A 114,586-nucleotide genomic window follows, 5' to 3' on the forward strand; every position below is an offset into this window, starting at 1 on the left:
CGCGCGCCGCCTTGATCGCCTGCTCCCCGCCCACCGGGCCGTGCTCCGGGCCGTGCTCCGTGCCGGTCATCGCGTGCTCCTGCCGCCGAAGGTTCCGTACAGGGATTCCTCTACAAGAACGTAGGATTCGCGGGGGCGGCCCGTCAATGCCCCCGGTACCCCACCATGCGCAGCACCAGGTCCGCGTACAGCGCACCCACCTCCTGCGGCGTCCGCCGCCCCCCGGAGACGAACCAGCGCGCGACATCCACGCACAGCGACAGCACCGCGAGCGTCGTCCCCCGCACGTCCGGCACGGAGAACGCGCCCGACATGACCCCCTCCTCGACGATCGCCCGCACCTCCGCCTCACTGTCCCGGCGCAGCCCGACGACCTCCGCGTAGTGCTCCTCGCCGAGCGCCCCCAGCTCGTACTGCACGACCCGGGCCGTCGTGTGGTGCTCCGCGTGCCAGACGACGAACTCCCGTACGGCGCGCGCCAGTCGCTCGGCGGGCGTCCCCCCGCCCTCGCGCGCCCGGCGCAGTATGTCCAGCGCGAGCCGGTGGCCCACGCCGCTGATCCGGTAGAGCAGCTCTTCCTTCGTCTTGTAGTGGATGTACAGCGCCGCGGGGCTCATCCCGGCACGGCCGGCGATGTCCCGGGTCGTCGTGGCGTGATACCCGCGCTCGGCGAACGCCTGCACCGCCGCGCTCAGCAGCCGCCGGGCCGCGTCCGGCGTGACCTCGGCCCACTCCTCGTCCCGGCCCGACCGCCGGCCCTTGTCCCGATGCGTCTCCCGATGCGTCTCCCGACGGGTTTCGCGATGCGCCTCCACCGTCATGTCCGCGCCCCGTTTCTGTCGGCCTCGCGCGGGTCCCGCGCCCGCGAAGCGAACCATACCCCGGGGGTGAACGCGCACTTGGAGCGCGTAACGGGCCGTTCACGGGGGAGAGATGATCGCATGCGCAACTTCTCGCGGATGCGGCGCGCACGCGGTGCGCGCACAGGTACGGCGCTCGGCTCGCTGCCGTTCGCGGCGGCCGCGCTGACCGCAACGGCCGCTCTCTACATCGCCCTTGTGGCCTTCGGCAACATCACCGACTTCGACACGAACCGGGAGTTCGTGCGCCATGTCCTCGCGATGGACACGACGTTCCGCGACAAGGACCTCATGTGGCGCGCGATCACCGACCGCACGGTGCAGGACGCCGTCTACGTCGCGATCATCGCGTGGGAGACGGTCACGGCCCTGGTGCTGATCGCGGCCACGGTGCGGTGGGTGCGCGGACTGCTGCGCGGGGGTACGGGCGGGTACGGGCCGGCCCGGCGCGCGGGCACGCTGGGGCTCGTGATGCTCATGCTGCTGTTCGGGGCGGGGTTCATCGCGATCGGCGGGGAGTGGTTCGCGATGTGGCAGTCGGCGAAGTGGAACGGGCTGCAGGCGGCGGAGCGGAATTTTCTGCTGGCGGGGGTGGTGCTGGTGGTGACGTGGCTGCCGGACGGCTCCGGCGCGGGGCGGTAGGGGGCGGCGGGGGCGGTGCGGGTGTGCGAGGTGTGGCGGTACGGAGCCGCCGTGCCGGTCACGGCCGCCACGTGCCCGGCATCAGCTCCACGCGCATCCGGTCGTTCTCGCGCAGCACGTACGTCGAGCTCTCCGCCGCACGCCAGCCCAGCGGCAGCACATAGTAGTGGCCGTCCCGCTCGATCAGCAGCCGCAGGCCCGTGTACCGGTAGCGGAAACGGACATCGTCGCCGAGGTCCTGGACCGTGACGGCGGGCGGGCCCGTCAGACTCAGCCGGTCCACGCTGAAGACGACGACGGCGGTGCGGTGGACGAGGGCGCCGGCCGTGTGCCGGGCGTCCGCGACACCGAGGTCGTGCGCGTGCAGGGTGGCCGCCCACAGCAGGAAGAGGCCCGCCGCGAGGAGTGGTACGGCCCTGCCGGGCGCTGCGGTGCCCGGGCTGGTCGGCGTGCGCCGTCGGCCCAGGAGGATCCCCGCGGCGATCGCGACGGGCGCGAGCCAGCCGTACGGCTGCACGTCACGCCACGCCAGCACCATCACGATCCCCGCGATGACGAGCCAACCGTGCAGCCGCGCCAGGGCGTTGGCGGCCCTGGTGACCTGCGCGGCCGCCCTGGGCGGGAGGAGCGCCGCCCGCCGGGTGAGCGTCCCGCGCGAACCGAAGAGCAGGACGGCCAGCGCGCCCGTCACCACGACCGGAGTCGTGATCAGCCCGAGACTGTGGATGACGAACTCGGCGAAGCCCAGGCCGAGCGCGAAGGCGTCCACGTGGAAGTAGCCGTAGTAGGCCATGCTCCAGATCGCGCCCAGGTAGTACATGAGGGCGGCCACGAACGAGCCTTGTGTGACAAGGGTGTTGAGCAACCGGGCGGCGGCCACGGGGGAGGAGCCGGCGGTGCTCCCGTGGCCGGAGAGGCTCATGGGTTCGCCGCAGGCGCGGGTCCGGACACCGCGGCCGACTGCGAGATGCCCGGACCCTGCGGGAACAGCGGAGAGCACACCCCGTCGGCCTCCGGCGAGATACCCGGCGGGCAGGACGGAGCGGTCTCGGCCGGCGGCGTCCCCGTGAAGCCGAGGCCGGGGATGTCCAGCCCGTCGTCCTTCGACGGCGCCGGCACGGGCGGCACGGAATCACCGCCGTGGGAGCGGGAGTCGGGGAGCACGGGGCTGTGCGAGTGCGAGTCCGTCGTATCGGTGCAGCCGGCGACGAGGGCCGCCGCGGCCGCGACACCGGTGCCGACGGCGGCGAGGACGCGGTACGTGCGTAAGCGCGCGGTTCTTCTCATGGGGACTCCCGGGACGTAGGCACTCAGGGTCGCGCCGGTACGGGCGGCCGGGCAGGGGGGTGGAGGCGTGGGCGGGGGGAGTGCGGGGTCAATGCGCGGGCGGGGCGGGCGACTTCGCGCCGGACGCGCCACGGGGCGCCTGCGGACCGGGCGGCGAGCACGCCCCGGGCCGGCACGACGGCGAGGACGTGCCCGGCGGCGTCCCGGTAAACCCGAGCCCCGGCGTCTCCGGGTCGGGATCCTTCGGCGGGGCCGGTACGGGGGCTACGGGGTCGCCGCCGTGGGGCGGCGGCGGGCCGGGAGTGGACGGAGGCGACTCGGCCGGCGGGGCGGTGATACCGAGCCCGGGTTTCTCCTGGTCCGTGGCCTTCGACGGGGTGGGTACGGGTGACACCGCGTCCCCGCCGGTGGAGGGGCTCGTGGGGGCGGGGCCAGGTGGGTCCGGGGTGTCGGTACAGCCGGTGGTGAGGACCAGTACGGCCGTGAGCGCGGCGGCGATGGCGTACGTGCGTAAGCGTGCTGTTCCCGTCATGGGGCACCCCCGTGTCGTGGTGCCCCTCAGGGTGGCTCCGGCGCGGGGGAGCGGGGAGGCGTGCGACGGCTTGGGAGGGGGAGTGCGGGGGCAATACGCAGATGGAGTGGGCGACTTCGCGCCGGGCCGCCACTTGTGCCTGCCACCGCGTGGCCGGGCGTTGTCCGTTCGGGATGAGACGCTGCGGTGGTGGTCTTCTCCCTGTCCGCTCGTGGGAAGCCACCGTCTTTGAGGTTCTCCGGTTTCGGGGCCAATTGGCCTCATCTGACCAGGGAAATTACCGACGACAGTCACACGGCCGCCGACTCGCTTTCCCGGGCCCTGGGGCCCCGGACATGTCCCCAAGTGAGGGCATCCATCGGCTCCGTGGGGTCGCCTTGTTGTTCAGGGGGGAGAGGTTGCCATGCCGAGGAGATTGTCGGCGCACCCCGGTACGAGCGTCAGCGTTGCGGCAGTCAAGCCATTCGAAAACCTTCCGGTGTCCAAAGCCTCCGCCAGGAGATGCCGCCCCGCGGCACAGGGTCCCATCGATTCGGCCACGTCCGCCAGGGCTTGACTCTTCCAGTACGGACTTTCGATCGATCGGGCAAGTGCTGCGGCCTGCTCATGGCGGCCGGCCGTGGCAAGTGCATGCGACAGGCCGGAGAGGATCGCACCGTCGTCTGGAGAAGGAGTCAGTGACAGTGCGAGGCGCACTGTTTTGGCTACCACAAGCGCAGCCTCCTCGCCGCGCGCCGCATTGGCGAGGCTCTGAGCGACGTCCATCAGCACCCAGACCCTCATGTCATGGATCGGGATCTCTTGGGCCAGGGAAACTGCCATCTGATACTGCCCTGCCTCGCTGAGTACTCTCACTACCACGCGCATGAACCGAGCCGACTCCTCGCCACATCGTTGGCCTGTCCGAGGAATGATGCGGGTCAGCTCTGCGGCCTTTTCATACCAGCCCACTCGGATGAGATTCTCGGCCATATCGAACAGCGTCCAGCCCATCTGCTGGGCATCGGGAAGCTTCCGTGCGGCGTCTTCGGCTGCGGCCAGGAGGGTGGCTGCATGGGAAAGTGAGCCCATCTCGACCATTACTGCGGCGACGTCGGTCAACGCCCGGGCCCGCAGGCCAGCCCTCCCGATTGTGTCGGCGAGGCTGGATGCCCTTTCGGTCTGGCGTGTCTTGGCAAGCATGCGCGCCAAGTGAGCCTGGGCGTAGTCCTGTTCGAAGCCCCCTCGGCTTCTGCATGAGAAGATGTCCACGGCTTCGCCCAGCAGGACGGCGGCCTCAGAACAGTGACCACTTTCGTCATACGCCAGCGCAATGTCGGTCAGGGAGAAGAACGGCTGATTCGACGCGAAGAAAGCGCGGGCGGACGCGGCAAGCTCCTGGGCCAGGGACCAGGCCTCTTCCGGCTGACCGCGCTGGATGAGTAGCCGCGCCAGCTTGGCTAGAGCTTCGGCCCTGCTATCGCCACACTCGATCGTGCGAGCCAGTGCAACGGCCGCTTCGTGATCACCGGCCTGGGCAAGAGCTGAGGCCACTTTGGCTGTTGCAGTGCTGCGCACGTAGCCGTCGGTGATGCTGCGGGCGAGGGCGGCTGCTTGCTTGTGCTGACCGGACGCGGCAAGCGCCGAGACGACACAGGCCAGGGATTCGGCCCGTGTCCTCTTCTCTGCGATCTCCTGAGCCAGGGATGTGGCGAGCTGATGGTTACCTGCCCGGGCCAGGGCTGAAGACACCTTGGCCAGCGTCTCTCCCCTCGTGTACGGGGCCGTGATGGCGCGGGTGAGCCGAGCTGCCTGCCCATGACGACCAACGTCGGCAACCGCCAGCGCCACCTCGGCCAGTAGCTGATCCTTATCGTGTTGATCCGCCATAGTGCGGACCGTCACAGCCACCTCGTGGGCAAGCGCCTCGGCCTCTTCGAGCAGCCCGGTCTCTGCCATCACGCGAGCTACTCGGACCAGGGCCTCAGCCCGTTTGCGAGAGTCGGTGATGGAGCGGGCCAGAGCTGCTGCGGGATCGTACTCGCCAGCATCGGCAAGAGCAGCCGCCACCTCGACTAGCGTCGACGCTCTCTTGAAAGAATCGGCGATCTCGTTGGCGATTGCCGAGGCCTGGACGCACTCGCCGGCCCTGGCGACCGATTCCGCAGCGTGGGCCAGGGCGTTGTCCTTGGGTGTTTGGTCGTCGATGGCGCGGGCGGCGAGGACTGCAGCGCCGCGTACCTGTGCTGCCAGCTCGCGCTGTTTGTGCTCGGCCAGCAGCTTCGCCACGTCGGCCAGAGCCTCGGCTTCACGGTTTGGAACTGTGGCCGTATGGGCCAGAGCGACAGCCTGTTCATGCTGCCCGATCTTGATGAGAAGGGATGCGACGCCGGGCAGCGCCCAGTGCTTCTTTACCGAATCAGCGATGTCATCGATGACGATGGCTGCCTCGGCGGCATATTCGGCGGCGCGCCCGATGCCGTCGGCTGCCAGGCACTGCTCAGCCGCGCGGGTCAGGGCCTTGCAGCGCCAGTACGGGTCGGTCATTGAGCAGGTGAGGGCCGCAACTTCCTCGTGTCGGCTGGCCTTTGCGAGGACCGTGGCGATGCTGGCCAGAATCCTGTTCTCGTCTTCCCTGGGCTCTGCGGCGGCAAGGGCGCTGGCCTGACCGATTCGGCCGATCTCGGCGAGGACCTGTGCTGCCTCGTCCAGGACCAACGTAGCGTCCTCCCTGGCGCGGTACCCGTCGTGGAGCGCTGGGTGCGGCTGAGCAGCGGCCGTCACTGCGAGCCCCGCAGCTTCCTCGACGAGTTCAGCAGCCTTCACTCGCTGACCCGCCCGGGCAAGGCTCGCCGCAACCCGCACCAGAGCCAAGCCTCTGCGGACCGGGGTGGCGATGTTACGAGCACAGACGAGAGCCTGGTCGTCCCTGCCGATCCGTAGGAACACCCGTACTGCCACGCTCCGCGCCGTTTCACCGCCCCGGCCGGTATCCGGGCGCTGTGCTAGATCGACAGCATCCCTTGCCAGGTCGGCTGCCAGCTCGTGACGACCGGCTTGGGCAAGTTCTTCGGCCAGCATCGCAAGGGCGAGGGCGCGTTCCACAGGGTCGCTGAGAGATCGCGCAGCGATGATGACCAGTTCCTCGGCGTCCGGCCACCGGCGTGCAACGCGGTACACCGAGGCAAGCAGCCAGTCGCGCCATCCCTCTCGGCGCTCCCGGATGAAATTCACGGCCCGGCGGACCTGTCCGAGACGAGCCCACGTGATGATCAGGTCAGTCGGGGTATTTTCGAGATTCCTTTCGAGTGCCTCCCGGCGACGGGCCAGGCGAAGGCATGCCGGAACGTCGGGGTCTGGGAGCTGACGCTGTAGTTCGAAGGCTTTCTCGATCTCTGCGAGGGCCCCGGCATCGCTGCCGGTCTTCCGCCAGAGCTGTTCATGGCGCTCACGGTCGGCAGCGAGCGTGGACAGAAGAACCGCATCACCTTGCTGCCACAGGACTTGCGGACAACCGACAAGGATCCATTCCGGTGTGTCGTCCGGCCATCGCCGCTGCCAGTAGTCCAGGACCCAGTCGTGGAGTCTGTCCCGGTAGCCCTCCATCTCGTGCGCCAGAAGGTTCCCCGCTGTTACCAGAAGCTCGCCATGAGCGAAGGAGTAGAGCCACGCGGGGCCGTGTTCACCTCGGCTCCACTCCGCTTCCAGGCGCTGGAACGAGCGGCCCAGGGAACCCTCAAGAACCAGTTCCACCTCCCGGACGCTGCACGCGGTCTCCATCAGGGCGGCCAGGTCGACAGCGGTCAGGCCGCCGCTGGCTGCCGCGATCAGCCCGGTGAGCTCCTGAGCGATCCCGCCGCGGCGAATCAGCTCAACGAGATCCCGTTCAGCTTCCAGCCGCGCCGCCTGTGCTGCCTCCGACGCTGCAAGGCTGCGACTGATCCCGGGGTCACGCAACGGGTGCCCGTACGGCACGTCTGCTGGCACCGGCGGATGAGGACGGCATGTCACGATGATGCGAACCCCGGGCATGGGACCGTGCGGAAGCAGCGCAGCAATACTGTTGCCCTCGACGGCGGTGGCCATGCCACTGTCCTCATCCAGGCCGTCGACCACGAGGACGATCCGACGTTCGGCGTCCCGCGCCTGCCGCCCTGCACGCTCAAGCGCTTCGTGGAACGGGCCCAGCGCCCCGCAGTCGACGTCCGGATCGTGCAGGTATTCACGAAGCTGCCGCTGCATGGCTGCGAGGAAGGCGGTCCGGTCCGACTGGCCTGCATGCCTGCGTGCGATGAAGAAGGCCAGCACGTCGACCCGGGCACCCATGGCAGGGAGGTGATCGAGCACAAAGTGCGCCATCAGTGAGGTCTTTCCCGACCATGCCGGAGCCACCCACCTCCAGTAAGCAGGCGGGACTTCGTCCCCGTCGCCGGCGAGAACGAAGTCGGTCATGTCAGCGAGTTCTTGCTCTCGTCCGACGAAGTCCTCCGCCGCCGCCCAGTGTGCGATCTCCCGGGTGTAGGACGATCGCGGGATCCGCCGACCCGCACGGATCTCGTGCACGAGCGGAATCTGACCCGCGTTCCCGTGCCGGGTTACGAGATCGATGAAGGCATCATCCCGGAAGAGGGTGTGCACAGGCTCCGCGTGCAAGCGGCGCCATTCAGTCTCGCGATCGTCCTCGACAACGACTCCCACCAGCAGGTCGTTGCAGAAGACCGCTGCCCCTGATGCTCCCCCCCAAGGCCGACGTGCGTCCTGTCGTTCCCCTGGCGGAAACGCCGTATTCAGAACCCAGTAGCGGCTGCCGCCACTGGTGGCCAACGGTGGCAGCGTCCCCCGTAGATACTCGAACCCCGGCTCGCCCGCGCGTTCCGCGAACAGAGGAAAGGCTGCTCCGTGATACGGCAGTTCATCGATGCCGCAGGGGTGCCCCCATGCCACCGGCTCAGCTGGTGTTCGCACTTCCTTGCCGAGCCACAGCAGCGCCACGTCCGCAGCATCGGGCCGAGGCGGATCGTCACGCGGGTCCGGCCAGCACAGCTCGGCGTCCCGCTCGACCATGTCGGAACCGGACCGCGGATGCCCCACCCGTACCGTGATGTACCGGTGGGGACGTCGGTGTTCGTCGACCACCACGTGCAGGGAGGTCAGCACCAGCCGAGGTCCTAGCAGGTAGCCCGCCCCCTGTGCGACGGGCGGAGACCGGTGACCGGCCCGAACCAGGGCAAGACGAGCAGGATGCACTTCAAGACTCCCACTCCCACTCCCGACGCGGGCGCTCCTTGACCTGTGTCTCGATCAGGGCAGTGATGGCCTCCTGCTTACCCGCCGAAGCATCCCCGCGTTCTTCGGGAGGGGAGGATCCGTCGGTGCTGCGGCTGATCGGCCAATGCTGGCCGCCGGTTGCCTCGTCGCGTACGTTCAGGGTCAGCGTCAGCCGCTGTTTCCTGATGTCCCCCAGCGCGCCTCTGGCCTCGCCGCCGACTTTCGTGCCCAGGGCCCCCACGGTCACATTCACTTTGCCGGAACCATCTCGATGGAACTCGACAGCTAGTTCAAGCTCGGCCTTCTCCAGCTCAAAGCGTAACTGCTGTCCGGCTCCGGACGCTTGGGCCTCGTAGAGCTCCTTGCGTAGCTCGTTCAAGGCCTCTGACAGACCGATGCTCACCCGCGCTCCCTCTCGCTGACGAACTCTCCCTGCGCCGTCCGGAATCCTACTGCCGCTGTCCATGTGGTCTGGCACACCATCGCATCCTCGTGTGGACATTTGATTGGTCGTCGCACTGTCGACCACATCGAGCAGTGGGGCTGCACACAATCAAATCCGAGATCACGAGCCCGGTTGGCCCGGACTTCTTCACGCGGGCGGCCCACCGGCGCACCGTTGCCGGAGGTCGTGTCCCCTGAAGTGGTGTAGCGGTCATGTGTCAACGCTCATGTTGTCGGCGGGAGTTCGTCAGGGGTGTGCTCGGCCGGGTAGAGCTGGTCCATGCTTCCCTCGGGAAGGTAGCGGCGGGGGAAGGCGATCCATTCGTCGTGCATCTCGACGAGCACGGCGGTGGTGAGGCGTTCGAGGGCGTCGGGGTTGGGGAAGATCTGCACGACGTCGATGCGACGCTTGATCTCGCGGTTGACCCGCTCCAGAGGGTTGGTCGACTGGATCTTCTTCCAATGTCGCTCGGGGAAGTCCGCGAAGGCGGTGAGGTCGGCCTTGGCCTCCAAGAGCATGTCCCTGACCTTGGGGAACTGTCGGCCGAGCATGTCGGCGACGGTGTCGAGCTGGGTCCGGACGGCTGCGGCGGTGGGCTGGGCGAAGATCGTGCGGATGGTCGCCGCGACCATCTCCGCGGCGTCCTTGGGGATCACTGCGAAGACATTGCGCAGGAAATGAACACGACATCGCTGGTAGGCGGCCCCGAGCATGACCTTGCGGACGGCTTTGACCAGTCCGCTGTGATGGTCGGCGATGACCAGACGGACCCCGGTCAGCCCCCGCTCGCGCAGTGAGCGCAGGAACTCGCTCCAGAACACCTCGGTTTCGCTGTCTCCGACCATCAGCCCGAGTACTTCGCGTCCGCCGTCCTCGGTGATGCCGGTGGCGATGACCACGGCCTGCGAGACGATCTGATGGTTCACCCTCGCCTTGCAGTACGTCGCGTCGAGGTAGACGTAGGGGAAGCGGACGTGGTCCAGGGGGCGGGTGCGGAACACCGTCAACTCGGCATCGAGGGCGCCGCAGATCCGCGAGACTTCGGACCTGGAGATCCCGGTGTCGCCGCCCAGGGCCTTGACCAGGTCATCCACGCTGCGGGTGGACACGCCCTGCACGTATGCTTCCATGATGACGGCGTAGAGGGGCCTGGTCGATGCGCCGCCGGCGTTCCAGCAGCGACGGGAAGAACGACCCGGTGCGGACCTTGGGGATCCCCAGGTCGAGATCGCCGGCCGGTGTGGTCAGTGTCTTCCCGCGGTGGCCGTTGCGCTGGTTGGTGCGGGTGGCGGTGTGCTCACCGGGCTCGGCCCCGATGAACGAGGTGGCCTCGGCCTCGATGAGCTCCTGCAGGAACCGCTGGGACAGGACCCTGATCAACTCGATTCCGTCCGCCGTACGCAGTGACTCCATCAGCCGGAGTAGGTCATGCTGGGACAAGGCCATCGCGCCACCTCTCTCAACGAGCACTCCTACTCGGAGAGTTGCGCGATGGCCGCCCCATGACCAGGGGCTATGCAGAGATCGCTGCTACACCACTCGACGGGACACCATCCGGCGGCTCGATGCCGTTTGCTCGGTCCGCCTCGTCCAGCTGCTTCAAAAGCTCGTCCTGCGTCATTCGCCTCACACGCTCGTCTTGCTCACGCTGTCCAGGTTGGTGCCTGTAGTAGCACTCCGTGGCGAGCTTTATGCTCTTGCTGGCGGCATCGGCTGAACCATCGATAAGGTCCTCGCGGTTCAGAGCACGTCGTTCTTTCTCGGCCAGGGCCCTTTGATGTTCCTGGTACTGGGCGCAGGGATCAGGCTCGTCTCCACCGTCATCGCTGGCTGCGACCCACATGCCAAGAAGCACGGGGAGGCCGACACCGAGGGCAAGCAGTACTCGAACGTACCGGGGTATGACGGGCATGGCCGACAGAATAATGGCGTTGATCAACTACGTGCAGGCGTACACGAGAGTCGGTGTCGGGGTGCACGGTGGCGCTCACGAGATCCGGCATCAGCTCGCGGAGCCTGGCTGCGGCCTGGGGCGAGGCGTCGGCGGCGATGACGGCGGCGAGGTGCGCGAGCCCGGCGTACCCGTGGCACAGCGACCGGTCGCTGACCGCTGTCCGGCTGGACAGGGCCGCGAGCGCGGCCAGTTGCTGAGCCCGCGCCAGACCGGCGGCGCCGTAGCACCAGCTCGGCCACTGCTGTCCGGACGGCGCCCGCGTCCCGGCGCGCAGCTGGGGCCGGTACGGTCGGGTCATGGAATTCCGTGATCTCGGCGAGAAGCGATCCATCCAGCGCCCCTCCATCGACTACGACGACCTCGACCCGTACACCGGGCCGGTCAAGGGCGAGCTGTCGCTGTCCATGGTGTATATCGACAGCACCGACGCCACGGGTGCCACAGCCGAGGGCCGCATCTCCCGCTCGGTCCTGGACCGTGTGCGGCTGACCGGCACGGGCTTGTCGTCCTTCGACTGGGACGACACCGCTTTGAAGTGCGCGGATCTGTCGAACGCCCGGTGGTCGGGTATCCGGCTCTCCCGGGCCGAGCTGACCGGATGCCGGGGCATCGGCTGGCAGTTGGCCGCGAGTGAGGCCGGAGACGTCTACGCCGAGGACTGCCGGTTCGACATGGCCACGATCAACGTGGAGAAGGTCCGGGGCGTCGTCGCGTTTGTCCGCTGCTCGTTCAAGGAGGCCACGTTCGCTGGGCGCATGGACAAAATGGTCTTCCGGGACTGCGACCTGTCCGGCGCTGAGTTCGCGGCATCGTCGGCGAAGGGCTGCGATCTGCGCTCGTCGAAGCTCGACGGCGCGACGGGTCTGCTGTCGCTGCGCGGCGCCATCATCGACGATACCCAGACCATGGAGGTCGCCGAGCAGCTGGCCAAGGAGGCCGGGCTGACGGTCAATCCGTAGCCCGGCCTCCCGGCGTCGGCTACTTCTTCTTGTTCCAGTTCTTGTTGTCCCAGTTGTCCCACGTGGGTCGGTTGTCGAACTTCGGCTTGGCGTTGTCCCACGTGGGCCGGTTGTCGAACCGCTCCCTGCCGTCCGATGACGGAGTCGTGGTCTTCAGCAGCTCGGCGAATCCGGAGGACGCTTTGGTGACGAGATCAATTGCTGTGGTCGCGGACATGTGCTGTCACTCCTTCCAGGAGGGCGATCTTGGCGTGGGTGCAGTACACGGTGCGTGTCCCGTCCATGCGGCCGCGGTGTTCGAAGTAGCGGTTGGCTGGATGGCCACCGCCGCAGAACGCGTAGAACGGGCACGATGTGCGGCATGCCTGCACCCCGGTGCGGAACTCCGGCAGCCAGGGCGTACGGACCTCGGCCTCGGCCAGGAGCACATCGAGCGGGGTGTTGAGGACGTTGCCGGTGGTGAAGTCCCCGAACCGGGAGTCGGTGAACCCGGCCAGCTCCGGGGAGATGAGGACCACGCCTCCGTCGTGGGCCACCGTCGGCAGGGGGTCCCACGGCTGATCGGCGTCGAAGCAGCCGGAGCCGTCCAGTGCGGCGGCTGCGAAGGCGAGGACCCGGTCGATCTCCCGGATACGGATCACCGGATCGGCGCGCCACGCGTCCGCGAGGGCGGTCCACCACCTTGCCGTACGCTCCGGGTCAGGCTCGGGCGCGCGGGTGTGGACGCCTTCCTCCTCCTCGACGTTGACGCCGAGGCTCTGGCAGCCGAGGTCGGCGAAGAAGCGGTAGAACTCCTGCGCGCGGTCCGGGGCCGGGTCGGAGACCACGGCGATCGCGGAGAACGCGATGCCGTGATCGGCTAATCGCCGTATGCCCCGCATGATCCGGTCATGCGCGGGGCGTCCGCCCCGGGTGACGCGGTGGTGGTTCATGTCCACCGGGCCGTCGATGCTCACGCCCACCCCCATGTCGTGCTCTTGGAAGAACGCACACCACTGGTCATCGATGAGGGCTGCGTTCGTCTGGAGCGTGTGCGTGACGCCTTCGAAGGGGGCCATCAGCGAGCCGAGGAAATCGCGGCCAGCGGCCAGCGGTTCCCCGCCGTGCCAGACGACCTCGAACCCCGACCGTAGTGCGGCCCAGGGGTTGACGGACGCCGCGACGGCCGTGGCGATCTCGGTCGTCATGCGGCGGTTGAGCTTGCGGAAGGGCAGATAGCAGTAGCCGCAGTCCAGCTGACACAGGGTCGTCGGCTGCATGATGACGGCGGTCGGAACGGTGGCGAGACGCATGCTTGTCACCTCCGTGTTCGGAAGCTGTCGCTGCGGGCAAGACCTGCGGCGGGGCCCAGTCATCTGGCTGGCGAGGGCGAGGCTCGTCATCTGCGCCGGTCGCGTGCTGGCCGTTACCCCCTCGTCCGGTAGTCCTTCATGCACGTGCAGGCCCCGCGCTGGGCAGGGAGCGCCGCGTCACTGGCGGCGTACTGGGCGACCTGGAGCTCGTAAAGCTCGCGGTAGTGGCCTTGCTTGATGCCCATCAGGTCGTGGTGGTCGCCGTGCTCGACGCCGTCGTCGGTCAGGGAGCGCAGGGACGCGAGCATCTCGATCTCGGCTTTCGCGTCGAGGGCGGCGGTCGGCTCGTCCACGATGACCAGCGTGCGGTCCCGGTAGAGGGCCCGTGCGGCGCCAACGCGCTGCCACTGTCCGCCGGAGAGCCGCACGCCGCGCTCGAAGCCCTTCAGCGCGATGGAGTCCCAGCCGTGCGGCAGTTCCTCGACGATGTCGCGCACATCCGCGCGTTCGGCGGCAGCTTCGACGTGTTCCTGGACCAGCGGCTTGTCCACGTCGCCGATGTGGATGTTCGCCCGGACCGTCATCGTCCATGCCTGGACGTCCTGGGGCAGCAGGGCGACCTTGTCGAAGACGGACTCGCGGTCGGCCTCGCGGACCTCGACGCCGTTGTACGAGACGGTGCCCACCGTCGGCAGGTACAGCCCGGCCAGGACCTCGGCGAGGGTGGTTTTGCCCGAGCCGTTCTCGCCCACCAGCGCCACGACTTTCCCCACCGGGATCGTCAGCGACACCCAGAACGACATGCGCAGCAGTGGGTCCTCGTACTGCGCCCATGCCTTGTCATGGCGCAGGACGCCGCTGAAGAGCAGCCGCTCGCTGTCCGAGATGGGGGGCTGGGCTGGGGTTCGTTTCCGGCCGGGGAACGGCATCGCACCTCCGGGGCGGAGCGGGGGAATCGGGGGCGTACGACGCCCTTGTCGGGAACCCGGTGCCGGCGTGGCGCACGAGCAGTACCCGGCTGCTCATCGGGCGTGCTCCCCGTCCGGCAGTGGCTTGAGGTCGGCGATACGGCGGTTGTGCGGTCGGCATCGGTGGGTCCCTTCGGTCGGCTCTGCCGAGGGCGGCCACCGCAGCGATTCCGGCTGAGCGCCAGGAGTGCCGCAGCGACCGGCAACCACAGAATGCTCAGTGCACAAATAAGGAAGTACCCCATGCCGGGGTACTTCCTGACGCTCCGTCACCTTGACGAAGGCTTGCTGTGTCAGGCCACGTCCTGTCCCATCCACGCCGCGAGTGTGCGCAGGTCTTGCCCTGCCTTGCGGTACTGCCCGGCCAGGACCCGGACCGCCTCACGGGCCATCGGGTGGTAGCGCGTCTGCTGCGGCGCTACCCGCCGCGCACTCTGCAACGCGGCCAGAGCTTTCTCCCTGTCGCCGACAGCGAGAAAAGCGCGGGCAGCATCGATGTGGTAGTGCCCTCGCCGAGTATGTGGCAGCGACGAGGGCAGACGCAGGCCACGGGCCCTCTTCGCGGCCTCTTCCGGGTGCTTGAGCTCGACCTGGGCAGCCATGTCATGAAGGCTCACGTTCGCCGGCCCGAACGTCAGGTGATAGTGCACCTGGTCCACCTGGCCGGGGATCTGCCCGGCGAGGAGACTGGCCTTGGCGAGGTGATGCTCGGTGGCCTGTTCGTCGCGGGCACGAGAAGCGAGCGTCGCCTCACGCAAGTGCAGACTGCCCAGCAGCGTCACCGCCGACGGCGATGAGCAGTCTCGTTCGGTGAGCTGATCGCGCGCCCGGGACAACAGACGCAGTCCGGTGCTGTATTCACGAGCCGCCTGAAAACCTCCAGCCCGGGACCACTGAGACAGCCCGACAGCCAGCGGATCGCCGGACAAGCCCGCAGCCCACCCCTGACGGTCGTCCAACTGCCCAGCCAGATCCGCGTACCCGAGACGGTACGCGAGGCAGTGGGCCATGTAGTAACAGGAGGCGAGCAGCTTGGCCGCTGCTCGCTTCCTGTCGCCGTCCAACAGGTTGACGGCGGCCGTGAGTTCTTCCAGCAGCTCTGGAAGAAGGAGTCCGAGACGGGTGTACCGAGCCGCCGCCCGGTGACGGGTCGCCTCCTCGACGTCGATGGCGATCTCCCGCAGGGGCCGCAGGGAGGTCCGCCACTCGGGCGGAAGATCGTACGCGCGAGCGGCACTTCGGATAGCAGCGATCGGTGCATGCGCTTTCTCGTCGGCGCGTTGCCGTCCCCGGTATGGCTGACCAGTCAACTCCTCCACGCTGACGGACAAGACGCGGGCCGTGGTGTGCAGGAAGCCATGGGTGGGAAGACGTTCACCCCGCTCGACCTTGCGGACGTTCCCCAGTGAGAGGTGAGAGTGCTCGGCGAACTCACGTTGGGTATATCCGGCAAGCTTCCGATATGAGGCGATCCTGGACCCGATGCTCTCCTCGACTTGGTTGTGCATACTGGACTCCGTTTCGACTTCAGCACTCGAAACGGTACTCCGCAGGCATGGCCGGGGGTACACATGCGGCCCCGCCCGAGCAGGCTCGGGTTCTAGGAGTCGTTGCAACACCCCAGCCCAAGGGGTGCGATGGACTTCGAGATCCGGGACCGATCGGAGGACCGGATCCACATCGCGGACCGGCTGCGCGAGAACGCCACCGTTCGCGCGATCGCGGCTGAGCTGGGCCGCAGCCCGTCCACGATCAGCCGGGAGATCCGGCGCAACCGCCACCCCGGCAACGGGCAGTCTCGATTCGGACGACGGAAGGAACGCTATGACTCTGCTGGTGGCTGCTGTCATCGTCCATGACAAGGTCAGCAACCGTGTGCTTCTCCTCCAGCGCAGCCGGCAGGCCAAGTTCGCCCAGGGCATGTGGGATCTGCCTGTCGGCAAGAACGAGCCCGGTGAACCCGTCACTGAGACCGCTGTTCGCGAACTCCGTGAAGAAACCGGCCTGATCGTCAAGCCGGAAGCGCTTCGCGTGGCCCACATCATTCACGGATCCTGGGGCGTTGAGCCCCCCGAATGGCTTCTTGACGGTCGTCTTTGCCACCCATGAATGGTCCGGTGAACCCGAGAACCGCGAGCCCCGCAAGCACGCCCAGGTGTGTTGGGTCGGTGCCGAGTCCATTCCGGAGGACTTCGTCCATACCACTGCCAGTGCCCTTCGGGGCTATCTGTCCGGAGGGCCGGAAGTTACCCTCGACGGCTGGACCTGAGGCGGCTGCCGCCTCAGGCGGGGGATTCCGGGGGCAACGCGCGGGCGGAGTGGGCGACTTCGCGGTTGCTCCATGCGTGCTGTACCGGCGAGGCGGCGGCCGGGGAGTGGCCGCCGCCTCGGGGAGCGGGGTGGACCGGGACTGCTGCCCGGGTGAGGTGGGCGTACAGTTCGGCGGCGGCGCCGGGTCAGCCCCGTCGTGCTGTCGCGCGCGCGGTGATCAGCAGGAACAGCAGGGACACGACCGCCAGGGCCGCCCCGAGTCCGTACACTGCCGGCATCCCGGACGGGAGCATGACGCCCCCGAGCACGGTGCCCAGGCCGATGCCCAGGTAGATGCCGGAGGAGTTCAGGGAGACCACGAGCGGGGCCTCCTGCGGGGCGACCTCGATGAGCCGGTGCTGCTGCGAGGGTGTCTGGCACCAACTGCTCGCGCCCCAGAGCAGGACCAGCAGACCGACCAGGGCCTGCAGCGCGGTGTCGATGGCGGCGAGCCAGGCCAGCAGACCGAGGGCCACCGTCATGCAGATGTATCCGACGGTCAGGACCCGTACGGAACCCCAGCGGTCGGTGGCGTAGCCGGAGGCGATGTTGCCGAGCACCGCGCCCAGGCCGTACAGGAAGAGCATCCACAGGATCGCGCCCTGGGGGATGTGGACCGCCTCCAGCGCCGGAACGCTGTAGGCGTACGCCACGTAACTGGCGCCCATGCCGAGGACGCTGAGCGGCAGTACGGCCAGCACGGCGGGTCGGCGCAGCACGGCGAGCCGGGTCCGCAGGGGTACCCGCTCGTTGCCGGGCAGCTTCGGCATGATGGCCCGCAGGCCGATGCCGATGACCAGGCACAGCCCGGCCACGATGCCCAGTGCGGTGCGCCAGCCCAGCCAGTGGCTGGCCAGGTTGCCGAGCGGCACGCCGAGGGCGGTGGCCACGGTCAGGCCGCCGACCACCACGGCCAGGGCCCGGGCCCGCAGTTGGGGCCGTACGAGCGCGGCGCTCACCGCACCGGCGTTGGGCGTGTAGGCGGCCGCGCCTGCCGCGGCGATCACCCGGCTGATGATCAGCACCGCCATGTTCGGTGACAGCGCCGACAGCAGGTTGGCCAGGCCGAGCACGACCAGTGCGGAGACCAGCAGGGCGCGGCGCGGCAGGCGGGCGGTCAGGGTGGCGAGCACGGGGGAGAGCAGGGCGTAGGCGGCCGAGAACACGGTGATCGACTGCCCGGCCGTGGCCTCCGACACATGCAGGTCGTGGGCCATGGACGGCAGGAACCCGGCGACGACGAACGCGTCGGTGCCGACGGCGAAGGTGCCCAGGGCCAGCACCAGTGTCGACGACAGTCCGCCCTGCTCGGGCGAGCCCCGGTCGCCAGTCGTCGGACGACTGGTCGAAACAGAGAGGCTGGACATCCCACTTTCTCCTTAGGTGTGCGCCGGCGTCGGGGCACCGCGTGATCGGCGGCGAGCGCGGTCCTGCGGCTCGCGGAGCTGTGCCGGCCTTCGCAACTGGGCGATGCGTGGGAGGTGTCGGACACGCAGTCGGCAACAGGCCCTGCGTTCCTCGCGGTTGTGCCGCAAGAACTGGACCGTACACCCCCGGTCCGGCGGACCGCGCGGCTCCACCGGCAGTGCGTCAAGTCCCTTGTGTCACACGCCCGTTGGGCGATCGGCTCTGGTGCTCGTGCTCCCGGGCGGGGAGCAGGACCACGCGCCTGCCGTGCAGTTCGCCCCGCTCCATCCGGCGGTGCGCGTCGGCCGCGGCGCTCAGCGGCAGCGTCTCGACGGAGCGGGGACGCAGCCGTCCGGCAGCGAGGAGCCGGTTGACGCCGGCGGCGGCCTCGGCGAGTTCGGCACCGGTCGCGCGGGAGATCGCGAAGCCGACGACCGAGCAGTCCTTCATGTACAGCTGCCCCGCCGGCAGGACCGGCCGGGATCCGGCCCCGGCCAGCAGCACGATCCGGCCACGCGGGGCGAGCAGGCCGACGGCGGTGTCCAGGTCGTTCTCGCCGGAGGTGTCGAACCAGGCGTCCACTCCGTGCGGGCCGGCCTCGTCGAGGCGCTCGGCCAGGTCCGGATCCCGGTAGTCGAGGACCTCGGCCGCGCCCAGGTCCCGGCAGTGGCCGGCGTCTCGCGCGGAGGCGGTGGCGACGACCCGGCAGCCGGCCTCGGCGGCCAGGACGACCAGGGCGCTGCCGACGTTGCCGGCGGCCCCGGCCACCAGGACGGTCTCCCCGGTGCGGACCCGGCCGTGGACGAACAGCCCCAGCCAGGCGGTGGTGGCCGGGTGCACCACGGCGACCGCCTCGACCGGGTCCGCGCCGCGGGGGAGGTGGTAGAGGCGGTCGGCGGGTACGACCGCCTGGTCGGCGGCGGCGCCCTGACGGCCGCCGTGGCCGAGGCTGTTGGACCAGACCGGGTCGCCGACGGCGAAGCCGGGGGCGTCCGGCCCGGCGGCCGCGACCGTGCCGACCAGGTCGCGGCCGATGACGAACGGGAACGCGACCGGGGTACGGAACAGCCCGGAGCGGACGAAGGTGTCCACCGGGTTGACGGTGGTCGCCATGACATCGACCAGGACCTCGTTCGCGCCCGGCACCGGTGCCGGAAGCTTGCCGTAGCGGATGTTCTCCGGGGGCCCCAGCTTCTCGACGAAGGCCGCGTGCATGAACGACTCCGTTGGCGACTCCGTTGGCGCAGAGTCTTCCGGCGGCCCCGGGCGCGGCGCTTCTCTGCGAACTGTCACCGGGAAGGTGTCCCGGGGGCCGCCAGCAGGCGGGCCAGCTCCAGCCGTTTGACCTTCGTGGTGGCGGTGTGCGGCAGTTCGTCCAGCCGTCGCTGCACCGGCTCCGCCAGCGCCGGCAGACCGGTGACCGCCTCCCGCCACCGGCTGCGGTCGAGCGGTACGTCACCGCGGGTGCACACCACGGGGACCGGGGCGCCGTTCCCGGCGGGGAGGATGATGACCTCCAGCAGTTCCGGGAGCCACGTGAAAAGCTTGTCCTCGATCTCCAGGGTGCTGCTGATGCCCGGGATCTCGTCGACCTCCCGGTCCAGCAGGTGCAGGCAGCCCCACTTCGTGCGGTAGCCGAGGTCGCCCATGCGCCACCAGCCGCCGTCGGAGAACTGCTCGTCGAAGCGTTCCCGCTCCCCGAGATAGGTGATGATGCGTCCGCCGCTGCGGGCCTCGATGCGGCCCGGCGAGTCCTTCGTCGGCCGCTTCCCGTCCCGGCTCACGACCCGTACCTCGGTCATGCCGGGGAAGGTACGGCCCACGCAGCGGCCGTCGGCACCGGCCCGGTGCCGGCGGGTGTAGGTGCGGGCGGCGATGGCGCCTGTCTCGCTCTGTCCGTACGTCTGGGCGAAGAACGGCGCGGACCGTTCCGAGGCGCCCAGCAGGGTTTTCACGGTGCGGGGGTGGATGGCGTCGAAGGTGTTGCTGAAGCAGCGGACACGGGCGAGCGGCTTCGCCGGGTGGTCCGCCAGGGTCTCCCAGTGCAGCAGCGTGTTGGGATGGGTCTCGATCACTCCCGGGGGTATCCGGGCGAACAACTCGGCCGCCCGCTCCGGGTCGTCGTCCCGCATCACGATGAGCGGGTGGCCGCGCAGCGCGAACAGTGCCGCGCCGCTGATCATGCGGGAGTGGGCGAACGAGACGTGGATGGCGAGGGGTTCGTGCCGGCTCACGGGGGCGAGCAGCACCGACTGCGGACGGCAGCGGGCCTGGACGGTGAGCCCGGTCTGCACTGCGAGCTTGGGCAGGCCGGTGGTGCCCGAGGTGTGGGTGATGAGCGCGGGCAGCTCCTGCGGCCTGGTCACGGGACGGACGTGTGGGGCGCCCGCGAGCGACTCCAGTGGCACCGCTCCGGGGAAGTCGCCGACGGCGGCCAGGACCCGCTCGGCCGGCCCGAAGACGTCGGCAGGGAGCTCCTTCTCCAGCTTGGCCCGGTCGGTGACCAGGGTCGGCCGGTCGAAGCGCCGCAGCAGCCGGCAGACCGTGGTCCCGTCCAGCTTCGGCGAGAACAGCACCGGTACGGCGCCGACGCGCGCGACGCTGTAGGCGAGCAGGGAGATGTCGAAGCTGTCCGACTTGTGGATGACCACGTGGTCCCCGGGACGGACGTGTGCGGCCCACAGCCGGGCGGCGAAGTCGTCGACGAGAGCGGCGATTTCCGTCAGGGTCACCCGGCGGCCCAGCCCCGGGGCGATGTCGAGGTCGTGGTCGAGGTAGACGGGGCTCGCGGGGTGCCGCGCGGCCGCCCGGTCGAAGACCGTGCCCAGCCGGATGCCCCTGTTGCCGAGGCGTTGCAGGATCCCGCCGTGCTTGCGCTCCGAGCTCATCGCTCCCCCTGGCTTCCGGCGGCCAGCAGCCTGGCGAGCTCCAGCCGCTTGATCTTGGTGGTGGCGGTCTGCGGCAGATCGTCCAGCCTCCACTGGACGGGCTGCGCCATCGGCCGCAGCGCGGCCGCCGCGCGCTGCCAGGCGGCCGGGTCGAGGGGCCGGTCGTCCTTGGTGCACACCACCGGTACGGCCTCGCCGTCCGCGCCGGGGACGATGATGACCTCGGTGAGCTCCGGCAGCTTCCCGAACAGGGTGTCCTCGGCGGCGAGGGTGCTGCCGAAGCCGTCGATGAGGTCGACCTCGCGGTCCAGCAGATGAATACAGCCCCACTTCGTGCGGTAGCCGAGGTCGCCCATGCGCCACCAGCCGCCCTCGGACACCTGGGCGTCGTAGCGCTCCTGCTCCCCGAGATAGGTGACGATCCGGCCGTCGCTGCGGACCTCGATGTACCCCGGGTTCTGCCGGGACGTCGGTTTGCCGTCGCGGCTGACCACCCGTACGCCGGTCATTCCCGGGAACGGCATGCCGACGCAGCGGCCGTCGTCGTCGAGGGCGCGGCGCCGGGTGAAACCCCGCACCACTGCCGGCCCCACCTCGCTCTGTCCGTAGAGCTGGCCGAAGACGGCCGACGGGCGCCGGGTGGCCCGCAGCAGACGGTGCACGGTGCGCGGGTGGATCGCGTCGAAGGTGCTGCTGAACAGCCTGACGTGGGACAGCGGGCCGCGCGGGTCGTCCGCCAGCGCCTCCCATTCCATGAAGGAGTTGGGGTGCGCCTCCAGGATGCCCGGCTTCAGCCGGGCGAACAGCTCACCGACGTGTTCCGGGTCCCCGTCGCGGAGCACCAGCAGCGGAAAGCCGCGCAGCAGTGAGATCGCGAGCGCCGTGAAGAGCCGGGAGTGCACGAACGACACGTGGATCGCGACGGTTTCACGCCCCGGGACCAGCGGCCTGAGGGCGGCCGCCTGGGGACGGTAGCGCGACTGCAGACTGAAACCGGTGTGCACCGCCAGCTTCGGGGTTCCGGTGGTGCCCGAGGTGTGCGTGATCAGAGTCGGGTGGTCGGCGGGCATGAGCACCGGGCCGACGCGCCGGCATCCGGCCAGGGAGTCGAGCCCGACGGCGTCGCCGTGACCGCCGTGACCGCCGTGACTGCCGTGACCGCCGCGGTCGCTGCGGTCGCCGCGGTCTCCGCGGACGAGCACCAGCCGCTCCACGAGCCCGGCCACGTCCCCCGGCAGTTCGTTCTCCAGCTTGTCCCGGTCGGTGACCAGGAACGGCCGGCCCGTGCGGCGCACGAGTTCGGCGGCCGTCGCGCCGTCCAGCGCCGGCGACAGCAACACCGGTACGGCCCCGGTCCGCGCCACGGCGCAGGCCAGCAGGGTGATGTCGAAGCCGTCGGACTTGTGGACGACCACGCGCCGGCCCGGCCGGACCCCCGCGGCCCACAGCCGCGAGGCGAGTTCGGCCACCAGCTCGGCCACCTCGGCCATGGTCGCCCGGCGGCCCAACTCCGGTGCCACGTCGAGGTCATGGTCGAGAACGAGGATGTTCGTGCCGTGCCGGGCAGCGGCTCGCTCGAAGAGCGTCCCGAGCCGAATGCCCTGGTTTCCAATACGTTGTAAGAGCACCTGTCCGCCCTTTCACACCCGCTTCTCCACGACCGCCTTGATGCGGTCGAGCGTCGTGACGAGATCGTGGGAGATCTTCTCGCCCCACTCCCGCAGGAATCGCCGCTTCTCCGCGTCGTCCATCTCCGAGGTGATGCCGACGATTCCCTCGGTGGGGGCGTCCATCCGGAAGTGGTGCGTCAGCACACTGCCGTCGCCGTCCGCCGTGATGTCGAAAGCCCACACGCTTTCCTGTTTCCGGCCCGCGTCGTCGAGCATGGCCCAGCGGAACGTACGGCCCGGCTCGGCGGCGACGACCTCGCACCGTGTGTGCCAGGTGCCACGCACCACCGGAGCCCACGACACGACGTCCGGGCTGCGCAGGTTCTCGCCCTGGAACACCGCGCCCACGGTGGCGGGTTCACCCGAGATCCACTCGCCACCCCGGCACTCCTCGCTCCATTCGCCACAGCGCGGCAGATCACTGATCACGGCATAGACGTCCTCGGGTGTCGCGGACACACGGACATCGGCGCTCGTGAGAAAGAGCGGCCTGTTCTCGAAAGTGTTTGAGGTCACACCAGGAGGGTGGCAGCGGGGTCCTGGGGCCGGTCAAAGTGCGGGCCGTGGGTAAGTCAAGTCCCCCTGGATACAAGGGATTTGGCTCAACGACGTGACGCGCCTCAAGGTGGCGGCCGGGGGAGCGGCTGCCACCTTGAGGCGGGGAGTTACCGGGCTATGGGATCAGGCGAGGGGGTTGCAGACCGGGACGCCTGCCCAGGTGATGTAGACGTACAGCTCGCCCTTGCGGGTCGTGCAGAAGGAGACGACCTTCGACCCCAGGTCCGCTGCGGCGGACGCGAGGAGGGTTACCGGGAGGAGGCTGCCGAGGGAGGCCAGCGTGAGGACGCTGGTCGCGATCTGGACGATGTCCTTCGTGATGTCCACGCCCGCCTGGACCTTGCCCGTGACGAACGAGTCCAAGTGGATCAGCAGGCCGAACCAGGTGACCTTGACCGTGATCCCGTCCACGATCTGCTTTTCCTCGGTCGCGCTGCGGACGGTGATCCCCGGCGCCGCTGTTTTCGTCGCCGACGGGGCGATCGTCACGCCCTCGCTGTCCTTGGACTCCACGACGTTCTGCTTGGCCAGGAGGTCGTTGAGACGGGCAACTGCCGTGTTCACGGCGTCGATCGCCTTCTGGCTCACGCCGGCCTTCTTGGCGCCTTCCGCGTCCAGGCTGTAGCTCTTGCCGTCGAATGTGACGAAGGGCGCCAGCGCCTTGCGTTCCGCGTCGGTCAGCCAGCCTGCGGTCACGGAGTCGTTCGCGGTCTGCGTGATCGTTGTCTGCGGGGCGGGGGTGCTCGCGGCTGCGGCGGGGAGGGCGGTCGCCGTCAGGATGGCTATCGCGGTGGTCAGGCCGAGGCTGGCTCTCACGAGGGGGGTCGGTCGCATTTCGGGCGCTCCTGGGGACGAGGGCGTGCCGGTGGGGGGATAAAGGTCCGGGACTTTCGTCCCGGGCCCTTATGTGGAACCTACGGTTCCGGCTTCGTCCTCAACAAGTCGGGAGCGGTGTGATGCAGCGCACAATGGGGGGCGTGCCGCAGGCCCGAGCGGTGGGCAGCTCGGGCCTGCGGGGTGATCACCCGGTGCGGGTTACGCGCGGGTGTGGGCCTGGACCTGTCCGGGGCTCTGGGCGCCGACGCCGAAGAAGGCCACGGAGCCTTGCGGCGGGAAGCTGTCGGCGGCGCCGGAAGGCACTACGCGGCCCAGCGTGTTGCAGAATGTGTCCGTGAAGAAGAAGGCGGTTTCGTTCGTGTTGTTGAGTGCCGAGACCGCTGGGTCGTTGTCGAAGAAGTAGCAGACGCCGTCGACCGGGTCGTGAAGCTGGCCCTGGGCGCCGCTGTTCGTCGTGAAGAACAAAGTCCCCGTGGCTGCTTCCGCGTTGGCCGACAGGCCGCCGATGAGTGCTGTTGCCGCGACTGCTGTCACGCCGAGTTGGGCCAGGCGTTTGAGCTGGAGCATGAGAGTCTCCTTCCCCCGTGGTGGTGGCATGGGTGTGTCTGAGGCCTGTGGGGTGGCCTTCCGATTGGGCTCAGGCGTGGGTGCGGGTCTGGGCCTTGCCGGGGAGTCCGGCGACGGCGAAGGAGTGCTGCGGCTGGTCGAAGTGCTGGGATCCGCCGACCGGCACCGTGATGCCGCCCCCGAAGCAGTTCGAGTCCGTGTAGAAGGTGATGGGCTCGTCCGTGCCGTTGTCTGCGAAGATGGCCCCGCCATCCGAGGTGGTGTAGCAGATGGTGTCGGAGGGGTCCGGGACGATGACCTCTTGGCCGTCCGCCGTGATGTAGGACAGAAACCCGTTGGCTGCTTGGGCGTTGACGGAGAATCCGCCGATGAGGGCGATCGCGGCGGTGACTGTCGCGCCGAGTTGGGCCACTCGCTTGAGTGGGAGCATGGGGCTACCTTCCCCGTTGTCGGAGCCGGCCTGTTGGGTCAGGCGTGGGCGCGGGGTCGGGCCTGCGCGGGGGTGGGCGCGTTGGCGACCAGCACGGAATGCGCCGACGGGATGATGACGCTGGATTGCTTGGACGGCACCTTTGCGCCCACGACGACGGAGACCAGGCAGTTCGAGTCCTGGTAGAAGAAGGCGTTTTCGTCCGTCTGGTTGTTCGCGAAGACCGCCCCGCCGTCCTCCAGGGAGTAGCAGACGAAGTCGACCGGGTCGGTGATGACGTGCTGGGCGCCGTCGGCTGTTGTGTAGAACAGGTTCCCCGTGGCGGCTTGGGCGTTGGCGGAGAGGCCGCCGATGAGGGCTGTTGCCGCGACTGCGGTGACGCCGAGTTGGGCCAGGCGCTTGAGACCGGGCATGGGAGTCTCCTTCCCCCGTGGTGGCGCCGGAGCGGCGCCGTCCATGGGGAGAGTCTCCCTTTCGGGGATGTTTCGGAAGACGGTTGACGAATGCCTACCCGAAGGGATGATTCGGCCTATTAGCGGGTGGGGGTTGATCTCAGCTCGTGAGGGAGCCGTTCGTCGTAGTGACGGTGGTTATGAACGTGGTCCAGGCAGAGTTGGGTATGAGGAGGGTGGGTCCGGTGGGGTTTTTGCTGTCGCGGACGGGGATGAATTCCGGGTGGCGGTCGGTGACTTCGAGGCGGCCGCTTTGTTGGTTCGGGGTGTAGGTGTTCTTGCGATGTGCGGTGCTTGACATTGCGTCAGGGTGCGGGGCGGCAACTGATCAGGAGGTGGACGTGATCGCGTTCGCCGTTGAACTCCTCCAGCTCCGCTTCGAAGTCCTCGCAGACCTTGCGCTTGATCTCTTCGCAGCGCGTCAGTATCTCGTCGTTGAACACCCCGCGCCGGTACTTCGTCACAAAGACCAAGTGCACATGCATCGCCGAAACTACGTGTCTGCCCCGCCTGTAGTCGTTCCCCTCAATCCATGAGACCAACCGTAGTAGCATCTTTGGTGTGCAGCTCCGCTACAACTTCCGGGCCTATCCGGACGCTGGCCAGCGCCGTGCGCTGGCGTGTGCGTTCGGGTGCGCACGGGTGGTGTGGAACGACTGTCTGCGTGACCGGAAGGAAGCGCACGCGGCCGGGCTGCCGTATGTGAAGTCGGCCGAGCTGTCCCGGCTTCGCATCACCCAGGCCAAGCGCACCGAGGAACGTGCCTGGCTCGCCGATGTGTCGGCGGTCGTCCTGCAACAGTCCCTGCGGGACCTGGACACCGCCTACAAGAACTTCTTCGACTCGGTCAGGGGCAAGCGGCAGGGCCGCAAGGTCGGCCCTCCCCGCTACAAATCGAAGAAGGACACCCGGCAGTCGATCCGTCTCAACGCCAACGCCTTCTCCCTCCAGGATGACGGCACGGTGTACGTGGCCAAGGTCGGCAGCCTCAAGGTCAAGTGGTCCCGCCGGCTTCCGACGGCGCCCACGTCCCTGACCGTCACCAAGGACAGCTCCGGCCGGTACTTCCTCAGCTTCGTCGTGGACACCGAGCCGGACATCCTCCCGGAGGCGGAGGCCGACGCCGGTATCGACCTCGGCCTGTCCGCCTTCGCCGTCCTGTCCGACGGCAGCAGGATCGACAGCCCGCGCTTCCTGCGCCGGGCGGAGAAGAAACTCAAGCGCCTCCAGCGGGAGCTGTCCCGCAAGGCCAAGGGATCGAAGAACCGGGCCAAGGCCCGCCTCAAGGTCGCACGCCAGCACGCCAAAGTGGCGGACCGGCGCCGGGACTTCCACCACAAGGCTTCCACACAGATCATTCGCGACAACCAAGCGGTGTACGTGGAAGACCTCGCGGTGTCCGGCCTCGGCCACACCCGGCTCGCCAAGTCCGTGCACGACGCCGGATGGTCCGCGTTCGTCGGCATGCTGGAGTACAAGGCGGTCAAGCACGGCCGCACCTTCGCCAAGGTGGACCGGGCCTTCCCGTCCTCTCAGGTCTGCTCGGTCTGCGGATTCCGGGACGGCCCCAAGCCCCTCCACGTCCGCGAGTGGACGTGCGGCGCATGCGGCACCGTGCACGACCGCGACCACAACGCAGCCCGCAACGTCCTCTTCGAAGGACGCCGAATCGTCGCCGCCGGACGGGCGGAGACGCCAAACGCCTCGTGGAGCGCCGGTAAGACCAGGGCGAAAGTCCCGGCACAGCGCGGTGAAGCAGGAAGCCCCCGGAAGGGTCAGCCGACCCAGGCCGGAATCCCTGGACTTCAGACCAGGGAGCACGTCAACCAGTGTCCAACCGGATGTGGCCGACCGTAGCGGCTGCGGGGACACACTGGAGGTGAAACCTCACCACATCCCGCAACACGGGAGTTACCCGTTCCGGGTCCCCGGGACACTCGGAGGATCGAACACCATGACGACGCCGCAAGGCGACACTCGTTGCGCGAACTGCGACAAGATCGCAGAAGCGCACTGGCAAGCCCTGGCCGACGGCCGGGACGCAGCCGCCGCTCAGCTCACCGAGGCCCTGGGCCGTCACCTGCGGTCCGCGCACGCGGAGACGTTGAGCAGACGTGTCGCCGTCGCCAACGCCCGTAGCCGCCAGGGGCGGGACGGCGGCCGGTGAGCGGGGACAGCAACTCCTGGCCGCCCGAGCGGCTTTGCCGTATCTGTGTCCGGCTGATCCTGGCCCGCGCAGTCGCCGTCCGCGAAGGACGCACGCTCCAGGGGATTGAGCTCCACGCGCAGTTCACCGCGCACCGCAAGGAGGCCCACGGATGACCGACCCGACGAACCAGTACCGCGTCGTACCGGTGCCGCACGCCTCCGGGCCCGGGGTGCCCGTACGGGGTTCCGCCGCCGACTGCGCGGAGTGCGGGCGGCTCATCGAAGCGCGCCGTGAGGCCCGTACCCGTAACGACCGTTCCACCGAAGCCCGGTACCAGCGGGAGGCCGACACGCACTGGGTGCGGGAGCACCGGGGATGACGTTACGGGAACACCACCAGCGACCGTCCGCCCCGCCCCGCCCGCATCGCGGCGAACGCTTCCGGGATGTCGCCGAGCCCGATCCGGTCCGTGACCATCCCGGACAGGTCCAGGCGGCCCTCCCGGACGTGTGCGGCGACGATCGGGAGGTCGTGTGCGGGGTCGCTGTTGCCGTACACGCAGCCCGACAACGTACGCCCGAAATGGAAGAGTTCCAGAGCCGAGAACGCGACCTGCTCGTCCTTCCCACCGATGCCGACGACCGTCGTGCGGCCACCCCGCCGCGTCGAGGACCAAGCCGTGCGGATCGTCTCCGCGCGGCCCACGCACTCGATGGCGACGTCGACGCCCAGCCCGCCGGCCGCCGCACGGACCCGCTTGGCCGTGGTGTCACCGTCGGCCAGGACGAAGTCCGTCGCACCGGCGGCCCGCGCCAACTCCTCCTTCTGCGGGGAGGAGTCCACGGCCACCACCGCCCCCGCGCCCGCGATCCGCGCGGACTGGATGGTCGCCAGGCCCACCCCGCCGGCGCCGTACACCGCGACCGACTCGCCCGCCCGCACCCGCGCGCTGTGGTGCACGGCGCCGTAGCCGGTGAGGACGGCGCAGCCGAGCAGGGCCGCCTCGGCGAGCGGTATGCCGTCCGGCAGGGGGATCACGGCGCTCGCCCGGACGACCGTCTCCTCGGCGAAGACCGCCGTGCCCAGGCCCGGATAGAGGGCCGAGCCGTCGGTGGCGAGGGTGGCGTACGGGACGGCGGAGGCGGCGGCCGCGTCCGTACACAGCCACGGTTCGCCCAGGCCGCAGAAGTGACAAGCGCGGCAGGCCGGAGCCCAGTTGAGGACGACGCGGTCGCCGGGCGCCACTCCGTCCACGCCCTCGCCGACGGCCGTGACCGTGCCCGTGCCCTCGTGGCCGAGGACGGCGGGCACGGGCTGGCGCAGCGTGCCGTTGGACAGGGAGAGGTCCGAGTGGCAGACGCCCGCCGCCGCGAGCTTGATACGGACCTGGCCCGGCCCGGGTTCGGGCAGGTCGATCTCGGCGACCCGCAAGGGGGCGCCCACGGCGGGGAGTACGGCCGCGCGGACCATGGCGGTCACCTTTCCACGAACCCTCTAGAACTGGAGCGACTTCGTCTGCAGGTACTCCGCCAGGCCGTGCGCCCCCAGCTCGCGCCCCACACCCGACTCCTTGTAACCGCCGAACGGGGCCAGGATGTTGAAGCCGCCGCCGTTGATGTCGACCTGGCCCGTCTGCATACGCCGGGCGAAGGCGACCGCCTCGTCCTTGTCCGCCGCCCACACCGCGCCGCCCAGCCCGTACACCGAGTCGTTCGCGATGGCGGCGGCCTCGTCCTCCGTCTCGTACTTGATGAAGGACAGGACCGGGCCGAAGATCTCGTCCCGCGCGATGGTCATCTGCGGGGTGACGTCGGCGAAGACGGTCGGGCGGACGAAGTAGCCCTTCTCCCGGCCCTCCGGCGCGTCCTTCCCGCCCGTGACGACGCGGGCGCCCTCGTCGACGCCCTTGGCGATGTAACCGCGCACCCGCTCCCGCTGCTTGGCGTTGATGACGGGGCCCAGGCGCACCTCGGGGTCGGTGGGGTCGCCCGGGATGTACGAGGCGACGGTCTCGGCCGCGAGGCGGACCGCCTCCTCGTACTGGTCGGCGTGCACGAGCGTGCGCGTCAGCGCGTTGCAGCTCTGGCCCGTGTTGCGCATGACGTCCGCCACGTTGGTGGCGATCGCCTTCGCGAGGTCGGCGCCCGGCAGGATCACGTTCGCGGACTTGCCGCCCAGCTCCAGGGCCACGCGCTTGACCGCGCCGCCCGCCAGCGCGCCGATGCGCTTGCCGACGGCCGTCGAACCGGTGAAGGAGACCAGGTCGACGTCCGGGTGCTCGGCCAGGGCCTGGCCCGCGACCGGGCCGAGGCCGGTGACGAGGTTGAAGACGCCCGCCGGAATGCCGGCCGCGTCCACGCACTCGGCGAACAACTGCGCCGTGAGCGGGGTGTCCTCGGCCGGCTTGAGGACGACCGTGCAGCCCGCCGCGAGCGCGGGGGCGACCTTGGCGACGATCTGGTGCAGCGGGTAGTTCCACGGCGTGATCGCACAGACCACGCCGACCGGCTCGTGCAGGACCGTCGAGCTGCCGATCTTCTCCTCGAAGGCGTAGGAGGCGGCGAGTTCGGCGAACGAGCCCGCCACGGCGATCGGCAGGCCCGTGTGCACGCGCTGCGCGAAACCGGTGGGCGCGCCCAGTTCGGCGGTGACGGTCGCGGCGATCTCGCTCTGCCGGGCGGCGAGCGCGTCCCGCAGCGCCGTCAGGTACTCCCCGCGCTTCGCGGGGGCGGTGGCGGCCCACCCCGGCAGCGCCGCCCGGGCCGCGCGCACGGCGGCGTCGACGTCCGCGGCGGTGCCGGCGGGCACGGTCCCGATGACCTGCTCGTCCGCCGGGTTCACGACGTCGATGGTGTCCTTGCCCACGGCCGGGCGCCAACTGCCGTCGATGTACATGCCGTCATGCGCACTCACGGTCCGTCGCCTCCTGACGTCTTTACGGATACGCGCTCAACCTAATCGCCGTCACCGGCACACACCAGGGCGCCCGCGCCTAGAGATAGAAACGGCTCAACGACTCCGCCGCGCACACCGGTTTCGTGCTTCCCTCGCGCTCCACCGTCACCGCCGTCGTCAGCTGCACCGCCCGTTCCGGCCCGGGGAGCTCCGTGACGTCCATCAGCCGTGCCCGTGCCCGCAGCCGGGAGCCCGCCGGGACGGGTGCGGGGAAGCGCACCCGGTTGAGCCCGTAGTTGATGCCCATGCGCACGCCCTCGACGCGCATCAGCCGCGGCAGCAGCGCGGGCAGCAGGGAGAGCGTGAGGTAGCCGTGGGCGATGGTCGTGCCGAAGGGGCCGGCCGCCGCGCGTTCGGGGTCGACGTGGATCCACTGGTGGTCGCCGGTCGCGTCCGCGAAGGCGTCGATGCGCCGCTGGTCCACTTCGAGCCAGTCACCGGGGCCGAGCTCCTCGCCGACCGCCGCCCGCAGCTCGGCCACCGAGCCGAAGACTCTGGGTTCCACCATGACGCTCCTCCTCGAAACACGTGCCGTAGGGTCTTGCACCGTGCCGCAGATTTCGAACAAGGTCCAGGAACTCACCGTCGGCCAGCTGTCCGCACGCAGCGGCGCGGCCGTCTCGGCGCTGCACTTCTACGAGACCAAGGGCCTGATCAGCAGCCGGCGCACCTCCGGGAACCAGCGCCGGTACTCGCGGGACGCGCTGCGCCGGGTCGCCTTCATCCGGGCCGCGCAGCGCGTGGGCATCCCGCTGGCCACGATCCGGGGCGCGCTCGCCGAACTGCCCGACGAGCGCACCCCCACCCGCGAGGACTGGGCCCGGCTCTCCGAGACCTGGCGCGCGGAGCTGGACCAGCGCATCACCCAGCTCAAGCGGCTGCGGGACCACCTGAGCGACTGCATCGGCTGCGGCTGTCTGTCGCTGGACAGCTGTGTGCTGTCCAACCCGGACGACCGGCTCGGGGAACGCGGCAGCGGCTCGCGGCTGCTCTTCGAGCGCAAGAAGGAGTGCGGGCCCGGGACGTGTTGAAGCGTCTCACCACAGTTCGGGGTGGCGGTGGGCCCAGGGCCTGGCCTGTTCCAGCTGGGCCGACAGGGAGATGAGGGTGGCCTCGTCGCCGTAGCGGGCGGCGAGCTGGACGCCGATGGGCAGGCCCTGCCCGGTCCAGTGCAGAGGGACGTTCACCGCCGGCTGCCCGGTGATGTTGTACAGGGGGGTGAACGGCGTGAAGCCCACCGATTTCAGGAACTCGGCCTCGGGGTTCGTATCGTCGCGCAGGGCGCCCACCGGCCGGGGCGGCTGCGCGAGGGTCGGGCTGAGGATGACGTCGTAGCCCGTGCCCGGCCGCTGCACGGCGTCGGCGACCAGGTGCGTGACGACGCGCATGTGGTACAGGGCGCGGGCGAAGTCCGGGCCGCTGACCTCGCGTCCGCGCTCGCGCAGCATGCGCGTCAGCGGCAGCAGCCTGTCCTCCCGCTCCTCCGGTACCGGCCGTGCCGCCGCCATCACCTCCCACACCTGGACGAACGCCTCCGCCATGTGCGGCTCGTCGGGCAGGGCCACCGGCTGGACCTCGTGGCCCAGTTCCCGCAGCAGGACGGCCGCCTCCTCCGCCGCGCGCCGGCAGTCGGGGTGCACCTCGATGCCCGCCACCGGCGGCCGCGTCACCAGCGCGACCCGCAGCCGGCCCGGCTCCCGGTGGACCTGGCCCCGGAAGGTCTCGCCGGGCGGCAACGCGGGCGAGGTGTACGGGTCGCCGGGCTCGGGGCCGGCCAGGACGTCCAGGAGCGCGGCCACATCGGCGACCGTACGGCCGATCGGGCCCGAGGTGGTCAGGCCCGTCACGTCGTAGAGCACCTTGCCCGAACTCACCCGGCCCCGGCTCGGCTTGAGGCCGAACAGCCCGCACACCGACGCGGGGACGCGGATCGAGCCGCCCCCGTCGGTGCCGTGCGCGACCGGCGCCAGACCCGCCGCCACCGCCGCGCCCGCGCCGCCGCTGGAACCGCCCGCCGAGCAGGAAAGGTCCCAGGGGGTGCGGGCGGGCGGCGCCACATCGTTCTCGGTGTGCGGCGGTGCCCCGAACTCGGGGGTGTTGGTCTTGCCCAGCATGACCGTGCCCGCCTCGCGCATGCGCGTCACCACATGGTCGTCGACGGCCGGCACGAAGTCGTCCAGCGCCGCCGAACCCATCGTGCAGCGCACCCCGGCCACCAGATTGAGGTCCTTCACCGGCACGGGAACGCCGTGCAGCGGCGGCAGTTCACGGCCCTCGCGGCGGGCGGCCGTCGCCGTGCGCTCGGCCCGGGCCGCCTGCTCGCGGGCGAGCTCCGGGGTCACGGTGACGAACGCCCCGACTTTCTCGTCGAGTTGTCCGATGCGCTCCAGGTAGTGCTCGGTCAGCTCGACGGGCGAGAGCTTCCCCTGCCGTATCGCCTCGCCCTGCTCCCACGCGGTCAGGTCGTGCAACTGCCCCATGCCGTCCGCCTCTTCCTCGCCCTGGGCGCGCCGGTCGAAAAGCGCACCGGCGGCCGGACGGCCGCCGTCCGGGCATCCTCGCACCGCACCGGGGCACGGGTCACCCCCCTCGGCGCCCGGTGCGACGCGTCTCTCACACGGCGGCGTAGCGGTCGGCGAACATGCGGCGGCGTGCCGTGGCCAGCGCCGCCGCGCTCAGCGCGGGCAGCGGAACGACGATGCCGCACTCCGCGCACACGGGCCCCTCCCCCCGGCAGCACTCCAGTCCGCAGCGCCACTCCAGCCGGTCCCGCGCGCACACCGGGCACAGCTCGCCCGGTCCGCTCTCGACCGCGGCGATCACCCGGCGCAGCACCTCCGCCAGCGGCAGCCGCGGGTGCGCGGTCGGGCTGACGCTGGGCACGATGGCGCAGCCGCCCCAGGTGTTGCGGTGCCAGTCGTCCAGGGCGCCGGGCTGCCGGATCCCGTCGTGCTTCTCGCGCTTGCGGCGGTCGGCGACGGAACGCTCGTACGCCAGCCACACCGCGCGGGCCTCCTCCAGTTCGGTCAGGGCCGCGATCAGGCGCGCGGGATCGGGGGAGCGGTCGACCGGGTCGAGCCCGGTACGGACGCACAGGTGGTGCCAGGTCGCCCGGTGCCCGTAGGGGGCGAAGCGCTCAAGGCATTTGCGCAGCGAGGTCCGGCGCAGCGCGATACTGTGCCGCGGATCGCGGACCTCTCGTGCGAGTGCTCTGAAACCTGCCACTGCATCCCACCTCCGACGCGCGGACACGGATCGACATGGAAGGGACGTAACTCGTCGCCATTCGGATCCCTCGTACGGTTGGCACGCCGCAAAGCGGCCGACGCCGCTCTGCTACCCCGAAGCCGCGCCACGATGTGGGGAGCGCGCACAGCCGTTGTGTCCGCGCCCCTGTGTCGTCCCGTGCGCCCGCCGGTGTGCCGGGCGTCAGCCGGTGAGGCGGCCGGCGAGCGCGATGACACGGGCCAGTTCGGGGTGGCAGATGTCGCAGTGCGCGCCCGCCGGAGGGCCGCCGTGCGCGACCACCGCCGAGGCGTCGACGTTCACACAGCCGCTGTCCGGCAGCGCCCCGCCGAGGGCCTCCGCGATCGTCAGGCGCGGACAGCCGTCGACCTCCTGGATGCCGTCGTGGCCCATCGCGCCCCAGCGGTCGCCGTCGATACCCAGGAACGACTCGTCGTCCCCGGCGACGGCCGAAGCGATCGGGTAGAGCACGCCCAGGGCGGTGTCGTGGCGCGAGTGACAGCACACCACCGGCCCGCCCACGCGCCCGTACGCCCCGGCCAGCGCCCCGCCGTGCGCGTCGAACGGCAGCCGCTCGGCGAACGCGTAGTGGGAGAACGCCCCTTGGATCAGGGTGAGCGACGCCACGCAGCCCGCCTCCGGCGGCAGCGCCCGCACCGCGAAGGACATCAGCCGCGCCCCGAAACTGTGCCCGGCCAGATGACAGCGCGCGGCCGGCGCCGCCGCGGCGAGCCGGCCGAGGAGGGGGCCCAGGCCCGCGTGGCCCACGGTGCCCGCGCGGTGCTTCATCGTGTAGTACGTGGCCTGGCGCAGGAGTTCGGCTGCCCCGTCCCACAGGCGCCGCGCGCCCTCGCCCGCCGCGTGGGCCGTGCCCCGCGCGAGACCGGCCAGCGCGTCGCCGAAGCGCCCGCACACCGCGCGGGCGTCCTCGGTGAACATCAGCGGCTCCGGCGGGCGCGTCAGGGCGGGGGAGGCGGCCGCCAGCGAGCGGGCCGGGCCCCGGACGAGCCGGGCGAACTCCTCCAGGGCGGCCGGGTCCTCCGGCCGCGCCACCAGCAGCTCCGCCATGCGGTCCACGGCCGCCGGCTCGTAGGAGAACAGCTCCACGAGCGCCGTACGGGTCGCGGGGGACAGACCGGCAGCCGGTTCGGGGACCGCGTCCTGGTGTTTCGGGTAGGTGGGGACGGGCTCGTCCGAGAACGCCATGGACGGCCAGACCACCCCCACGTACCCCACGCGCCCCCGGCCCGTAGCCCGGCCGTCCAGCAGTGGGGGGAAGAAGCCGAAGAAACGGTCGTACAGGTCCGTCGCGCTCGACCGGTCGTTGTTCCAGCCGTGCGCGAAGAACACGAGGTCGGTGACGCCCTGTCCCGTCACCCCCGCGAACAGGCCGGCCTCCTCGCGCGGATCCGCCGTCCCCGCCGCGTCGAACGTCAACTCCCAGTACGGTTCCACACGCGTCCCCGGCATGGCAGGTCCCCCTCAGAGCGCTCCGATGTCCGCGCATGCTTCCCCTGTCAAGAGGGCGCGTCCAGCCTTCGTCCGACGACTTCACACTTCCGTGTGGAACCCGCCCCGATCGGTCACGGAAAAGCCATCAGCACTTCAAGTCCGGCGCGCCGAAGCGCCGTTGACGCAACCGGCCGCCGTCCCCTTTCACCCCGCCAGAACGACTGGCTAGCCTGCCCGTGGAGCCGAAGCCGAGGGAGACGCGAGCAGTGGAGACAGTGCGGGGCACGACAGTAGTGGTCACCGGGGCGGGCGGCGGCATCGGCGCCGCGATCGCCCGCCGGTTCGCCGCCGAGGGCGCCCGCGTCGTGGTCAACGACCTCGACGCCGCCAAGGCCGAGGCGGTCGCGAAGGAGATCGGCGCGGCCGCCGTCCCCGGCGACGCCTCCGACGTCGTCCCCGCCGCCCGCGAGGCGCTCGGCGGCAGCGTAGACATCTACTGCGCCAACGCCGGGATCGCCCCCGCCGGCGGCCCCGACGCCGGCGAGGACCTGTGGGAGGCCGCCTGGGACGTCAACGTCATGGCCCACGTCCGCGCCGCGCGCCAACTGCTGCCCGGCTGGCTGGAACGCGGCAGCGGCCGCTTCGTCGCCACCGTCTCCGCCGCCGGACTCCTCACCATGATCGGCTCGGCCCCGTACAGCGTCTCCAAACACGCCGCCCTCGCCTTCGCCGAATGGCTCTCCCTCACCTACCGCCACTGCGGCATCGACGTCCACGCGATCTGCCCGCAGGGCGTCCGCACCGACATGCTGCGTGGCACCGGCCCCGCCGGGGACCTCGTCCTCGTCCCCACCGCGATAGAGCCCGCCCAGGTCGCCGACGCCCTCTTCGAGGGCATGGCCGCCGGCCGCTTCCTGATCCTGCCGCACCCGGAGGTCGCCGACTACTACGCCGCCCGCGCCACCGACCCCGACCGCTGGCTGCGCGGCATGAACAACCTCCAGCGCAAACTGGAGGACATCCCCGACAGCGGCTGCTACGACCACCCGTGACCGTCCTTTGGCGCGCTCAGGTGCAGCGGCGCAACTCCCGGCGGGCCAGCGAGCGTTGGTGCACCTCGTCGGGGCCGTCCGCCAGCCGCAGCGTGCGCGCCGCCGCCCACAGCTCCGCCAGCGGGAAGTCCTGCCCCACCCCCGCCGCGCCGTGCAACTGCACCGCCCGGTCCAGGATGTCCGCCACCGCGCGCGGCGTCGCGATCTTGATGGCCTGGATCTCCGTGTGCGCGCCCTTGTTGCCGACCGTGTCCATCAGCCAGGCCGTCTTCAGCACCAGCAGCCGCAACTGCTCCACCGTCACGCGCGCGTCCGCGATCCACTCCCGCACCACGCCCTGCCGCGCCAGCGGTTCACCGAACGCCGTGCGCGTCAGCGCCCGCCGGCACATCAGCTCGATCGCCCGCTCCGCCATACCGATCAGCCGCATGCAGTGGTGGATCCGGCCCGGACCCAGCCGGGCCTGCGCGATGGCGAAACCGCCGCCCTCCTCGCCCAGCAGATTCGCCGCCGGCACCCGCGCCCGGTCGAAGACGACCTCCGCGTGACCGCCGTGGTAGTGGTCCTCGTAGCCGTAGACCCGCATCGGCCGGCGGATCTCCACCCCCGGCGTGTCGCGCGGCACCAGCACCATCGACTGCTGACGGCGCACGTCCGCCGCGTGCGGATCGGTCTTGCCCATCACGATCAGGATCTCGCAACGCGGGTGCAGCGCACCGGAGATGTACCACTTGCGGCCGGTCACCACATACGCGTCACCGTCCCGCTCGATACTGGTCGCGATATTGGTGGCGTCCGAGGACGCGACCTCCGGCTCGGTCATCGCGAACGCCGAACGGATCCGCCCGGCCAGCAGCGGCTCCAGCCAGCGCTCACGCTGCTCCGCCGTGCCGAACTCCGCCAGCAGCTCCATGTTCCCGGTGTCCGGGGCCGCGCAGTTCAGCGCCGTGGGCGCCAACTGCGGGCTGCGGCCGGTGATCTCGGCCAGCGGCGCGTACTGCGCGTTGCTCAGCCCCGCCCCGTACCGGGGATCCGGCAGGAACAGATTCCACAGGCCGCGCCGCCGCGCCTCTTCCTTCAACTCCTCCACGACCGGCGGGGTCTCCCACGGGTCCGTCTGCTCCTCCCGCTGCCGACGGGCCCGCTCCTCCGCCGGATACACGTGCTCGTCCATGAACGCCAGCAGCGCGGCGCGCAGCTCCTCGGTGCGGGCGTCGTACGCGAAGTCCATGTTCCCCAGCCCCTGTTCAGCCCTGGTCGAGGGTGCTCAGGCCGCCCTCGACGAAGCGCGGCACGAGATCACCGATCCGGTCGAAGCCCGCGCCGACGGTCTGCCCGAGCGTGTAGCGGTAGTGGATGCCCTCCAGGATCACCGCGAGCTTGAAGTAGGCGAACGCCGTGTACCAGGGCAGCGCGGACACGTCACGGCCCGAGCCGGCCGCGTACCGCTCGACCAGCTCGGCCGGTCGCGGGTGGCCGGGCGCGTCGCGCGTCGTCGCGACGGGGGAGCCGGGCACCGGCCGCTGCTCGCTGTACATCACCAGCAGGCCCAGATCGGTCAGCGGGTCGCCCAGCGTGGACATCTCCCAGTCCAGGACGGCCGTCACCCGGTCGTCGGCGCCGATCAGGACGTTGTCGAGACGGTAGTCGCCGTGCACCACCGCGGGAGCGCAACTGCTCGCGGCATCCGGCAGACGCCCCGACAGGGCGGCCAGGAGGGCGTCCACGCCCGGCAGTTCACGGCTGCGGGACGCGTCGAGCTGCTGGCCCCAGCGGCGCAACTGCCGCTCCAGAAAGCCCTCCGGGCGGCCGAAGTCCGCGAGACCGACGGCCGCCGGGTCCACGGCGTGCAGCGCCACCAGCGTGTCGACGAGGTTCAGCACGACGGTACGGGTGCGCTCCGGCCCGAGCGGCGCCAGCTGCCCCGCCGAACGGTACGCGGTCCCCTCCGCGAACCCCATCACGTAGAAAGGCGCGCCGATCACGCCCTCGTCCTCGCACAGCAGCAGCGCCTCCGGCACGGGCACCGGCGTGCCCCGCAGCGCCCCGATCACCCGGTGCTCGCGCCGCATGTCGTGCGCGGTGGCCAGGACATGGCCCAGCGGCGGGCGGCGCACCACCCAGCGGGCCGTGCCGTCGGAGACGGTGTAGGTGAGGTTGGAGCGCCCGCCCTCGATCAACTCCGCCGTCAGCGGCCCCCGGACGAGCCCGGGACGCTCCCGGTCCAGGAATGCCCGCAGCCGCTCCGGGTCCAGGCCCGGGGGTCCGTCCTGCGTGCGCGTGGCACTGGTCGAGCCCATCGTCGCGCTCCTCCGTCCGTCGTGCGTCCGGTGATCCGCGATCATCATGCCTACCGGTCGGTAGGCAGTCCAGGGGCGAACGGGAAACCGGCCGTGCGGCCGGCGGTCACGCGTGGCAGGCCAGCGCGCCGCCGTTCATCACCGCCATGTCGCCGAGCGCGGCCACGATGTCGAGCGGCGAGCCCGGCGGGAACCCGTCCAGCTCGGCGTACGCGCGGTGCACATTGGCCACCAGCCGCTCGCTCTCCTGCAGCCCCGCGAACTCGCCGAGATCGGCGGAACGGGCCGCCTCCAGCGGCGACTTGCCCTGCGCGTACGCGTCGCGGGCCAGCTCGTCCACGAACCGCAGATAACCCTCGACCGCGTCGTACACCCCCGGATCGGTCACCTGCCCGTGGCCCGGCACCACGATCTCCGCGTCCAGCGCGCGCAGTCGCTCCAGCGCGGCCAGCGACCCGCTGAGCGAACCCATCGGCACGAACGGGGTGCCGCCGTTGAAGACGAGGTCACCGGTGAAGACGATGCGCTGCTCGGGCAGCCACACCACGGTGTCACCGACGGTGTGCGCGACACCCGGGTGCAGCAGCCGCACCTCGATGTCCCCCACGAACAGGGTGAGGGAATCGGTGTAGGTGAGGGTGGGCGGCGTGATCCGGATCTCGCCGAAGTCGGTGCCCGGCCAGATGGCGTGCAACTGGTGCCCCGCCGCGACCGTCTCGCTGCGGCAGCCCTCATGGCCGATGACGGTGGCCTCCGGGAAGACCCAGTTGCCGTACGTGTGGTCACCGTGGTGATGGGTGTTGACGAGCGTCGAGGGCAGCGGGGCCCCGCTCGCGGTGACGGCCTCGCGCAGCAGCCGCGCCCGCCGTTCGGTCGCGGCGGTGTCGATCAGCGCGGTACGGCCGCCGTCGGAGACGAAGCCGGCGTTGTTCAGACACCACCCACCGTCGGGCTGGACGAACGCGGTGACGCCGTCGGCGAGGCGGACCGTGTAGGGGTCCTTCTTCGCGGCTTCGGCGGCCGCGGCGCGGTTGGTGATGCACATGGGTCGGTGGCTCCTGTTCCGTTTCCGCGTTGAAATCAGCCCGTCTGGGGGCACCCCCTCTGGGGGAGCTTGAGGACGAGCGGCGCAGCCTGGGGGCACCCCCGGACGGAGTCTGGGGGAGGGGGTCCGGGGGCGGAGCCCCCGGGGCGAGATCACGGCCGGTACGCCCGCAGGCGTTCGTACGCCTCCAGGCCATCCGGCACCCAGCGCCACGAACCCTCCGCGAGGCGCCCCCCGAGCTCCTCCTCGGAGAGAAACGCATGCCAGGCCACCTCCTCCGCCTGCGGAGACACCGCCACATCGCACCGGACCTCGTAGACCGCCGACCACCACGACTGCCCCGGCCGCTCGTACAGGAAGCGGAACAGCGGTGTCGGCGCGGGCAGGCCCGTAACGCCGAGCTCCTCCTCGGCCTCGCGCAGGGCGGCCTCGTCGTAGGACTCGCCCGCGCCGACCACGCCGCCGACGAACATGTCGTAGTGCGAGGGGAAGACGAGCTTGCCCTCGGTGCGGCGGTGCACGAAGATCCGGCCCCGCGCGTCGCGCGCCAGGACGAAGACGCAGCGGTGGCGCAGGCCGCGCGCATACGCCTCGCCCCGGGGCGCCTGCCCCACCACCCGGTCCCGCTCGTCGACGATGTCCAGTACCTCGGCTGCGGCAAGCGGCTGCGGATCGGTCATGGACTCATTCAAACAGGGCGGCGCGGCCGGGCGCCGGGGGCCCCGGTCAGTGCGGCTGGAGATCTCTGACCCGGTCCCGCTCGGACATGCCGCAGGGCATCGCCGGATGCCGGCCGATGAGCACGATGCCGAGGACGATCGCGGCGAGCCCGGCCGCCTCCCAGGCCAGCGCACCGGGCGTGGTCACCAGCCGGTCGCCGAGGAAGCCCACGCCGCAGGCGATGCCTGCGAGCGGCTGCGCGGCGGTCAGGGCGGGCAGGGACAGCCGCAGCGGCGCCGTCTCGAAGGCGCTCTGCACCATGACCAGCGCCGTCACCCCGATCGCGACCACGCCGTAGGGCTGCCAGCCGGTGAACAGCTCCGTCCAGCCCTGCCGCGCCAGCCGCTCGCCGCTGACCCTGGTGAGCGCGTCCTGCACGCCGTAGAGCAGCCCGGCGGCCGTGCCCAGCAGGGGGGCCTCCACGCTGAGCCGCACCCGCTTGGAGACCGCCGCCATGGCCAGGGCGCCGCCGACCATGAGCCCGATGATCAGCCAGTGCCGCAGCGGGTCGGTGACCGAGTCGCCGCCGTGCGGCCGGCCCGCGACGATGAAGGCGGTGACCCCGCCGGCGAGCAGCCACAGGCCGCCCCAGCCCGTCGCGCCCAGGGGCGCCCCGCTCCGCCAGCGGGACAGCGCCATGGCGAACAGCAGATTCGTCGCGAGGAGCGGCTCGACCAGGGAGATCTCGCCCTGCCCGAGGGCGATGGCGCCGAGCACCATGCCGCAGACCATGAACCCGATGCCCAGCAGCCACTGCGGCATCCGCACCAGGTCGAACAGCAGCCGCAGGGAGAGGAAGTCGCTGATGGGAGCCCGCTGCGCGGCGCTCTGCTGGAACACGAAGCCGATGCCCAGGCAGCACGCGGCACTCACGGCGAAGGCGAAGACCATTGCGTCGCGCACCTCAAGACCGTCCGGACGTAGGGGACTTGACAGAAAAACGATAGCCGCCTTGCGGCCGCTGTGACGGCCGAGTACCCCTCTTTCGGTCGCACATCCCTTCCAGCGGTTGACCGGCTCGGAAGGTTCCCGGGAGCCGCTCCGTCACCCCTTCGAACGCCAGCCCTATGGGGGTAAGTGTACGGATTGGGGGGAATTCCCGCCTCCGGTTCGCGGTGCGAAGGCGCCCGTACCGCGAACCGGAGCCGCCGGCCGGGCAGTTGGGGCGGGGCCGCGGGGGTGACTGGCAAGATCGGTCTTGACTCGGAGGTGTGACTACCGGTTTGCTGTGCGTGACTGAAGTGGTCGGTGATCGCGGGTGCCCGGTACGGCCGGGGCTTCACGCCCCGCCCCGGCGGCCGTAAGGGGAACGTGCGCCCTGGAGCAAGGGGAGGAAGCCCGCAGATGACGCCCCCGCCACCCCTCGGCCGGCCCCGCAGCAAGGACACGATCACCTTCGACCCCGCCCTCGGCGACGGCGAACTGGCCACGGTCCGTGACGCCCTCGCGCGCGGCCGCTGGACCGAGGCCCGGCAGTTGCTCACCGACACCGGCGACGACTGGGACCGCCGGGGCCACCGCCTCGTCGTCCTCGCCGAGGGCCGCTCCAGCGCCGCCTGGGCCCGCGAGTGGCAGCTCGCCGAGCCCGACAGCGCCGACGCCGCCGCCCTGCTCGCCTGCGCCACCGTCCTCCTCGCGGTACGCGGCCGTGAGCGCCCCGACGCCGCCCGCGCCCAGTGCCTGCTCGCCGCCCGGATGGCCCCCGCCGACCCCAGCCCCTGGCTCGCCGTGCTCATCCTCGCCAGCCGCACCGGCAGCGACGACGAGCGCGTACGCGCCTTCGACCAGGTCCGCGCCCGGCACCGCGACCACCACCACGCCCACCACCTGATGGCCGCCTGCCTCGCCGAACACCAGGAGGGCGACCGGGACGACCCGCTGCACGAGGTCTACGACTTCGCCGCCTGGGCCGCCGAACAGGCCCCCGCCGACTCGCCGTTGGCGGTCCTGCCCGTGATCGCCCACACCGAGCGCTACCGGGTCCTGGCCCGCGCCGGCCTGGAGAGCCGCGACGCGGAGCGCTCCGGACACTGGACCACGCGCCGCGCCCGCCAGGTGATGAAAGCCGCCTTCGACTGGTGGCTCGAATGGGACGTCGACGACGAAACCGCCGCCACCCACCCCCGGCGCAAGATCGACCTCAACTACCTGGCCCACGCCAAGCTCTGCGAGGGCCGCACCGCCGAGGCCGCCGCCCTCCTCACCCGCATCGGCCCGCACGCCACCCGCGCCCCCTGGGAGTACCCCGACCGGGACCCCGCGCGGGCCTTCCTCGCCGCGCGCCGCGCCGCGCTCGGCTCCGCGTGAGGCCGCGGCACACCCCCCACCACGAGAGCACGCCGCCGACCCGCCGCGGGAAGCCCCCGCTGTGGGAAGCCCCCCGCCGTGGAAAGCAATCCGTCGTGGAAAGGACCTTCCGCCATGCCCGTGAGCGCCACCCGTGAGATCAGCACGTTCAAGGGTCACGAGAGACGGCTGCGCGCCGACCGGATAGGACTCCCCGGGCTGCTGCTGTCCGTCGTCGCCGCCAGCGCCCCGCTGATGGTCACCGCCGGCGTCATGGCCACCACCTACGGCACGATGGGCATCGTCGGCCAGCCGCTGCTCTTCGTCATCCTCGGCGTCGTGCTGACCCTCTTCAGCTTCGGCTACGCCGAGATGAGCCGGCACGTGCACAACGCCGGTGCCTTCTACGCCTACATCGCCCGGGGCCTGGGCGGCACGGCGGGCGCCGCCGCCTCCGTCGTCGCCCTCGTCGCCTACAGCACCCTGCAGTTCGGCATCTACGGCATCTTCGGCTACGAACTGTCCGGACTGCTCGATACCCACCTCGGCGTGAGCATCGCCTGGTGGGTCCCCGCGCTCGCCGCCGCCCTCGCCGTCGGCGCGCTCGGCTGGCTGAAGATCGACCTCAACGCCCGGGTGCTCGGCGTGCTGCTGCTCATCGAGTGCGTCATGGTCGTCGTCTTCGACTGCGTGGGCCTGGGCAGCCCGGGCGCCGAGGGCTTCTCCCTGCGCGCCTTCGACCTCGACTCCCTCGGCGGAGGAGGGCTCGGCACCGCGCTGTGCTTCACCATCGCCGCGTTCGTCGGCTTCGAACAGGCCGCCGTCTACGCGGAGGAGACCAGCCGGCCGCAGGTCGTCGTCGCCCGCGTGACCTTCCTCGCCGTCGGGCTCGTCGCCGTGTTCTTCGCGATCGGCTCCTGGGCGCTGACGGTCGCCGCCGGACCCGGACACATCGTCGGCCTCGCCCAGGAACTCGGCCCCAACCTGCTGTTCAAGCTCACCGAGGACCGGCTCGGCGGCGCCTTCGCCGACGTCATGCACCTCTTCTACGTCACCGGCATGTTCGCCGCCCTGCTCAGCTTCCACAACGTCGTCGCCCGCTACGCCTTCGCCATGGGCCGCGAGGGGCTGCTGCCCGCCGCCATGGGCCGCACCGCCCGCGCCAGCGGCGCCCCCGCGCACGGCTCGCTGCTGCAGAGCCTGGTCTCCGTCGCCGCGATCGGGATCTTCGCCCTCACCGACGGACGGCCCAACGGCGACCCCACCGCGCCCATCCAGCGCATGTTCACCTGGACCGGCAACGTCGGTGCGCTCGGCATCATCGTGCTCATGGCCGCCGCCTGCGCCGCCGTCATCACCTTCTTCGTCCGGCGCGGCGCGGCCCGTGTACAGGGGCCCCGGCTCGTCGCCTCCGCGCTCGCCGGGATCGCCCTGCTGGTCATCGCGGCCTACGCGGTCAAGGACTTCGACGTCCTGCTCGGCGCCGACCCCACGTCGCCACTGCGCTGGATCCTGCCGAGCATCATCGGCACGGCCGTCGTCATCGGCCTGATCTACGGGATCGTCCTGAAGTACGTCCGCCCCGAGGTGCACGCGGCCATCGGCCTGGGGAATGAGGCGTTCCAACTGGAGAAGGCGGCGGTCTCGGCGGCGACGGCGGAGACGTCCGACTCGTCGGAGTCGTCCGGCCCGGCGGGCCGCTGACCCTACTCCCGGGGGAGTAACCAACTCCCCCTTGCGCCCGGCGGATTAGCTTCCGCTTCGATCTGGGGGCCGACGCGCCGGGACCCGGGACGAGAGGAGCCTTGAAGGGTCACGATCCCTGGAAGCGAGGAGGGCGACATGGGCCCGGCGACGGGAACACCACGGAAGGAGGGCCGGGCCGGCGAGGCCGGCACCGGGCGGGCCAAACGGCGCGCGATCCCCTGGGCGGTGATCGCGCTGTGGATCGTGGTGCTGGCCGTCACCGCGCCCTTCGCCGGCAAGCTCAACGGCGCCGCCCGCGACCGCCCCACCGACTATCTGCCCGCCAGCGCCGAGTCCACCCGCGTCGAGCACCTGCTGAAGAAGCTCCCCGGCGGCGAGACCTCCGACGCGATCCTCGTCCACCACCGCGACGGCGGCCTCACCGACGCCGACCGCCGGGCCGCCCAGGCGCAGATCTCGAAGATCGCGGCCAAGCACCCGCTGCTGGGCGGCAGTCCGCCGCCCAGCGTGGTCTCCAAGGACGGCGCGACCCAGATGACCGCGCTGTCCCTCACCGGACTCCCCGACGCGGCCAAGCAGTCCAAAGCCGTGGACGACATCCGCAAACTGGCCAAGGAGGGACGGCCGGACGGCCTGAAGACCGAGCTCGGCGGCCAACTCGCCCTGGCCACCGACCAGAACGACGTCTTCGCGACCATCGACGGCGTGCTGATCTACGCCACGGGGGCCGTCGTCGCCGTACTGCTGATCATCATCTACCGCAGCCCGTTCCTGTGGCTGGTGCCGCTGCTCGTCGTCATCGTGGCCGCCTCGGCCGCCATGGCCGCGGTCTACGGGCTCATCCAGGGCTTCGACCTGACGGTCACCACCATGAGCACCGCCGTGATGACCGTGCTCATCTTCGGCGCCGGCACCGACTACGCCCTGCTGCTCACCGCCCGCTACCGCGAGGAACTCCACCGCACGGAGCGGCCGTACGAGGCGATGATCGCCGCCGTGCGCCGCTGCGGCCCGGCCGTGCTCGCCTCCTCCGGGACGGTGATCGGCGGCCTGATGTGCCTGATGGCCGCCGACCTCAACAGCAGCAGCGGCCTCGGACCCGTCGGCGCGGTGGGCATCGTCTGCGCGCTGGCCGCGATGATGACGCTGCTGCCCGCGATCCTGGTCGTCCTCGGCCGCCGCGTCTTCTGGCCGATCGTGCCGCGCTACGGGGCGGAAATCCCGCACCACCGCTCGCTGTTCGCGATGATGGGCAGCTCCGCCGGCAAACACCCCGCCCGGGTGCTGATCACCGGCGTGGTGGTGCTCGGCGCGCTCGCCGTCGGCACGCTCAATCTGCCGGGCACTTTGAAGCTGCAGGACGGCTTCCTGAAGAAACCCGACTCCGTCAAGGCGATGGACACCCTCGTGCGGGCCTTCCCCGAGGCCAGCAGCCAGCCCATCGTCGTGGTCACCAAGACCGGCCAGGCACAGGCCGTGCTCACGGCGGCCCAGCGGACCCCGGGCGTCGCCCAGGTCGCCCCCGGCCGCAGCGGGCCCGACATCACCCAGCTCGATGTGTTCGCCACCGCCAAACCCGAGACGGCGGGCGAGAAGAAGACCATCGCCGACCTCAGGCACACCCTGCACACGGTGCCCGGAGCCGAGGCCAAGGTCGGCGGATCCACCGCCCAGCAGGTGGACCTCGACACCGCCAACGCCGACGACCGCGTCAAGGTCGTGCCCATCGTGCTCGTCGCCGTGCTGCTCGTGCTCATCGCCCTGCTGCGCAGCGTCGTCGCCCCCGTGGTCCTCGTGCTCGCGGTCATCGCCTCCTGGGGGGCGGCCATGGGCCTGAGCGGCATGTTCTTCGGGCCCGCCCTCGGCTTCAAGGGCCTCGATCCGAGCCTGCCGCTGATGACGTTCGTCTTCCTCGTCGCGCTCGGCGTGGACTACGGCATCTTCCTGATGCACCGCGCCCGTGAAGAACGGCTGCGCGGCGCCGACTACGCCGAGGCCGCGCTCACCGCCCTGCGCACCACCGGCGGTGTGATCGCCTCGGCGGGCGTCGTGCTCGCCGCGACCTTCGCCGTCCTCGCCATGCTGCCGCTCGTGCAACTCGTGGAGATGGGCTTCATCATCGCCGTCGGCGTCCTGCTCGACACCTTCCTCGTCCGCACCTATCTGGTCACCTCCGCAAGCCTGTTGCTCAAGAGGTGGATGTGGTGGCCGGGCAGGCTCTCGCGGAGTTCCATGGAAGCGTGATGCCACCCCGGGACCCGGTCACCCCGATGATCGCGCGCCTGCTGCTGCCCCAGCCGCAGTCCGCCGGCCGACGCACCGTGCTGCTGCAGGACCTGGGGATCGCGCTCGCGGTCCTGGCCCTGGACTGCCTGCTGTTCGTCGTCACCGGGGACGGGCACCCGCGCGACGTCCCGGGATGGGCGTGTCTGACCGGCGCCGCGCTGGCCCTCACCGCGCGGCGCCGGGCCCCCTGGCTGACGGTCCTCACCGTCGCCTGCGTCCTCGGCCCCTACTACGCCCTGGGCTATCCGCGCACCGCCGTCCTGCCCTCCGGGCTCGTCGCCCTGTGCACCCTCGCCGTCGCCGGCCCCCCGCTGCGCAGCTTCCTCACCCTCGGCGGCATCTACACCGCCGCCACCGCCGTGATGCTCGGCCTCGGCAAGGGCCACCAGATCCTGCCCACCCTGGTCAGCGCCGGCTGGGTCGCCGATGTCGTCCTGCTCGGCGAAGCGGTGCGCATCCACCGCAACTACGTCGCCGCCATCGTGGAGCGCGCCGAGCGCGCCGAGCGCACCCGCGAGCGGGAAGCGGCCCGCCGCGTCGCCGAGGAACGCGTCCACATCGCCCGCGACCTGCACGACCTGCTCGCCCACAGCATCACCCTGGTCGGCGTGCAGACCGCCGTCGCCGCCCACGTCCTGCTCGCCGACCCCGAACGGCTCGACCGCACCGCCCTCGCCAAAGCACTGGACTCCATCGCCGACACCTGCCGCGACGCCCGCGCCGAACTGCGCGCCACCCTGGAGGTGTTGCGCGCCGGGGACTCCGCCGGCTACGGACCGCTGCCGGGCCTCGACGGGCTCGCCGACCTCGCGCGGGCCGCCGAAGCGGCGGGCGCCAGCGTCAAGCTGGACGTGCGCTCCGGCACGGCCGTACCGCCGCCCGCGGCCGGCGCGGCCGCATACCGTATCGTCCAGGAAGCGCTCACCAACGCCGTCCGGCACGCCGGGCCCTCGGTGAGCGTCAAGGTGAGCGTGGCGAGCGCCGACGGTGACGACGCCCTGCACGTCACCGTCGTCGACGACGGCGGGACGCACGCCCCGCGCCCCGGGCCCGTACCGGGCAACGAGCCCACGGAGTCCGGGGGTTACGGCATCGTCGGGATGCGCGAGCGCGCCCGCAGCGTCGGCGGCCGGCTGACGGCCGGACCCCGCGTGGGCGGTGCCGGCTTCGCGGTGCACGCCGTGCTCCCGTCGGCCCCCGCGGCCGAGGAAGCACACCAATGACCGACCCGCGGCCGGCCGGGACGGCGGGCCGCGGGTCCCACCGTGAAGGATGGCAGTGCATGAGTGCAGCACGAAACGTCACGGCAGCGGCCGCCCCCGGCGCAAGCACACGGAGGAACGGCCGATGAGCGCCCAGCAGCCGGCGATCCGCGTCCTGCTCGCCGACGACCAGCGGCTCGTCCGCTCCGCGTTCGCCATGCTCGTCGACACCGCCCCGGACATGCGGGTCGTCGGCGAGGCCGGCACCGGCCGGCAGGCCGTCGAACTCGCCCGCAGCGCCCGCGCGGACCTCGTGGTGATGGACATCCGCATGCCCGACCTCGACGGCATCGAGGCCACCCAGCTCATCGCCGCCGACGAGGACATGGCCGGAGTCAAGGTGCTCGTCCTGACGACCTACGACACCGACGAGTACGTCATCGACGCGCTGCGCGCTGGCGCCTCCGGCTTCCTGGTCAAGGACACCCGCCCCGCCGCCCTCCTCGACGCGATCCGCACCGTCGCCGCCGGAGAGGCCCTCCTCTCGCCCGGCCCCACCTCCCGGCTCATCGAACGCGTCCTGCGCGCGCCCCGCCCCGACATCCCCGACAGCTTCGTCAGCAACGGGCTCGCGATCCTCTCCGCGCGCGAGCGGCAGGTCCTCTCCCTCGTCGCGCGCGGCCTGAACAACGCCGAGGTCGGCGACGCCCTCGGACTCAGCCCGCTCACGGCCAAGACCCATGTCAGCCGGATCATGGGCAAGTTGTGCGCCCGCGACCGGGTACAGCTCGTCATCGCCGCCTACGAGGCCGGACTGGTCACCCCGGGCGGCGCCGGCACCCCCTGAAGCGCGGCGGTACGCCGGGGGGCGGGGGAGCCGCCCCCGGCGCGTCCGCCGCGCGTTGACCCCCGTTGAGACCGGCCCGGGCGGAACTCCACGTACGGCCGAGACGACTCACAGGCCCTTCACAGCTGTTGAGGGCGGAAAGGGGCCCTGGGATGGATGACGCCCCTTCCGCGCCGTTGCGAAGATGGGGCGCTGGAAAGCCCGAAACGGGAATTTCCGGCACGTCAACAGCAGTGAACGCACTACGGGTTCACCAATCGGGGGGAACTTCGTGCACATCGAACTACTCGGTCCCGTGCGGATCCGTGCCCAGGAGAGGAGCAGCGACATACGGGCCAGCAAGGTCCGTGCCATGCTCGCGACCCTCGCCCTGCACGCCGGCCGGGCCGTCTCGCACCTCGAACTCGTCGACGAGCTGTGGTCCGGCTCACCGCTCGGCAATCCCCGCAACGCGCTCCAGGCCCAGGCCACGCGCGTCCGCAAGGTCCTGGAGGCCCACACCCCGCAGCACACCACCAGCGTGCTGCGCGCCGTGCCCCACGGCTATCTGCTCGACATATCCGCCGACGCCGTCGACGCCAACCGCTTCCTCGACCACGTCAGCCGGGGCGGCACCGCCCTCCCCGACGACCCGCGCGAAGCCGCCCGCCAGTTGCAGACCGGACTGCGGCTGTGGCGCGGCCCCGCCCTGTTCGACGCCGGTGACGGGCTGCGCTGCGCCAGCGCCGCCGCCCTCTTCGAGGAGCGCCGGCTGACCGCCTGGGAGGACCTCGTCACCGCCCGGCTGCTCCTCGGCCACGAGGCCCAGGCCATCGCCGAGTTGCAGGAACTCGTCGCCCGGCACCCACTGCACGAGCGCTTCTGCGAACTGCTCATGCTCGCGCTGTACCGCACCGGCCGGCAGAGCGAGGCCCTGGAACGCTTCCGCACCACCCACCGACGGCTCGACGAACAGCTGGGCATCCAGCCCGGCGCCCATCTCCAGCGCAGGCACGCCGAGATCCTCGCCCAGGACCCGGCCCTGCTGCTGCCCAGCGCCCTGTGGAACGGGCGCCGCGAGCCCGTCGCCAGCACGTGCTGACGGCATCCCGCGGACCGGCCGGCCGGCCGTCGACCCGGTTCCGCCGGAACGCGCCCGAGCACGCCTGAGCACTCCTGAACACCGCCCGGAAGCGGCGCCACCCGACCGCGCCCGCCGGAACCCCACGCGAACCCCTCCCCGCCCGCCGGCGCCCGCCGCCGCGGGCCGGGCCTATCCCTACGGAGCCGTCCCGACATGCACTCTGGGCTGGACCCGCACCACCGCGCCACCACACCCGAACCGGCCGCGCCGCAGGACCACCGCGAGCACCCCGGCGAGGGCATCGCCGTCGTCGGCATCGCCGCCCTGCACCCGGGCGCGCGCGGCCCCGACGCGTACTGGAAGCAGCTCACCGACCCCGGCGCCGCGCCCGGCGGCCGCCCGGCCGGGCTCGACGAACTCGACATCGACGTCGCCGACTTCGGCATCCCGCCCGCGCAGGCCGGCGCGCTGGCCCGTATGCAGTTGCTGATGCTCCAGGCCGCCCGCGACTGCCTGGCCGACGCGGGCGGCGCCGCCGGCGCCCCGTCCGCCGACCGCACCGACGTCGTCGTCGGCGTCTGCGGCGGACTGGACCGGCAGTACGCCAACGCCCTGCGCGTCGAAGGAAGCCGCTACGCCCACGAACTCGCCCGGGCCGTCGCCGCCCCGGAGTTCGGCGGCTCGGCCCGCACGGGCGAACAGGCCGCCGACGAACTGCGCACCGCCCTCGCCCGCCGGCTCGGCGCCTCCCCGCACGACCGGGTCGGGGAAATGGCCAGCACCATCCCCGCCCGCATCGCGAGCGCCTGCAAACTCCGCGGCCGCACCCTGGCCCTGGAAGCCGCCGACGCCACGTCCTTCCACGCGATCGCCCACGCCGTCGACACCCTGCGCGCCCACCTCTCCGAAGCGGTCCTCGTCGTCACGGGCCAGCGCGAGGAGGGCCCGTACCTGCCCGCGGCACTCACCGCGAAGGGGTTGCTCGCGGGGCCGGCTGGGGCCGGCGGGGACGACGGGTTCGCACCCGGTGTGGGGGAGGGGACTCCTTCCCCTGCCGCCGGGCGCGGCGACGGGTTCACCCTTGGCGAAGGTGTCGGCGCGCTGCTGCTCAAACGGCTCTCCACGGCCGTGCGTGACGGGGACCGGATCTACGCCACGATCCTCGGGTGCGCCCTGCGCCACGACGCCCGCCCCGGTGTCTTCCGCTACTCGGTCTCCGCGCGGGCCCACGCGGACGCCGCTCGCGCCGCGCACGCGGCCTGCGGCGTCACCGCCGGGTCCATCGGCTACGTCGAGTGCGCCGGAGGCGGCATCGCGGCCGTCGACCGTGCCGAACGCGCCGCCCTGGACGAGGTGTTCGCGGACGCGGCCCCCGGCTCCGTCGCTCTCGGTGCCGTGCGGGAGCGGCTCGGGCACACCCTCGCCCACGCCGGGCTCGCGAGCGTCGCCAAGACGGCCCTGGCGCTGTACCACCGCACCCTGCCGCCCCGGGCGCCCACGGACGGGACCGAAGTGCGGGACACCCCCTTCCGCCGGCCGGCCACGGCCGAACCGTGGCCCGCGCCCGCCGGCGGCGGGCCGCGCCGCGCCGCCGTCACCGGCTCCTCCCTCACCGGCACCCTGTGCCACCTCGTCCTCCAGGAACACACCCCGCTCGCCCCGGCCCGGCGCACCTCCCGCACCCGCGTCGCCCCGCAGCCCATCGCCGTCGTCGGCTACGGCGGCCGCTTCGGTCCCGCCCCCGACGCCGACGCCTTCTGGACCGGCATGCTCGCCGGAGCGGACCGGCTGGGCCCGCTGCCCGAACGCCTCCTGGAGCGCGAGGTCTACCACCGGCCCGGCCGGCTCAGCCTCGCCCACAGCTACACCGACCAGGGCTGCGCGCTGGACGTCCCCGAGGAGCCGCCGCCGGGCCTGCGCATCCCGCCCCGGCGGTACGCGGCCATGGACCCCGCACAGCGCGTGACCCTGGCCGTGACCGCCGAACTCCTCGGCCGGCGCGGCCGCCACGCCCCCGCCCTGGACGGCACGGGCCTGATCGCCGTCGGCACCAACCTCGGCCTGGGCCGCGAGCGCCGCACCGCCGCCGCCCTCGCCCTCGACCGGATCGAGACGGCCGTACGCTCCCTCCCCGCGCTCGCCGGCCTGGAGCCCACGGAAGTGGCGACCCTCCTCGAACTCCTGCGGGAACGCTACGTGTCCGAGGCCCGCGTCGACGCCCCCGAGGACTTGGACGGCTGCCTCGCCAGCGGCGTCGCCGCCGTCCTCGCCGGCGAGTACCGGCTCGCCGCCGTGCCCGTCGGCATCGAGGCCGCGTGCGCCTCCTCGCTCGCCGCCCTCGACGTGGCCGTCGGCCGGCTGCGCTCCGGCAGCGCCGACTACGCCCTCGCCGGCGGCGTCGAACTGCCCTGCAACGCCCGCGACATGGTGCTGTGCTCGGCCCTCGGACTGCTCTCGCACGAGCGGATCACCCCCTTCGACGCCGCCGCCGACGGCTTCACCCCCGGGGACGGCTGCGCCCTGTTCCTCCTCAAGCGCTACGACGACGCCCGGCGCGACGGCGAGACCGTGCACGCCCTGCTGCGCGGCATCGGCGCCTCCAACGACGCCAAGTCGCTCATCGCCCCCGACGCCGACGGACAGGTACGGGCCATGCGCCAGGCCTTCGCCCAGACCGACTTCGACCCCGTCGACGTCGACTGCCTGGAGGCGCACGGCACCGGCACCCGGGTCGGCGACCGCGTCGAGACCACCGCCGCCGCCCGCGTCTACGCGAGCCCCCACCGGCGCGCCCCGCTGCGCATCGGCTCCGCCAAGTCCTTCTACGGACACACCTTCGCGGCAGCCGGCGCCGCCGGGGTCCTGCGTGCCCTGTACGCGCTGCGCACCGGGGTGCTGCCCGCCAACGCCGGGCTGCGCACCCTCAGTCCGGACCTGGAGCTGCACCGCATCCCCGCCGTCGTCCCCACCGGCAGCGCGCCCTGGCCCGGCACCCCCGGCCGGCCCCGCCGCGCCGGTGTCAGCTCCTTCGGCACCGGCGGCATCAACTACCACGTACTGCTCGAAGAGCACACTCGGATCACGACGAACGGAACGGCATGAACTTCGACTTCGACCCCGAGACCGAGGAAATGCGCGCCATGGTCGTCGCCTTCGCCCGCCGCGACCTGGGCGGCGACGGCACGTACCGGACCCGCGAGGAGTTCCGGCGGCGCTGGCAACTCGCCGGAAAACAAGGGCTCGTCGGCACCACCGTGCCCGCCGCCGACGGCGGCAGCGGACTGGACGCAGTGGCCGCGGCCGGGCTCATGGAGGCCCTCGGTCACGGCTCCCCCGACACCGGCTTCGCCTTCTCCGTCGCCGCCCACCTCTTCGCCGCCTGCATGCCGATCGTCGAGTTCGGCACCGGGGAACAGCGGCAGCGGTGGCTGCCCGCCCTCGCCTCGGGCGAGCGGATCGCCGCCCACGCCATCACCGAACCCGAGGCCGGTTCCGACGCGCTGAACCTGCGCACCCGTGCGGTGCGCGACGGCGACGCCTACGTCCTCGACGGCGACAAGTGCTTCACCACCAACGCCCCCGTCGCCGACGTCTTCGTCGTGCAGGCCGCGACCGCGCCCGGTGCCGGCTTCTTCGGTCTGACCACCTTCCTGATCGAGGCCGGCACCCCGGGGCTGACCGTGGGCCCCCGCTACGACAAACTCGGCCTGCGCGGCTCGCCCACGGCGGACGTGCACCTGGAGGGCTGCCGGGTGCCCGCCGCGAACGTCCTGGGCGCGGAGGGCGCGGGGGCCGGGATCTTCTCCTCCTCCATGAAGTGGGAGCGCACCTGCCTGTTCGCCGTCTACCTCGGCGCGATGCGGCGCGTACTGGAGTCCACGGTCACCCACGTCCAGGAGCGCGAGCAGTTCGGCAGCCCCATCGGCGGCTTCCAGGCCGTCGGCCACCGCGTCGTCGACATGACCCTGCGCCTGGAGTCCGCCCGGCTCGTGCTCTACAAGGCCGCGAGCGGGCTGGCGGCCGGCAGCGACGACGAGGTCGCCCCGGCGCTCGCGAAACTCGCGGTCAGCGAGGCGGCGGTGCAACTCGGGCTGGACGCCGTGCAGTTGCGCGGCGCGCTCGGCATTCTCGGCGGAGAGGCCGAGACCCTGCTGCGCGACGCCCTGCCCTCCCGCATCTTCTCCGGCACCAACGAGATCCAGCGCAACAATGTCGCGCGCGCCCTCGGCCTCGGCGGACGGCGGGCCCCGCGCCGCCGCTGACCGCCCCGCGGTGAAGCGCCGGCGTCCCACCGGTGAACAACAAAAGGAGTGCTGCCCGACGTGGACATCATCGTGCACCGGATCCGGCTGCGTCCGGGTGTTTCCCCGGAACGTTTCGAAACCTGGGTCAGGGAAACCGATTACACCACCTGCCCGCAACTGCCGAGCGTGCGCTCGTTCAGCGTTCAAAAAGTATCGGCGGACCCGCGGGCGCCGTTCCACTACTTCGAGGTGATAACCGTCGTATCGCAAGCGGACTTCGCAGCCGACATGAAGTCGGATGTTTTCCGCGGACTCGTCTCGGAATTCGAGGAGATGGCCTCTGTCATTGACGAGGCGGCCGGGGAACGTATAGCCCCGGGCTATCACGCGACCGCCTGAAGCCGGGAGCGGTCCGGCTCCGGGCGCGGCTCACGGGCGGCGGGCCGCCTGCCGCTCCATGGCCCCGATCAGCCCGGTCTCGTAGGCGATGGCCACCGCCCGGGCCCGGGTGCCGGCGTCCAGTTTCCGCAGGACATGGTGGACATGGGAACGGACCGTCGCATTCGATATGGACAGCTTCTCCGCGATCTCGGCGTTCGACCAGCCCTGCGCGAGCAGCAGCATCACCTCCGCCTCCCGGGGCGTGAGCGTGCCCGCCGACGGCGGGACGGGCGCCGGGGACGCGGGAGTGCGCAGCTGCTCCAGGGCCTTGCGCGCGGTCAACGGGGCCACCATGGCATCCACTTCGACAACGGTCTTGATCATCTGAATCAGTTCCCCCGGCGGGTCCTCCAGGGAGAGGACCGCGCGCACCCCTATGCGCAGCGCCTCGAACGCGCGATGGGTGGCCTCCGGTCTGGCCAGCAGGACGACCTTGGCGATACGGGAGAGTTCGGCGAGTTCATGGGTGTCGTCGATGCCCAGCGCCGGGGCCACGACGACGATGGCGTCCGGGGTGAGCTCCCTGGCCGCCGCCACCGTGCTGCGTACGGAGGTCTTCGTCACGGCCTCCAGGCCGTGCTGGCCCAGCAGGGCCTGCAGACCTGCGCCGAGGATGAGCTTGTCGCAGCACAGGAGTATGCGCATACTCATCGAGCCTGCTTCCAGTGAACGGAAATGGGGTCCCGGGCGGAGCGACATCGGGGTGCGGGCGCAATTGTGGCGGATGGGGGATCTGGGGGAGAAGACCGCCCGGCAACGGCCGACGGCCGTCCGGTGGCCCGATATTGCCTGCTCCACGGACACGGCAACCCCCTCGCACGTCCCCACCGACTGTACGCCAGCGCGAACTGGCTTCCGGGGGGCGCACCGATTTTTTGGCGCGAAATGGCGGGGAAGCCGTCACGGCAATGTTCGGGCACGCGCGAATAATCCCGGACCGCGCGCCGGAGCCGCCGCCGGCGCCTGTCCGGAACGTTCCCTTGCTGTTGTCGGTTTCCTGTTGGGGAGTTGCCGGGATTCCGTATGGACATCCGGGCAGGCGTCGCAGCGGACAGCGGGGCGGCCGTCTCCGGCCGCCCCGCTGTCAACGGAGGTGAGGGTGCGAGGGGTTCACACCGTGCGACAGGCCGCCGCGTCGGCCCGCCGGGGCGAGCGCGGGTACGCCGTCAGCGGGCGCCCCACCCGGCTCAGGAAGAACAACTGGCCCGAAATCCCCAGCTCCGCCTGGAGTGCGCGCCGCAGTTCGTCGTGCTGCATGAGGACGCTCACCGGGTGCAGGGCCAGCCCGGCCCGGGCCGCCCCCAGCCAGTAGTCGGCGATCCGCGCGCCGCCGGCGAAGGCGTCGGCGACCCCGGGCGGTCCCTGCGGGAAGCTCATCGCGACGACGGCCGGACCCTGCCGTACCGTTTCCGCTAGCCCGGCCGCGAGCGAGCGGTCGTAGCCGAAGCGGCACAACAGCCGCATGACCGGCGGCGCGAGCGCGATCCGCCGGGCCACCGTACGGGCGCGGGTGAGCGGGCCGAACAGCAGCGGGGCGGGGAAGCCGTCCCCGTGCGCGCGCACCGCCGCCGGGCTCCAGCGGATGAACGCGTGGGTCTCGCGCCAGGCCGCCGGGTGGCTGTAGTCGATGCCGCCGTGGCGGGCCAGGAAGCCGGCGACGGCCTCGCGTTCGGCCGCCGAGGCCAGGTGCCGTACCTCGACCGCGCCCGCGTCGGCATCCGGCCGGGGCCGCGCGAGCTCCCCCAGCAGCGGCGCGGGCAGCGGCGCGGCCTCGTACGGGCCGCGGTTGGTGTGCCGGGCGTGCGCGGCGACGCGGAAGGCCGTCAGGCTCTCGGCGGGGCCGCCGCCCCGGCGCAGCGCCGCCGTCCACAGCAGCGACCAGTCCTGCGGCCACGAGCGGACCGGCGCGCGGGCCGGGAGCAGGTCGCGGCCCTCGTGGGCGCGGCCGGCCACGGTGGTCCAGCCCTGCGCGGCCAGTGCCCGGGTGAGCATCCGCCAGTACGCGGCGCAGCTCACCCGCATCTCCACGAAGTGGCCCGGCAGCGTGGTCAGTTGCCGCCGCAGGTCCAGGGCGAGCGCGAGATAGACGTGGCCGTCGTCGTCGGGGGTGCCCAGCAGGTCGGCCGCCGCCCGGCGCGCGGGCCGGCTCTCCAGCCGGGCGAGCGCCCACGGCTGGCAGTTGTGCGAGGACGGGCTGAGCGCGGCCAGCCCGGCGGCGTGGCGCAGCGCGTCGGTGAACTCCCGTTCGCGGAAGGGGGAGCGGGCGTCGCTGGGTGTCATGGATTGAGTCATCACGTCCAGACCAGGGCGAGGAAGTAGCCGTCGAGGGGAGCCGCCCAGCCGTGCGGGCGGGTGCCGGCCGCCGCGGGCGCGTGCCGCAGCAGCTCCGGTCCCGGCCGCCAGGCGAAGGCGTGGTCGGCGTACCAGGCGCGCAGGGCGACATCGCGCGGGTCGACGCGCAGACCGAAGCCGAAGTACTTGAGCACCGCCTCCTTGCACGCCCAGCGCAGCGGCAGCGGCATCGCCGTCAGCCGCCGCCGGTCGGGATCGCGGGCGGCCGGGTCGGCGTCCTCCTCCAGCAGTGCGCGCAGGTGCGGCGGCACGATACGGGCGTGCTCCAGGTCGACGCCCACGGGGCGCGGACCGCACACGGCGACCGCGAAGTCGGCGGAGTGCGTGAGCCCGATCTCCACGGGCGGACCGGGGAGTTCCACGAAGGGCTTGCCGGCCCGCAGCCCGTGCGCGAGGGCGTCCACGCGCACGTCCCGGGTGGACAGCGGGGCACGCGTACGTCCCGGTCCCTGCCCGCGCCGGTGCGCGAGGACGGCGTGCTTGACCGCGAGCCGGCCGGCGAGCCACTCCCGGCGGCGCCGGGGCAGCCGCAGCGTCGCCGCGTGCGCCGCCTCCCGCGCCGTCAGATGCCGGTCCTCCAGCGCCGCGCGGCCCTCCTCGCCCCGGTCCCGCAGCCAGGCGATCGACACGGCCGCGAGCGTCAACTGCCCGACGGGCCGCGCGAGATGCAGCGGACGGGCCGGATCGAGCCGCAGCGTGTGCCCGGCGACACCGGGCCCCGCGCCGTGCGCCGCGGGGGCCGGCCGGCGCAGCTCAGCGGTCGACATCGGGCGGCAGCAGGAACGGGTACGGGCGGCGGCGCACGGTCCTCTGCCAGGCCCGGTCGGCCTTGCGCAGCCGCTGGATCAGCTCCCACATGCGGGCGTCGCCCTGGTAGTAGCGGGCGACCTCCTCGGCGGTCAGGGCGGGCGTGAGCACCGCGTTGGCCTGCCGCAGGAAGCCCGGAATGAGTTCCTGGAGCCGCTCCTTGTGGAGGTTGCCGAGGAAGTCCAGGACGATGCCGCGCGGGGAGTAGAACTTCTCGAAGATCGACGGGGCCATCGACAGCCGTACCGCGTCCCGCAGCAGCCACGGCAGCGAGGTGAAGAACAGCTTCACGTCGGCGCGTTCGCGGCCGCGCGCGTCGCGCATCAGCGGCGTGGTGACGTCCAGGTACACCAGCTCCCCGTCCACGTCGACCCAGTTGGACGCCTGCGCGTCCAGGCCGAGCGTGGGGGTGACCGCGCTATGGACGCGGTCGAGGAAACGGGCGAAGAAGTCCTCGGCCCAGGCCGGGCCCTCGCTGTGCAGCAGACGGGAGCACAGGCGCTTGGCGGGCAGGGCCTCCTGCACGCAGTAGCCGACGATCCGCCCGTCCGGCAGCGGCATGTGCCACAGCTCGGTCGGCGCGGCGTGCACGCCGCCGGCCCGCAGCCGGGCGAGGTACTCCTGCAGCGTGCGCGCGTAGGCGTCGAACCGGGTGCGGGCCGGGAAGACCGGCAGCCGTTTGCACGCGAAGGCCCCGGCGTCCGTCTCCAGACCGAGCACGAGCGTGACCTCGCCGTAGCCGAGCACGGTCAGCTCCCGGTCGTCGGCGGTGGCCAGCGCCCGCTGGACCCGGGCCTCCAGTTCCTGGAGCTCGCGCTCCGGGACGGCGAAGGGCATGAGCCGTCACCTGCTTTCCGTCGCTGTCGTCTCGATGTGCTGCTTGAGGCCGGTTGCAGGCCGGGTTCAGGCCGTGAACACCAGCACCGCGTTCTGTCCGCCGAACCCGAACGACGTGCTCATGGCCACCTCGACCTTCGCGGTCCGCGGCCCGCCCGTCACCACGTCCAACTCGACCTCGGGGTCGAGCCGTTCGCAGTTCGCCGTCGGCGGCACCGTCCCGCGCTCGATCGCCAGGACCGTCAGCGCGGCCTCGATGGCCCCGGCCGCGCCGAGGGTGTGGCCGAGCACGCCCTTGGCGGAGGTCACGGCCGCGCCGTCACCGAGGGCGGTGCGCAGCGTCCGCGCCTCGACGACGTCGTTGACGCGGGTCGCGGTGCCGTGCGCGTTGACGTGCGCGACCTCCTCCGGTGCCGCGCCCGACTCCTCCAGTGCCGCTCGTACGGCCGCGAGCACGCTGGTGCCCTTCGGCTCGGGCGCCGTCAGATGGTGGGCGTCGGCGGAGGCCCCGTACCCGGCGAGGCGGGCCCGGACGGCCGCGCCCCGGGCGCGCGCGTCCGCCTCCCGCTCCAGGACGAGCATGCCGCTGCCCTCGCCGATGACGAACCCGTCGCGGTCCGCGTCGAACGGGCGGGAGGCGGCGGCCGGTTCGGCCAGCCGCTTCGACAACGCCCCCATCTGCGCGAAGCCGGTGACCATCAGCGGGCTCACGCCCGCCTCCGCCCCGCCCGCGAGCACCACGTCGCAGGCGCCGGAGCGCAGCAGCGAGGCCGCCGCGCCGAGCGCGGTCGCCCCCGAGGAACAGGCCGTCGCCGTCACGAAGTTGGGGCCCGTCGCCCTCAGGTCGATGGCCAGGTTCCCGGCCACCATGTTCGGCACCAGCATCGGCACCAGCAGCGCGGAGACCGCCTTGGGCCCCTGCTCCAGCAGCCGCCGGTGCTGCTGCTCCCACGTGCTCACCCCGCCGAGCCCGCAGCCGACGACCACGCCGACCCGCGCCCCGTCCCACTCGCGCGGGTCGAGCCCCGCGCCGGCCACCGCCTCGCGGGCGGCGACGATCGCCAGCTGGGTGAAGCGGTCGTGGACGATCCGGCTGCGCGCGCTGATGTGCCGCGCCGGATCCAGTCCGGGCACGGTGCACGAGATGTCCACCGGCAGCCCGGCCAGTTGGGGGTTCCGCGCGGCCGCCGAGCGGCCCGCGCACACCCCCTCCCAGGTGGCCTCGGTACCGATGCCGGCCGCGGTGACCAGGCCGAGCCCGGTGACGGCGATCGGGGTCACGGGGCTCACGACGCCGTGGCCGCGAGCTCGTCCGTGATCACCTCGACGACGCGGGCGATCGTGTCCGTCGGCGCGGCGGCGTCCTCGCCGAGCTTCACCCGGAACTCGGACTCGACCACGAGCAGGAGTTCCACGAGGAACAGCGAGTCCATCTCCAGTTCCTCGAAGGTCACGTCCGGCCCGATGGCTGTGCGGTCCACCGCGAAGCGGTCGACAAGCAGATCCGCCAGCTTGTCGTAAACAGGGCTCATGGTGCGGTTGCCTTTCCCGTCGGGGTGCAGGTGGGTCGTCCACGTCCCGTTGTGTCCGGGCGATCGTGTCCGGGCGGCTGTGTCCCGGTGACGCGCTCGGCAAGTCTTCACGGCCGCGCTGACGGGGCGCTGACGGATGACTGACCTACGCACGGGTCAGCTATCCGTCAGCGCCCCGTCAGCCCGGATGAGCAGACTCGGCACGGCCGTATCCGCCCCGATCCGAGGAGCGTTCGCGTGGACCGCCACCGCCGTCACCGCAGGGACCGCCGACTCGCGCAGCGCACCGGCGGTGCCCGGTGACGCGGGCCGCCGTCGTCGCGGGGGTGGGCAGCGCGCTGCCGCCCGTACGCGTGACCAACGCCGACCTCGTGGCACGGCTCGACACCTCCGACGAGTGGATCCGCTCCCGCACCGGCATCCGGCAGCGCTTCGTGGCGCCCGCCGGGACGGCCACCTCCGACCTGGCCGTCGCCGCCGGCGCGAAGGCCCTGAAGAGCGCGGGCGGCCACCCCGTCGACGCCCTCGTCGTCGCGACCACCACCCCGGACCGGCCCTGCCCGGCCACCGCGCCGGCCGTCGCCGACCGGCTCGGCCTCGGCCACGTCGCGGCCCACGACGTGGCCGCCGTGTGCACGGGCTTCCTCTACGCGCTGGCGAACGCGGCCGGGCTGATCGCCTGCGGGGCCGCCGAGGGCGTCCTGGTCATCGGCGCCGAGACCTTCTCGCGGATCCTGAACCCGGCCGACCGCTCCACCTCGGTGATCTTCGGGGACGGGGCGGGAGCGCTCGTCCTGCGCGCGGGGCGGGCCGACGAGGACGGCGCGCTCGGCCCCTTCGACCTCGGCAGTGACGGCTCCGGCCGGGACCTGATCACCGTGCCCGCCGGAGGCTCCGAGCGCCGCCCCGACGGCAGCGAACCGCCGCCCGAGGACCGGTGGTTCACCATGCAGGGCAAGCAGGTCTTCCGTCTCGCCGTGCAGCGCATGAGCCACAGCGCGCGCACCGTCCTCGACCGCGCGGGCTGGCGGATCGGCGAGGTCGACCACCTCGTCGCCCACCAGGCCAACCACAGAATCGTCGCCCGGCTCGCCGACGAGCTCGGCCTGCCCGCCGAGCGCGCCGTCAGCAACATCGCCGAGGTCGGCAACACCGCCGCCGCCTCCGTCCCGCTCGCCCTCGACCACGCCCACAGCGCGGGCGAACTCGCCGCCGGCGAACGGCTGCTGCTCACCGCCTTCGGCGGCGGGCTCACCTGGGGGGCCACGGTGCTCACCTGGCCCGCCCTCGACCGCGACTGACGGCGGCGCCCGGCCTGTACGCCCCGTACGTACGCCCGGCCCGTACGCCCAGACCGTCAGACACCGGCCCGGACCCACAGCCCCGACAAGGACACCCATGACACCGCAGAAACTCATCACGGACTACATCGTCGAGGTCTGGATGGACGGCGACGCCGACGGCCTGGAGCCGGACACCCCCATCGACGAACTGAACATCATCGACTCGGCGGGCGTCTTCGACCTCGTGCACTACCTCCAGGAGGAGTTCCGCGTCACCGTCCCGCTGCGGGAGATCGCCCCCGCGAACTTCCGCTCCGTCAGCACGATTTCCGCCCTCGTGGAGCGGCTCAAGGCCGGGGAAGGCGCGGTGTCCGCATGACACAGCGAGGCACGACACAGGGAATCCACCGCGCGGTCGTCGGGATCGTCGCCGAACGCACCCTGTACGACGAGTCCAAACTCCTGCCCGACAGCCACTTCGAGGGCGACCTCGGCATCGACTCGGTCATCCTGGAATCCATTCTCGTCTCGGTCGGCGAACAATTCGGCCTCGACCAGCGGCTGTCCGGGGAATGCGCCACCATCCGCGAACTCGTCGCCGAGGTCTCGGCCGCGCTGGGACTCCCGGACGGACCGGCCGCCGACGGACCGGACACCGCACCGCAGGAGGGCACCGACCCCGTCCTGGAGGCCGTGCTCGCCGCCGCCATGCGGCAGACCCAGTACCAGCGCCACCAACTGCCCCTCGACGCCGACTTCGAGAGCGAACTGGGCATCGACTCCGTCATCCTCACCTCCCTCGTCACCGAGGCCGCCGCCGAGCTCGCCCTCCCCGAGGACGCGGCCCACGGCATCGCCGCCTCCACGCTGCGCACCCTCGCCGCCGAACTCACCGCGCGCCGCGCCGCCACCACCACTCCAGCGGCCACCGGCGCGCCCTCCCCGGCCGGCGCCTGGGACCACCGCTCCATGAAGGACTTCGTCGAACAGCGGGACACCGACCTGTTCGCCAAGGCCCGCAGCTTCGCCGCCTACCGCCGCAAGCGCGAGGAGCAGCACCTGCACTGGTACGGCATGCCGCTGCTGTCCCGCTGCGCCAACCGTGCCGTCATCCTCGACGAACTCACCGGCCGCGAACGCGAGTTCCTGATGTTCGCGTCCAACAACTACCTAGGCCTCGCCAACCACCCCAAGGTGATCGACGCCGTCTGCGACGCCACCCGCACCTTCGGCGCCACCCACACCGGCTCCCGCTTCATCGGCGGCACCAACATGCTCCACAAGGAGCTCGAACGCCGGCTCGCCGCCTTCAAACGCCGCCCGGCCTGCATCGTCTACCCCGGCGGCTACGCCGCGAACCTCGGCGCGATCTCCGGGCTCGTCAAGAGCTACGACACCCTCGTCATCGACAAGTTCAACCACATGAGCATCGTCGACGGCGGCAAGCTCTCCGGCGCCATACGCAAGATCTACCAGCACAACGACATGACGGACCTGGAGAAGGTCCTCCAGCGCGCCACCGACGCCGGCACCGGCGGCACCCTGATCGTCGCCGACGGCGTCTTCAGCATGCACGGCGACCTCTGCGACCTCCCCGAGATCGTCCGCCTCGCCAAGACCTACGGCGCGCGCGTCCTCGTCGACGACGCCCACGCCACCGGCGTCCTGGGCGAGCGCGGCTCCGGCACCGCCGAGCACTTCGGCCTCAAGGGCGAGGTCGACCTCGAACTCGGCACCATGAGCAAGGCCCTCGCGGGCATGGGCGGCTTCCTCGTCGGCGAGGAGGACGTCGTCGAGTACCTGCGCCACTACTCCAACTCCTACGTCTTCGCCGCCAACATCCCCGCCGGGGTCGCCGCCGGACTCATCGCCTCCCTCGACGTCCTTGAGGCCGAACCCGAGCGCCTGACCCGGCTGTGGGCCAACATCACCGCGCTGCGCGAGCGGCTGCGCGGCGCCGGCTTCGACCTGGAGCGCACCGAGAGCGCGATCCTGCCCCTGGTCATCGGCGACGAGCGCCAGGCCATGGAGATGGGCCGCGCCGTACGCGCCCGCGGCCTGTTCTGCCAGACCGTCGTCTACCCCGGAGTCCCGCTCGGCGACGCCCGGCTGCGCGTCAGCGTCACCTGCGAGCACACCGAACGGGACCTCGACCTCGCCACGGAGATCTTCGTCGACTCCGCCCGGGAGACCGGCGTGCTGCCGCACGGCGCCCCGCACAAGGAGGACCAGCGCCCATGACCACCCGCACCACCGGCCGCGTCATCCGGCTGCGCCGGGACTTCCCCGCCGAGCACGACGCGCGCCCCGCCTTCGTCGGCCCCGAGCCGCTGACCTACGCCGAGTTCACCGCCCGCGTCGACGCGCTCTCCTCCCGGCTGCTGGACCTCGGGCTCCAGGCCGGGGACCGGGCCGCGATCTGGATGGACAAGCACCCCCGCTACGCCGAGGCCATCGTCGCCACCGTGCAGGCGGCCTGCGCCTACGTCCCCGTCGACGGGGGAGCGCCCCCCGCCCGCGTGCGGGCCATCCTCGCCGACGCCGAACCCGTCGTGCTGTTCACCGACGCCCGCCACCTCGCCCTCCTCGAAGGGCAGACGCTGCCGGCCTCCCTCAAGGCCGTCGTCACCACCGGCGAGGCGGGCGCCACGAGCGTCGGGGGCGTCCCGGTGCACACCTGGGCCGACTTCGCGCGCACCACCGCCGGACGGATCACCATCATGCCCGTCCTGCAGCCCTGCGACCTCGCCGCGATCCTCTACACCTCCGGCTCCACCGGCGTCCCCAAGGGCGTGCAGATCACGCACCGCAACCTGGCCAACTTCATCGGCTGGGCCCGCGCCGAACTCGACGTCGGCGCCGACGACGTCTTCGCCAACCACGCCTCGTTCAACTTCGACCTGTCCACCTTCGACCTGTTCGTCGCGCTGTCCGTGGGCGCCGCCGTGTGGATCGTCGAGGACAGCCGGGCCCGCGACGTGGCCGCCCTCGCCGACGGCATCCGCGAACACGGCGTCACCGTCTGGTACTCGGTGCCCTCCATCCTGCACCTGCTGACGGCCTCCGGCGTGCTCACCGACGACGTCACCGCGAGCCTGCGCTACGTCCTGTTCGCCGGAGAGGTCTTCCCGATCCCGCAACTGCGCGCCTTCGCCGACCGGTTGCCCGCGCACACCGCCCTGTACAACCTCTACGGGCCCACCGAGACCAACGTGTGCACCTACCACCGCGTCCGCCCCAAGGACCTCGAACGCGACACGCCCGTGCCCATCGGCCGGCCCGTCCCCGGGGCCTGCGTCAGCGTCGTCGACGACGGCCGCGCCGTCGAACTGCCCGGCGCCGTCGGCGAACTGATCGTCGAAGGGGACTGCGTCACCCCCGGCTACTGGCGGCGCGCCGACGAGCCCGCCGCCGCCCTGCACTGCCAGGGCCGGCACCCCACCGGCGACCTCGTCACCTACGAGGACGGGCTCCTCGTCTACCGCGGCCGCAAGGACCGCATGGTCAAACTGCACGGCTACCGCGTCGAACTCGGCGAGATCGAAGCCGCCGTCCTGCGCCACCCGGCCATCGCCGAGGCCGCCGTCCTGGTCGCCGGCGGCGACGGGACGGCACACATCGCCCTCTACTACACCCTGCGGCCCGGAGCCCTGCGGCCCGGCCTCGTACAGATCAAACAGCACTGTGCCCGGCTCCTGCCCCGGTACATGCTCCCGCGCACGGCGACCCGCCTGGACGAACTCCCGCACAACGCCAACGGCAAGACCGACTACCGGCAGCTCGACCGGCAGACGGCCCACCCCACGCACCGGACCACCGCAGAGCCCGCGGGCACTGCCAGCACCTGATGACGGAGACCACCGTGAGCCGAGGCTCTAGCCGCAACCCGGGGCGCGCCGAGCGCGTCGAGGAGCACTGGCGGGGCGCGGAACCGCGCACCGTGGCCGGGCTGCTCCGGCGCCGCCGCGAACTCGCCCCCGACCAGCTCGCCTACCGCTTCCTGACCGGGACCGACGGCGAGCAGGGGACGTGCACCTACGCGGAACTGGACCTGCGCGCCCGCACCGTCGCGGGACGCCTGCGCCGCGAGCGGCAGACCGGCAGGCCCGTCCTGCTGCTGCAGCCGCCGGGCCTCGACTACGTCGCGGCCTTCCTCGGCTGCCTGTACGCCGGGGCCGTCGCCGTCCCCGCCTACCCGCCGGACTCCGCCCGCTTCGGGCAGACCGTGCCCCGGCTCGCCGCCATCGCCCGCGACTGCGGGGCCACGCACGCCTTCACCACCCCCGACGTGCGCGAGGCCGCCACGCACCGGCCCGCCGAACTCGCCGCCCTGGGCCTGGCCGGACTGACCTGGCTGACCCCCGGCGACCTCGACGAGGCCGACGCCGGGAACTGGCGGGACCCCGGCACCGAGGACACCTCCCTGGCCTTCCTGCAGTACACCTCCGGCTCGACCGCCACCCCCAAAGGGGTCATGGTCAGCAACCGCAACCTCGTGCGCAACCTCCGCTCGATCCACCACCAGCTCGCGCACGGCCCCGAATCCGGCATGGTCTCCTGGCTGCCGCCCTACCACGACATGGGGCTCATCGGCGGCATCCTCACCCCGCTCTACGGCGGCTTCCCCGCCCATCTGATGGCCCCGGCCACCTTCGTGCGCCGCCCCCTGCTGTGGCTGGAGACCCTGTCCCGCACGGGCTCCTCCACCAGCGTCGCCCCCAACTTCGGCTTCGAGCAGTGCGTCCGCCGCATCACCGCCGAACAGCGCGAGGGCCTGGACCTGAGCCGGTGGCGGCTCGCCCTCAACGGCGCGGAACCCGTACGGGCCGAGACCCTGGAGCGCTTCGCCCGGCACTTCGCGCCCTGCGGCTTCGCCCGGCGCGCCCTGCTGCCCTGCTACGGGCTGGCCGAGGCCACCTTGATGGTCACCGGCTTCGACACCCACCGCCCGCCCACCACCGGCGAGTTCGACGCCACCGCCCTCGAACAGGGCGAGGCCCGACCCGCCACCGGCGACGCGCGCACCACCCGCGTCGTCAGCTGCGGCACCCCCGTCGAGGACGTCGAGGTCGCCGTCGTCGACCCGGAGACCGGACACCGCCGCGAGGACGGGCACGTCGGCGAGATCTGGATCGCCGGACCCAACGTCGCCGACGGCTACTGGCAACGGCCCGACGCCACCGCCGCCGCCTTCGGCGCCCGCATCCCCGGCGAGCAGCACCAGCACGGCCATCTGCGCAGCGGCGACCTCGGCTTCCTGCGCGACGGCGAGCTGTACGTGGTGGGCCGCACCAAGGACATCGTCATCGTCCAGGGCCGCAACTTCTTCCCGCACGACATCGAACTCACCGCCGAGAAGGCCTCCACGGCCGTCCGCGCGGGCAGCGGCGCCGCCTTCGGCCTGGCCACCGCCCAGGGCGAACAGCTCGCGCTCGCCTACGAGATACAGGGCGGCGGCGAACCGTCGGCGGTCCTCGCGGCCCTGCGCACCGCCATCGCCGAGGAACACCAGGTCGCCCCGCACACGATCGTGCTGCTCAGGCGCTCCACCGTGCCCAAGACGACCAGCGGCAAGATCCAACGGCAGGCGTGCCGCCGGGCACTGGACGGCCTCGCCTTCGAGGTCCTGGCCGCCAGCGTGGCACGCGACGAAACCCCCGCCCGCGAGCCCGTACCGCTCGCCCGGCGGCGCGAGCACGTACCGGCCGCCGTCACCCGTGTCCTGGCCGCCGCCACCGCAGCGAGCGACATCCAGGGCCGCTCCTTCACCGAACTGGGCATTTCCTACCCGGCCCTGCTGGAGTGCGTACGCGAGCTGGAGGACGAGTTCGGCGTCCCCGTGGCGGTCGGCGAACTGCTCGTACGGCCGCACACCGACACCCTCGTCGAGCTGCTGCTCGCCGAGCAGCCGCCCCAGGCGGCCGCCACCGCCACCGCCGGCACCGAGACGGAGATCGCGGTGTGGCTGCGGGCCCGCATCGCCGACCGGCTGGGCCTCGATCCCCAAGCCGTCGACGCACGGCTGCCGTTCACCTCCCTGGGCCTGGACTCCCGGCAGGCCGTCGCCGTCACCCGGGAACTCGCCGCCCACCTCGGCCGCGAGCTCAGCCCCACCCTCGTCTTCGACCACCCCACGGTCGACGCACTCGCCGCCCGTCTCGCCCGCCCCGACCGCACCGGCACCCCCGCGCGCCGGCACCGCGCCGCCCCGGACGCCGGGGAACCGATCGCGATCGTCGGCATGGGCTGCCGCTTCCCCGGCGCCCCCGACATCGACAGCTACTGGCGGCTCCTCCTCGACGGCCGCGACGCCATCGGCGAAGTACCCCGCGAACGCTGGGACGCCGCACGCGTCGACGCACCCCCGCACGGCGGATTCCTCGACCGCGTCGACGAGTTCGACGCCCGCTTCTTCGGGATCTCCGCCCGCGAGGCCGAGCGCATGGACCCCCAGCAGCGGCTCCTGCTCGAAGTCGCCTGGCAGACATTCGAGGACGCCCACCTCGCCCCGGCACGGCTCGCCGGCAGCGACACCGGAGTCTTCATCGGCATCAGCAGCCACGACTACGCCGAGCTCCAGATGCCGCGCCTCGACGCCGTCGACGTCCACTCGGCCACCGGCAACGCCCACTCCATCGCCGCCAACCGGCTCTCCTACCACTTCGACCTCTCCGGCCCCAGCCTGGCGCTGGACACCGCCTGCTCCTCCTCGCTGGCCTCCGTACACCTGGCCTGCCAGAGCCTGCGCACCGGCGAGTGCGCGAGCGCCCTCGCCGGAGGCGTCAACCTCATCATCACCCCCGGCCTCTCGGTCGCCTTCGGACGGGGCCGCATGCTCTCCGTCGACGGCCGCTGCCGCACCTTCGACGACGCCGCCTCCGGCTACGTACGCGGCGAGGGCGTCGGCCTCGTCCTCCTCAAACCCCTGACCGCCGCCCTCGCCGACGGCGACCGGATCCACGCGGTCCTCCGGGGCTCCGCGACCGGGCACGGCGGCCGCGCCAACGGACTGACCGCGCCCCGGGGTTCGGCCCAGCGCGCCGTGATGGACCGCGCCCTGGACCGGGCCGGCATCGAGGCGGACACCGTCGACTACGTCGAGGCCCACGGCACCGGCACCGCCCTCGGCGACCCCGTCGAATGGGAGGCCCTCGCCGCCCTGTACGGGGCCGGACGCACCGGGCGGCCCTGCCTCGTCGGCTCCGTCAAGACCAACATCGGCCACCTGGAGGCCGCCGCCGGCATCGCCGGACTCATCAAGGCCGCCCTCGTCGTCCGGCACCGCGAGATCCCGCCCACCCTGCACCTGAACACCCCCAACCGGGCCCTCACTTGGGAGGATTCGGGACTGCGCGTGCCCGTGCGCCGCCACCCGCTCACGGCGGACGGCGACCGGCCGGCCCGCGCCGGGGTCAGCTCCTTCGGATTCGGCGGCGCCACCGCGCACATCGTCCTGGAAGCCGCCCCCGAACCCGCCCCGCCCGCCGAGGCACCCGTACGGCCACGGCACGCCCTGTGCCTGTCCGCGCACACCCCCACCGCCCTGGCCGGACTCGCCCGCCGCTACCGCACCCACCTCGCCGCCCACCCCGACGTGCCCGTACGCGAGGTGTGCCACGCCGCCAACACCGGGCGCGCGCACCTCGCCCACCGCGCCGTCCTCACCGCAGCCGACGCCGCCGGACTCGACGCCGCGCTCGACGACCTCGCCCGCGGCCGCGCCGCGACGAACGTCGTCCTGGGGGAGACGCACGGCGGGCCCGCGCCCCGGACCGCCTTCCTCTTCAGCGGGCAGGGCACCCAGCACCCGGGCATGGGACGCGAGTTGTACGGCACCCACCCCGTCTTCACCCGCACCCTCGACCGGGCCGACGCCGTACTGCGGCCGCTGCTCGGCCTGCCCCTGCCCGAGCTGCTGTTCGGCGAGGGCGAGCGGGCCGCGGCCCGGCTGCGCGACACCCGCCACTGCCAGCCCGCCCTCGTCGCCCTCGAAATCGCCCTCGCCGACGTGTGGATGTCCCTCGGCGTCCGCCCGGCCGCCGTCCTCGGCCACAGCGTCGGCGCGCTCGCCGCCGCGAGCGTCGCGGGCGCGCTCCCTCTGGAGGACGCGCTGCGGCTGGCCGCCGAACGCGGCCGGCTCATGGGCGAACAGCCCGGCCGGGGCGCGATGATCGCGTGCGTCGGGGACCCGGCGGCCGTGCGCGCCGCCGCCGGCGAACACCCCACGCTGGCCGTCGCCGCCGTCAACACCCACGACCACCTCGTGCTCTCCGGCGACGCCGACGAGATCGCCCGCGCGGGCACGACCTTGAGGGAACGCGGCGTCACCGTGAAGCCGTTGGCCGTCGCCCACGCCTTCCACTCACCTCTGATGACCGGCGCCGCCGGGCCGCTGCGCGAGGCCGCGAGCGGTATCGCCTTCGGCGAGCCCGCGATCCCGTGGATCTCCGATGCCACCGGCGAGGCCGCCGGGCGCGTGGACGCCGCCTACTGGACCGCGCACCTGCTCGGCACCGTCCGCTTCGCCGAGGGCTTCACGGCACTGCGCGAGCGCGGCTGCGACGCCTTCGTCGAGATCGGCCCGCACCCGACGCTGCTCAATCTGTGCCGCTCCATGACCGTCGCCCAACAGGACGGTGGGGCCGCCCCGTTGTGGCTGCCGTCGCTGCGGCGCGGCGCGGACGCGTGGGAGACGGTCCTGCAGTCGCTGGGCCGGCTGCACTGCGCGGGCGGCGCGGTGGACTGGGCGGCCCTGGACCGCGAGCACCCGCCGCGCCGGGTGCCGGTGCCGCACACGGTCTTCGAACGCGAGCCGTACTGGTTCCGGGCACCGGAGCCGACGGCGGACCCGTACGGGCCCGGACTGCCGTCCGGTCAGGGCGCGTTCACGGAGGCAGCCACGGCGCCGACCCCGGCGGGGGCGTACGGCCACGACACGGCCGTACCACCGGACCCGTACGCGCGGGCCGTGTCCCCGTCCGGCGGCACCACCCCGTACGGGGCCGGAGCACCCGGCCCGAACGGGCAGTACCGCACGACCGGCGCCACGACCCCGTACGCGCCCGCTACTTCCTACCCCGAACCCGCCGTCGGTGTCATGGCCCACATCGCCCGCATCTGCGGGTTCCCCGCCGAGCGGATCCCCCCGCACGCCCGCCTCGGCGTCGACCTCGGCTTCGACTCGCTCATGCGCACCGACCTCCAGCGCAGCATCGCCGCGCAGTTCCCCGACCGGATGGAGGAGTTGGAACGTGACCTGCCCGAGGACCCGACGGTCCGGGACATCGTCGACCGGCTCGGCGCCGCAGCCGAGCCGGTCCCCGCACCGCGCCCGGAACCGACGCGGCCGGCGCCCGGAGGGAGCCCGGTGAAGCAGGAGTACGCCTTCGAGGAGTGGGCCGAGTACGCCGAACTCCAGGGCCGGCTGCGCCAGACCCGCTCCAGCGGGTCGAACCCCTACGGCCGCACCCACGAGGGCTTCAACGCCGCCGTCGCGGCCGTCGGCGGCCGCAAGGTCGTCAACTTCGCGGCCTTCAACTACCTGGGCCTGTCCCACCACCCCCAGGTGCGCCGGGCCGCCAAGGAGGCCATCGACCAGTACGGCACCTCCGCCTCGGCGACGCCGCTGCTGTTCGGCGAGACCCCGCTGCACCACGAACTCGAAGCGGAGATCGCCTCGTTCCTCGGCACCGAGGCGGCCATCGTCTTCGCCGGCGGACACGCCACCAACGTCGCCACCGTCGGCCACCTCTTCGGCCCCGAGGACCTCATCGTCCACGACGAGTGGAGCCACGACTCCACCGTGCGCGGCAGCGTCCTGTCCGGCGCCCGCCGCCGGCCCTTCCCGCACAACGACTGGCAGGCCCTCGACTCCGTCCTGGCCGCCCTGCGGCACCGGCACCGCCGCGCGCTCGTGGTCGTCGAGGGCGCCTACAGCCAGGACGGCGACCTGCCCGACCTGCCCCGTCTGATCGAGGTCAAGAAACGGCACGGCGCGATGCTGATGATCGACGAGGCGCACTCCATCGGCGTCCTCGGCGCCACCGGACGCGGCATCGGCGAGCACTACGACGTCGACCGCGCCGACGTCGACCTGTGGATGGGCACCCTCAGCAAGGCCATCGGCAGCCTCGGCGGCTATATCGCCGCCCGGCAACCGATCGTGGAATACCTGAAGTTCACCGCCCCCCTGCACATCTTCTCCACCGGCATCTCCCCGGCCAACGCGGCCGCCGCCCTGGAGGCCCTGCGGGTGCTGCGGGCCGAACCGCAGCGGGTCAGCAGGCTGCGGCAGCTCTCCGACCACTTCCGCGCCGAGGCACGCGCCCGCGGACTGGACATCGGCGTCTCCCGGGCCTCCGCCGTGATCCCGGTGATCACCGGCGACTGGGAGAAGACCATGGCGCTGTCCAACTCCCTGCTGGAGCAGGGGATCAACGTCATGCCCATCGGCTACCCGGCCGTCGAACGCGACAAGAGCCGGCTGCGCTTCTTCATCAACGTCGACCACAACGAGGTCGACCTCGAACACTCCCTCGACCTCCTGGTGTGAAGGCGATGGCCATCAACAACGAGCAGCACAACGACCAGCACAACGACCAGTTCAGCGAGCAGCACGACGAGACCGCTCCCGACCGCCCGGCAGACGTCCTGGTCACCGGCGCCGGCGGATTCATCGGCGGCCACCTGGTGCGCCGGCTCACCGAACGCGGCCACCGCGTCCGCGTCCTGGTCCGCGCCGGCAGCGACCGTACCGGCCTCGCCGACCGGGCCGCCGAGACCGTCACCGGCGACCTCGACGACCCCGAGAGCCTGCGCCGCGCCACGGCCGGCGTCCGGCAGGTCTACAACTGCGCCGGGAAATCCGCCGACTGGGGCCCCTGGGAGGACTTCCGGCGCGTGAACATCACCGGCGCCACGAACGTCGTCGAGGCCGCCGCCCACGCCGGCACCGTCCAGCGCGTCCTGCACGTGAGCACCACCGACGTCTACGGCTACCCCGTACGCCCCTGCGGCGAGGCCACCGAACCCCGGGACATCGGCCTGCCCTACAACCGCAGCAAACTCCTGGGCGAACGCGCCGTCCGCGAGACCGGCCGCCGCACCGGCGTCCCCGTCACCGTCGTCCGGCCCGTGTCCGTCTACGGGCCCGGCAGCAAGGACTTCGTCATCGAGATCGCCAATCTGCTGCTCGCCAAGCAGATGGTCTACATCCGCCAAGGACGCGTCCCCGCCGGGCTGTTGTACGTCACCAACGCCGCCGACGCCATGATCGACGCCTGCGACGCGAGCGTCACCGCCGGCCGCGTCTACAACCTGCGCGACCCGGAACGGACCACCTGGCGCGAGTACGTCGAGGCCCTCGCCCGGGGCCTGGGCGCCCCCTCGCCCCGGCTCAGCCTCGCCACCCCCGTGGCCACCGCCGTCGCCACCCTCTCCGAGAAGCTCTACGGACTCCTCGGCATCTCCGCCCGGCCCGTGCTGACCCGGCACGCCGTGCACCTCTTCGACCGCGACCAGTCCTACGCCATCGACCGCGCCCAGGAGGACTTCGGCTTCAAGAGCCCCGTCGGCTTCGAGGAAGGCATGCGCCGCACCCTCGCCTGGCTCGACTCACCGGAGGGCCGCAAGCATGTCGCCCGCTGACCTCCTCGCCCCCGGCTCCCTGTGGTTCCCGCGCTACGGCGCCGACCCCGTCCCCGACGCGGCACTGCGGCTGGTGTGCTTCCCCTACGCCGGAGGCACCGCCTCCGTCTACCGCGACTGGCAGCCCCACCTCGGCGGCCGCACCGAGGTCACCGCCGTCCAACTCCCCGGCCGCGGACTGCGCCTGCGCGAGGCCCCGTACACCCGGGCCGCCCCGCTCGTCGCCGACCTCACCGCCGCCCTCCTCACGGAGGGGCTCCTGAACAGGCCGTACGCGTTCTTCGGCCACAGCATGGGCGCCCTCCTCGCCCACGAGGTCGCCCACGCGCTGCGCGAACGCGGCGAGCCCGGACCCCTGCACCTGTTCGCCTCCGGCAGCAGGGCACCCCACCTCTACGGCGAACGCGCCGACCACCTGCTCTCCGACGCCGCGCTGCGCGGCTTCGCCGACGGACTGGGCGGCCTCGGCCACACCGGCGCGAACCCGGCCGGCGGCGCGTACTTCGAGCGGCGACTGCCCGTCCTGCGCGCCGACCTCACCGTCTGCGGCACCTACCGCTGGCGGCCCCGACGGCCCCTGACCTGCCCCATGACGGCCTTCTCCGCCGCCGGCGACCCCATCGCGGGCCCCGAGGACGTGGAGGCGTGGCGCCCCCACACCACGGGCTCCTTCCTGCGCCACCACCTGCCCGGCGGCCACTTCTACCTCAACGGCCCCGCGCGCAAGCCCCTGTTGCGGGAACTGCACACGGAACTCGACCGGCTCGCCGCCGCGTCGGCCGCCACTTGACCAGAGCTTTTCGCGCACTCTCGGCGCCGGCCGAGGGTCTCCTTAAGAGATGAGGAACGATGAACCTGCTCAGCCCGGTCACCGGCGTCGCCGGACGCCTGGCACGCCCCGTCGGCGACCTGATGACCGCCGCCCGTATCGTCACCGACTGGCGGATGCCGCTGCTCCTCGCGGTCTCCAAGGGGTTCATCACCCCCGTCTACCGGGCCGCCTGGCTCGCCTCCGCCACCGGCACGGGGGTGCTCGCCGCGCTCGCCGTACGCCCCTGCGACCTCGAATCCCTCGCCGAACGCCTCGGCGTCCCCCCGGAGAGCCGCGAGGACCTGCAACGCCTGCGGGCCTGGCTCGACATGGGCGTCCGCCTCGGCGAGATCGACCGCCGCGAAGGCGCCTACCGGCTGAGGTCGATCGCCGCCCGCACCTTCGCCCACGCCGGCAACGACGCGCTGGCCGCCGCCCTGGAGGAAGTCCTGCGCTTCCACGTGCCCGTACTGCTGGGCGCCCCCCGCATGGCCGCCACCGGCGAACGCTTCGCCCTCGCCGACCAGGACGGACTCGTCATCGCCCGCTCCACCCGCGTCGTCGAACCCCTCGTCCGCGCGGCCATCGACCGCGTCCTGGAACGCGACAAGCCCCAGCGGCTGCTGGAGATCGGCTGCGGCAGCGGCAGCCACGTGAAGTACGCCGCCGAACTCAACCCCCGGCTCTCCGCCCTCGCCGTCGACCTCCAGGCCGACGTCGCCGAGACCGCCACCAAGAACATGGCCGAATGGGGGCTCGCCGACCGCGTCGAGACCCGCCAGGGCGATCTGCGCACCCTCGACCTTGAGCCCCAGTTCGACCTCGTCACCCTGCACAACAACATCTACTACTTCCCCGAGCACGAGCGCACCGCCGCCCTCGAACGCGCCCGCGCCCTGCTCGCCCCCGGCGGCCGGCTCCTGCTCACCACCTCCTGCCAGGGCGGCAGCATCGGCCTGGACGTGCTCAGCCTGTGGTTCACCTACGCCGAGTTCGGCGGACCGCTGCCCCACGAGGACGAACTGCGTGCCCAGCTGGAGAGCGCCGGCTTCACCGGCATCGAGGTCCACCGGCCCGTCCCCCGCGAACAGTTCCGCGCCTTCACGGCCGTCAACGAAACCGCCTGAGCACATCCCCACCCCCCCGCGGCCCCAGCAGCCCCCGAACCACTCAGGAGAGGCTCGAAATGGCAACCCGTCCCACCGCAGCCACCGCCACGGCCACCCCGGCCCCCAAGAGCGCCGCACCGGCAGGCAACGTGGTCGTCCTCGGCGGGCCCGAGCAGGCCGACCCCGCGGTGCTGGGCGGCAAGGCCGCCCGGCTCGCCGACCTCCTCGCGGCGGGACTGCCCGTCCCGCCCGCCTTCTGCGTCACCACCCGCCTGTTCCGGGCCCACCTCGCCGACACCGGACTCGACCGCCGGCTCCAGGGACTCGACGGCCCGGCCGCCCGCGAACTCATCCTCGCCACCCGGCTCCCCGCGCCCCTCGCCGACGAGATCCTCGCCGCCTACGAGAAACTCGGCCGCCCGCGCGTGGCCGTGCGCTCCTCCGCGCTCAAGGAGGACTCCGCCACCCGCTCCTTCGCCGGCCAGCACGACACCGTCCTCGACGTCGCCGGGGACGCCGACCTCCTCGACGCCGTCCGGCAGTGCTGGGCCTCCCTGTACTCCGCCCGCGCCACCGCCTACCGCGAGGGCGCCGCCGCCGAGGCCATGGCCGTCGTCGTACAGGAGATGGTGCACTGCGACGTCAGCGGCGTGCTGTTCACCGTCGACCCCGTCAGCGCCCGCCCGCACCGCATCGTCGTCGAGGCCTGCCAGGGACTGGGGGAGGGGCTCGTCTCCGGCCGGGTCTCCAGCGACCTGTTCGTCGTCGACGACCGCAGCCTTGAGGTCGTCGAGGAACGCGTGCGCTACAAGGTCGCCAAATGGGCCCCGCTCGCCCCCGGCAGGATCGGCATGACCAAGGTCGACCCCGCCGAACGCGACGTCCCCTGCCTCACCCACGAACGCCTCGCCGAACTCGCCCGGCTCGGCCAGCGCGTCCGCGCCCACTACGGCAGCGAGCAGGACATCGAATGGGGCCTGCGCGAGGGCACCTTCCACCTCTTCCAGACCCGCCCCATCACCACCCGGCCCGCCCCCGAGGGCACCGACGAGCGGGGCACCCTCAGCCCGTACGTGACCCCGCAGCCCGAACCCGTACGCACCGGCACCCTGTGGTCCCGCATGGACATCGGCGAGATCTTCGTCGGGCTCATGACCCCGCTCGGCCTGAGCTTCGCCCGCTACTACCAGCAGCACGTGCACACCGACTGCGCCGCCGCCCTCGGCGTGCGCGAGACCGGCGACCCCGACCTGCACATGGGCTTCTTCCAGGGCCACGTCTACCTCAACATCTCCTACAGCGCCCACCTGCTCGGCCAGGCCCTGCCCACCCGCGACCAGAAGCACTTCACCAAGCGCTTCATGAGCGAGGAGGTCGACGCCGCCGACTACACCAACCCCTTCGGGAAGTTCCCCGGCGGCCTGGAGGACGCCCGCTCCACCGCCCACTGGCTGCGCTGCACCGCCGCCGAGGCCCTGCGCATGAAGGGCCGCGCCCAGGAGATGACCACCTCCCGGCTCTACGAGTTCGACCGCGCCCGCCGACTGGACCTGCGCCGCATGAGCCGCCGCGAACTGCACGCCGAACTCGGCCGCCACCTCGGCTGGTTCCACGACATGCACGTCGGCTACATGCCGTACTACATCAACGCCTTCGGCTTCTACGGCATCCTCACCGAACTGTGCCGCATGTGGCTCGGCGAGGACGGCGAGAACCTGCAGAACCGCATCAAGACCGACATGTCCAGCCTGCGCACCGTGGAGTCCGCCAAGGAGCTGTGGTCCCTGGCCCAGGCCGCCAAGGACCGCCCCCGCGTCCTCGCGATCATCGAGGACACGCCCCTGGAGACCATCGAGGAGACCCTGCGCGCCGACACCGAGGGCGCCGCGTTCTGGCAGCGCCACATGGAACCCTTCCTGCGCGCCAACGGCACCCGCGGCCACCAGGAGATGGAGATCACCCACCCGCGGTGGATCGACGACCCGTCCTACATCTTCCAGATGATCCGCCGCTACGCCTCCGACGGCTTCTCCGTCGACGACATCCTGCGCCGCAGCAGCGGCCACCACGACGACTCGCGGGAGATCCTCCGCGAACTCGCCCTGCCGCAGCGCAAGACCATCGAGACGGTCATCTCGCTGTACGCGCTGTGCAGCGAACTCCGCGAGATCACCCGCATGTCGATGATCACCTCGATCTGGCTGGTGCGCAACGTCGTCTACGAGGTCGGCCGCCGCCTCGCCGAAGCCGGCGTGCTGCACTCCGCCGACGAGGTCCCCTACCTCGACTTCGAGGACGTCCGGGCCTATCTCGCGGGCAGCGCCGAGGAGTCGGCGGCCTTCTCGCGCGAACGCGTCGACGCCGCCCGGCGCCTCCACGAGTACCGCAAGCGGCTCCCCGAGCCCCCGCTCACCTTCATCGGCGAGCACGACATCACCCAGGCCGTGCGCCCCGCACCCGGCAGCTCCCGGATCACGGGCCTCGGCGCCAGCCCTGGACGCGTCATCGGCCGCGCCCGGATCGTGGAGGACCTCGTCTGGCAGGCCGACGAGTTCGAGCCCGGCGAGATCCTCGTCACCCGCTACACCGACGCCTCCTGGACCCCGCTGTTCGCCATCGCCGGCGGCGTGGTCACCGACATCGGCTCGATGCTCTCGCACAGCTCGATCGTCTCCCGCGAGTTCCGCGTGCCGTCCGTCGTGAACACCAAGTACGCCACGCAGCGCATCAACACCGGCGACATGGTCGTCGTCGACGGGGACACCGGCACCGTCGACGTCGTGGAGAGCGCGGAGGCCGCCGCCGGGACCACGGCCGCCGGCGGGGCGGACCCGGGGCCGGACACGGCACACAGTTGAAGGAGACCAGATGATCCCCAACCAGTGGTATCCGATCCTTGAGACGAAGGAGGTCGGCAACGACAAGCCCGTCGGCGTCCGCCGCATGGGCGAGAACCTGGTGCTCTGGCGCGACCTGGACGGCAACCTCGTGTGCCAGGGCGCCCGTTGCCCGCACAAGGGCGCCAATCTGGGCGACGGCCGGATGAAGGGCAACACGATCGAGTGCCCGTACCACGGTCTGCGCTACGGGACCGACGGTGCGTGCAAAGCCATACCGGCGCTGGGCACCGGGGCTCGAATACCGGCCTCGCTCCGGGTACCTGTTCACCCCGTGCGCGAGGCACACGGACTCGTGTGGCTGTGGTGGGGCGATCAGCGGGCCGAACTCCCCGACGTCCAGATCGCCCCCGAGGTGGCCGACAACCCCCTCCTCCACTGGACGATGCACTGGCCGCGCCCCGTCCACTACACGCGCTACATCGAAAGCGTCCTGGAGTTCTACCACATCACGTTCGTCCACCGTGATCACTGGTTCAACTACATCGACTACGCGCTGCTGTACGGCACGCCCCGCAAGTTCGGACTCGACGGCCGGGAGCGCTATCTGTCCGCGACCAAGGTCGCCAACTCCCGCTTCGAGACCGACGGCCAGACCCTGCGCTACTCCTTCGACGGCCAGGACGAGAACGACCCGGCCAACTCCAGCCACTACGACGTGACCTTCACCTTCCCGTGCCAAGTGCACATCAAGAACGACCAGTTCGAAGTGACGTCCTGGCTCTCGCCCATCGACGAGCACAACACCGAGCACATCCTGCGCTGGTACGAGTACCCGAACGCCAAACCGTTCCTGCGTTCCCCGAGCCTGCGGCTGCTGCTGCCCCGCCTCTCCCTCTACATGGAGAAGTGGATCCAGGACATCCAGGACGTACGCGTCATGGAGGGCCAGGAGCCCAAGGTCACCGGCCGGGGCGTGAACAAGTTCATCCAGGTCGACGAGTTGAACGCGAAGTACGTGGCCATGCGGGACCGTCTGATCCAGGAGGCGCGTGCCGGTGCCGCCGCCCCGGCGGCCGCGGAGAGGACACCGGTGGCGCCGAGCGCCGCGGGGGTGCCCGGCGTACTGCCCGGCGGCCGGGCAGCGGCGCCCGCCGAACCGAAGCCCCGGCGGGGCGGCGGCAAGGGGACGGCGGTGACGGCCGTACGGAAGACCGGCTGAGCCGGACCGCGGACGGCACCGGTCACGCGGTGAACCGGTGCCAACCGGGAAAACCAGTGGGAAAACCAGAAGGCCCCTGCTCGACGCAGGGGCCTTCGCCGGTGTCCGAGGGGGGACTTGAACCCCCACGCCCGATAAAGGGCACTAGCACCTCAAGCTAGCGCGTCTGCCATTCCGCCACCCGGACAAGGTGTCTGCCGTTCGTTCCCGGCTCGTTCGCCGTTCCCTTCCGACGAGGAAAACAATACCAAACATCGGACCGTGCTCGATCACCTGCTCGTGTGCCTCCCGGAGGGGCCGGGAGGGCCCGCCGGGACTGTGACGTGCGGATGTCGGCGGTATTGCGGCCTTGGGCCGGGGAGGCCGGAGAGGGAGGATGGCCGGAGACCACCCCCGCGGGCCGCCGCGATCCGGCCGTCCCCGGGGGCAGTGAACCGAAGGAGGCAGCGTGAGCGAGTCGAAGCCGGCCGGTACGGGGACAGGCGGCCGGGGCGCCGAGGACGAGGTCGTCGACCTCTGCCGGGATCTCATCCGGATCGACACCAGCAACTACGGCGACCACTCCGGCCCCGGGGAACGCGCCGCCGCCGAGTACGTGGCGGAGAAGCTCGCCGAGGTCGGGCTCGAACCGGAGATCTTCGAGTCCCACCCGGGACGGGCCTCGACCGTGGCCCGCATCGAGGGCACCGACCCCTCCCGGCCCGCGCTCCTCATCCACGGCCACACCGACGTCGTCCCGGCGAACGCCGACGACTGGACGCACCACCCCTTCGCCGGCGAGATCGCCGACGGCTGCCTGTGGGGACGCGGCGCGGTGGACATGAAGGACATGGACGCCATGACGCTCGCCGTCGTCCGCGACCGGCTGCGCACCGGCCGCAGGCCCTCGCGCGACATCGTGCTCGCCTTCCTCGCCGACGAGGAGGCCGGCGGCACCTACGGCGCCCGCCATCTCGTGGACCACCACCCCGGGCTCTTCGAGGGCGTCACCGAGGCCATCGGCGAGGTCGGCGGCTTCTCCTTCACCGTCAACGAGAACCTGCGCCTCTACCTGGTCGAGACCGCCCAGAAGGGCATGCACTGGATGCGGCTCACCGTCGAGGGGACGGCGGGCCACGGCTCGATGACCAACAAGGACAACGCGATCACCGAGCTGTGCGAGGCCGTCGCCCGGCTCGGCCGGCACGAGTTCCCGGTCCGGGTCACCAAGACCGTACGGTCCTTCCTCGACGAGCTCTCCGACGCCCTCGGCACCCCGCTCGACCCCGAGGACATGGAGACCACCCTCGTCAAGCTCGGCGGCATCGCCAAGATGATCGGCACCACGCTGCGCAACACCGCCGCCCCGACCATGCTCGGCGCCGGCTACAAGGTCAACGTGATCCCCGGGCAGGCCGTCGCGCACGTCGACGGCCGCTTCCTGCCCGGCCACGAGCAGGAGTTCCTCGCCGACCTCGACCGCATCCTCGGCCCCCGCGTCAAGCGCGAGGACGTGCACGCCGACAAGGCGCTGGAGACGAGCTTCGACGGCGAGCTCGTCGAGGCCATGCAGACCGCGCTGCGCGCCGAGGACCCGATCGCCCGCGCCGTGCCGTACATGCTCTCCGGCGGCACCGACGCGAAGTCCTTCGACGACCTCGGCATCCGCTGCTTCGGCTTCGCCCCGCTGCGGCTGCCGCCGGAGCTCGATTTCGCCGGAATGTTCCACGGCGTGGACGAACGTGTGCCCACCGAGGGGCTGAAGTTCGGCGTACGGGTGCTCGACAGATTCCTCGATCGGGCGTGAACCTTCGTAAATCCGTGCCGAGTTAACCGTAAAGTGTGAGAACTCCGATGGTTGCGTAGCCCGATTACCTCCTCGTCGTTACAGGTGTGCGGTCCGCGGCTGGGACCGCATTGCCAACAAGGAGGATCAATGATCAAGAGGGTTGTCGCCGCCACCGCTGTCACCGGCGGTCTCGTGCTCGCGGGCGCGGGTATGGCCGCCGCCAGCGGCGGAGCTCAGGGCGCGGCCGTGAACGACCCTGGCGTGGTCTCGGGCAACGTCGTCCAGGTTCCCGTCTCGGTCGACACCAACGCGTGCGGGAACACCGTCAACGTCGTGGGAGTTCTCAACCCCGCTGCCGGCAACACCTGCATCAACAAGTGATGTTGTTCTCCTCTTCGTGAGGGTATGAACCACGGCGGCTCCGGAGTGCGTGCCACGGACTCCGGAGCCGCCGGGCTTCGTCACCAGCGCAATTCACGGAACCGCCGGGAATTCGCGCGAATTCCGCAGGATGCAGAAGGCAGAAGGGCAGAACTCATGCGACAGGCAACGAAGAAGGGCCTGCTCACCGCGGCCGCCGCGACCGGCATGCTCGCGATGACGGGCGGAATGGCCCACGCGGACTCCGGAGCCCAGGGTGCCGCCACGGGCAGCCCCGGGGTGCTCTCGGGCAATGTCGTGCAGGCACCGGTCCACGTTCCGGTGAACGCGTGCGGCAACACCGTCAACGTCGTGGGGGCGATGAACTCCGCGACGGGCAACCACTGCCACAACGGCGGCGAGGGCACGGGCCGGCACCGCAAGGGTGACCACCAGGGCCACGAGGGGCACGGCGGGCACCACTCCGGCGCGGCCCGCGGCGAGGCCGCCGGATCCCCCGGCGTGGTCTCGGGCAATGTCGTCCAGGCGCCGGTGACCGTTCCGGTCAACGCGTGCGGCAACAGCATCAACGTCGCGGGTGTCGGCAACAGCGCCCACGACAACGACTGCGTCAACCAGGGCGACCACGGGCGCGATACCGGCGAGCACCACGCCCACAAGCCCCCGCACCAGCCCCCCGGTCACGAGAACCCGCCGTGCGACGACGACCACCACCACGGTCACCAGCCGCCGGCCGGTCACGACCACGACCGCACCCCGCCGGCCCACCACAACCCCGGTGACCACCAGCCGGGCACGCACACCCCGGGCGAGGGCGAGACCTCCGGCGAGCACCGGCCGCAGGCCCCGCACACCCCGCTGACCCCGGCGCACCACCACGTCCCGGGCACGGCGGTCAAGTCCGCGCACGCCCCGGCCGTGGAGGCCGCCGCCGAGGCCCCGCAGCACCACGCCGCCCAGCTCGCGCACACCGGTGCGGGCGAGCTCGGCATGGCCGGCGCAGCCAGCGCCGCGATGCTGCTCGGCGGCGCGGCCCTGTACCGCCGCGCGCGGGCGGGCCAGAACTGAACCCGGGCGCGAGGCCGGGAAGTTCACGGCGGAGCGCCCAGGAACAGCGACCGGCACCACCACGGAGCGGGCCCCCGCGATCGCGGGGGCCCGCTCCGTGGCGTGTCACCAGGTGGCACGCACCTGGCGGATGATGCGGCGGCGGAGCCGCACCCGGCGGCTGCCGTCGGGATACAGGCGCAGTCGGTCCAACTCCCAGTGTCCGTACTCGGCATGATCGGTCAGCAGGCGTGTGGCCGCGCCCCGGGAGACCCCCCGTGGAACGTACACATCACAGAATTCGTATTCCGGCATCGCATCTATTGTGCGGGAACGGGCCCGGTGCGGATAGCGTCTGCACTATGTCTGATGCTGCGCAGCCAACTGCTGCCGAGGTACGCGCCGCCGCCGAGGCGGTCAAAGCCGCGCTGGACCGCCACCTCGATGCCGTCGAACGCCGGTCGGGGGAGGACGACCCGGCCGTCTACGCCGCGTTCAACGAGCTGGCCGCGACAGCCGAGGCGTACGACGAACTGCTCTACGACGCCTACGACGAGGTCACGCCCTTCGAGATCCCCGCCGACGAGTCCTTGCCCGCCTACGCCGGACCGGAGGAGCCCAGCGCCCTGAGCGTGCTCATCCGCCGGGACTACGCGGTGGTCGAACCACAGCGTCTGCTCGCCCAGGCCCAGCGCGTCGCCGACCTCGACCCGGACCTGGACCCCGACACGGGCGTCCAGGGCAGCGGGGGCGGAGCGGGCAGCAGTGTGCACGCCGCGCTCGGTGTCCTCTTCGGCGAGTACGAACCGGACGAGATCGCCTCCCGCCACAAGGAGTTCGGCCTGGAGGAGGGCGACTCGACCCTGTGGGTCGCCGCGGCCGACGACCTCGCGGAACCGGGGGAGTGGCTGAGCGCCCCCTTCGACCAGGCCGATCCGCAGCGGGTCGTCTGCCGGTTCGACGTCAGCGCGGTCTTCGACGAGGAGATGGACCTCGACGACGGCGCCGACGACAGCGACGACGGGGATGACACCGACGACGGCGATGACGTCGGGGCCGGTGCCGACGACGGGGACGACCCGGACTCGGGGCCGGTGGTCCGCAGCGTGAGGCGGTAGGCCCGGCCGCGCACGGCTGCGCCGCCGACGGGCGGCGCAGCCGACGTCACGGGCCGGCCTTTCGGTTCGGTCCGCTTCAGCCCGTGAACGCCTCGTGCTCGCGCAGCAGCGCGCGCAGGCGGGTGGCGCGCTCCTGGGCGGGCACCTCGGCGACCGCCCGGGGCAGCGCCGTGCCCGCGCCGTGCACCACGGACAGATGCCGCTCGGCGCGGCCGAACGCCGTATAGACCCACGAGCGCGTCAGCGTCCGCCCCGCGTCGCCCGGCAGCACCACCACGGCCGCCGGCCAGCGCGCACCGGCCGCCTGATGCGCGGTGACCGCCCAGCCGTGGCGCACCGTCGCCCCCACCCGCTCGCGCGGGACGAGCACGGGCGTGCCCCCGCAGTCCAGGCGCAGCCCTTCCGCGTCCGCCGAGACGACCGTGCCGGGCAGGCTGCGGCCCGGGGCCGGGCCGTACACGACGCGGTCGCCCGGATCGAAGCCCGCGAAGCGGCCCGGCCCCGGGTTCAGCCGCTGCTTGAGGGCCGCGTTGAGCGCGCGGGTGCCGGCCGGGCCGCCGTGGCCCACAGTGATCACCTGGGTGTGCTCGGCCGGTACGCCGATCGCGCGCGGAACGGAGTCCGCGACGAGCTGCACCGCGCGGTGCACCGCCTCCCCGGCCTCGCGCACCGGGACGACGACGACCTCCTTGCCGGGGGTACCGGCCTGGTCCAGCTCGCCGACGCCGATGCCGGAGACCAGCTCGCCGATCGGGCCCTCGTCGGGCGTGCGGGAGACGACGGCCGGGCAGATCCGGGCCGCGACGACGTCCGCGAACACCCGGCCCGGGCCCGCCGACCCCAGCACGCCCGGGTCGCCGCCGAGCACCAGCCGACTGCCGTCCGCCAGCGACTCGACGAGCAGCGCCGCCGTCTCGACGTCGAGCTGCGGAGCGTCCAGGACGGCCAGCACGTCGAGCGCGAGGGCGCCGTCGGCGTCGCGGCCCGGGCCCTCCACGCCGGACAGCAGCCCGGCGACCGTGACCGCTTCCGTCTCGCCGAGCTCCGCGAGCCGCCGCCTGCCGTCCTCGGCGTGGACGGCGGCGCAGGCACGCAGACCCAGGGAGCGGGCGGCCGCGACGAGCGCGACGGCCTCGGCGCGGGCGGCCTCGCCCCCGCTGTGGGTGACGAGCCCGGCGCCGGCGGCGGCCCGGATCAGCTCGGCGGCGGACGGGGAGGGGGCGCCCTCGGCGGCCGCCGCCCAGTCGGCGGCCGAACCGGCCCCGGGCGCGGGGCCGTTCGCGAGGCCGTTCGCGAGCCGGGCCAGGCCGTCGGCGAGGCTCTCCTCGGCCATCGCCCAGCGCTCCAGGCCCAGCAGCAGCCGCACCGGCGCCCCGGTCTCCTCCGCCTCGCCCGTGCCGTCCGCGCCGCCGTCCGCGCCGCCGCGCGGGCCGCCGGGCGGCTCCACGGTCTCCTGGAACACCAGCGCCGCGCCCTCCTCGACCGCGCCGCGCAGGGCCTCCTCGGGATCGGGCACCGCGTGCTCGGCCAGGGCGGCGCACAGCTGCGGGAACTCCCGCACCGTGTGCCCTTCGAGCGCGGCGCGCTCCAGCAGCCGCACCGTCAGCGCCCGCACCCGCCGCTCGTCACCGGCACCGCACTGCCCCCCGAGGAGGGCCCGGGCGAAGCCGTCGGCCTGCTCGGGGCGCACCCCGGGGACGGCCAGCAGCTGCCAGGGGTCCTCGCGCAGCAGCGCGGCGGCCTGCTCGCCGAGGGCCCCGGCGACGGAGCCGGCCAGCTCCTCGGGGGCACCGCCGGCGGCGAGCGTCTGCCGCACTCCGGCGAGCCCTTCCGCGTCGATACGCGGCGCGGTCCGCGCGGCCGCCGCGGGCACGGTCACGGCCACCGGCGCGGCCGGGGCCCGCTCCGCCGTCCGGACAGCCGCGGGAGCCGCGGCGGCGGCCGGCCGCCGCGCTGCCCGCGCCCCGGCCTTCGGCTCGTTGAAGAAGGAGTCCGCCGACCGCTCCCCGCTCTCGACGGCCCGCACGGCGGCGAGCAGCGCCTCGGCGACGGGATCGCGCGGTCCGCCCTCCGGTCGGGGGGAGTCCGGGCCCGCGCCGACGCCGTCCCGGTCTGCGCCCGGTGCTCCGGCCGGCTCTTGCGCCACGGGATCGCGCGGCGCGGCGCCGTCGCCCTCCGGTCGGGGGGAGTCCGGGCCCGCGCCGACGCCGTCCCGGTCCGCGCCCGGTGCTCCGGCCGGCTCTTGCGCCGCCGCGGGTGCCCCGTCGGCCGGGGCCTCGCCCGGCACCCGCGCGTCCTGCGGCGGAGCCGGCCGCGCGTCACCGCCCGGTGCCGGGCCGGCCTCCGCCGGGCCCGGGGGCGGCGCGGACGCCGCCGGGTCGTCCTGCGGGGCGCGGTCCTCCACAGGCGCCTCGCCGGTGGGGCGGTTGTCGGTCACAGGGTGCTCCAGTCCTGATCGGGGTAGCGGTGCACGGGCGCCGAGACGTCGTCGAGCGCCCTGCGGATCTCGTCAGGAAGGGTAAGGGCCTCCACTGACAGCGCCGCCCTGAGCTGGTGCGCGGTGCGCGCGCCCACGATGGGCGCGGCCACGCCCGGCCGGTCGCGGACCCAGGCCAGGGCCACCTTCAGCGTGGTCGTGGCGAGCCCGTCCGCCGCCGTGGCGACGGCGTCGACGATGTGGCCCGCCGTCGCGTCGAGGTACGGGGCGACGAACGGGGCCAGCTGCTCCGAGGCGCCCCGGGAGTCCGCCGGGGTCGCGTGCCGGTACTTGCCGGTGAGGACCCCGCGGCCCAGCGGGGAGGACGGCAGCAGCCCGACGCCCAGGTCGAGCGCGGCGGGCAGCACCTCGCGCTCGACGCCGCGCTGCAGCAGTGAGTACTCCATCTGCGTCGAGGCCAGGCGCGTCCGTACGCCCGGCGCGGCCAGCTGCCAGGTGGCGGCCTTGGCGAGCTGCCAGCCGCTGAAGTTGGAGACGCCCGCGTAGCGGGCCCGGCCGCTGGCGACGGCGAGGTCGAGGGCCTGCAGGGTCTCCTCCAGCGGCGTGTGCGGGTCGAAGGCGTGCACCTGCCACAGGTCGACGTGGTCGGTGCCCAGCCGCCGCAGCGAGGCGTCGAGCGCCGGGAGCAGATGCCCGCGCGAGCCGTCGAAGCGCCGGTCCGCGTAGGGGACGCTGCCCGACTTCGTCGCCACGACCAGCTCGGAGCGCGGCACCAGACCGTCCATCAGCCGGCCGAGGAGCACCTCCGCGCCGCCGTCCGCGTAGACGTCGGCGGTGTCGACGAGGGTGCCGCCCGCCTCCCGGAAGGTCTTGAGCTGCTCGGCGGCCTCCGCCTCGCCGGTGTCCCGGCCCCACGTGAGCGTGCCCAGCCCGATCCGGGACACCCGCAGGCCCGTACGGCCCAGATGCCTGAGTTCCATGAGCGCTGAGGGTACTGGCCGCGCAGCTCTCCGTGGTGACCTGTGGATCGTGGCCTGTGGACAACCGACCGGTGACGCGGCCGCGTTCGCGCGCTAGAGTCCCCGCACAGTGACGTTACTGATCAGTAAGGGGTGTGGCATGCGGCTCGGAATCAACCTCGGCTACTGGGGCGCCGGAATGGACGCGGACAACCTCGCGGTCGCCCGTGAGGCCGACCGCCTCGGCTACGCGGTCTGCTGGGCCGCCGAGGCCTACGGCTCGGACGCGGCCACCGTGCTCGCCTGGGTCGCGGCACAGACCGAGCGGATCGACGTCGGCTCGGCCATCTTCCAGATCCCGGCCCGTACGCCCGCGATGACGGCGATGACCGCGGCGACCCTCGACTCGCTCTCCGGCGGCCGCTTCCGGCTGGGCCTGGGCGTCTCCGGACCGCAGGTCTCCGAGGGCTGGTACGGGGTGAAGTTCGACAAACCGCTCGCCCGCACCCGCGAGTACGTCGAGATCGTCCGCAAGGCGATGTCCCGGGAACGCCTCACCCACGAGGGCGAGCACTGGACGCTGCCGCTGCCCGGCGGCCCCGGCAAGCCCATCAAGCTCACCGTGCACCCGGTGCGCCCGCACATCCCGCTCTACATCGCCGCCATCGGCCCGAAGAACCTGGAGCAGACCGGCGAGATCGCCGACGGCGCCCTGGTCATCTTCTTCGCCCCCGAGCACGCCGAGGCCACCACGCTCGCCCCGCTGCGCGCCGGCCGCGCGAAGGCAGGCAAGGAACTGGAGGGCTTCGACCTCGTGCCGACCGTCCCCATGGCCGTCGGCGACGACGTCAAGGCCCTCGCCGACAACTTCCGCCCGTACACGGCCCTTTACGTCGGCGGCATGGGCAGCGCCAAGCAGAACTTCTACAACAAGCTTGCGCAGCGCATGGGTTACGAGCAGGCGGCCGCCGAGATCCAGGAGAAGTACCTCGCCGGCGACAAGCAGGGCGCCGCCGCGGCCGTACCGCACGAACTGATCGACTCCACCACGCTGCTGGGCCCCGTCGAGCGCATCGCCGACCGTATGCAGGCCTACGCCGAGGCCGGGGTCACCACGCTCTCGCTGTCCCCGGCGGGCCTCACCCTGGACGAGCGGATCGCGAGCCTGCGCGCGGGCGTCGAGGCCCTGGAGCGGGCCGGGCTCGCCTGACGGCCGGGAGGGGGAGGGGGATCGGCGGCCGTGGTGGGGGCTCGGGGTGGTCTTCCCCGCCACGGCCGACACCCAGCACAACGCCCGTACGGTGTCATGGTTACGCGCCCGGGCCCGCGACGCGGCGGGTCCGGGCCACCGGTGGTGTCCCGCGTTCGGCCGAGCCCCGACCGCCCGCTGTTGCCGCCCGCCGCGCCCGGCCTTTGACTGCTGTTGTGCGCACACCGCGCACGTGCGCGCATCATGCCGTGAGCGGAGGTGGCAGCCGTGCTGTCGGCCAGAAGTCTGTTCCAGGAGATCCTCGACAACGACGAGGCGTACCGGCTGTTCTGCTCGATCGCCGCGAGCGGCGAGGCCCAGGGAGGCTGGGAGAACGGCCGTATCGCGGCCCTCGTCCCCGCAGGACAGCGCGCCCTCGCCCCCAAGATCGCCCGGCACGGCGCGGACGAGGACAAGCACGGCCGCATCTTCCACGCCCTGCTGCGCAAACGCGGTCTCGACCCGGTGCCCGTGCCCCCGGAGACCGACTACACCATGCTCCTGGAGCGGCGCGGCATCGGTCTGGCCCACACCCTGCTGCGCGGCGACGCCCCGCTCACCGAACGGGACATCGTCGTCTACCTCGCCCACAGCAGAATCACCGAGCAGCGTGCCGTGGACCAGATGCGCATGCTCACCGCGCACTTCGCCGAACACCCCGAGATCGGCAGGGCGATCGTGATGATCTCGCGCGACGAGGACAACCACCTCGCCTACTGCCACGAGGAACTCCTGCGCCTGGCCCGCGCCGGACACGCCCGTACCATCCACGCCGAACTGCGCCGCACCGTCCACGGCGAGAACCGCGTCCACCGCGACGTGAGCCTGGCCGTCATGGCCCGCATGGCCCGCATCCTGGGCTGGTCCCGCGCCAAGTCGCGCGTGCTGGCACTGGCGATCCGCGCGGCCTACGTCTACGAGCGGACGCTCGGCCGGCACCGCATGGTCACCCTGCGCATGCCCCGCAACCGCAACGCCCTGGGCGGACCGGCCAGTTCCGCACCGGAGTTCGCCGGCTCCGCCCCGTGAGCCGTGCCGTGCGGGGCGGCCACCGTTTCCTGACGGCCGGACAGTGTCCGTATCCCGCACGGGCCTTGACGTCCGGCGCGAGCGTCCCCGCACCGGGGACGTAGGCTGGCGGCCATGCCCACGCTGATCCTGGTCCGGCACGGCCGGTCCACCGCCAACACCGGGGGAGTGCTCGCCGGCTGGACCCCCGGCGTCACCCTGGACGAGCGCGGCACCGAACAGGCCGCCGCCCTCCCCGACCGGCTCGCACCACTGCCGCTGGCCGCCGCCGTCAGCAGCCCGCTGCAGCGCTGCCGCGACACCCTCGCACCGCTGCTCGCGGCCCGCCCGCGGCTGCCGCTGTACACCGAGGAACGGATCGGCGAGTGCCACTACGGCGACTGGTCGGGACGCAAGCTCGCCGAACTCGCCGAGGACCCGCTGATGGCCGTCGTCCAGCAGCACCCCTCCGCCGCCGTCTTCCCCGGCGGCGAGTCCCTGCGCGCCATGCAGGCCCGTGCCGTGGACGCCGTCCGCGAGTGGAACGAACGCGTCGAGCGCGAGCACGGCCCCGACGCCTGCTACCTGATGTGCTCGCACGGCGACCTCGTCAAGGCCGTCGTCGCCGACGCCCTGGGCCTGCACCTGGACCTCTTCCAGCGCCTGACCGTCGACCCCTGCTCGGTCACCGCGATCCGCTACACCCGGCTGCGCCCGTACCTGCTGCGCCTGGGCGACACGGGCGACCTCGCCGCACTCGCCCCCGCCCCCGCCGACCGGGGCGAACAGGCCGACGGGGCAGGCGGGACGGACACGGCGCGGGCCGCGCGCGACGGCGTCGTGGGAGGCGGGGCGGGAACACCGTGATCGCCGCGCGCAGTAGTGTGGGTGGCGCGGCACAGTCCGCCCCACCACCCGTGATCAACAGTCGGAACCGGTCATCCCGCCCCCTCGACCCCGCACTTGCCCCCACACTTGAACCCACTGGAGCAGGACGTTGACCCGTCAGGTGTTCCTCTACGACCCGCCGGACCGTTTCGTCGCCGGTACGGTCGGGCAGCCGGGCCGCCGCACCTTCTTCCTGCAAGCCTCCGCGGCCGGCCGCACCACCAGCGTGGTCCTGGAGAAGGCACAGGTCGAGGCGCTCGCCGAGCGCATCGACGAGCTGCTGGACGAGGTCGTGCGGCGCTCCGGCGGCAGCGCCCCGGTGCCCGCCGTCGCCCCCGCCGACGTCACCGACACCGCCCCGCTGGACACCCCGATCGACGAGGAGTTCCGCGTCGGCACGATGGCTCTGGCCTGGGACGGCGAGAGCGAGCGGATGATCGTCGAGGCGCAGGCGCTCGTCGAGCTCGAAGCGGACAGCGACGAGGACCTGGCCGCCGCCGAGGAACGGCTGCTGCACGACGAGGCCAACGGACCGCCCATGCTGCGCGTCCGGCTCACCGGCACCATGGCCCGCGCGTTCGCCAAACGCGCCCTGGAGGTCGTGGGCGCCGGCCGCCCCCCGTGCCCGCTGTGCAGCCTGCCGCTCGACCCGGAGGGACACGTATGCCCGCGACAGAACGGATACCGCCGCGGGATGTGACCCCGCACGAGCTGCTCGCGCTCGGCGAGCTCACCGTGCGCGGCCGGGTCCGCGAGGCGTCCAACGCCGTCCTGTACTGCACCGTCGCGTTCGAGGGCCACAGCGCCGCCTGCGTCTACAAACCCGTCGCCGGGGAACGCCCGCTGTGGGACTTCCCCGACGGCACCCTGGCCCAGCGCGAGGTCGCCGCCTACGAGCTGTCCGAGGCCATGGGCTGGGGCCTGATCCCGCCCACGGTGCTGCGCGACGGCCCCTACGGCCCCGGCATGTGCCAGCTGTGGATCGACCCGCCCGCCGAGGGCGAGGGCGACGGCGAGGGGCTGCTCGCCCTCGTCGACGGCGACGAGCCCGGCCCCGGCTGGAAGGCCGTCGGCTACGCGGACACCGGGCGGGAACGCCCCGCCCTGCTCGTCCACGCCGACGACGAACGGCTGCGCCGGCTCGCCGTCCTCGACGCCGTCATCAACAACGGCGACCGCAAGGGCGGCCATCTGCTGCCCGCCGCCGACGGCCGGATCTACGCCATCGACCACGGCGTCACCTTCAACGCCGACGACAAGCTGCGCACCCTGCTGTGGGGCTGGGCCGGCGAGCCCCTCACCGAGGAGGCCCTCGCGGCACTGCGACGGCTTTCGGCCGATCTGGCCGGAGGAAGGCCGCTCGCCGAGCGCCTCGCCGAACTCCTCACCCCCGCCGAGATCGACGCGCTGCGCGAGCGCGTCACGGAGCTGCTGCGCACCGGGCGGCACCGGGAGCCGAGCGGGCAGTGGCCCGCGATCCCCTGGCCACCGGTCTGAACCGCCCCGCACCGGACGGGTGCGACCTCACCGGGCACGACATCACGAGCACCACATCGGGGACCGCGCCATGCACAACATCAAAAACCGCGCAAGAGGGCCACTTCGGCCAACAGCCGGATCCGGTTCGTATCCGGAACGTGCATCCGGTTACGCTCGTGACATGCATGCCTGGCCCGCTTCTGAGGTGCCCGCCCTGCCCGGCAGTGGCCGCGACCTCCGGATCCACGACACCGCGACCGGTGGACGGGTGACCCTCGTCCCCGGCCCCGTCGCCCGCATCTATGTCTGCGGCATCACGCCGTACGACGCCACCCACATGGGACACGCGGCGACCTACAACGCGTTCGACCTCGTGCAGCGCGTGTGGCTCGACACCAAGCGGCAGGTTCACTACGTCCAGAACGTCACCGACATCGACGACCCGCTGCTGGAGCGGGCCGCCGCCAACGGCGACGACTGGGCCGCGCTCGCCGAGCGCGAGACCTCCCTCTTCCGCGAGGACATGACCGCCCTGCGGATGCTGCCGCCCCGGCACTACGTGGGCGCCGTGGAGTCCATACCCAAGATCGTCCCGCTCGTGGAGCGACTCCGCGAGCTCGGCGCCGCCTACGAGCTCGAAGGCGACATCTACTTCTCCGTGGCCGCCGACCCCGCCTTCGGCGGCGTCTCCCACCTCGACGCCGAGGCCATGCGGCTGCTGTCCGCCGAGCGCGGCGGCGACCCGGACCGCCCCGGCAAGAAGAACCCCCTCGACCCGCTGCTGTGGCTGGCCGCCCGCCCCGGCGAGCCCTCCTGGGACGGCGGCTCCCTCGGCCCCGGCCGCCCCGGCTGGCACATCGAGTGCGTCGCCATCGCCCTGGAGCACTTCGGCATGGGCTTCGACGTCCAGGGCGGCGGCTCCGACCTGGTCTTCCCGCACCACGAGATGGGCGCCTCGCACGCCCAGGCGCTCACCGGCGAGCACCCCTTCGCCAAGAGCTATGTGCACGCGGGCATGGTCGGCCTCCACGGCGAGAAGATGTCCAAGTCCAAGGGCAACCTCGTCTTCGTCTCGCGGCTGCGCCGCGACGGCGTCGACCCGGCCGCCATCCGCCTCACGCTCCTCGCCCACCACTACCGCGCCGACTGGGAGTGGACGGACGCGGTCCTGACCGAGGCCGTGGAACGGCTCGGCCGCTGGCGCGCCGCGGTCTCCCGCCCCGACGGCCCGCCCGCCGACGCCCTGGTCGAGGAGATCCGCGAGGCCCTCGCCGACGACCTCGACGCCCCCGCCGCCCTCGCGGCCGTCGACCGCTGGGCCGCCGCCCAGGCCGCCGGCGGCGGTACGGACACCGGGGCGCCCGGACTGGTCTCACGGGCCGTGGACGCGCTGCTGGGTGTGGCGCTGTAGGCCCAACTGTCTGTTTGCGAGGGGGCGTTCTCCGGTTCCGCCGGAGAACGCCCCCTCGCCGTACGCGCCGTACGCGCCGTACGCGCCGTACGGGCCATACGTACGGCCCGTCAGGCCCCGTACCGCTCGCGCAGCCGCTTGCGGTCCGGCTTGCCCATCGGCGTCAGCGGAATGTCCCCCACGACGTGGACCGCGCTCGGCACGTACATCCGCCCCCTGTGCTCGCCGACGAACTCCCGCACCCCGTCCGGGTCGGGACGGTCCCCCGGCGCGGGGACGAGCGCCGCGTGCACGTACTCGTTGTCGTCGGCGTCCCGCACCCCGAACACCGCGCACGCCGCCACCCCGGGGTAGGTGAGCAGCAGTTCCTCCAGCTCCGCCGGGTACACGTGACCGCCCACGACAATGATCATGTCCTTGATGCGGTCCACGACGAAGAGATAGCCCTTGTTGTCGAGGTAGCCCACGTCACCGGTGTGCACCCAGCCGTCCTTGAGGACCTGCGCGGTCAGCTCCGGCTGCTTCCAGTAGCCGCGCATGACGCCCTCGGAACGCACCGTGATCTCCCCCTCCTGCCCGGCGGGCAGCGGCGTGCCGTGCTCGTCACGGATGACCACCTCGACGTCGGACGCCGGCTTCCCGGCGGTGATCCGCCCGCCGTGCCCGGTCACCGCGTGCTCTTCCGGGGAGCACTGGGCGATCATCCCGGCCTCCGACTGACCGTACCCGCCGTACAGCACCGGCCCGAAGGCGGCCAGGGCCTCCCGCAGCCGGGTCGCGGAAGCGGAAGCGCCGCCGTAGGTGATCCGGCGGAGGCTGGAGAGGTCGGCGGCGGTCCGGTCCGGGTGGTCGATCAGCTGGTAGAGCTGCGGCGGTACGACCCAGAAGTGGGTGATCCGCTCACGTCCCACGGTGGCGAGCACGTTCCCGGCGTCGAACGAGCGGTGGATCACCACCGAACCCCCGTGGTACAGCGACCAGTCGGAGAAGAGACCGGCGACATGACCGAGCGGCGTGCACGCCAGATAGCGCGGCGGCTCGCCCATCCCGGGCATGGGACGGTCCAGGACGCTCCGGAAGGGGCCGTGGACCCAGCGGATCCCCTTGGGGACGCCGGTGGTTCCGCCGGTGTAGCGGATGCAGTAGTCGTCCTCGGGGCCGATGTCCGGTTCGGGGCGGCGGGCCTCGTGCCGCGCGGAGAGGGCGAGCAGGTCTTCGCCGAAGCCGGCTGTTCCGAGCGTGAGGACGTGGGGGACGTCGATCAGGGGCAGCAGGTGGGCGGCGTCGGCGTACCGGGTGGAGTCGACCACCAGCGCGGTGGTCTCGACACTCTCCACGATCCGGGCCAGCGTCTCGGGGGCCATACCGTCGTAGAGGTACACCATGCGTGCCCCGGTGAGATTCGCCGCGTACCGGGCGGCCAGGGCCTCCGGGGTGTTGCCGGTGAGCAGACAGACGGTCGAGCCCTTGCCGATACCTCTGGCCGCCAGCTCCGCGGTCATGCGGTACGTGTCGTCGCGGAACTGTCCGGCGGACAGGCGACGTCCGTCGGCGTCGGTGAGCGCGGGGCGCCCGGGGTCGCGGGAGAGGGCGTCGAGGACGGCTGAGGCGTAGTCGGTGAAGTGGTTCGCGTGCACGCGGCCACGCTAGGGGTGGTGGGGCGCGGGGTCGGTGACCGTGCGTCGGACGTGGGCGATTCCCTCGAAAATCAAGCCCGTCCGGCGATTGAGGACGAGCGGCGCAGCCGCGATGCGGGGGGTCCGGGGGCTTGCCCCCGGTTACGGGAAGGGGTGGGACTGGGGAAAAATCCACGCACCCACGCACCCAGTCCATGGCATCCGCACCCCCACCGCGCTATGCACCCCGCATGAGGAAACCGCTGAGAGCGCCCCGCCTGAGAGCCGCCGCCATCATCGGCGCCCTGCTCGCCGGGCTGACCGGAACCGGAACCGGAGGCCACGCGGCGGCCGCGGAACCCACCACCGTCGGCGAAGTCACCGGAGTCACCCCCGACGGCCCCCACTACCGTCTGACGGCCGGCCCCGCCCAGGCCCGCATCGGCTTCGTCACCCCGGAGACCGTACGCATCGAACTCGCCCCCGACGGCACCTTCACCGACCCCACCGGAAAGGACATCGTCCTGCCGCAGGGCAGCCCGCCCCCGACCCGCTGGCGCGACCGCGGTGACCGGTACGAACTGAGCACGTCCCGGGCGACGTTACGCGCGTACAAGCACCCGCTGCGCTTCGCGCTGTACCGGGCCGACGGCACCCGCATCTGGTCCGAGACGAAGGGCCTGAGCTGGGACGCGGAGCAGACCGTACAGACCCTCGCGCGCGGCCCGCGCGAGCAGTTCTACGGCGCCGGCATGCAGAACGGGCGCGGCAACACCTCCCACCGGGGCAAGAGCGTCGAGGTCGGCGTCGACTACAACTGGAACGACGGCGGCCACCCCAACTCCGTGCCGTTCTACCTCTCCTCGGCCGGCTACGGCGTCTACCGCAATACGTACGCCCCCGGCACGTACGCCTTCACCGACCCGGTGACCGCCGCGCACAAGGAACGCCGCTTCGACGCCTACTACTTCGCGGGCCCGACAGCGAAAGACGTCATAGGCCAGTACACGCGGCTGACCGGCAAGCCGTTCCTGCCGCCGCTGTACGGCCTGGAAATAGGCGATTCGGACTGCTACTTGCATAACGCCAACCGGGGCGAACGCCACACCCTCGATGCCCTGAAAGTCGCCGACGGCTATGTCGAACACGACATGCCCGGCGGCTGGATGCTCGTCAACGACGGCTACGGCTGCGGCTACGAAAACCTCACCGAGGTCAACAAGGGCCTGGCCGCGCGCGACATGAAAATGGGCCTGTGGACCCAGGACGGCCTCGCGAAACTCGCCGAACAGGTCAAGGCGGGACAGCGGGTGGCGAAACTGGACGTCGCCTGGGTCGGCGACGGCTACAAATTCGCCCTCGACGGCTGCAAGGACGCCTACCGCGGCATCGAGGCCAACAGCGACGCGCGTGGCTTCACTTGGGCCCCTGAGAGCTGGTCCGGCGCCCAGCGCTGCGGGGTGCAATGGTCCGGCGACCAGAAGGGCAGCTGGGACTACATCCGCTGGCAGATCCCGACCTACGCGGGTGCGACGATGTCCGGCTTGGCCTACACCACGGGTGACGTCGACGGAATCTTCGCGGGCAGCCCGAAGACGTACGCCCGTGATCTGCAGTGGAAGTCCTTCCTCCCCGCCGTGATGACGATGGACGGCTGGGCGCCGAGCGACAAGCAGCCTTACCGGTACGGGGAGCCGTATACGTCCATCAACCGCAAGTATCTGAAGCTCAAGGAGTCGCTGCTGCCGTACATGTACACGTACGCGGCCGAGGCGACGCGGACGGGGGTGGGCCCGGTACGGCCGCTGGCGCTGGAGTACCCGAACGACCCGGTCGCGTCGACCGATGCCGCCAAGTACGAATTCCTCACGGGGGAGTACTTCCTGGTGGCCCCCGTCTACGAGGACTCGGACGAACGCAACGGCATCTACCTGCCGAAGGGCACCTGGACCGACTACTGGACGGGCCGCACGTACGAGGGTCCGACGACGGTCAATCACTACCGGGCGCCGCTCGACACGCTCCCGCTGTTCGTGAAGGCGGGAGCCAACATCCCGATGTGGCCGGGGATCCGCTCGTACCAGGACCGGGGTGCGGATTCGCCGCTGGCGTGGGACGTGTACCCGCGCGCGGGCAGCTCGTCCTTCACACTTTACGAAGACGACGGCGTCACACGGGCCCACCGCTCGGGCGCGTACGCCCAGCAGAAGCTGACGGTACGGTCCGCGCGTGGCGGCCTCGCGCTTGAACTGGGGGCGCTGCGAGGCCATTTCTCGGGCAAGCAGACGGCACGGCCGTACGCGTTCACGGTCCACACGGCCTCGGTGCCGCGCACGGTGACGCTCGACGGCCGTACCCTGCCGCGCCTGGCGTCCAAAGACGCCTACGACAAGGCTGTACAGGGCTGGTGGTACGACCCGGACGACCGGGGCGGCGTCCTGCACGTGAAGACGGGGCCGCTGGCGACGGACAGAGAGGCCGTGCTGAAGGTCAGGTAGTTGCCGTCAACTGTCGGGGGCGACCGCACTGGCAGTAGGTATGCTGGCCAAGGCGGTTACCGGAGGAGATTCATGAGTCGCCCGCTGCTGTTCCTCGACGTCGACGGCCCGCTGAACCCTTACGCGGCGCAACCGGAGAGGCGCCCCCACGGCTACACAACTCTTCGCGTACCGCATCGGCAACCGAACGCCTGGGAACTCGGCCGCCTCCGCACCCGACTGCTCCGCGTGTGGCTCAACCCTGCCCACGGGAAAGCGCTGCTGTCCCTCGGCTACGACCTGTGCTGGGCCACCACCTGGATGAGCGACGCGAACAGGTGGATAGCCCCAACCCTCGGCCTGCCCGAGCTGCCCTACGTGGACTTCGGCGAGGCCCTGTTCCGCGAGCGCCCGGACACAATCCACTGGAAAACCGGCCCGCTGGTGGCCTACGCCGCCGGCCGTCCTTTCGCCTGGGTGGATGATGAGCAGAGCGATGCGGATCATGCGTACGTCGCCACGCATCACGGCAGCCACGCACTGCTCCATCACGTGAATCCACGGATTGGTCTGAAGGATGCGGATTTCGCGGCCTTGGCGGGCTTCGCGGAATCCTTGACGGTCTGAGAACGCGACAGACTCGCGGAGTCCTGAGCGCGACTGGGCAGTTGTGTTCAGGGCGAAGGAGCCTTCGGCGGGGCCGGCGCGGTGTCCCGTTGCCGGGGATGGCCGCACCGGCAGTCGCAGCGGAGGCGTTCGACGGGGTGTACGTGGGGTGGGGCGCCGATGATGCGGACGTCGGTGTTGCCGTGGCAGAAGGCGTGCTGGGCGAGGCGGCATTCGGGTGTGGTGTAGCCGGTCATCGACATGGGGTGGACCGCCGTTCCAGCGCGTTGCGCAGGTCGTCCGCAGCGGTAAGGACGCGGCGCTGGGCGCTACTGGTGTCGGGGAGGATCCACGTCCGGTCATTGACGTACCTTCCGGGTGCGGGCGCCAGCAGTTCCCAGCCTGCGAAGCGGACGGTGACCCCGGCCACCCCGGCGACCCGGTATCCCGTACGCAAGGGAAGGAGCCACCACGTGGCTCGTTGCGCGCCGCTCATGAGGTAGGGGCCGATGTGGTGTCCAGCCTCCTTGAGGCGGATCAGTGCCGTGCGGGCACTCTCGAAGTCGACCTCTGCCAAGTCCCATTGTTTGCCGACAACCAGTGGGGTGGCTCGGCCAGCTGCCCACTGCTCGGCTGCGGCACGGGGGCAAGCGGCTGCTCGCACGAGCCATTGAGCTGTGGCCGCCCTGGGCCTGGCTTTCTCTCCTGGGGTTGGTTCGGGTGTCTGCTCCGCAGGATCTCTCATGGCATCAGAACACCCTCGGGCAGGCTGATGGACCAGGCCGGACACGAGGCCGATCGCAAGGACATCTTGGAGGACATTTCTCAACTCCCCAGGCAAATAAAGGACTACGGTGATCTGAGGTATTGGTGTGGGGAGGAGCCATGACCGGCCAGCCCGGCAATCCGGCCTTCGTGCGGGCGCGCATCGAGCAAGGGATCCATACGCAAGAGGAGTTCGTTGAAGCGTTCGAGCGGGCGGCGGACGACTTGGGAATCAAGGTGACGGTCTCTGTTCGCCAGGTACGCCGTTGGGAGTCCAAGCGGCCCGGCTGGCCGCACCCTGCCGCACGGACAGTGCTGCAGGCACTGCTTCGGCGACCAGTCGAAGAGCTGGGGTTCAGGCGACCCGTACGCAAAGGCGTGGAGCTGGAACGAGACGAGATGTCGCAGGATGGCCCTGTGAAGAGGCGCGACTTCGTGACGTACTCGCTTGTGGCGGCCGGCGCCGCGGGGTTACCCGCTTCGGCTGGCGAACTCCTTGCTGCCGCGGGCTCGGATCCCTTGGACGAACTGCGGAACGTGCTTACAGGGGCTGTAGCGTGTGCGGGCGAGCCGGACAGCCCCGAGCGGTTGGTACGAGCAGCGGTCGCCGCGAAGAGGCAAGTGCAGAAGTGCGGCTACGCAGGACTGACGACGAGCCTTCCGGGGCTGCTCGCCGGGCTGGAGTACCGGCGTGCATCGTCCGAGGAGCAGCGCCGGATCGACCGTGTGGCGGTGGACGCGTACCACGTAGCAGCCTCAGTGCTGTTGAAGAGAGGCGACGCGTCGTCGGCTTGGATTGCTGCGGAACGGGCCATGGCGGCGGCTCGCAGAACAGAAGAACCTTGTGCCGTCGCTTCGGCAGCGCGCAGCCTGGCGCATGCGGTGGCTGCTGTCGGACACTTCCGTCAAGGGGTAGCGGTTGCCGTACGTGGAGCCGATGAGATCTCCGGCGCCGTGGCCCGGTCGAGCCCCGATGTGGTTGCGGTCTTCGGTGCGCTGCTGCTCAGGGGAGCGTGGGCGGCATCGGCGGCGAACGATCGGGACACGGCTGAGGCTCTTCTGGATGATGCTGAACGGGCAGCCGGATTGGTCGAGGAGAACAACCGCCAGTGGACTGCCTTCGGCCCGAACAACGTGCTGCTCCACAGGGTTTCCATCGCGCTTACTCTTGGCGATGCGGGCAGAGCGCTTTCCGAAGCGCGGAGGGTGAGCGTCGGGACATTGGCCGTTGCCGAGCGGCGGGCAGTTTTCTGGATGGACGTGGCCCGGGCACTGCATGTCTGTGGGAGGAGTGAGAAGGCCACAGCAGCGCTGCTGGCGGCGGAGAGAGAAGCTCCGGAGGAAGTGCGGTCTCGTACTGTTGCACGTGAACTGATTGGGGACTTGCTGATGCGTGATCGACATGGTCATTTGCCTGCACTGCGTTCCCTGGCCTCCCGGGCGCGGGTGACGGTATGACCGGTCGTCCCGTGCTGTATGTCGTCATCTGCGCCGCAGGACCGGCGCGCGACGCGGCCAAGCTGGTCGGCGCCGCGGTGGATCGTGGCTGGGATGTGTGCGTGATTGCCACACCGGCTGCCGTCGACGGCGAGTTCATCGATCGGCAGGCTCTGGAGGCCATCTCTGGCCGTCCGGTGCGCAGTAGTTGGCGCCGCTCCGGGGAGGAGCAGCGCAACCCGCCGGCGGATGCCGTCGTCGTGGCTCCGATGACGATGAACACCGTCAACAAGTGGGCCGCCGGTATCGCCGATACCTACGCCCTCGGGCTCGTGGCGGAAGCTGTGGGCCTGGGGCTTCCTGTTGTCGCTCTGCCGTTCTGGTCCACGGCGCTTGATGTTCATCCGGCCACGCGGCGTGCGATTGACACTTTGCGTGCCACGGGAGTTCGGGTGTTGTACGGCGAGGGGGAGTGGGTGCCGCATCTTCCTGGAACCGGTGGTGAGCGTCTGGCCTCCTATCCGTGGAGCTCGGTGTTGGATGCGGTATCGGCACGCCTGGGCCCGGTACGTCCGTAAACATGCCCCTTGTGCAGGCCGGCTGATGTAAGGAGTTCTGCCATGACCGCCATCGCTGTCACCGGCCACATGGACCTCACCGACTCGACGGTCGAACTGGTGTGGTCCGCCCTGCGGGAACTGATCCGTCAGCACGCGGACGGTCAACTAGTCGGCATTTCCTGCCTCGCTCGTGGTGCCGACAGCCTCTTCGCCGATTTGATCCTCGAAGCCAGTGGTCGGCTGGTCGTGCTCCTGCCTTCCAGTGACTACCGGCAGGCGAAGGTGAAGCCTGATCATGCTCCGCTCTTCGACCGTCTTGTGGAAGCCGCTGCCGAGGTGGTTCTCATGCCGTATGAGACCGCGAACCGTGAGGCGTACGAGGCTGCCAACCAGGCATTGTTGAAGCGGGCTGAACGCGTGGTCGCGGTGTGGGACGGCCGGCCGTCATCGGGCAGGGGCGGCACGGCCGACGTGGTCGCGCAGGCTCGCGTGGCCGGGCTGCCAGTCGACGTTGTATGGCCCGACGGCGCGAGTCGTCGTCGCTGAAAGATGAATGCGCCCCGTTCCCCACAACTCATCGACGCGCCCGGGCTGTTCGTCTGCGTTGCTGTCCTAGCCCAGAGGGTGTTCCGGCTACTGGGCCACGCTCATGAGGAACATGTGGATCTCGGCGGCGAAGTTGCGCATCTCTTCGCCGGCCGCGTGCACGGTGGTGGTCTCGAAATGCCATGCCTCGGACGGCGGTCGGTCGTGGATCCCCCACGTCAGATGGACGTAGCCGCCGGGGCGGTGCTCCGCTGAGAGGGTCAGATCGTGTTCGAGGGAGCGCCAGGTGCGCGCCCCTTCCCAGCCGCGGAAGTCCTCGGCCAGGGAGGAGAGGAAGGTGTGGAGGCCGTCGCCGTGCAAGGTTCGTACCAGGGTTTCTATGCTCACCCATTCCCCGTGCGCCTTCACGAGGAAGTCGAGTATCGGGTCGTCCCCGAACGGCCTTGTCGGCTCGCAGAACAGCAGGCGGACGGGGCGCGGCCCGGGGTCCCCTACCCGGACCGCAGGTCGGCCGGTATCGTCGAATTCGATCACGTGAACAGGTTAGAGGACTGGTCTGGGCGGCCGACCCATCGCTCTAAAAGTGCTCCGGGTCACATACCCTGCTGGCTCGCTGGAACTCGTGGACCACGTGGATCTCGCCCACGATGTGGGAGTTGAACTCGTCGAGTTCCTCTGCCGGTACCCACAGCTCCAGGATCGTTCGCCCGCCTGCCTGCTGTATGGGGTACCGGCTCAAGAACTCCGACTCGACCTCGAAACGGGTGACGAAGCCGGCGCCGTCGTGCTTGACGTTCCAGTCCCGGGCGATCTGCACGGCGTAGTCCTCGTTGAGGACGGGATAGAAGATCGGCTGCTCCGGCAGCCGGGGCGGCCAGGCACGCCAGTTGAGCTCCCGGACCAGTTCCAGCTCCTTGGGGCCGGTGGGGCGCCACAGGGTGGTTGTTGTCGGGTGCTGGGCGGTCATCGGAACGCTTCCTGGACTCAGTGAGTTGGGATCTCCGGTGCGGCTGACCGGGAGACCGGACGATACCGGTAGGCCGGGTACAACTGCCACGCGGTTTTGAACCAGTCCGACCAGCAGAACCGGAGAGAGCCCCATGGCTGCTGAACAACCGCCGTACATGCGCGTTGCAGACGACGTGCGCCGTCGGATCGCCGCAGGCGAGTGGTGCGCGGGAGAGCGCTTGCCCTCGCGGGCCCGGCTCGCCGTTGAGTACGGCGTGGGTGCCAACGTCCTGCAGAAGGCGCAGGAACGCCTCATCATCGAGGGTCTGTTGGAGGGACGCGCCGGATCAGGGACGTATGTGCGGGAGCCGCGCGAGCGGTTGCGCATGGTTCGCTCCCGCCATCGGGAGATGCGGCACGACTCGCCGTTCCGGTCCGACATGCGCGAGCGGGGCTGTCACGGTTCCTGGGAGTCCCACTCCGAGGCACGAGTCGCGGCACCCGAGCGCATCGCGCGGCGCTTGGCGATCGAGCCGGGCGAGCTCTGCGTTCGTACGGTCTACGAGTTCCTCGCGGACGGACGCCCGGTGCAGCTGTCCGAGAGCTGGGAACCCATGGCGATCACCGGGGACACCCCGATCGTGCTCCCCGAGCTGGGCCCGTTCGCGGGGATGGGTGTTGTCGAGCGGATGCGTTCCATCGGAGTCGTCATCGGCACGGCTGTTGAAGTGCCGCGTCCAGCCCGCGCGACCCAGGCGCAGGCGAACCTGTTGGGGATCAGTCTTGGCGATCTCGTCATTGAGATCGAGCGGACCTACTACGACACGGACGGCCGTCCGGTCGAGACCGCCGACATTGTGGTGCCCGACGTGCGATGGGAAATCGCCTACGAGATCGCGATCGAGCAGCCTGAGAGTTGACGCGGGGCGGGTCTCGTACCGTTGCATGCGAACTGATTCGGAGGCTTGCTTGATGGTCGATCGAAACGGACGCCTGCGCTCCCTGGCCTCCCGGGCGCAGGTGGCCGTATGACCAGTCGTCCCAGCTGTACGTCGTCGTCTGCGCCGCAGGTCCTGCCCTCGACCCGGTCGTGTGGGGCACCGAGACGTCGATGACCGCCGAGGCGTCCCCGCTGCGGACCGCCCCCGTCCGGCGGGACGAGACCGGGACCAGGGTGTTCTCCTGGACGACCTCCACACGGGCCCTCCACGCCCGGTACCGTCTCGAATGGCGCTTCCGGGCCCGGCCCGAACCCAAGGCGACCGACAGGGAGTTGACGTGACAACGGTGCGGCCCAGCGAGCAGATGCGAGACCTCGGCGTCGTGCAGTGCGGCGCCCCCGTCCTCGCCGAGGCCGCCCGGCCCTTCGACCTGCCCGCCGAGAATGACACCGCCGAGCAGACCGTCGAAACGCTGTTCGCGGCGATGGAACGAATCGCGCGCGTGCACCCCTTCGCCAAAGGCATGGGAATCGCGGCCCCGCAGATCGGCACAAGCCGGGCGGCGGCCGTCGTCCAGCCGGCCGAACCCGCCGCTGCGGCGATCGTCCTGCTCAACCCCCGCATCACCGACCGCTCACAGGAGATGGACGAGCAGTACGAGGGCTGCCTGAGCTTCTTCGACGTCCGCGGCATGGTTCCTCGCCCCCTGACGATCACGGTGGTGACCACCGAGCTGGACGGCACCGAGGTGACCACGGTCTACGAGCGCGGGCTGGCCCGGCTCGTCGCCCACGAGATCGACCACCTCGACGGCCTGCTCTACACCGCCCGCATGCGGCCCGGAGTCGAACCGATCCCGGTGGAGGAGTACCGGCAGACCGGCCGCGCGTGGGCGTACGACCAATAGCCCCCCGTCGCCCGTGCCCTGTGCCCGGCAGTAGAGCGCACCTGGTCCTTCTCCACCATCGTCACTCCGCGGATGCGGGTCGCTGGAGTCGTCCACTGGCCCGGTGGTACCCGGGTATCACCGCACGCCTGCCCCGAGCTGGGCGGGAATGCGGCTGGCCCGCAGTTCGCGCAGGTCCGGGATGTGGTTGTAGAGCGTGCCCGGGGAGACGCCGAGCATCTTGTCGACCACGGTGGGCCGGCCGCCAACTGAGGCTGTGCGGTGGCTGCCGCTCACGGATCGAGAGCGCTTCGGCTGTCTGGTCGGCGGGCGGCGCGGAGAGCCGTGGCTTACCATTCCGCCTTGGTCATGACCGGCAGTCGAGGAGGCGTAAGTGGGGGAACACAGCGGCGAGGAAGGCCAGACGGTGGCGCCTGATGGGACATTCATGGCGTTGCCCGACCGCACTGCGGATGACAGAGCCGAATTCCACAGTTGCCTGGTCGAGTTGTTTCGGCTCATGGGGGATCAGCCACCCCCCAGGGGGAAGGACGACGAGGATGCGGCATGGGCGTGGGAATCCGAGGCCCGGAAGAGGCTGCGGGAGGGGCTGGAGGATCGGCAGCTTCCGGAGCGGTGGTTCGATCCGCTCGTCCGGACAGCGGTCCTTGACCCGAACCCGAGCTTCAATCGCCAGTTCGTCGAGCCCGCCGTGGATTCGTTCGGGCGCCGCAGGGTGCTGACCGTACTGCTTCAGTACCTGCGCACGGGCACGAACCAGGAGCGCGCCGGGGCCGCTCGCGCCTGGTACTGGGCGCAGGTAAGTGTGAGCTTCACCGGCAAGGACAGCGCCGGGAAGTGGATTCTCACGCCGGAGAGTCAGGCCGAAGTCGACGCGGTGGCGGATCTGAGTGCTGAATGGAGCGAGGCCACGCTGCGGGAGTTCGTGGCGAACGACGACCTTGATGTCCGGTGCTGCATTCTTCCCGGGCTTTCGCTCAAGCCGGAGCGTCATCCGGCGGAGCTGCACGGCCTGGTCGCCGAGGCGGTGCACATCGCTCGCACGCACCCTGACGGGTACCTGCGGCACAGGGTGGAACACCAGGTTTGAGCGAACGCGCCCGGCGCACCCCGCAACTCGCAGGCGCACCCGGCGCGTTCACCGTCACTGACGGAAGGTCAGGCGTCCTCCCCGCCCGACCCCTCCGCATCCTCCTCCGGCTTCGCCGGCTCCTCGTCCTTCGAGCGCTGGCGCGGCGGCTGGGGACGGTTGCCGGGAGTCTCCCGCAGGTACGAGCCGTCGCCGGAACCCGGACCCGCACTACCCGGACCGTCCCCGCGCCCCCCGGAACCCGGACCCGGGCCCGTACCGGAACCGCCGGCCCCCGACCCCGGCAGGCCCGCCTGTCCGTCCCGGCGTCGCAGATACCTCTCGAATTCCCGGGCGATCGCCTCGCCCGACGCCTCCGGGAGTTCGGCCGTGTCGCGGGCCTCCTCCAGGGTCTGGACGTATTCGGCCACCTCGCGGTCCTCGGCCGCCAGCTGGTCCACGCCCAGCTGCCAGGCCCGGGCGTCCTCGGGGAGTTCGCCCAGGGGGATGCGCAGGTTGATCAGGTCCTCCAGGCGGTTGAGGAGGGCCAGGGTGGCCTTCGGGTTGGGTGGCTGGGAGACGTAGTGGGGGACGGCCGCCCACAGGCTCACCGCGGGGATGCCCGCGTGTGCGCAGGCCTCTTGCAGGATGCCGACGATGCCGGTCGGGCCCTCGTAGCGGGACTCCTCCAGATCCATGGTGCGGGCCACGTCCGCGTCGGAGGTGACGCCGGTCACCGGCACGGGCCGGGTGTGCGGGGTGTCCCCGAGGAGCGAGCCCAGCACGACCACCAGCTCCACGCCCAGCTCGTGGGCGAAGCCGAGGATCTCGTTGCAGAACGAGCGCCAGCGCATGCTCGGCTCGATGCCGCGGACCAGTACCAGGTCGCGCGGCTCGGTCCCCCCGGTGCGGACGACCGACAGCCGGGTCGTCGGCCAGGTGACCTTGCGGACCCCGCCGTCCAGCCAGATGGTCGGGCGGTTGACCTGGAAGTCGTAGTAGTCCTCGGCGTCGAGCGCCCCGAAGACCTCGCCCTTCCACTCCCGGTCCAGGTGCGCGACCGCGCTGGAGGCGGCGTCCCCGGCGTCGTTCCAGCCCTCGAAGGCACAGATCATGACCGGGTCGATCAGCTCGGGAACCCCCTCAAGCTCGATCACCCAGCGCCTCCTTCCGACCGGGGCGGACGGGCCGTACCACCGGTTGCAGTTCCGTGCAGTTCTGTCGCATACGTTCCTCACGTGCGCACGCGTTTGTCGCGCGTGTCTTGCGCGCCCCCAAGACTACGGCGTCGGCGTGGGGTGTTCGCAGCCCCTTGACGCGCGGTTCCTCACTCCTTGCGGCCCTGACGGGCCTGCCGCCCCAGTGGCGCCGGTAGACCCTCCAGTCCTCCTCGGTGGCCGCGAAATCCACGTAGAGGGCCACGCCGAAGCGCTCCCGGCGCCGGTCCTCGCGGGTGAGGCCGAGCCGGGTGCCGCGCAGGGCGGCTGCGGCGGTCTCGGCCGACGCGTGGTGGCCCATGTCCTCGGTGTGGAAGAAGGGCAGGCCCATCAGCAGGTCGGTGCCGGGCGGTGTGACCTGGAGGGCGAGTCCGGTCTGCCGGGCGACGTAGCCGCCGTAGAGGCTCTCGAAGGGCAGGGCCGTGTCGTAGGACATCACCGCGATCTGGTCCACGCGCCGCGCGACCTGGCCGAAGTAGGCCTGCGTCCACCACTTCGGGCTGCCCAGGGCGCGGGCCGCCGCGTGCAGTGCGGGCAGCGGGTCGATCTGCTGCGCGGCCACCGACAGGACGCCGCCGTCCGTGCGTACGGCGGGGCGCAGCGCGTCCAGCAGGGCCAGGAAGCCGCGGTCGCCGGTGCGGACGGGCTCGACGTCGAGGTGGACGCCCTCGAAGCCGGCCCGCAGCACCTGCCGGGCGCTCGCGGTGACCGCGTCCCGGGTGGCGGGCAGGTCCAGGCGCAGCCCGCCGTGGCCGCCGCGGGCGACGACGTCGCCGAGCCAGGCCTGGACGCGTACCCCGGGCAGCTCGCGGTGGACGGCGTCGACGAGCCAGCGGGCGCGCGGGTGGGCGGTGGGGGAGAGGGTGCCGTCGTGGTTCAGCGGGCCGGCGTGCACGTACAGGTCGCGCAGCCCCGTACCGGCCACCTTCCGTTTGAGCGCGGCGAGTTGGGCTTCGCCCTGCCGGCCGTCGACCCACGCGTGCCCCAGCCAGATCGCGTCGCGGCCGCGGGTGACCGCGTCGTGCGCGGGCGCCCCGGCGTAGGCGGCCCGCAGGGCCGTACCGGCGAGGACGAGCGGGGCGAGCAGCGCCAACCCCAGGGCGAGCGCGGCCAGTTTGACGAAGCGCTTGCGTGGTCGCCAGCCCCGCAGCGCGCGGAGGTCCGGCCGTTTCATCGTGATCGACTCCCTGTCCCCGGGCAGTGCCTGTGTACGGAGAGACGTGACCGGGACCCGTCCGCGTTGCGCGGCGGAGCGTCCGTTCCGGGACGTTCCGGGAGGGAGGGAGCGCACAAGCGCCGAGGGAGAGACGTACGGGGGTGACGTCTCTCCCTCGGCGGGATCGCGGTCCCCTCCCCTGGGGGGAGGGGCGGAGGCTCAGCTCTCCTTGTGGCTCAGCATCTCCTTGACCCGGGCGCGGACGTCCTCGTCGTCCAGGCCGCGGATCGTCAGCGTGGTACGGCGGCGCAGCACGTCGTCCACGGTCTCGGCCCACTCGTGGTCACGGGCGTAGGCGACCTGGGCCCAGATCTCCGGGCCGTCGGGGTGGATGCGCTCGCCCAGCTCGGGGTTGTCGTTGACCAGGCGCGCGATGTCGAAGGACAGCGAGCCGTAGTGGGTGGCGAGGTGACGGGCCGTCAGCGGGTCCATGCGCGTGCCGGGCTCGCGGTCCACCAGCAGGCGGTGCGCGACCGCGTTGGGGTTGGCGACCCCGGGCAGCGGGGTGCGGCGGACCAGGCTGGAGACGGGCTCCATGTCCTCGGTCAGCGGGCTGCCGGGCACCTTGGCGAGCTTGCTCATCACCGTGCGGCCGATGTGGCGGTAGGTGGTCCACTTGCCGCCGGCGACCGACAGCATGCCGCCCTTGCCCTCGGAGACGACCGTCTCGCGCTTGGCCTGGGCCACGTCACCGGGGCCGCCGGGCAGTACGCGCAGGCCCGCGAAGGCGTAGGTCATCAGCGAGCGGTCGAGGTCGGCGTCGACGATGGAGTGCGCCGCCTCGTCCAGGATCTGCTGGATGTCCTCCTCGGTGGCGCGCACGTCCGCCGGATCGCCCTCGTACTGGGTGTCGGTGGTGCCCAGCAGGAGCTGGTCCTCCCAGGGCAGGGCGAAGGTGATGCGGTACTTGTCGATCGGGGTGGCCATGGCGGCCTTCCACGGCGACTTGCGCTTCATCACGATGTGCGCGCCCTTGGACAGGCGGATGGAGGGGGCCGCGCCCTTGTCCTCCATCCTGCGCAGGTGGTCCACCCACGGGCCGGTGGCGTTGAGCACCACGCGGGCGTCGATGCCGAACTCGGAGCCGTCCAGGCGGTCCTTGAGCTCGGCGCCGGTGACCTTGCCGTGGGTGAAGCGCAGGCCGGTCACCTCGGCGTGGTTGAGGACGACGGCACCGGACTCGACGGCCGCGCGCACGGTCATCACGGCCACGCGGGAGTCGTTCATCTGGTGGTCGTAGTAGACCGCGACGGCCTTGAGGTCGTCCGTGCGCAGGCCCGGGTTGTCGGCCTTGGCGCGGGCCGGGGAGATCACCTTGCCGACGCCGTCGCCGAAGGCGGACAGCGCGGAGTAGGCGAAGACACCGGCGCCGAGCTTGGCCGCGCCGACCGGGCCGCCCTTGTAGACGGGCAGGTAGAAGGTGAGCGGGTTGACCAGGTGCGGGGCCACGTCCTTGGCCAGCACCCGCCGCTCGTGGTGGTTCTCCGCGACCAGCTTGACGGCGCCGGTCTGCAGGTAGCGCAGACCGCCGTGGACGAGCTTGGAGGACGCGGAGGAGGTGGCGCCGGCGAAGTCGCCGGCGTCCACCATCGCGACCCGCAGTCCGGCCTGCGCGGCGTGCCAGGCCACCGAGGTGCCCAGGATGCCGCCACCGATCACCAGGAGGTCGTACGTCGCCTTCGACAGCCGTTCCCGGGTCTCGGCGCGGCCCGGGTTGGCGCCGGCGGCCGGGCGCGTTCCCAGGGTCGGAACGCTCTGCGGGGTAGTCATGATTGCTCCTCGTCAGCTCTCGTCGTCGTCGATCCAGCCCATGGTCCGCTCGACGGCCTTGAGCCAGTTCTTGTACTCGCGGTCGCGGGTGTCCGCGTCCATGCGGGGGGTCCACTCGGCGGCCCGGCGCCAGTTGGCGCGCAGCGCGTCGGTGTCCGGCCAGAAGCCGACGGCCAGGCCGGCGGCGTAGGCAGCGCCGAGGCAGGTGGTCTCGGCGACCATCGGGCGCACCACGGGCGCGTCCAGGAAGTCGGAGAGGGTCTGCATCAGCAAGTTGTTGGAGGTCATGCCGCCGTCGACCTTCAGCGCGGTCAGCTCGACGCCGGAGTCCTTGGTCATGGCGTCGGTGATCTCGCGGGTCTGCCAGGCGGTGGCCTCAAGGACGGCGCGGGCGATGTGCGCCTTGGTGACGTAGCGGGTCAGGCCCGCGATCACGCCGCGCGCGTCGGAGCGCCAGTAGGGGGCGAACAGGCCGGAGAAGGCGGGCACGAAGTAGGCGCCGCCGTTGTCCTCGACGGAGCTGGCGAGCGTCTCGATCTCGGCCGCGCTCTTGATCAGGCCCATCTGGTCGCGCATCCACTGCACCAGGGAGCCGGTGACGGCGATGGAGCCTTCGAGGGCGTAGACCGGCTTCTGGTCGCCGATGCGGTAACCGACCGTCGTCAGCAGGCCGTTGTAGGACTGCACGGGCTCGTCGCCGGTGTTCATCAGCATGAACGTGCCGGTGCCGTAGGTGGACTTGGCCTCGCCCTTGTCGTAACAGGTCTGTCCGAACAGGGCGGCCTGCTGGTCACCGAGCGCGGAGGCGACGGGCACACCGTCCAGGGCGCCGCCCTTGGCCAGGCCGTAGACCTCGGCGGAGGAGCGGATCTCCGGCAGCACGGCCGCCGGGATCTCCATCGAGGCCAGGATGCGCTCGTCCCACTTCAGGGAGCGCAGGTTCATCAGCATGGTGCGGGAGGCGTTGGTGACGTCCGTGACGTGGACGCCGCCGTTGACGCCGCCGGTGAGGTTCCAGATGACCCAGGAGTCCATGGTGCCGAAGAGGATCTCGCCGGCCTCGGCGCGCTCGCGCAGGCCCTCGACGTTGTCCAGCAGCCAGCGGATCTTGGGGCCGGCGAAGTAGCTGGCGAGCGGCAGGCCGGTCTCGCGGCGGAAGCGGTCCTGGCCGACGTTGCGGCCGAGTTCCTTGCACAGGCCGTCGGTGCGGGTGTCCTGCCAGACGATGGCGTTGTGGACCGGCTCGCCCGTGTTCCTGTCCCACAGCAGCGTGGTCTCGCGCTGGTTGGTGATGCCGATCGCCTTGACGTCGGCGGCGGTGATGCCCGCCTTCTCGACGGCGCCGGCGGTGACCTGCTGCACGTTGCGCCAGATCTCCATGGCGTCGTGCTCGACCCAGCCGGGCTTGGGGAAGATCTGCTCGTGCTCCTTCTGGTCGACGGAGACGATGCGTCCGTCGCGGTCGAAGACGATGCAGCGGCTGGAGGTGGTGCCCTGGTCGATCGCCGCGATGAACGGGCCCTGCGGGGTACCGGTGCTGTGCGCGTCGGTCATGGTCGGTGTGCTCCTACGGAAAAGTCTTGTGTCTCGGCGGTGTTGCGGGCTGTGCCTTTAGAACGCGAGCCGGTGGATGCCCGCGGCGAGGGCTCCGCCGAGCAGCGGACCGACGACCGGGATCCAGGCGTAACCCCAGTCTGAACCGCCCTTGTTGGGCATCGGCAGCAGGGCGTGCGCGATACGCGGGCCCAGGTCGCGTGCCGGGTTGATGGCATAGCCCGTCGGGCCGCCGAGCGAGAGGCCGATGCCGACGACCACGAACGCGGTCATCAGCACGCCGGTCCCGCTCACGCCGAGGCCCTTGGTCTGCCCCTGCGTGAGGATGGCGAGCACGAGCACAGTGGTGGCGATGATCTCGGTGGCCAGGTTCTGGACGACGTTGCGGATCTCCGGGCCCGTGGAGAAGATGCCGAGCACCGGGCCGGCGGCGGGGGCGGCCGCCCGGTCCACCATCCCCTCCTGGCCGGTGTCGCGGCCGACGATCTCCGGATCCGTCAGATGGGCCTTGAAGTGGCCGTAGTAGGCGACCCACACCAGCGTGGCGCCGATGATCGCGCCGAGCAGCTGGGAGCCGATGTAGAGCGGTACGTCGACCCACTTCACGGTTCCGTCGATGGCGAGGCCGAGGGTGACGGCCGGGTTGAGGTTCGCTCCGGACTTCGCGGCGATGTACGCACCGGTGAGTACGCCGAAGCCCCAGCCGAATGTGATGGCGACCCATCCCGCGTTGAAGGCCTTCGAGCGCTTCAGCGTGACGGCGGCACAGACACCACCGCCAAGCAGGATCAGTACGGCGGTACCGATGGTCTCGCCGATGAAGATGTCGGAGCTGGACACCCGTGACTCCTTTGTCCTTCGTCCAGGGGAAGGCGGACCCCGGGTCCCTCCGGTGGTCCGCGCCCTCCGAGAGGGCTGCGATCGGCCTCCGGCAATGCCCACCATAGCGAATATTGTCGGTAGGTGTTCGACAATGCCGACCGATGAACGGCAGTTTTCTGCACCATTACGGGCACGTCAAGACTCGTGTGACCGAAACCTCTCGGCCGTTCTGGCCGAAAACTTGCGCTCGAACACAAGCCGTTACCGGTCAGTATGCGCCGCGTGTCCACCGGGGGCTCCCAGGCCGCCCCGTCGGCCCCCGGAAGTGACCCGGCCCGGGGGCGGCCGGCCCTTCAGAAGCGGTCGGCGCCCAGGTCCCGGGAGACGGCGCGGGCGCAGTCCCGTACGGACGCCACCAGCCGCGCCCGCAGCTCCCCGTCCTCGCAGACCCGCTCCACCGCCCCGGTGATGCCGACCGCGCCCACCGGCATCCGCCGGCGGTCGTAGATGGGGGCGGCCACCGAGGCCACCCCGGCCCAGGTCTCCTCGATGTCGGCGGCCCAGCCGCGGGCCCGGGTCAGCTCCAGATCCCGCTCGAAGGCGGGGAGTTCGGTGACCGTGTTCGGGGTGAACGCCTCGCGCGTGGCCTCGGCCGCCTCGCTGTGCGCCACCGGGTCGTAGGCCGCGAGCACCTTGCCCAGCGCCGTGCTGTGCAGCGGCTGCATGGCGCCGACTTCCAGCACCTGGCGGCTGTCGTCGGGGCGGAAGACGTGGTGGACGATCAGCACGCCCTGCTGGTGCAGTACGCCCAGATAGACGCTCTCGCCGCTGGAGCGGGCGAGATCGTCGGCCCACAGCAGCGCGCGGGCGCGCAGCTCGTGCACGTCCAGATAGCTGTTGCCCAGCCGCAGCAGCTCGGCCCCCAGCTGGTAGCGGCCCGAGACCGGGTCCTGCTCGACGAAGCCCTCCTGCTGCAGGGTCCGCAGGATCCCGTGGGCGGTGCCCTTCGCCAGTCCCAGCGCGGAGGCCACGTCGGACAGCCCCAGACGCCGCTCTCCCCCCGCGAGCAGCCTCAGCATCGCCGCCGCCCGTTCGAGCGACTGGATGGTACGGGCCATGAACGCATCCTCCTTGCCTGTGCCGTTCGGCATTGCTGAACACTATCGGCCCATGCCGACCAGCGGGTACCTGACGACGGGCCGGTACCGCCAGGGAGCTGACAAGAGAGGCACAGGACACAGGCCCACCGGCCGCGCCGCCGGTTACGCTGACGACGTGCGTCTTCCGCGGGAGGACGCAAAGCCGACAGCCGTCGCACACCCGGGAGCACATCCATGGCCTCGTTCACGCCAACCACCAACAGCAGCGCACGCGCCTCCGAGCTGAAGGAGGCACTCGCCTCCCGGGTCGTGGTGGCGGACGGGGCCATGGGCACCATGCTCCAGGCACAGGACCCCAGCCTGGACGACTTCGAGCAGCTCGAAGGCTGCAACGAGATCCTCAACGTCACCCGCCCCGACATCGTGCGCTCCGTGCACGAGGCGTACTTCGGGGTCGGCGTCGACTGCGTCGAGACCAACACCTTCGGCGCCAACCACGCGGCCCTGGGCGAGTACGAGATCGCCCACCGCATCTTCGAGCTGTCTGAGGCGGGCGCGCGCATCGCCCGCGAGGTCGCCGACGAGTTCGCCGCCCGCGACGGCCGCACCCGCTGGGTGCTGGGCTCCGTCGGGCCCGGCACCAAGCTGCCCACCCTCGGCCACGCCCCCTACACCACACTGCGCGACGCCTACCAGCAGAACGTCGAGGGACTGCTGGCCGGCGGCGCCGACGCGGTCCTGGTGGAGACCACCCAGGACCTGCTGCAGACCAAGGCCTCCGTCATCGGCGCCCGCCGCGCCATGGCCGCCGCCGGCACCGAGCTGCCGCTGCTGGTCCAGGTCACCGTGGAGACCACCGGCACCATGCTGCTCGGCTCCGAGATCGGCGCCGCGCTCACCGCGCTGGAGCCGCTGGGCATCGACATGATCGGCCTGAACTGCGCCACCGGCCCCGCCGAGATGAGCGAGCACCTGCGCTACCTCTCCCGGCACGCCCGCACCCGCGTCTCCGCGATGCCCAACGCCGGACTGCCCGTCCTCGGCAAGGACGGCGCGCACTACCCCCTGAGCCCGGCCGAACTCGCCGACGCCCACGAGACGTTCGTGCGCGAGTACGGGCTCTCGCTCGTCGGCGGCTGCTGCGGCACCACCCCCGAGCACCTGCGGCAGGTCGTCGAGCGGGTCCGGGGCCTCACCCCCACCGAGCGCGAGCCGCGCCCCGAGCCCGGCGCCGCCTCCCTCTACCAGACCGTGCCCTTCCGCCAGGACACCTCCTACCTCGCGATCGGCGAACGCACCAACGCCAACGGCTCGAAGAAGTTCCGCGAGGCCATGCTGGAGGCCCGCTGGGACGACTGCGTGGAGATGGCCCGCGGCCAGATCCGCGAGGGCGCCCACCTGCTCGACCTGTGCGTCGACTACGTGGGCCGCGACGGCGTCGCCGACATGGCCGAGATCGCCGGCCGCTTCGCCACCGCCTCCACCCTGCCCATCGTGCTCGACTCCACCGAACCCGCCGTGATCCAGGCCGGTCTGGAGAAACTGGGCGGCCGGGCCGTGATCAACTCGGTCAACTACGAGGACGGCGACGGCCCCGACTCCCGCTTCGCGAAGATCACCCGGCTCGCGGTCGAGCACGGCGCCGCCCTCATCGCGCTGACCATCGACGAGGAGGGCCAGGCCCGTACCCCCGAGCACAAGGTCGCCGTCGCCGAGCGGCTGATCGCCGACCTCACCGGCAACTGGGGCGTGCGCGAGTGCGACATCATCGTCGACTGCCTCACCTTCACCATCGCCACCGGCCAGGAGGAGTCCCGCAAGGACGGCATCGCCACCATCGAGGCCATCCGCGAACTCAAGCGGCGCCACCCGGAGGTGCAGACCACCCTCGGTCTGTCCAATATCTCCTTCGGCCTCAACCCGGCCGCCCGTATGGTGCTCAACTCCGTCTTCCTCAACGAGTGCGTGCAAGCGGGCCTGGACTCGGCCATCGTGCACGCCTCCAAGATCCTGCCGATCGCCCGGCTGGAGGAGGAGCAGGTCCAGGTCGCCCTCGACCTGGTCTACGACCGCCGCCGCGAGGGATACGACCCGCTGCAGAAGTTCCTCGCCCTCTTCGAAGGCGTCGACACCAAGTCGATGAAGGCCGGCAAGGCCGAGGAACTGGCCGCGCTCCCGCTGGAGGAGCGGCTGCGGCAGCGCATCATCGACGGCGAGAAGAACGGTCTGGAAGCCGACCTCGACGAGGCGCTGACCACCCGCCCCGCCCTCGACATCGTCAACGACACCCTGCTGGAGGGCATGAAGGTCGTCGGCGACCTCTTCGGCTCCGGCCAGATGCAGCTGCCCTTCGTGCTGCAGTCCGCGGAGGTCATGAAGAGCGCGGTCGCCTACCTGGAGCCGCACATGGAGAAGAGCGACTCCGAGGGCAAGGGCACCATCGTGCTCGCCACGGTCCGCGGCGACGTGCACGACATCGGCAAGAACCTCGTCGACATCATCCTCTCCAACAACGGCTACAACGTCGTCAACCTCGGTATCAAGCAGCCGGTTT

98 protein-coding genes, 1 tRNA gene and 5 pseudogenes (2 of these 104 only partly in view) are annotated in these 114,586 nt (G+C 71.7%); 49 read left to right on the plus strand and 55 right to left on the minus strand.

The window, feature by feature from the left end; genetic code table 11:
- Both hmgA and ACFP1Z_RS00210 read right to left on the minus strand, forming a co-directional pair.
- On the minus strand, positions 1-70 hold the 5' portion of the coding sequence (gene hmgA, locus ACFP1Z_RS00205; protein WP_390313572.1) for a homogentisate 1,2-dioxygenase. The gene continues 1,313 nt to the left of window position 1, outside the view; only the first 70 of its 1,383 coding nucleotides appear in the window; the start codon lies at positions 68-70; the stop codon falls past the left edge of the window.
- 73 nt (positions 71-143) lie between these two features.
- Positions 144-821, minus strand: a complete 678-nt coding sequence (locus ACFP1Z_RS00210; protein WP_390313573.1) for a TetR/AcrR family transcriptional regulator — start codon at positions 819-821, stop codon at positions 144-146.
- Between the two features lie 120 nt (positions 822-941).
- Between ACFP1Z_RS00210 and ACFP1Z_RS00215 the strand changes: the two genes are divergently transcribed.
- Positions 942-1,502 carry a DUF2165 domain-containing protein gene (locus ACFP1Z_RS00215; RefSeq protein WP_390313574.1) on the plus strand — a complete coding sequence of 187 codons (561 nt, stop codon included), beginning with the start codon at positions 942-944 and terminating at the stop codon, positions 1,500-1,502.
- Positions 1,503-1,560: 58 nt separating this feature from the next.
- Here the strand turns inward: ACFP1Z_RS00215 and ACFP1Z_RS00220 are convergent, their stop codons facing one another.
- The 6 genes and pseudogenes from ACFP1Z_RS00220 to ACFP1Z_RS00245 all read right to left on the minus strand — a co-directional run bounded on the left by ACFP1Z_RS00220 (position 1,561) and on the right by ACFP1Z_RS00245 (position 10,925).
- Complete coding sequence (locus ACFP1Z_RS00220) at positions 1,561-2,424, minus strand: hypothetical protein (protein WP_390313575.1); 864 nt, start codon at positions 2,422-2,424, stop codon at positions 1,561-1,563.
- Entirely contained in the window at positions 2,421-2,789 is a 369-nt protein-coding gene (locus ACFP1Z_RS00225; RefSeq protein WP_390313576.1) for a hypothetical protein, read from the minus strand. The genes ACFP1Z_RS00220 and ACFP1Z_RS00225 overlap by 4 nt, the downstream gene beginning before the upstream one ends.
- Positions 2,790-3,705: 916 nt before the next feature.
- Complete coding sequence (locus ACFP1Z_RS00230; protein WP_390313577.1) at positions 3,706-8,457, minus strand: hypothetical protein; 4,752 nt, start codon at positions 8,455-8,457, stop codon at positions 3,706-3,708.
- Between the two features lie 91 nt (positions 8,458-8,548).
- Positions 8,549-8,971: a trypco2 family protein gene (locus ACFP1Z_RS00235; RefSeq protein WP_390313578.1), complete on the minus strand. Its 423-nt coding sequence runs from the start codon at positions 8,969-8,971 to the stop codon at positions 8,549-8,551.
- A 266-nt stretch (positions 8,972-9,237) separates the two neighbouring features.
- Positions 9,238-10,459, minus strand: a pseudogene (locus ACFP1Z_RS00240) (IS256 family transposase).
- A gap of 67 nt (positions 10,460-10,526) precedes the next feature.
- Positions 10,527-10,925 carry a hypothetical protein gene (locus ACFP1Z_RS00245; protein ID WP_390313579.1) on the minus strand — a complete coding sequence of 133 codons (399 nt, stop codon included), beginning with the start codon at positions 10,923-10,925 and terminating at the stop codon, positions 10,527-10,529.
- Between the two features lie 338 nt (positions 10,926-11,263).
- Between ACFP1Z_RS00245 and ACFP1Z_RS00250 the strand changes: the two genes are divergently transcribed.
- The gene (locus ACFP1Z_RS00250) at positions 11,264-11,926 is read left to right on the plus strand and encodes a pentapeptide repeat-containing protein (RefSeq protein WP_390313580.1); all 663 of its coding nucleotides are present in this window, start codon (positions 11,264-11,266) and stop codon (positions 11,924-11,926) included.
- A gap of 19 nt (positions 11,927-11,945) precedes the next feature.
- Here ACFP1Z_RS00250 and amcA read toward each other — a convergent pair whose 3' ends face one another.
- The 4 genes from amcA to ACFP1Z_RS00270 all read right to left on the minus strand — a co-directional run bounded on the left by amcA (position 11,946) and on the right by ACFP1Z_RS00270 (position 15,694).
- Positions 11,946-12,143 carry a multiple cyclophane-containing RiPP AmcA gene (amcA, locus tag ACFP1Z_RS00255; RefSeq protein WP_390313581.1) on the minus strand — a complete coding sequence of 66 codons (198 nt, stop codon included), beginning with the start codon at positions 12,141-12,143 and terminating at the stop codon, positions 11,946-11,948.
- The gene (gene amcB, locus ACFP1Z_RS00260) at positions 12,121-13,218 is read right to left on the minus strand and encodes a cyclophane-forming radical SAM peptide maturase AmcB (protein WP_390313582.1); all 1,098 of its coding nucleotides are present in this window, start codon (positions 13,216-13,218) and stop codon (positions 12,121-12,123) included. Before amcB ends, amcA begins: the two co-directional genes overlap by 23 nt.
- A 113-nt stretch (positions 13,219-13,331) precedes the next feature.
- A complete protein-coding gene (locus ACFP1Z_RS00265) occupies positions 13,332-14,147 on the minus strand; it encodes an ATP-binding cassette domain-containing protein (protein ID WP_390313583.1) in 816 nt (271 codons plus the stop codon).
- 332 nt (positions 14,148-14,479) lie between these two features.
- Positions 14,480-15,694, minus strand: a complete 1,215-nt coding sequence (locus tag ACFP1Z_RS00270; RefSeq protein ID WP_390313584.1) for a helix-turn-helix domain-containing protein — start codon at positions 15,692-15,694, stop codon at positions 14,480-14,482.
- Between the two features lie 129 nt (positions 15,695-15,823).
- Between ACFP1Z_RS00270 and ACFP1Z_RS00275 the strand changes: the two are divergent.
- Both ACFP1Z_RS00275 and ACFP1Z_RS00280 read left to right on the plus strand, forming a co-directional pair.
- Positions 15,824-15,973, plus strand: a pseudogene (locus tag ACFP1Z_RS00275) (helix-turn-helix domain-containing protein); the annotation flags it as partial.
- A gap of 37 nt (positions 15,974-16,010) precedes the next feature.
- Positions 16,011-16,455: pseudogene (locus ACFP1Z_RS00280) on the plus strand (NUDIX domain-containing protein).
- Between the two features lie 187 nt (positions 16,456-16,642).
- Here ACFP1Z_RS00280 and ACFP1Z_RS00285 read toward each other — a convergent pair.
- The 11 genes and pseudogenes from ACFP1Z_RS00285 to tnpA all read right to left on the minus strand — a co-directional run.
- Positions 16,643-17,863, minus strand: a complete 1,221-nt coding sequence (locus tag ACFP1Z_RS00285) for an MFS transporter (RefSeq protein WP_390313585.1) — start codon at positions 17,861-17,863, stop codon at positions 16,643-16,645.
- A gap of 223 nt (positions 17,864-18,086) precedes the next feature.
- On the minus strand, positions 18,087-19,118 hold the full coding sequence (locus ACFP1Z_RS00290; RefSeq protein WP_390313586.1) for an NADPH:quinone reductase: 1,032 nt from the start codon (positions 19,116-19,118) through the stop codon (positions 18,087-18,089).
- 74 nt (positions 19,119-19,192) lie between these two features.
- Positions 19,193-20,791: a class I adenylate-forming enzyme family protein gene (locus ACFP1Z_RS00295; protein WP_390313587.1), complete on the minus strand. Its 1,599-nt coding sequence runs from the start codon at positions 20,789-20,791 to the stop codon at positions 19,193-19,195.
- Positions 20,788-22,419, minus strand: coding sequence for a class I adenylate-forming enzyme family protein (locus ACFP1Z_RS00300; protein WP_390313588.1), 1,632 nt, complete (start codon positions 22,417-22,419; stop codon positions 20,788-20,790). Before ACFP1Z_RS00300 ends, ACFP1Z_RS00295 begins: the two co-directional genes overlap by 4 nt.
- A gap of 12 nt (positions 22,420-22,431) precedes the next feature.
- Positions 22,432-22,977 (minus strand): SRPBCC family protein, encoded by a 546-nt coding sequence (locus ACFP1Z_RS00305; protein WP_390313589.1) that lies wholly within the window; start codon positions 22,975-22,977, stop codon positions 22,432-22,434.
- Positions 22,978-23,142: 165 nt separating this feature from the next.
- Complete coding sequence (locus tag ACFP1Z_RS00310) at positions 23,143-23,853, minus strand: hypothetical protein (RefSeq protein ID WP_390313590.1); 711 nt, start codon at positions 23,851-23,853, stop codon at positions 23,143-23,145.
- 201 nt (positions 23,854-24,054) lie between these two features.
- On the minus strand, positions 24,055-24,423 hold the full coding sequence (locus ACFP1Z_RS00315; protein WP_390313591.1) for a hypothetical protein: 369 nt from the start codon (positions 24,421-24,423) through the stop codon (positions 24,055-24,057).
- 70 nt (positions 24,424-24,493) lie between these two features.
- Positions 24,494-24,853, minus strand: a complete 360-nt coding sequence (locus tag ACFP1Z_RS00320; RefSeq protein WP_390313592.1) for a hypothetical protein — start codon at positions 24,851-24,853, stop codon at positions 24,494-24,496.
- A gap of 38 nt (positions 24,854-24,891) precedes the next feature.
- Positions 24,892-25,266, minus strand: coding sequence for a hypothetical protein (locus ACFP1Z_RS00325; RefSeq protein ID WP_390313593.1), 375 nt, complete (start codon positions 25,264-25,266; stop codon positions 24,892-24,894).
- A 139-nt stretch (positions 25,267-25,405) separates the two neighbouring features.
- Complete coding sequence (locus tag ACFP1Z_RS00330; RefSeq protein WP_390313595.1) at positions 25,406-25,606, minus strand: DUF397 domain-containing protein; 201 nt, start codon at positions 25,604-25,606, stop codon at positions 25,406-25,408.
- Positions 25,607-25,619: 13 nt separating this feature from the next.
- Positions 25,620-25,859, minus strand: a pseudogene (gene tnpA, locus ACFP1Z_RS00335) (IS200/IS605 family transposase); the annotation flags it as partial.
- 7 nt (positions 25,860-25,866) lie between these two features.
- Here tnpA and ACFP1Z_RS00340 point away from each other — a divergent pair.
- From ACFP1Z_RS00340 to ACFP1Z_RS00355, 4 genes are all read left to right on the plus strand, one after another.
- On the plus strand, positions 25,867-27,162 hold the full coding sequence (locus ACFP1Z_RS00340) for an RNA-guided endonuclease InsQ/TnpB family protein (protein ID WP_390313596.1): 1,296 nt from the start codon (positions 25,867-25,869) through the stop codon (positions 27,160-27,162).
- A gap of 97 nt (positions 27,163-27,259) precedes the next feature.
- A complete protein-coding gene (locus ACFP1Z_RS00345) occupies positions 27,260-27,472 on the plus strand; it encodes a hypothetical protein (protein ID WP_390313597.1) in 213 nt (70 codons plus the stop codon).
- The gene (locus tag ACFP1Z_RS00350; protein WP_390313598.1) at positions 27,469-27,627 is read left to right on the plus strand and encodes a hypothetical protein; all 159 of its coding nucleotides are present in this window, start codon (positions 27,469-27,471) and stop codon (positions 27,625-27,627) included. Before ACFP1Z_RS00345 ends, ACFP1Z_RS00350 begins: the two co-directional genes overlap by 4 nt.
- Positions 27,624-27,833 (plus strand): hypothetical protein, encoded by a 210-nt coding sequence (locus ACFP1Z_RS00355; protein ID WP_390313599.1) that lies wholly within the window; start codon positions 27,624-27,626, stop codon positions 27,831-27,833. Before ACFP1Z_RS00350 ends, ACFP1Z_RS00355 begins: the two co-directional genes overlap by 4 nt.
- Before the next feature lie 2 nt (positions 27,834-27,835).
- Here ACFP1Z_RS00355 and ACFP1Z_RS00360 read toward each other — a convergent pair whose 3' ends face one another.
- The 3 genes from ACFP1Z_RS00360 to ACFP1Z_RS00370 form a co-directional block, all read right to left on the minus strand.
- Complete coding sequence (locus tag ACFP1Z_RS00360) at positions 27,836-28,924, minus strand: Zn-dependent alcohol dehydrogenase (protein WP_390314077.1); 1,089 nt, start codon at positions 28,922-28,924, stop codon at positions 27,836-27,838.
- 24 nt (positions 28,925-28,948) lie between these two features.
- The gene (locus tag ACFP1Z_RS00365) at positions 28,949-30,367 is read right to left on the minus strand and encodes an aldehyde dehydrogenase family protein (protein WP_390313600.1); all 1,419 of its coding nucleotides are present in this window, start codon (positions 30,365-30,367) and stop codon (positions 28,949-28,951) included.
- 79 nt (positions 30,368-30,446) lie between these two features.
- The gene (locus ACFP1Z_RS00370) at positions 30,447-30,917 is read right to left on the minus strand and encodes a MaoC family dehydratase (RefSeq protein WP_390313602.1); all 471 of its coding nucleotides are present in this window, start codon (positions 30,915-30,917) and stop codon (positions 30,447-30,449) included.
- A 40-nt stretch (positions 30,918-30,957) separates the two neighbouring features.
- Here ACFP1Z_RS00370 and soxR point away from each other — a divergent pair, with 40 nt between their 5' ends.
- A complete protein-coding gene (soxR, locus tag ACFP1Z_RS00375; RefSeq protein ID WP_390313603.1) occupies positions 30,958-31,440 on the plus strand; it encodes a redox-sensitive transcriptional activator SoxR in 483 nt (160 codons plus the stop codon).
- A gap of 6 nt (positions 31,441-31,446) precedes the next feature.
- Here the strand turns inward: soxR and ACFP1Z_RS00380 are convergent, their stop codons facing one another.
- The 3 genes from ACFP1Z_RS00380 to ACFP1Z_RS00390 form a co-directional block, all read right to left on the minus strand.
- Positions 31,447-32,889, minus strand: coding sequence for an amidase (locus ACFP1Z_RS00380; protein ID WP_390314078.1), 1,443 nt, complete (start codon positions 32,887-32,889; stop codon positions 31,447-31,449).
- A gap of 133 nt (positions 32,890-33,022) precedes the next feature.
- Complete coding sequence (locus ACFP1Z_RS00385) at positions 33,023-33,634, minus strand: hypothetical protein (protein ID WP_390313604.1); 612 nt, start codon at positions 33,632-33,634, stop codon at positions 33,023-33,025.
- Between the two features lie 204 nt (positions 33,635-33,838).
- Complete coding sequence (locus ACFP1Z_RS00390; RefSeq protein ID WP_390313605.1) at positions 33,839-35,125, minus strand: serine-threonine protein kinase; 1,287 nt, start codon at positions 35,123-35,125, stop codon at positions 33,839-33,841.
- A gap of 248 nt (positions 35,126-35,373) precedes the next feature.
- On the opposite strand from ACFP1Z_RS00390, the gene ACFP1Z_RS00395 reads away from it, so the two are divergent.
- Positions 35,374-36,159 carry an SDR family NAD(P)-dependent oxidoreductase gene (locus ACFP1Z_RS00395; protein ID WP_390313606.1) on the plus strand — a complete coding sequence of 262 codons (786 nt, stop codon included), beginning with the start codon at positions 35,374-35,376 and terminating at the stop codon, positions 36,157-36,159.
- A gap of 16 nt (positions 36,160-36,175) precedes the next feature.
- On the opposite strand, the gene ACFP1Z_RS00400 is transcribed toward ACFP1Z_RS00395, so the two are convergent.
- From ACFP1Z_RS00400 to ACFP1Z_RS00420, 5 genes are all read right to left on the minus strand, one after another.
- On the minus strand, positions 36,176-37,390 hold the full coding sequence (locus ACFP1Z_RS00400; RefSeq protein ID WP_390313607.1) for an acyl-CoA dehydrogenase family protein: 1,215 nt from the start codon (positions 37,388-37,390) through the stop codon (positions 36,176-36,178).
- A 16-nt stretch (positions 37,391-37,406) separates the two neighbouring features.
- Positions 37,407-38,459, minus strand: coding sequence for a phosphotransferase family protein (locus tag ACFP1Z_RS00405; RefSeq protein WP_390313608.1), 1,053 nt, complete (start codon positions 38,457-38,459; stop codon positions 37,407-37,409).
- Between the two features lie 106 nt (positions 38,460-38,565).
- Positions 38,566-39,504, minus strand: a complete 939-nt coding sequence (locus ACFP1Z_RS00410; RefSeq protein WP_390313609.1) for an MBL fold metallo-hydrolase — start codon at positions 39,502-39,504, stop codon at positions 38,566-38,568.
- A 152-nt stretch (positions 39,505-39,656) separates the two neighbouring features.
- Positions 39,657-40,184: an NUDIX hydrolase gene (locus ACFP1Z_RS00415; protein ID WP_390313610.1), complete on the minus strand. Its 528-nt coding sequence runs from the start codon at positions 40,182-40,184 to the stop codon at positions 39,657-39,659.
- Positions 40,185-40,230: 46 nt separating this feature from the next.
- Positions 40,231-41,115, minus strand: coding sequence for a DMT family transporter (locus ACFP1Z_RS00420; protein ID WP_390314079.1), 885 nt, complete (start codon positions 41,113-41,115; stop codon positions 40,231-40,233).
- Between the two features lie 453 nt (positions 41,116-41,568).
- Between ACFP1Z_RS00420 and ACFP1Z_RS00425 the strand changes: the two genes are divergently transcribed.
- The 9 genes from ACFP1Z_RS00425 (at position 41,569) to ACFP1Z_RS00465 (ending at position 54,258) form a co-directional block, all read left to right on the plus strand.
- Positions 41,569-42,531 carry a hypothetical protein gene (locus ACFP1Z_RS00425; protein WP_390313611.1) on the plus strand — a complete coding sequence of 321 codons (963 nt, stop codon included), beginning with the start codon at positions 41,569-41,571 and terminating at the stop codon, positions 42,529-42,531.
- 114 nt (positions 42,532-42,645) lie between these two features.
- Complete coding sequence (locus ACFP1Z_RS00430) at positions 42,646-44,214, plus strand: APC family permease (protein ID WP_390313612.1); 1,569 nt, start codon at positions 42,646-42,648, stop codon at positions 44,212-44,214.
- A gap of 138 nt (positions 44,215-44,352) precedes the next feature.
- Entirely contained in the window at positions 44,353-46,461 is a 2,109-nt protein-coding gene (locus ACFP1Z_RS00435; protein WP_390313613.1) for an MMPL family transporter, read from the plus strand.
- Positions 46,461-47,726, plus strand: coding sequence for a sensor histidine kinase (locus ACFP1Z_RS00440; RefSeq protein ID WP_390313614.1), 1,266 nt, complete (start codon positions 46,461-46,463; stop codon positions 47,724-47,726). The genes ACFP1Z_RS00435 and ACFP1Z_RS00440 overlap by 1 nt, the downstream gene beginning before the upstream one ends.
- Before the next feature lie 124 nt (positions 47,727-47,850).
- Positions 47,851-48,552 (plus strand): response regulator, encoded by a 702-nt coding sequence (locus tag ACFP1Z_RS00445; RefSeq protein WP_390313615.1) that lies wholly within the window; start codon positions 47,851-47,853, stop codon positions 48,550-48,552.
- 271 nt (positions 48,553-48,823) lie between these two features.
- The gene (locus tag ACFP1Z_RS00450; protein WP_390313616.1) at positions 48,824-49,633 is read left to right on the plus strand and encodes an AfsR/SARP family transcriptional regulator; all 810 of its coding nucleotides are present in this window, start codon (positions 48,824-48,826) and stop codon (positions 49,631-49,633) included.
- 195 nt (positions 49,634-49,828) lie between these two features.
- The gene (locus tag ACFP1Z_RS00455; protein ID WP_390313617.1) at positions 49,829-52,717 is read left to right on the plus strand and encodes a beta-ketoacyl [acyl carrier protein] synthase domain-containing protein; all 2,889 of its coding nucleotides are present in this window, start codon (positions 49,829-49,831) and stop codon (positions 52,715-52,717) included.
- Entirely contained in the window at positions 52,714-53,877 is a 1,164-nt protein-coding gene (gene redW / locus ACFP1Z_RS00460; RefSeq protein WP_390313618.1) for an L-prolyl-[peptidyl-carrier protein] dehydrogenase, read from the plus strand. Before ACFP1Z_RS00455 ends, redW begins: the two co-directional genes overlap by 4 nt.
- A 60-nt stretch (positions 53,878-53,937) precedes the next feature.
- Positions 53,938-54,258 carry a RedY protein gene (locus tag ACFP1Z_RS00465; RefSeq protein ID WP_390313619.1) on the plus strand — a complete coding sequence of 107 codons (321 nt, stop codon included), beginning with the start codon at positions 53,938-53,940 and terminating at the stop codon, positions 54,256-54,258.
- 30 nt (positions 54,259-54,288) lie between these two features.
- Here ACFP1Z_RS00465 and ACFP1Z_RS00470 read toward each other — a convergent pair whose 3' ends face one another.
- The 6 genes from ACFP1Z_RS00470 to ACFP1Z_RS00495 all read right to left on the minus strand — a co-directional run bounded on the left by ACFP1Z_RS00470 (position 54,289) and on the right by ACFP1Z_RS00495 (position 59,828).
- Positions 54,289-54,951: a helix-turn-helix transcriptional regulator gene (locus tag ACFP1Z_RS00470; RefSeq protein WP_390313620.1), complete on the minus strand. Its 663-nt coding sequence runs from the start codon at positions 54,949-54,951 to the stop codon at positions 54,289-54,291.
- A gap of 459 nt (positions 54,952-55,410) precedes the next feature.
- Entirely contained in the window at positions 55,411-56,580 is a 1,170-nt protein-coding gene (locus ACFP1Z_RS00475) for a nitroreductase family protein (RefSeq protein WP_390313621.1), read from the minus strand.
- Positions 56,581-56,591: 11 nt separating this feature from the next.
- Positions 56,592-57,419 (minus strand): 4'-phosphopantetheinyl transferase family protein, encoded by an 828-nt coding sequence (locus tag ACFP1Z_RS00480; RefSeq protein ID WP_390313622.1) that lies wholly within the window; start codon positions 57,417-57,419, stop codon positions 56,592-56,594.
- Entirely contained in the window at positions 57,406-58,296 is an 891-nt protein-coding gene (locus ACFP1Z_RS00485; protein WP_390313623.1) for a DUF6206 family protein, read from the minus strand. Before ACFP1Z_RS00485 ends, ACFP1Z_RS00480 begins: the two co-directional genes overlap by 14 nt.
- A 66-nt stretch (positions 58,297-58,362) precedes the next feature.
- Positions 58,363-59,568 (minus strand): beta-ketoacyl-[acyl-carrier-protein] synthase family protein, encoded by a 1,206-nt coding sequence (locus ACFP1Z_RS00490; RefSeq protein WP_390314080.1) that lies wholly within the window; start codon positions 59,566-59,568, stop codon positions 58,363-58,365.
- Between the two features lie 14 nt (positions 59,569-59,582).
- Positions 59,583-59,828, minus strand: a complete 246-nt coding sequence (locus tag ACFP1Z_RS00495) for a phosphopantetheine-binding protein (RefSeq protein ID WP_390313624.1) — start codon at positions 59,826-59,828, stop codon at positions 59,583-59,585.
- Positions 59,829-60,127: 299 nt separating this feature from the next.
- On the opposite strand from ACFP1Z_RS00495, the gene ACFP1Z_RS00500 reads away from it, so the two are divergent.
- The 10 genes from ACFP1Z_RS00500 (at position 60,128) to ACFP1Z_RS00545 (ending at position 78,736) form a co-directional block, all read left to right on the plus strand.
- Entirely contained in the window at positions 60,128-61,129 is a 1,002-nt protein-coding gene (locus tag ACFP1Z_RS00500) for a beta-ketoacyl-ACP synthase III (RefSeq protein ID WP_390313625.1), read from the plus strand.
- Between the two features lie 97 nt (positions 61,130-61,226).
- Entirely contained in the window at positions 61,227-61,490 is a 264-nt protein-coding gene (locus tag ACFP1Z_RS00505; protein ID WP_390313626.1) for an acyl carrier protein, read from the plus strand.
- Positions 61,487-63,352, plus strand: coding sequence for an aminotransferase class I/II-fold pyridoxal phosphate-dependent enzyme (locus ACFP1Z_RS00510; protein ID WP_390313627.1), 1,866 nt, complete (start codon positions 61,487-61,489; stop codon positions 63,350-63,352). The genes ACFP1Z_RS00505 and ACFP1Z_RS00510 overlap by 4 nt, the downstream gene beginning before the upstream one ends.
- Complete coding sequence (locus tag ACFP1Z_RS00515; RefSeq protein ID WP_390313628.1) at positions 63,349-64,959, plus strand: D-alanine--poly(phosphoribitol) ligase; 1,611 nt, start codon at positions 63,349-63,351, stop codon at positions 64,957-64,959. The genes ACFP1Z_RS00510 and ACFP1Z_RS00515 overlap by 4 nt, the downstream gene beginning before the upstream one ends.
- A gap of 14 nt (positions 64,960-64,973) precedes the next feature.
- A complete protein-coding gene (locus ACFP1Z_RS00520; protein WP_390313629.1) occupies positions 64,974-71,663 on the plus strand; it encodes an aminotransferase class I/II-fold pyridoxal phosphate-dependent enzyme in 6,690 nt (2,229 codons plus the stop codon).
- Positions 71,664-71,668: 5 nt separating this feature from the next.
- Positions 71,669-72,757 (plus strand): NAD-dependent epimerase/dehydratase family protein, encoded by a 1,089-nt coding sequence (locus ACFP1Z_RS00525; protein ID WP_390313630.1) that lies wholly within the window; start codon positions 71,669-71,671, stop codon positions 72,755-72,757.
- On the plus strand, positions 72,744-73,547 hold the full coding sequence (locus ACFP1Z_RS00530; protein WP_390313631.1) for a thioesterase II family protein: 804 nt from the start codon (positions 72,744-72,746) through the stop codon (positions 73,545-73,547). The genes ACFP1Z_RS00525 and ACFP1Z_RS00530 overlap by 14 nt, the downstream gene beginning before the upstream one ends.
- Positions 73,548-73,606: 59 nt before the next feature.
- Positions 73,607-74,695: an SAM-dependent methyltransferase gene (locus tag ACFP1Z_RS00535; RefSeq protein ID WP_390313632.1), complete on the plus strand. Its 1,089-nt coding sequence runs from the start codon at positions 73,607-73,609 to the stop codon at positions 74,693-74,695.
- 59 nt (positions 74,696-74,754) lie between these two features.
- Entirely contained in the window at positions 74,755-77,535 is a 2,781-nt protein-coding gene (gene redH / locus ACFP1Z_RS00540) for an undecylprodigiosin ligase RedH (protein ID WP_390313633.1), read from the plus strand.
- 10 nt (positions 77,536-77,545) lie between these two features.
- A complete protein-coding gene (locus ACFP1Z_RS00545; protein ID WP_390313634.1) occupies positions 77,546-78,736 on the plus strand; it encodes a Rieske 2Fe-2S domain-containing protein in 1,191 nt (396 codons plus the stop codon).
- Positions 78,737-78,838: 102 nt separating this feature from the next.
- On the opposite strand, the gene ACFP1Z_RS00550 is transcribed toward ACFP1Z_RS00545, so the two are convergent.
- Positions 78,839-78,923 (minus strand) — tRNA-Leu (locus ACFP1Z_RS00550).
- Positions 78,924-79,184: 261 nt separating this feature from the next.
- On the opposite strand from ACFP1Z_RS00550, the gene ACFP1Z_RS00555 reads away from it, so the two are divergent.
- From ACFP1Z_RS00555 to ACFP1Z_RS00565, 3 genes are all read left to right on the plus strand, one after another.
- The gene (locus ACFP1Z_RS00555) at positions 79,185-80,522 is read left to right on the plus strand and encodes a M20/M25/M40 family metallo-hydrolase (RefSeq protein ID WP_390313635.1); all 1,338 of its coding nucleotides are present in this window, start codon (positions 79,185-79,187) and stop codon (positions 80,520-80,522) included.
- Positions 80,523-80,651: 129 nt separating this feature from the next.
- On the plus strand, positions 80,652-80,885 hold the full coding sequence (locus ACFP1Z_RS00560; protein WP_390313636.1) for a chaplin: 234 nt from the start codon (positions 80,652-80,654) through the stop codon (positions 80,883-80,885).
- Positions 80,886-81,041: 156 nt separating this feature from the next.
- Entirely contained in the window at positions 81,042-81,953 is a 912-nt protein-coding gene (locus tag ACFP1Z_RS00565; RefSeq protein WP_390313637.1) for a chaplin, read from the plus strand.
- Positions 81,954-82,058: 105 nt separating this feature from the next.
- Here ACFP1Z_RS00565 and ACFP1Z_RS00570 read toward each other — a convergent pair whose 3' ends face one another.
- Positions 82,059-82,247: a DUF5703 family protein gene (locus tag ACFP1Z_RS00570; protein WP_106678739.1), complete on the minus strand. Its 189-nt coding sequence runs from the start codon at positions 82,245-82,247 to the stop codon at positions 82,059-82,061.
- A gap of 47 nt (positions 82,248-82,294) precedes the next feature.
- Here ACFP1Z_RS00570 and ACFP1Z_RS00575 point away from each other — a divergent pair, with 47 nt between their 5' ends.
- Positions 82,295-83,050 carry a hypothetical protein gene (locus tag ACFP1Z_RS00575; protein WP_390313638.1) on the plus strand — a complete coding sequence of 252 codons (756 nt, stop codon included), beginning with the start codon at positions 82,295-82,297 and terminating at the stop codon, positions 83,048-83,050.
- A gap of 76 nt (positions 83,051-83,126) precedes the next feature.
- On the opposite strand, the gene ACFP1Z_RS00580 is transcribed toward ACFP1Z_RS00575, so the two are convergent.
- Positions 83,127-85,487, minus strand: a complete 2,361-nt coding sequence (locus tag ACFP1Z_RS00580; protein WP_390313639.1) for a helix-hairpin-helix domain-containing protein — start codon at positions 85,485-85,487, stop codon at positions 83,127-83,129.
- Entirely contained in the window at positions 85,484-86,467 is a 984-nt protein-coding gene (locus ACFP1Z_RS00585) for an aldo/keto reductase (RefSeq protein WP_390313640.1), read from the minus strand. The genes ACFP1Z_RS00580 and ACFP1Z_RS00585 overlap by 4 nt, the downstream gene beginning before the upstream one ends.
- 139 nt (positions 86,468-86,606) lie before the next feature.
- Between ACFP1Z_RS00585 and ACFP1Z_RS00590 the strand changes: the two genes are divergently transcribed.
- From ACFP1Z_RS00590 to mshC, 6 genes are all read left to right on the plus strand, one after another.
- The gene (locus ACFP1Z_RS00590; RefSeq protein WP_390313641.1) at positions 86,607-87,656 is read left to right on the plus strand and encodes an LLM class F420-dependent oxidoreductase; all 1,050 of its coding nucleotides are present in this window, start codon (positions 86,607-86,609) and stop codon (positions 87,654-87,656) included.
- 267 nt (positions 87,657-87,923) lie between these two features.
- Positions 87,924-88,724: a ferritin-like domain-containing protein gene (locus ACFP1Z_RS00595; RefSeq protein WP_390313642.1), complete on the plus strand. Its 801-nt coding sequence runs from the start codon at positions 87,924-87,926 to the stop codon at positions 88,722-88,724.
- Positions 88,725-88,838: 114 nt separating this feature from the next.
- On the plus strand, positions 88,839-89,570 hold the full coding sequence (locus tag ACFP1Z_RS00600; protein WP_390313643.1) for a histidine phosphatase family protein: 732 nt from the start codon (positions 88,839-88,841) through the stop codon (positions 89,568-89,570).
- A gap of 130 nt (positions 89,571-89,700) precedes the next feature.
- A complete protein-coding gene (locus ACFP1Z_RS00605; protein ID WP_390313644.1) occupies positions 89,701-90,291 on the plus strand; it encodes a DUF3090 domain-containing protein in 591 nt (196 codons plus the stop codon).
- Positions 90,255-91,088: an SCO1664 family protein gene (locus tag ACFP1Z_RS00610; RefSeq protein ID WP_390313645.1), complete on the plus strand. Its 834-nt coding sequence runs from the start codon at positions 90,255-90,257 to the stop codon at positions 91,086-91,088. Before ACFP1Z_RS00605 ends, ACFP1Z_RS00610 begins: the two co-directional genes overlap by 37 nt.
- A gap of 163 nt (positions 91,089-91,251) precedes the next feature.
- Positions 91,252-92,481, plus strand: coding sequence for a cysteine--1-D-myo-inosityl 2-amino-2-deoxy-alpha-D-glucopyranoside ligase (gene mshC, locus ACFP1Z_RS00615; protein ID WP_390313646.1), 1,230 nt, complete (start codon positions 91,252-91,254; stop codon positions 92,479-92,481).
- 110 nt (positions 92,482-92,591) lie between these two features.
- Here the strand turns inward: mshC and ACFP1Z_RS00620 are convergent, their stop codons facing one another.
- A complete protein-coding gene (locus ACFP1Z_RS00620) occupies positions 92,592-94,118 on the minus strand; it encodes an AMP-binding protein (protein WP_390313647.1) in 1,527 nt (508 codons plus the stop codon).
- 230 nt (positions 94,119-94,348) lie between these two features.
- Between ACFP1Z_RS00620 and ACFP1Z_RS00625 the strand changes: the two genes are divergently transcribed.
- Positions 94,349-96,595 (plus strand): glycoside hydrolase family 31 protein, encoded by a 2,247-nt coding sequence (locus ACFP1Z_RS00625; protein WP_390313648.1) that lies wholly within the window; start codon positions 94,349-94,351, stop codon positions 96,593-96,595.
- A 72-nt stretch (positions 96,596-96,667) separates the two neighbouring features.
- Positions 96,668-97,201, plus strand: a complete 534-nt coding sequence (locus ACFP1Z_RS00630; RefSeq protein WP_390313649.1) for a hypothetical protein — start codon at positions 96,668-96,670, stop codon at positions 97,199-97,201.
- Between the two features lie 232 nt (positions 97,202-97,433).
- Here the strand turns inward: ACFP1Z_RS00630 and ACFP1Z_RS00635 are convergent, their stop codons facing one another.
- The gene (locus tag ACFP1Z_RS00635) at positions 97,434-97,757 is read right to left on the minus strand and encodes a hypothetical protein (protein WP_390313650.1); all 324 of its coding nucleotides are present in this window, start codon (positions 97,755-97,757) and stop codon (positions 97,434-97,436) included.
- A gap of 308 nt (positions 97,758-98,065) precedes the next feature.
- On the opposite strand from ACFP1Z_RS00635, the gene ACFP1Z_RS00640 reads away from it, so the two are divergent.
- The 3 genes from ACFP1Z_RS00640 to ACFP1Z_RS00650 are packed head-to-tail and all read left to right on the plus strand — an operon-like array spanning position 98,066 to position 100,488.
- The gene (locus tag ACFP1Z_RS00640; RefSeq protein ID WP_390313651.1) at positions 98,066-99,403 is read left to right on the plus strand and encodes a hypothetical protein; all 1,338 of its coding nucleotides are present in this window, start codon (positions 98,066-98,068) and stop codon (positions 99,401-99,403) included.
- A complete protein-coding gene (locus tag ACFP1Z_RS00645) occupies positions 99,400-99,960 on the plus strand; it encodes a flavoprotein (RefSeq protein WP_390313652.1) in 561 nt (186 codons plus the stop codon). Before ACFP1Z_RS00640 ends, ACFP1Z_RS00645 begins: the two co-directional genes overlap by 4 nt.
- A 42-nt stretch (positions 99,961-100,002) precedes the next feature.
- Positions 100,003-100,488, plus strand: coding sequence for a hypothetical protein (locus ACFP1Z_RS00650; RefSeq protein WP_390313653.1), 486 nt, complete (start codon positions 100,003-100,005; stop codon positions 100,486-100,488).
- Between the two features lie 87 nt (positions 100,489-100,575).
- Here the strand turns inward: ACFP1Z_RS00650 and ACFP1Z_RS00655 are convergent, their stop codons facing one another.
- Both ACFP1Z_RS00655 and ACFP1Z_RS00660 read right to left on the minus strand, forming a co-directional pair.
- Complete coding sequence (locus ACFP1Z_RS00655) at positions 100,576-101,022, minus strand: DUF6228 family protein (protein WP_390313655.1); 447 nt, start codon at positions 101,020-101,022, stop codon at positions 100,576-100,578.
- Positions 101,023-101,065: 43 nt separating this feature from the next.
- Positions 101,066-101,455, minus strand: coding sequence for a hypothetical protein (locus ACFP1Z_RS00660; protein ID WP_390313656.1), 390 nt, complete (start codon positions 101,453-101,455; stop codon positions 101,066-101,068).
- A gap of 133 nt (positions 101,456-101,588) precedes the next feature.
- On the opposite strand from ACFP1Z_RS00660, the gene ACFP1Z_RS00665 reads away from it, so the two are divergent.
- From ACFP1Z_RS00665 to ACFP1Z_RS00675, 3 genes are all read left to right on the plus strand, one after another.
- Positions 101,589-102,356 (plus strand): GntR family transcriptional regulator, encoded by a 768-nt coding sequence (locus ACFP1Z_RS00665; RefSeq protein ID WP_390313657.1) that lies wholly within the window; start codon positions 101,589-101,591, stop codon positions 102,354-102,356.
- Positions 102,357-102,547: 191 nt separating this feature from the next.
- On the plus strand, positions 102,548-102,718 hold the full coding sequence (locus ACFP1Z_RS00670) for a hypothetical protein (protein ID WP_390313658.1): 171 nt from the start codon (positions 102,548-102,550) through the stop codon (positions 102,716-102,718).
- A complete protein-coding gene (locus tag ACFP1Z_RS00675; protein WP_390313659.1) occupies positions 102,715-103,284 on the plus strand; it encodes a peptide deformylase in 570 nt (189 codons plus the stop codon). The genes ACFP1Z_RS00670 and ACFP1Z_RS00675 overlap by 4 nt, the downstream gene beginning before the upstream one ends.
- A gap of 117 nt (positions 103,285-103,401) precedes the next feature.
- Here the strand turns inward: ACFP1Z_RS00675 and ACFP1Z_RS00680 are convergent, their stop codons facing one another.
- The gene (locus ACFP1Z_RS00680) at positions 103,402-103,560 is read right to left on the minus strand and encodes a hypothetical protein (RefSeq protein ID WP_390313660.1); all 159 of its coding nucleotides are present in this window, start codon (positions 103,558-103,560) and stop codon (positions 103,402-103,404) included.
- 97 nt (positions 103,561-103,657) lie between these two features.
- Here ACFP1Z_RS00680 and ACFP1Z_RS00685 point away from each other — a divergent pair, with 97 nt between their 5' ends.
- Positions 103,658-104,374, plus strand: a complete 717-nt coding sequence (locus ACFP1Z_RS00685) for a hypothetical protein (protein ID WP_390313661.1) — start codon at positions 103,658-103,660, stop codon at positions 104,372-104,374.
- A 68-nt stretch (positions 104,375-104,442) separates the two neighbouring features.
- On the opposite strand, the gene ACFP1Z_RS00690 is transcribed toward ACFP1Z_RS00685, so the two are convergent.
- The 6 genes and pseudogenes from ACFP1Z_RS00690 to ACFP1Z_RS00715 form a co-directional block, all read right to left on the minus strand.
- Positions 104,443-105,510, minus strand: coding sequence for a PAC2 family protein (locus ACFP1Z_RS00690; RefSeq protein ID WP_390313662.1), 1,068 nt, complete (start codon positions 105,508-105,510; stop codon positions 104,443-104,445).
- A 193-nt stretch (positions 105,511-105,703) separates the two neighbouring features.
- Positions 105,704-106,744 (minus strand): annotated as a pseudogene (locus ACFP1Z_RS00695) (glycoside hydrolase family 18 protein); the annotation flags it as partial.
- 201 nt (positions 106,745-106,945) lie between these two features.
- Positions 106,946-108,556 carry a glycerol-3-phosphate dehydrogenase/oxidase gene (locus tag ACFP1Z_RS00700; protein ID WP_390313663.1) on the minus strand — a complete coding sequence of 537 codons (1,611 nt, stop codon included), beginning with the start codon at positions 108,554-108,556 and terminating at the stop codon, positions 106,946-106,948.
- A 12-nt stretch (positions 108,557-108,568) separates the two neighbouring features.
- Positions 108,569-110,110 carry a glycerol kinase GlpK gene (glpK, locus tag ACFP1Z_RS00705; protein ID WP_390313664.1) on the minus strand — a complete coding sequence of 514 codons (1,542 nt, stop codon included), beginning with the start codon at positions 110,108-110,110 and terminating at the stop codon, positions 108,569-108,571.
- 57 nt (positions 110,111-110,167) lie between these two features.
- Positions 110,168-110,950: an MIP/aquaporin family protein gene (locus tag ACFP1Z_RS00710; RefSeq protein WP_390313665.1), complete on the minus strand. Its 783-nt coding sequence runs from the start codon at positions 110,948-110,950 to the stop codon at positions 110,168-110,170.
- 335 nt (positions 110,951-111,285) lie between these two features.
- Entirely contained in the window at positions 111,286-112,050 is a 765-nt protein-coding gene (locus ACFP1Z_RS00715; RefSeq protein ID WP_390313666.1) for an IclR family transcriptional regulator, read from the minus strand.
- Positions 112,051-112,266: 216 nt separating this feature from the next.
- Between ACFP1Z_RS00715 and metH the strand changes: the two genes are divergently transcribed.
- Positions 112,267-114,586, plus strand: partial view of a methionine synthase gene (gene metH, locus ACFP1Z_RS00720; RefSeq protein WP_390313667.1) — the 5' portion only. 1,193 nt of this gene lie beyond the right edge of the window; the window shows 2,320 of its 3,513 coding nt (coding positions 1-2,320); its start codon is at positions 112,267-112,269; its stop codon lies off the right edge, out of view.

The organism is Streptomyces gamaensis (assembly GCF_042656465.1).
Lineage (GTDB): Bacteria > Actinomycetota > Actinomycetes > Streptomycetales > Streptomycetaceae > Streptomyces > Streptomyces gamaensis.

Bases quoted from the DNA above. Each gene is read 5' to 3' on its own strand.
- ACFP1Z_RS00210 (WP_390313573.1), bottom strand. From the start codon at position 821: ATGACGGTGGAGGCGCATCGCGAAACCCGTCGGGAGACGCATCGGGAG.
- ACFP1Z_RS00215 (WP_390313574.1), top strand. From the start codon at position 942: ATGCGCAACTTCTCGCGGATGCGGCGCGCACGCGGTGCGCGCACAGGT.
- ACFP1Z_RS00220 (WP_390313575.1), bottom strand. From the start codon at position 2,424: ATGAGCCTCTCCGGCCACGGGAGCACCGCCGGCTCCTCCCCCGTGGCC.
- ACFP1Z_RS00225 (WP_390313576.1), bottom strand. From the start codon at position 2,789: ATGAGAAGAACCGCGCGCTTACGCACGTACCGCGTCCTCGCCGCCGTC.
- ACFP1Z_RS00245 (WP_390313579.1), bottom strand. From the start codon at position 10,925: ATGCCCGTCATACCCCGGTACGTTCGAGTACTGCTTGCCCTCGGTGTC.
- ACFP1Z_RS00250 (WP_390313580.1), top strand. From the start codon at position 11,264: ATGGAATTCCGTGATCTCGGCGAGAAGCGATCCATCCAGCGCCCCTCC.
- amcA (WP_390313581.1), bottom strand. From the start codon at position 12,143: ATGTCCGCGACCACAGCAATTGATCTCGTCACCAAAGCGTCCTCCGGA.
- amcB (WP_390313582.1), bottom strand. From the start codon at position 13,218: ATGCGTCTCGCCACCGTTCCGACCGCCGTCATCATGCAGCCGACGACC.
- ACFP1Z_RS00265 (WP_390313583.1), bottom strand. From the start codon at position 14,147: ATGCCGTTCCCCGGCCGGAAACGAACCCCAGCCCAGCCCCCCATCTCG.
- ACFP1Z_RS00270 (WP_390313584.1), bottom strand. From the start codon at position 15,694: ATGCACAACCAAGTCGAGGAGAGCATCGGGTCCAGGATCGCCTCATAT.
- ACFP1Z_RS00285 (WP_390313585.1), bottom strand. From the start codon at position 17,863: ATGTCCAGCCTCTCTGTTTCGACCAGTCGTCCGACGACTGGCGACCGG.
- ACFP1Z_RS00290 (WP_390313586.1), bottom strand. From the start codon at position 19,118: ATGCACGCGGCCTTCGTCGAGAAGCTGGGGCCCCCGGAGAACATCCGC.
- ACFP1Z_RS00295 (WP_390313587.1), bottom strand. From the start codon at position 20,791: ATGAGCTCGGAGCGCAAGCACGGCGGGATCCTGCAACGCCTCGGCAAC.
- ACFP1Z_RS00310 (WP_390313590.1), bottom strand. From the start codon at position 23,853: ATGCGACCGACCCCCCTCGTGAGAGCCAGCCTCGGCCTGACCACCGCG.
- ACFP1Z_RS00315 (WP_390313591.1), bottom strand. From the start codon at position 24,423: ATGCTCCAGCTCAAACGCCTGGCCCAACTCGGCGTGACAGCAGTCGCG.
- ACFP1Z_RS00320 (WP_390313592.1), bottom strand. From the start codon at position 24,853: ATGCTCCCACTCAAGCGAGTGGCCCAACTCGGCGCGACAGTCACCGCC.
- ACFP1Z_RS00325 (WP_390313593.1), bottom strand. From the start codon at position 25,266: ATGCCCGGTCTCAAGCGCCTGGCCCAACTCGGCGTCACCGCAGTCGCG.
- ACFP1Z_RS00330 (WP_390313595.1), bottom strand. From the start codon at position 25,606: ATGTCAAGCACCGCACATCGCAAGAACACCTACACCCCGAACCAACAA.
- ACFP1Z_RS00345 (WP_390313597.1), top strand. From the start codon at position 27,260: ATGACGACGCCGCAAGGCGACACTCGTTGCGCGAACTGCGACAAGATC.
- ACFP1Z_RS00355 (WP_390313599.1), top strand. From the start codon at position 27,624: ATGACCGACCCGACGAACCAGTACCGCGTCGTACCGGTGCCGCACGCC.
- ACFP1Z_RS00360 (WP_390314077.1), bottom strand. From the start codon at position 28,924: ATGGTCCGCGCGGCCGTACTCCCCGCCGTGGGCGCCCCCTTGCGGGTC.
- ACFP1Z_RS00370 (WP_390313602.1), bottom strand. From the start codon at position 30,917: ATGGTGGAACCCAGAGTCTTCGGCTCGGTGGCCGAGCTGCGGGCGGCG.
- ACFP1Z_RS00380 (WP_390314078.1), bottom strand. From the start codon at position 32,889: ATGGGGCAGTTGCACGACCTGACCGCGTGGGAGCAGGGCGAGGCGATA.
- ACFP1Z_RS00390 (WP_390313605.1), bottom strand. From the start codon at position 35,125: ATGCCGGGGACGCGTGTGGAACCGTACTGGGAGTTGACGTTCGACGCG.
- ACFP1Z_RS00400 (WP_390313607.1), bottom strand. From the start codon at position 37,390: ATGGACTTCGCGTACGACGCCCGCACCGAGGAGCTGCGCGCCGCGCTG.
- ACFP1Z_RS00405 (WP_390313608.1), bottom strand. From the start codon at position 38,459: ATGGGCTCGACCAGTGCCACGCGCACGCAGGACGGACCCCCGGGCCTG.
- ACFP1Z_RS00410 (WP_390313609.1), bottom strand. From the start codon at position 39,504: ATGTGCATCACCAACCGCGCCGCGGCCGCCGAAGCCGCGAAGAAGGAC.
- ACFP1Z_RS00415 (WP_390313610.1), bottom strand. From the start codon at position 40,184: ATGACCGATCCGCAGCCGCTTGCCGCAGCCGAGGTACTGGACATCGTC.
- ACFP1Z_RS00420 (WP_390314079.1), bottom strand. From the start codon at position 41,115: ATGGTCTTCGCCTTCGCCGTGAGTGCCGCGTGCTGCCTGGGCATCGGC.
- ACFP1Z_RS00425 (WP_390313611.1), top strand. From the start codon at position 41,569: ATGACGCCCCCGCCACCCCTCGGCCGGCCCCGCAGCAAGGACACGATC.
- ACFP1Z_RS00430 (WP_390313612.1), top strand. From the start codon at position 42,646: ATGCCCGTGAGCGCCACCCGTGAGATCAGCACGTTCAAGGGTCACGAG.
- ACFP1Z_RS00435 (WP_390313613.1), top strand. From the start codon at position 44,353: ATGGGCCCGGCGACGGGAACACCACGGAAGGAGGGCCGGGCCGGCGAG.
- ACFP1Z_RS00440 (WP_390313614.1), top strand. From the start codon at position 46,461: ATGCCACCCCGGGACCCGGTCACCCCGATGATCGCGCGCCTGCTGCTG.
- ACFP1Z_RS00445 (WP_390313615.1), top strand. From the start codon at position 47,851: ATGAGCGCCCAGCAGCCGGCGATCCGCGTCCTGCTCGCCGACGACCAG.
- ACFP1Z_RS00455 (WP_390313617.1), top strand. From the start codon at position 49,829: ATGCACTCTGGGCTGGACCCGCACCACCGCGCCACCACACCCGAACCG.
- redW (WP_390313618.1), top strand. From the start codon at position 52,714: ATGAACTTCGACTTCGACCCCGAGACCGAGGAAATGCGCGCCATGGTC.
- ACFP1Z_RS00470 (WP_390313620.1), bottom strand. From the start codon at position 54,951: ATGAGTATGCGCATACTCCTGTGCTGCGACAAGCTCATCCTCGGCGCA.
- ACFP1Z_RS00475 (WP_390313621.1), bottom strand. From the start codon at position 56,580: ATGACACCCAGCGACGCCCGCTCCCCCTTCCGCGAACGGGAGTTCACC.
- ACFP1Z_RS00480 (WP_390313622.1), bottom strand. From the start codon at position 57,419: ATGTCGACCGCTGAGCTGCGCCGGCCGGCCCCCGCGGCGCACGGCGCG.
- ACFP1Z_RS00485 (WP_390313623.1), bottom strand. From the start codon at position 58,296: ATGCCCTTCGCCGTCCCGGAGCGCGAGCTCCAGGAACTGGAGGCCCGG.
- ACFP1Z_RS00495 (WP_390313624.1), bottom strand. From the start codon at position 59,828: ATGAGCCCTGTTTACGACAAGCTGGCGGATCTGCTTGTCGACCGCTTC.
- ACFP1Z_RS00505 (WP_390313626.1), top strand. From the start codon at position 61,227: ATGACACCGCAGAAACTCATCACGGACTACATCGTCGAGGTCTGGATG.
- ACFP1Z_RS00510 (WP_390313627.1), top strand. From the start codon at position 61,487: ATGACACAGCGAGGCACGACACAGGGAATCCACCGCGCGGTCGTCGGG.
- ACFP1Z_RS00515 (WP_390313628.1), top strand. From the start codon at position 63,349: ATGACCACCCGCACCACCGGCCGCGTCATCCGGCTGCGCCGGGACTTC.
- ACFP1Z_RS00525 (WP_390313630.1), top strand. From the start codon at position 71,669: ATGGCCATCAACAACGAGCAGCACAACGACCAGCACAACGACCAGTTC.
- ACFP1Z_RS00530 (WP_390313631.1), top strand. From the start codon at position 72,744: ATGTCGCCCGCTGACCTCCTCGCCCCCGGCTCCCTGTGGTTCCCGCGC.
- ACFP1Z_RS00535 (WP_390313632.1), top strand. From the start codon at position 73,607: ATGAACCTGCTCAGCCCGGTCACCGGCGTCGCCGGACGCCTGGCACGC.
- redH (WP_390313633.1), top strand. From the start codon at position 74,755: ATGGCAACCCGTCCCACCGCAGCCACCGCCACGGCCACCCCGGCCCCC.
- ACFP1Z_RS00545 (WP_390313634.1), top strand. From the start codon at position 77,546: ATGATCCCCAACCAGTGGTATCCGATCCTTGAGACGAAGGAGGTCGGC.
- ACFP1Z_RS00560 (WP_390313636.1), top strand. From the start codon at position 80,652: ATGATCAAGAGGGTTGTCGCCGCCACCGCTGTCACCGGCGGTCTCGTG.
- ACFP1Z_RS00565 (WP_390313637.1), top strand. From the start codon at position 81,042: ATGCGACAGGCAACGAAGAAGGGCCTGCTCACCGCGGCCGCCGCGACC.
- ACFP1Z_RS00570 (WP_106678739.1), bottom strand. From the start codon at position 82,247: ATGCCGGAATACGAATTCTGTGATGTGTACGTTCCACGGGGGGTCTCC.
- ACFP1Z_RS00575 (WP_390313638.1), top strand. From the start codon at position 82,295: ATGTCTGATGCTGCGCAGCCAACTGCTGCCGAGGTACGCGCCGCCGCC.
- ACFP1Z_RS00585 (WP_390313640.1), bottom strand. From the start codon at position 86,467: ATGGAACTCAGGCATCTGGGCCGTACGGGCCTGCGGGTGTCCCGGATC.
- ACFP1Z_RS00590 (WP_390313641.1), top strand. From the start codon at position 86,607: ATGCGGCTCGGAATCAACCTCGGCTACTGGGGCGCCGGAATGGACGCG.
- ACFP1Z_RS00600 (WP_390313643.1), top strand. From the start codon at position 88,839: ATGCCCACGCTGATCCTGGTCCGGCACGGCCGGTCCACCGCCAACACC.
- ACFP1Z_RS00610 (WP_390313645.1), top strand. From the start codon at position 90,255: ATGCCCGCGACAGAACGGATACCGCCGCGGGATGTGACCCCGCACGAG.
- mshC (WP_390313646.1), top strand. From the start codon at position 91,252: ATGCATGCCTGGCCCGCTTCTGAGGTGCCCGCCCTGCCCGGCAGTGGC.
- ACFP1Z_RS00625 (WP_390313648.1), top strand. From the start codon at position 94,349: ATGAGGAAACCGCTGAGAGCGCCCCGCCTGAGAGCCGCCGCCATCATC.
- ACFP1Z_RS00630 (WP_390313649.1), top strand. From the start codon at position 96,668: ATGAGTCGCCCGCTGCTGTTCCTCGACGTCGACGGCCCGCTGAACCCT.
- ACFP1Z_RS00640 (WP_390313651.1), top strand. From the start codon at position 98,066: ATGACCGGCCAGCCCGGCAATCCGGCCTTCGTGCGGGCGCGCATCGAG.
- ACFP1Z_RS00645 (WP_390313652.1), top strand. From the start codon at position 99,400: ATGACCGGTCGTCCCGTGCTGTATGTCGTCATCTGCGCCGCAGGACCG.
- ACFP1Z_RS00650 (WP_390313653.1), top strand. From the start codon at position 100,003: ATGACCGCCATCGCTGTCACCGGCCACATGGACCTCACCGACTCGACG.
- ACFP1Z_RS00660 (WP_390313656.1), bottom strand. From the start codon at position 101,455: ATGACCGCCCAGCACCCGACAACAACCACCCTGTGGCGCCCCACCGGC.
- ACFP1Z_RS00665 (WP_390313657.1), top strand. From the start codon at position 101,589: ATGGCTGCTGAACAACCGCCGTACATGCGCGTTGCAGACGACGTGCGC.
- ACFP1Z_RS00670 (WP_390313658.1), top strand. From the start codon at position 102,548: ATGACCGCCGAGGCGTCCCCGCTGCGGACCGCCCCCGTCCGGCGGGAC.
- ACFP1Z_RS00700 (WP_390313663.1), bottom strand. From the start codon at position 108,556: ATGACTACCCCGCAGAGCGTTCCGACCCTGGGAACGCGCCCGGCCGCC.
- glpK (WP_390313664.1), bottom strand. From the start codon at position 110,110: ATGACCGACGCGCACAGCACCGGTACCCCGCAGGGCCCGTTCATCGCG.
- ACFP1Z_RS00715 (WP_390313666.1), bottom strand. From the start codon at position 112,050: ATGGCCCGTACCATCCAGTCGCTCGAACGGGCGGCGGCGATGCTGAGG.